109 protein-coding genes and 1 other RNA gene (1 of these 110 cut by a window edge) are annotated in these 111,881 nt (G+C 58.0%); 49 read left to right on the top strand and 61 right to left on the bottom strand.

All coding sequences use genetic code 11. The annotated features are described in order from the left end of the window. The 3 genes from ACR6AS_RS00850 to ykgO all read left to right on the top strand — a co-directional run. Nucleotides 1-3,088 carry the 3' portion of an efflux RND transporter permease subunit gene (locus ACR6AS_RS00850; RefSeq protein WP_367396141.1) on the top strand. Its footprint begins 68 nt before the window's first position, so 3,088 of the gene's 3,156 nt are visible here — the last part of the coding sequence; its start codon lies beyond the left edge, outside the window; it ends in the stop codon at nucleotides 3,086-3,088. A gap of 201 nt (nucleotides 3,089-3,289) precedes the next feature. Next, complete coding sequence (locus ACR6AS_RS00845) at nucleotides 3,290-3,544, top strand: type B 50S ribosomal protein L31 (RefSeq protein ID WP_111140303.1); 255 nt, start codon at nucleotides 3,290-3,292, stop codon at nucleotides 3,542-3,544. Between the two features lie 10 nt (nucleotides 3,545-3,554). Further along, entirely contained in the window at nucleotides 3,555-3,695 is a 141-nt protein-coding gene (gene ykgO, locus ACR6AS_RS00840) for a type B 50S ribosomal protein L36 (RefSeq protein ID WP_111140302.1), read from the top strand. Nucleotides 3,696-3,740: 45 nt separating this feature from the next. On the opposite strand, the gene ACR6AS_RS00835 is transcribed toward ykgO, so the two are convergent. From ACR6AS_RS00835 to ACR6AS_RS00825, 3 genes are read right to left on the bottom strand one after another with little or no spacing between them, the layout of a single operon-like run. After that, a complete protein-coding gene (locus tag ACR6AS_RS00835; protein ID WP_434160798.1) occupies nucleotides 3,741-4,619 on the bottom strand; it encodes a metal ABC transporter solute-binding protein, Zn/Mn family in 879 nt (292 codons plus the stop codon). 15 nt (nucleotides 4,620-4,634) lie between these two features. After that, nucleotides 4,635-5,474 carry a metal ABC transporter permease gene (locus tag ACR6AS_RS00830; RefSeq protein WP_111140300.1) on the bottom strand — a complete coding sequence of 280 codons (840 nt, stop codon included), beginning with the start codon at nucleotides 5,472-5,474 and terminating at the stop codon, nucleotides 4,635-4,637. Beyond that, complete coding sequence (locus ACR6AS_RS00825) at nucleotides 5,471-6,139, bottom strand: metal ABC transporter ATP-binding protein (protein WP_111140299.1); 669 nt, start codon at nucleotides 6,137-6,139, stop codon at nucleotides 5,471-5,473. The genes ACR6AS_RS00830 and ACR6AS_RS00825 overlap by 4 nt, the downstream gene beginning before the upstream one ends. Before the next feature lie 337 nt (nucleotides 6,140-6,476). Between ACR6AS_RS00825 and ACR6AS_RS00820 the strand changes: the two genes are divergently transcribed. The 3 genes from ACR6AS_RS00820 (at nucleotide 6,477) to ACR6AS_RS00810 (ending at nucleotide 7,595) form a co-directional block, all read left to right on the top strand. Then, nucleotides 6,477-6,830, top strand: a complete 354-nt coding sequence (locus ACR6AS_RS00820; RefSeq protein ID WP_111140298.1) for a hypothetical protein — start codon at nucleotides 6,477-6,479, stop codon at nucleotides 6,828-6,830. A 147-nt stretch (nucleotides 6,831-6,977) separates the two neighbouring features. Further along, complete coding sequence (gene tomB / locus ACR6AS_RS00815) at nucleotides 6,978-7,355, top strand: Hha toxicity modulator TomB (RefSeq protein WP_111140297.1); 378 nt, start codon at nucleotides 6,978-6,980, stop codon at nucleotides 7,353-7,355. 24 nt (nucleotides 7,356-7,379) lie between these two features. Then, complete coding sequence (locus ACR6AS_RS00810; protein WP_111140296.1) at nucleotides 7,380-7,595, top strand: HHA domain-containing protein; 216 nt, start codon at nucleotides 7,380-7,382, stop codon at nucleotides 7,593-7,595. Between the two features lie 131 nt (nucleotides 7,596-7,726). Here ACR6AS_RS00810 and ffs read toward each other — a convergent pair. Next, an RNA gene (gene ffs / locus ACR6AS_RS00805) (signal recognition particle sRNA small type) lies at nucleotides 7,727-7,823 on the bottom strand. Nucleotides 7,824-7,998: 175 nt separating this feature from the next. Here ffs and ACR6AS_RS00800 point away from each other — a divergent pair. Further along, nucleotides 7,999-8,310 (top strand): MGMT family protein, encoded by a 312-nt coding sequence (locus ACR6AS_RS00800; RefSeq protein WP_293770839.1) that lies wholly within the window; start codon nucleotides 7,999-8,001, stop codon nucleotides 8,308-8,310. A gap of 37 nt (nucleotides 8,311-8,347) precedes the next feature. Here the strand turns inward: ACR6AS_RS00800 and ACR6AS_RS00795 are convergent, their stop codons facing one another. Then, the gene (locus ACR6AS_RS00795; RefSeq protein ID WP_111140294.1) at nucleotides 8,348-8,905 is read right to left on the bottom strand and encodes a YbaY family lipoprotein; all 558 of its coding nucleotides are present in this window, start codon (nucleotides 8,903-8,905) and stop codon (nucleotides 8,348-8,350) included. A gap of 190 nt (nucleotides 8,906-9,095) precedes the next feature. On the opposite strand from ACR6AS_RS00795, the gene tesB reads away from it, so the two are divergent. Next, on the top strand, nucleotides 9,096-9,959 hold the full coding sequence (gene tesB / locus ACR6AS_RS00790) for an acyl-CoA thioesterase II (protein ID WP_111140293.1): 864 nt from the start codon (nucleotides 9,096-9,098) through the stop codon (nucleotides 9,957-9,959). 47 nt (nucleotides 9,960-10,006) lie between these two features. Here the strand turns inward: tesB and amtB are convergent, their stop codons facing one another. From amtB to ACR6AS_RS00765, 5 genes are all read right to left on the bottom strand, one after another. Next, on the bottom strand, nucleotides 10,007-11,293 hold the full coding sequence (amtB, locus tag ACR6AS_RS00785; RefSeq protein WP_293770840.1) for an ammonium transporter AmtB: 1,287 nt from the start codon (nucleotides 11,291-11,293) through the stop codon (nucleotides 10,007-10,009). Between the two features lie 34 nt (nucleotides 11,294-11,327). Beyond that, nucleotides 11,328-11,666: a P-II family nitrogen regulator gene (gene glnK / locus ACR6AS_RS00780; RefSeq protein ID WP_003850469.1), complete on the bottom strand. Its 339-nt coding sequence runs from the start codon at nucleotides 11,664-11,666 to the stop codon at nucleotides 11,328-11,330. 257 nt (nucleotides 11,667-11,923) lie between these two features. Next, nucleotides 11,924-13,699, bottom strand: coding sequence for a SmdB family multidrug efflux ABC transporter permease/ATP-binding protein (locus ACR6AS_RS00775; RefSeq protein WP_111140953.1), 1,776 nt, complete (start codon nucleotides 13,697-13,699; stop codon nucleotides 11,924-11,926). After that, nucleotides 13,692-15,461 (bottom strand): SmdA family multidrug ABC transporter permease/ATP-binding protein, encoded by a 1,770-nt coding sequence (locus ACR6AS_RS00770; RefSeq protein ID WP_434160795.1) that lies wholly within the window; start codon nucleotides 15,459-15,461, stop codon nucleotides 13,692-13,694. Before ACR6AS_RS00770 ends, ACR6AS_RS00775 begins: the two co-directional genes overlap by 8 nt. Before the next feature lie 24 nt (nucleotides 15,462-15,485). Beyond that, the gene (locus tag ACR6AS_RS00765; RefSeq protein WP_111140970.1) at nucleotides 15,486-15,947 is read right to left on the bottom strand and encodes an Lrp/AsnC family transcriptional regulator; all 462 of its coding nucleotides are present in this window, start codon (nucleotides 15,945-15,947) and stop codon (nucleotides 15,486-15,488) included. Between the two features lie 116 nt (nucleotides 15,948-16,063). Here ACR6AS_RS00765 and ACR6AS_RS00760 point away from each other — a divergent pair, with 116 nt between their 5' ends. Then, on the top strand, nucleotides 16,064-17,098 hold the full coding sequence (locus ACR6AS_RS00760) for a PLP-dependent cysteine synthase family protein (RefSeq protein WP_418797140.1): 1,035 nt from the start codon (nucleotides 16,064-16,066) through the stop codon (nucleotides 17,096-17,098). Between the two features lie 34 nt (nucleotides 17,099-17,132). Here the strand turns inward: ACR6AS_RS00760 and cof are convergent, their stop codons facing one another. Next, nucleotides 17,133-17,954, bottom strand: a complete 822-nt coding sequence (gene cof, locus ACR6AS_RS00755; protein ID WP_434160792.1) for an HMP-PP phosphatase — start codon at nucleotides 17,952-17,954, stop codon at nucleotides 17,133-17,135. A 92-nt stretch (nucleotides 17,955-18,046) separates the two neighbouring features. Between cof and ACR6AS_RS00750 the strand changes: the two genes are divergently transcribed. Together ACR6AS_RS00750 and queC are read left to right on the top strand one after the other, a co-directional pair. Beyond that, a complete protein-coding gene (locus ACR6AS_RS00750) occupies nucleotides 18,047-19,765 on the top strand; it encodes an SgrR family transcriptional regulator (RefSeq protein WP_434160791.1) in 1,719 nt (572 codons plus the stop codon). 41 nt (nucleotides 19,766-19,806) lie between these two features. Further along, the gene (queC, locus tag ACR6AS_RS00745; protein WP_111140958.1) at nucleotides 19,807-20,502 is read left to right on the top strand and encodes a 7-cyano-7-deazaguanine synthase QueC; all 696 of its coding nucleotides are present in this window, start codon (nucleotides 19,807-19,809) and stop codon (nucleotides 20,500-20,502) included. A 49-nt stretch (nucleotides 20,503-20,551) separates the two neighbouring features. Here queC and ACR6AS_RS00740 read toward each other — a convergent pair whose 3' ends face one another. The 9 genes from ACR6AS_RS00740 to bolA all read right to left on the bottom strand — a co-directional run bounded on the left by ACR6AS_RS00740 (nucleotide 20,552) and on the right by bolA (nucleotide 30,968). Continuing rightward, nucleotides 20,552-20,950: a YbgC/FadM family acyl-CoA thioesterase gene (locus tag ACR6AS_RS00740; RefSeq protein ID WP_111140959.1), complete on the bottom strand. Its 399-nt coding sequence runs from the start codon at nucleotides 20,948-20,950 to the stop codon at nucleotides 20,552-20,554. Between the two features lie 100 nt (nucleotides 20,951-21,050). Further along, nucleotides 21,051-21,407 carry a ComEA family DNA-binding protein gene (locus ACR6AS_RS00735; RefSeq protein WP_293770844.1) on the bottom strand — a complete coding sequence of 119 codons (357 nt, stop codon included), beginning with the start codon at nucleotides 21,405-21,407 and terminating at the stop codon, nucleotides 21,051-21,053. 140 nt (nucleotides 21,408-21,547) lie between these two features. Next, the gene (gene ppiD / locus ACR6AS_RS00730) at nucleotides 21,548-23,416 is read right to left on the bottom strand and encodes a peptidylprolyl isomerase (protein WP_434160789.1); all 1,869 of its coding nucleotides are present in this window, start codon (nucleotides 23,414-23,416) and stop codon (nucleotides 21,548-21,550) included. A gap of 247 nt (nucleotides 23,417-23,663) precedes the next feature. Then, nucleotides 23,664-23,936 carry a nucleoid-associated protein HU-beta gene (hupB, locus tag ACR6AS_RS00725; protein ID WP_033731763.1) on the bottom strand — a complete coding sequence of 91 codons (273 nt, stop codon included), beginning with the start codon at nucleotides 23,934-23,936 and terminating at the stop codon, nucleotides 23,664-23,666. Nucleotides 23,937-24,149: 213 nt separating this feature from the next. Further along, the gene (lon, locus tag ACR6AS_RS00720) at nucleotides 24,150-26,504 is read right to left on the bottom strand and encodes an endopeptidase La (protein ID WP_111140961.1); all 2,355 of its coding nucleotides are present in this window, start codon (nucleotides 26,502-26,504) and stop codon (nucleotides 24,150-24,152) included. Nucleotides 26,505-26,690: 186 nt separating this feature from the next. Continuing rightward, the gene (clpX, locus tag ACR6AS_RS00715; protein WP_111140962.1) at nucleotides 26,691-27,962 is read right to left on the bottom strand and encodes an ATP-dependent protease ATP-binding subunit ClpX; all 1,272 of its coding nucleotides are present in this window, start codon (nucleotides 27,960-27,962) and stop codon (nucleotides 26,691-26,693) included. A gap of 134 nt (nucleotides 27,963-28,096) precedes the next feature. Continuing rightward, entirely contained in the window at nucleotides 28,097-28,720 is a 624-nt protein-coding gene (gene clpP / locus ACR6AS_RS00710; protein WP_111140963.1) for an ATP-dependent Clp endopeptidase proteolytic subunit ClpP, read from the bottom strand. A gap of 335 nt (nucleotides 28,721-29,055) precedes the next feature. Next, nucleotides 29,056-30,360 (bottom strand): trigger factor, encoded by a 1,305-nt coding sequence (tig, locus tag ACR6AS_RS00705; RefSeq protein ID WP_111140964.1) that lies wholly within the window; start codon nucleotides 30,358-30,360, stop codon nucleotides 29,056-29,058. A 293-nt stretch (nucleotides 30,361-30,653) separates the two neighbouring features. Next, entirely contained in the window at nucleotides 30,654-30,968 is a 315-nt protein-coding gene (gene bolA / locus ACR6AS_RS00700) for a transcriptional regulator BolA (RefSeq protein ID WP_008924895.1), read from the bottom strand. Nucleotides 30,969-31,252: 284 nt separating this feature from the next. On the opposite strand from bolA, the gene ACR6AS_RS00695 reads away from it, so the two are divergent. The 8 genes from ACR6AS_RS00695 to ACR6AS_RS00660 all read left to right on the top strand — a co-directional run bounded on the left by ACR6AS_RS00695 (nucleotide 31,253) and on the right by ACR6AS_RS00660 (nucleotide 40,082). Beyond that, nucleotides 31,253-31,831, top strand: coding sequence for a lipoprotein (locus ACR6AS_RS00695; protein WP_111140965.1), 579 nt, complete (start codon nucleotides 31,253-31,255; stop codon nucleotides 31,829-31,831). 57 nt (nucleotides 31,832-31,888) lie between these two features. Then, entirely contained in the window at nucleotides 31,889-33,379 is a 1,491-nt protein-coding gene (ampG, locus tag ACR6AS_RS00690) for a muropeptide MFS transporter AmpG (RefSeq protein WP_111140966.1), read from the top strand. 445 nt (nucleotides 33,380-33,824) lie between these two features. Continuing rightward, the gene (gene cyoA, locus ACR6AS_RS00685; protein ID WP_111140967.1) at nucleotides 33,825-34,751 is read left to right on the top strand and encodes a cytochrome o ubiquinol oxidase subunit II; all 927 of its coding nucleotides are present in this window, start codon (nucleotides 33,825-33,827) and stop codon (nucleotides 34,749-34,751) included. Between the two features lie 4 nt (nucleotides 34,752-34,755). Beyond that, nucleotides 34,756-36,738 carry a cytochrome o ubiquinol oxidase subunit I gene (cyoB, locus tag ACR6AS_RS00680; RefSeq protein WP_111140968.1) on the top strand — a complete coding sequence of 661 codons (1,983 nt, stop codon included), beginning with the start codon at nucleotides 34,756-34,758 and terminating at the stop codon, nucleotides 36,736-36,738. Then, a complete protein-coding gene (locus ACR6AS_RS00675) occupies nucleotides 36,738-37,355 on the top strand; it encodes a cytochrome o ubiquinol oxidase subunit III (RefSeq protein WP_111140969.1) in 618 nt (205 codons plus the stop codon). Before cyoB ends, ACR6AS_RS00675 begins: the two co-directional genes overlap by 1 nt. Continuing rightward, nucleotides 37,355-37,684: a cytochrome o ubiquinol oxidase subunit IV gene (locus tag ACR6AS_RS00670; RefSeq protein WP_008924889.1), complete on the top strand. Its 330-nt coding sequence runs from the start codon at nucleotides 37,355-37,357 to the stop codon at nucleotides 37,682-37,684. Before ACR6AS_RS00675 ends, ACR6AS_RS00670 begins: the two co-directional genes overlap by 1 nt. A 13-nt stretch (nucleotides 37,685-37,697) precedes the next feature. Beyond that, nucleotides 37,698-38,585: a heme o synthase gene (cyoE, locus tag ACR6AS_RS00665; protein WP_111142256.1), complete on the top strand. Its 888-nt coding sequence runs from the start codon at nucleotides 37,698-37,700 to the stop codon at nucleotides 38,583-38,585. A 132-nt stretch (nucleotides 38,586-38,717) separates the two neighbouring features. After that, complete coding sequence (locus ACR6AS_RS00660) at nucleotides 38,718-40,082, top strand: MFS transporter (protein WP_111142255.1); 1,365 nt, start codon at nucleotides 38,718-38,720, stop codon at nucleotides 40,080-40,082. A 157-nt stretch (nucleotides 40,083-40,239) separates the two neighbouring features. Here ACR6AS_RS00660 and ACR6AS_RS00655 read toward each other — a convergent pair whose 3' ends face one another. Next, nucleotides 40,240-40,731, bottom strand: a complete 492-nt coding sequence (locus ACR6AS_RS00655; protein WP_111142254.1) for a YajQ family cyclic di-GMP-binding protein — start codon at nucleotides 40,729-40,731, stop codon at nucleotides 40,240-40,242. 135 nt (nucleotides 40,732-40,866) lie between these two features. On the opposite strand from ACR6AS_RS00655, the gene panE reads away from it, so the two are divergent. Both panE and yajL read left to right on the top strand, forming a co-directional pair. Next, the gene (gene panE / locus ACR6AS_RS00650) at nucleotides 40,867-41,787 is read left to right on the top strand and encodes a 2-dehydropantoate 2-reductase (RefSeq protein WP_434160784.1); all 921 of its coding nucleotides are present in this window, start codon (nucleotides 40,867-40,869) and stop codon (nucleotides 41,785-41,787) included. Further along, on the top strand, nucleotides 41,741-42,337 hold the full coding sequence (yajL, locus tag ACR6AS_RS00645; protein WP_111139996.1) for a protein deglycase YajL: 597 nt from the start codon (nucleotides 41,741-41,743) through the stop codon (nucleotides 42,335-42,337). Before panE ends, yajL begins: the two co-directional genes overlap by 47 nt. A 62-nt stretch (nucleotides 42,338-42,399) precedes the next feature. On the opposite strand, the gene thiI is transcribed toward yajL, so the two are convergent. Continuing rightward, nucleotides 42,400-43,848: a tRNA uracil 4-sulfurtransferase ThiI gene (gene thiI, locus ACR6AS_RS00640; protein WP_434160783.1), complete on the bottom strand. Its 1,449-nt coding sequence runs from the start codon at nucleotides 43,846-43,848 to the stop codon at nucleotides 42,400-42,402. 232 nt (nucleotides 43,849-44,080) lie between these two features. On the opposite strand from thiI, the gene xseB reads away from it, so the two are divergent. The 4 genes from xseB to ACR6AS_RS00620 all read left to right on the top strand — a co-directional run bounded on the left by xseB (nucleotide 44,081) and on the right by ACR6AS_RS00620 (nucleotide 48,163). Then, complete coding sequence (xseB, locus tag ACR6AS_RS00635; protein ID WP_111139998.1) at nucleotides 44,081-44,323, top strand: exodeoxyribonuclease VII small subunit; 243 nt, start codon at nucleotides 44,081-44,083, stop codon at nucleotides 44,321-44,323. Then, nucleotides 44,323-45,222 carry a (2E,6E)-farnesyl diphosphate synthase gene (ispA, locus tag ACR6AS_RS00630; RefSeq protein WP_367396134.1) on the top strand — a complete coding sequence of 300 codons (900 nt, stop codon included), beginning with the start codon at nucleotides 44,323-44,325 and terminating at the stop codon, nucleotides 45,220-45,222. The genes xseB and ispA overlap by 1 nt, the downstream gene beginning before the upstream one ends. A 19-nt stretch (nucleotides 45,223-45,241) precedes the next feature. Then, on the top strand, nucleotides 45,242-47,107 hold the full coding sequence (gene dxs, locus ACR6AS_RS00625; protein WP_111140000.1) for a 1-deoxy-D-xylulose-5-phosphate synthase: 1,866 nt from the start codon (nucleotides 45,242-45,244) through the stop codon (nucleotides 47,105-47,107). A gap of 81 nt (nucleotides 47,108-47,188) precedes the next feature. After that, nucleotides 47,189-48,163, top strand: coding sequence for an aldo/keto reductase (locus ACR6AS_RS00620; RefSeq protein WP_434160780.1), 975 nt, complete (start codon nucleotides 47,189-47,191; stop codon nucleotides 48,161-48,163). 60 nt (nucleotides 48,164-48,223) lie between these two features. On the opposite strand, the gene pgpA is transcribed toward ACR6AS_RS00620, so the two are convergent. From pgpA to nrdR, 6 genes are all read right to left on the bottom strand, one after another. Further along, nucleotides 48,224-48,721: a phosphatidylglycerophosphatase A gene (gene pgpA, locus ACR6AS_RS00615; RefSeq protein ID WP_255562716.1), complete on the bottom strand. Its 498-nt coding sequence runs from the start codon at nucleotides 48,719-48,721 to the stop codon at nucleotides 48,224-48,226. Beyond that, complete coding sequence (gene thiL, locus ACR6AS_RS00610; protein WP_111140003.1) at nucleotides 48,708-49,685, bottom strand: thiamine-phosphate kinase; 978 nt, start codon at nucleotides 49,683-49,685, stop codon at nucleotides 48,708-48,710. The genes pgpA and thiL overlap by 14 nt, the downstream gene beginning before the upstream one ends. A 55-nt stretch (nucleotides 49,686-49,740) precedes the next feature. After that, the gene (nusB, locus tag ACR6AS_RS00605; RefSeq protein WP_111140004.1) at nucleotides 49,741-50,160 is read right to left on the bottom strand and encodes a transcription antitermination factor NusB; all 420 of its coding nucleotides are present in this window, start codon (nucleotides 50,158-50,160) and stop codon (nucleotides 49,741-49,743) included. 19 nt (nucleotides 50,161-50,179) lie between these two features. Then, nucleotides 50,180-50,650, bottom strand: coding sequence for a 6,7-dimethyl-8-ribityllumazine synthase (gene ribH / locus ACR6AS_RS00600; protein WP_111140005.1), 471 nt, complete (start codon nucleotides 50,648-50,650; stop codon nucleotides 50,180-50,182). A 90-nt stretch (nucleotides 50,651-50,740) separates the two neighbouring features. Continuing rightward, entirely contained in the window at nucleotides 50,741-51,841 is a 1,101-nt protein-coding gene (gene ribD / locus ACR6AS_RS00595; protein ID WP_111140006.1) for a bifunctional diaminohydroxyphosphoribosylaminopyrimidine deaminase/5-amino-6-(5-phosphoribosylamino)uracil reductase RibD, read from the bottom strand. Between the two features lie 3 nt (nucleotides 51,842-51,844). Then, nucleotides 51,845-52,294, bottom strand: coding sequence for a transcriptional regulator NrdR (gene nrdR, locus ACR6AS_RS00590; RefSeq protein ID WP_009091750.1), 450 nt, complete (start codon nucleotides 52,292-52,294; stop codon nucleotides 51,845-51,847). A gap of 186 nt (nucleotides 52,295-52,480) precedes the next feature. Here nrdR and lysM point away from each other — a divergent pair, with 186 nt between their 5' ends. Next, nucleotides 52,481-52,918, top strand: coding sequence for a peptidoglycan-binding protein LysM (gene lysM / locus ACR6AS_RS00585; protein WP_111140027.1), 438 nt, complete (start codon nucleotides 52,481-52,483; stop codon nucleotides 52,916-52,918). 16 nt (nucleotides 52,919-52,934) lie between these two features. Next, nucleotides 52,935-53,513 carry a SadB/YajI family lipoprotein gene (locus ACR6AS_RS00580; protein ID WP_293770874.1) on the top strand — a complete coding sequence of 193 codons (579 nt, stop codon included), beginning with the start codon at nucleotides 52,935-52,937 and terminating at the stop codon, nucleotides 53,511-53,513. A gap of 61 nt (nucleotides 53,514-53,574) precedes the next feature. Here the strand turns inward: ACR6AS_RS00580 and secF are convergent, their stop codons facing one another. From secF to queA, 5 genes are all read right to left on the bottom strand, one after another. Continuing rightward, complete coding sequence (secF, locus tag ACR6AS_RS00575; RefSeq protein WP_111140008.1) at nucleotides 53,575-54,543, bottom strand: protein translocase subunit SecF; 969 nt, start codon at nucleotides 54,541-54,543, stop codon at nucleotides 53,575-53,577. Nucleotides 54,544-54,553: 10 nt separating this feature from the next. Next, the gene (gene secD, locus ACR6AS_RS00570) at nucleotides 54,554-56,401 is read right to left on the bottom strand and encodes a protein translocase subunit SecD (RefSeq protein WP_111140009.1); all 1,848 of its coding nucleotides are present in this window, start codon (nucleotides 56,399-56,401) and stop codon (nucleotides 54,554-54,556) included. 25 nt (nucleotides 56,402-56,426) lie between these two features. Further along, nucleotides 56,427-56,759, bottom strand: coding sequence for a preprotein translocase subunit YajC (gene yajC / locus ACR6AS_RS00565; protein WP_009091760.1), 333 nt, complete (start codon nucleotides 56,757-56,759; stop codon nucleotides 56,427-56,429). Continuing rightward, on the bottom strand, nucleotides 56,759-57,907 hold the full coding sequence (gene tgt / locus ACR6AS_RS00560; protein ID WP_111140010.1) for a tRNA guanosine(34) transglycosylase Tgt: 1,149 nt from the start codon (nucleotides 57,905-57,907) through the stop codon (nucleotides 56,759-56,761). The genes yajC and tgt overlap by 1 nt, the downstream gene beginning before the upstream one ends. A gap of 78 nt (nucleotides 57,908-57,985) precedes the next feature. Then, nucleotides 57,986-59,056, bottom strand: a complete 1,071-nt coding sequence (gene queA, locus ACR6AS_RS00555) for a tRNA preQ1(34) S-adenosylmethionine ribosyltransferase-isomerase QueA (protein WP_111140011.1) — start codon at nucleotides 59,054-59,056, stop codon at nucleotides 57,986-57,988. A gap of 103 nt (nucleotides 59,057-59,159) precedes the next feature. Between queA and ACR6AS_RS00550 the strand changes: the two genes are divergently transcribed. From ACR6AS_RS00550 to ACR6AS_RS00540, 3 genes are all read left to right on the top strand, one after another. Continuing rightward, nucleotides 59,160-59,741 carry an ACP phosphodiesterase gene (locus ACR6AS_RS00550; RefSeq protein WP_418802047.1) on the top strand — a complete coding sequence of 194 codons (582 nt, stop codon included), beginning with the start codon at nucleotides 59,160-59,162 and terminating at the stop codon, nucleotides 59,739-59,741. Nucleotides 59,742-59,945: 204 nt separating this feature from the next. After that, nucleotides 59,946-60,758 (top strand): inositol monophosphatase family protein, encoded by an 813-nt coding sequence (locus ACR6AS_RS00545; RefSeq protein WP_434160776.1) that lies wholly within the window; start codon nucleotides 59,946-59,948, stop codon nucleotides 60,756-60,758. Next, complete coding sequence (locus ACR6AS_RS00540; RefSeq protein WP_111140014.1) at nucleotides 60,759-62,015, top strand: histidine-type phosphatase; 1,257 nt, start codon at nucleotides 60,759-60,761, stop codon at nucleotides 62,013-62,015. Nucleotides 62,016-62,528: 513 nt separating this feature from the next. Here the strand turns inward: ACR6AS_RS00540 and proY are convergent. The 6 genes from proY to phoB form a co-directional block, all read right to left on the bottom strand. Then, nucleotides 62,529-63,881, bottom strand: coding sequence for a proline-specific permease ProY (proY, locus tag ACR6AS_RS00535; RefSeq protein WP_111140015.1), 1,353 nt, complete (start codon nucleotides 63,879-63,881; stop codon nucleotides 62,529-62,531). A gap of 70 nt (nucleotides 63,882-63,951) precedes the next feature. Beyond that, nucleotides 63,952-65,271 carry a branched-chain amino acid transporter carrier protein BrnQ gene (gene brnQ, locus ACR6AS_RS00530; RefSeq protein WP_111140016.1) on the bottom strand — a complete coding sequence of 440 codons (1,320 nt, stop codon included), beginning with the start codon at nucleotides 65,269-65,271 and terminating at the stop codon, nucleotides 63,952-63,954. Between the two features lie 390 nt (nucleotides 65,272-65,661). After that, on the bottom strand, nucleotides 65,662-66,768 hold the full coding sequence (locus tag ACR6AS_RS00525; protein ID WP_434160773.1) for a cobalamin-independent methionine synthase II family protein: 1,107 nt from the start codon (nucleotides 66,766-66,768) through the stop codon (nucleotides 65,662-65,664). A 161-nt stretch (nucleotides 66,769-66,929) separates the two neighbouring features. Then, complete coding sequence (locus tag ACR6AS_RS00520; protein WP_434160771.1) at nucleotides 66,930-67,850, bottom strand: PstS family phosphate ABC transporter substrate-binding protein; 921 nt, start codon at nucleotides 67,848-67,850, stop codon at nucleotides 66,930-66,932. Between the two features lie 19 nt (nucleotides 67,851-67,869). Beyond that, a complete protein-coding gene (phoR, locus tag ACR6AS_RS00515) occupies nucleotides 67,870-69,183 on the bottom strand; it encodes a phosphate regulon sensor histidine kinase PhoR (RefSeq protein ID WP_111140018.1) in 1,314 nt (437 codons plus the stop codon). Between the two features lie 14 nt (nucleotides 69,184-69,197). Beyond that, nucleotides 69,198-69,887 carry a phosphate response regulator transcription factor PhoB gene (gene phoB, locus ACR6AS_RS00510; protein ID WP_111140019.1) on the bottom strand — a complete coding sequence of 230 codons (690 nt, stop codon included), beginning with the start codon at nucleotides 69,885-69,887 and terminating at the stop codon, nucleotides 69,198-69,200. A 197-nt stretch (nucleotides 69,888-70,084) separates the two neighbouring features. Here phoB and sbcD point away from each other — a divergent pair, with 197 nt between their 5' ends. The 4 genes from sbcD to ACR6AS_RS00490 all read left to right on the top strand — a co-directional run bounded on the left by sbcD (nucleotide 70,085) and on the right by ACR6AS_RS00490 (nucleotide 76,611). Beyond that, the gene (gene sbcD / locus ACR6AS_RS00505) at nucleotides 70,085-71,284 is read left to right on the top strand and encodes an exonuclease subunit SbcD (RefSeq protein WP_293770894.1); all 1,200 of its coding nucleotides are present in this window, start codon (nucleotides 70,085-70,087) and stop codon (nucleotides 71,282-71,284) included. Further along, entirely contained in the window at nucleotides 71,281-74,955 is a 3,675-nt protein-coding gene (locus ACR6AS_RS00500) for an AAA family ATPase (RefSeq protein ID WP_367396127.1), read from the top strand. The genes sbcD and ACR6AS_RS00500 overlap by 4 nt, the downstream gene beginning before the upstream one ends. Before the next feature lie 334 nt (nucleotides 74,956-75,289). Then, the gene (locus tag ACR6AS_RS00495) at nucleotides 75,290-75,508 is read left to right on the top strand and encodes a hypothetical protein (RefSeq protein ID WP_367396126.1); all 219 of its coding nucleotides are present in this window, start codon (nucleotides 75,290-75,292) and stop codon (nucleotides 75,506-75,508) included. Continuing rightward, nucleotides 75,505-76,611, top strand: a complete 1,107-nt coding sequence (locus ACR6AS_RS00490; RefSeq protein WP_434160768.1) for a T6SS immunity protein Tli4 family protein — start codon at nucleotides 75,505-75,507, stop codon at nucleotides 76,609-76,611. Before ACR6AS_RS00495 ends, ACR6AS_RS00490 begins: the two co-directional genes overlap by 4 nt. Nucleotides 76,612-76,644: 33 nt before the next feature. Here the strand turns inward: ACR6AS_RS00490 and ACR6AS_RS00485 are convergent, their stop codons facing one another. Continuing rightward, nucleotides 76,645-76,776 carry a hypothetical protein gene (locus tag ACR6AS_RS00485; RefSeq protein ID WP_367396124.1) on the bottom strand — a complete coding sequence of 44 codons (132 nt, stop codon included), beginning with the start codon at nucleotides 76,774-76,776 and terminating at the stop codon, nucleotides 76,645-76,647. Nucleotides 76,777-77,091: 315 nt separating this feature from the next. Here ACR6AS_RS00485 and ACR6AS_RS00480 point away from each other — a divergent pair, with 315 nt between their 5' ends. After that, on the top strand, nucleotides 77,092-77,313 hold the full coding sequence (locus tag ACR6AS_RS00480) for a cell envelope integrity TolA C-terminal domain-containing protein (protein WP_233498984.1): 222 nt from the start codon (nucleotides 77,092-77,094) through the stop codon (nucleotides 77,311-77,313). A 2-nt stretch (nucleotides 77,314-77,315) separates the two neighbouring features. Here the strand turns inward: ACR6AS_RS00480 and qhpR are convergent, their stop codons facing one another. Next, nucleotides 77,316-78,383 (bottom strand): AraC-like transcriptional regulator QhpR, encoded by a 1,068-nt coding sequence (gene qhpR, locus ACR6AS_RS00475; protein ID WP_418797355.1) that lies wholly within the window; start codon nucleotides 78,381-78,383, stop codon nucleotides 77,316-77,318. 160 nt (nucleotides 78,384-78,543) lie between these two features. Beyond that, nucleotides 78,544-79,548 (bottom strand): phosphotransferase enzyme family protein, encoded by a 1,005-nt coding sequence (locus tag ACR6AS_RS00470; RefSeq protein WP_367396122.1) that lies wholly within the window; start codon nucleotides 79,546-79,548, stop codon nucleotides 78,544-78,546. 247 nt (nucleotides 79,549-79,795) lie between these two features. Between ACR6AS_RS00470 and eat the strand changes: the two genes are divergently transcribed. Continuing rightward, nucleotides 79,796-81,160, top strand: a complete 1,365-nt coding sequence (eat, locus tag ACR6AS_RS00465; RefSeq protein ID WP_434160766.1) for an ethanolamine permease — start codon at nucleotides 79,796-79,798, stop codon at nucleotides 81,158-81,160. Nucleotides 81,161-81,239: 79 nt separating this feature from the next. On the opposite strand, the gene mak is transcribed toward eat, so the two are convergent. After that, nucleotides 81,240-82,151 carry a fructokinase gene (mak, locus tag ACR6AS_RS00460; protein WP_293770906.1) on the bottom strand — a complete coding sequence of 304 codons (912 nt, stop codon included), beginning with the start codon at nucleotides 82,149-82,151 and terminating at the stop codon, nucleotides 81,240-81,242. Between the two features lie 146 nt (nucleotides 82,152-82,297). Between mak and rdgC the strand changes: the two genes are divergently transcribed. Continuing rightward, entirely contained in the window at nucleotides 82,298-83,209 is a 912-nt protein-coding gene (gene rdgC, locus ACR6AS_RS00455) for a recombination-associated protein RdgC (RefSeq protein ID WP_434160764.1), read from the top strand. Between the two features lie 219 nt (nucleotides 83,210-83,428). Here rdgC and ppnP read toward each other — a convergent pair whose 3' ends face one another. From ppnP to aroL, 3 genes are all read right to left on the bottom strand, one after another. Beyond that, nucleotides 83,429-83,719, bottom strand: coding sequence for a pyrimidine/purine nucleoside phosphorylase (gene ppnP / locus ACR6AS_RS00450; protein ID WP_111140886.1), 291 nt, complete (start codon nucleotides 83,717-83,719; stop codon nucleotides 83,429-83,431). A 253-nt stretch (nucleotides 83,720-83,972) separates the two neighbouring features. Then, entirely contained in the window at nucleotides 83,973-84,164 is a 192-nt protein-coding gene (locus ACR6AS_RS00445; RefSeq protein ID WP_111140887.1) for a YaiA family protein, read from the bottom strand. 110 nt (nucleotides 84,165-84,274) lie between these two features. Next, a complete protein-coding gene (gene aroL / locus ACR6AS_RS00440) occupies nucleotides 84,275-84,799 on the bottom strand; it encodes a shikimate kinase AroL (RefSeq protein ID WP_111140888.1) in 525 nt (174 codons plus the stop codon). Between the two features lie 315 nt (nucleotides 84,800-85,114). Between aroL and ACR6AS_RS00435 the strand changes: the two genes are divergently transcribed. Beyond that, the gene (locus ACR6AS_RS00435; RefSeq protein ID WP_111140889.1) at nucleotides 85,115-85,837 is read left to right on the top strand and encodes a DUF2076 domain-containing protein; all 723 of its coding nucleotides are present in this window, start codon (nucleotides 85,115-85,117) and stop codon (nucleotides 85,835-85,837) included. Here ACR6AS_RS00435 and ACR6AS_RS00430 read toward each other — a convergent pair. Next, nucleotides 85,834-86,289 carry a YaiI/YqxD family protein gene (locus tag ACR6AS_RS00430; protein WP_111140890.1) on the bottom strand — a complete coding sequence of 152 codons (456 nt, stop codon included), beginning with the start codon at nucleotides 86,287-86,289 and terminating at the stop codon, nucleotides 85,834-85,836. The genes ACR6AS_RS00435 and ACR6AS_RS00430 overlap by 4 nt on opposite strands. Nucleotides 86,290-86,451: 162 nt before the next feature. Here ACR6AS_RS00430 and proC point away from each other — a divergent pair, with 162 nt between their 5' ends. Further along, nucleotides 86,452-87,264 carry a pyrroline-5-carboxylate reductase gene (proC, locus tag ACR6AS_RS00425; protein WP_111140891.1) on the top strand — a complete coding sequence of 271 codons (813 nt, stop codon included), beginning with the start codon at nucleotides 86,452-86,454 and terminating at the stop codon, nucleotides 87,262-87,264. Between the two features lie 54 nt (nucleotides 87,265-87,318). On the opposite strand, the gene ACR6AS_RS00420 is transcribed toward proC, so the two are convergent. From ACR6AS_RS00420 to ACR6AS_RS00405, 4 genes are all read right to left on the bottom strand, one after another. Beyond that, entirely contained in the window at nucleotides 87,319-88,845 is a 1,527-nt protein-coding gene (locus ACR6AS_RS00420; RefSeq protein ID WP_111140892.1) for an FAD-dependent oxidoreductase, read from the bottom strand. Nucleotides 88,846-89,049: 204 nt separating this feature from the next. Continuing rightward, a complete protein-coding gene (locus ACR6AS_RS00415; RefSeq protein ID WP_111140893.1) occupies nucleotides 89,050-89,352 on the bottom strand; it encodes a PsiF family protein in 303 nt (100 codons plus the stop codon). Nucleotides 89,353-89,466: 114 nt separating this feature from the next. Continuing rightward, nucleotides 89,467-89,715, bottom strand: coding sequence for an anti-adapter protein IraP (iraP, locus tag ACR6AS_RS00410; RefSeq protein WP_293770914.1), 249 nt, complete (start codon nucleotides 89,713-89,715; stop codon nucleotides 89,467-89,469). A gap of 197 nt (nucleotides 89,716-89,912) precedes the next feature. Beyond that, a complete protein-coding gene (locus tag ACR6AS_RS00405; RefSeq protein ID WP_199560026.1) occupies nucleotides 89,913-90,053 on the bottom strand; it encodes a hypothetical protein in 141 nt (46 codons plus the stop codon). Between the two features lie 254 nt (nucleotides 90,054-90,307). On the opposite strand from ACR6AS_RS00405, the gene ACR6AS_RS00400 reads away from it, so the two are divergent. After that, the gene (locus ACR6AS_RS00400) at nucleotides 90,308-93,439 is read left to right on the top strand and encodes a beta-galactosidase (protein WP_434160758.1); all 3,132 of its coding nucleotides are present in this window, start codon (nucleotides 90,308-90,310) and stop codon (nucleotides 93,437-93,439) included. A 204-nt stretch (nucleotides 93,440-93,643) separates the two neighbouring features. Here the strand turns inward: ACR6AS_RS00400 and ACR6AS_RS00395 are convergent, their stop codons facing one another. After that, the gene (locus ACR6AS_RS00395) at nucleotides 93,644-93,940 is read right to left on the bottom strand and encodes a hypothetical protein (RefSeq protein ID WP_146240865.1); all 297 of its coding nucleotides are present in this window, start codon (nucleotides 93,938-93,940) and stop codon (nucleotides 93,644-93,646) included. Between the two features lie 57 nt (nucleotides 93,941-93,997). On the opposite strand from ACR6AS_RS00395, the gene ACR6AS_RS00390 reads away from it, so the two are divergent. Beyond that, nucleotides 93,998-94,249 carry a biofilm development regulator YmgB/AriR family protein gene (locus tag ACR6AS_RS00390; protein ID WP_111140897.1) on the top strand — a complete coding sequence of 84 codons (252 nt, stop codon included), beginning with the start codon at nucleotides 93,998-94,000 and terminating at the stop codon, nucleotides 94,247-94,249. Between the two features lie 8 nt (nucleotides 94,250-94,257). Here the strand turns inward: ACR6AS_RS00390 and ACR6AS_RS00385 are convergent, their stop codons facing one another. The 3 genes from ACR6AS_RS00385 to ACR6AS_RS00375 all read right to left on the bottom strand — a co-directional run bounded on the left by ACR6AS_RS00385 (nucleotide 94,258) and on the right by ACR6AS_RS00375 (nucleotide 97,907). Continuing rightward, nucleotides 94,258-94,575 carry a hypothetical protein gene (locus tag ACR6AS_RS00385; protein WP_434160756.1) on the bottom strand — a complete coding sequence of 106 codons (318 nt, stop codon included), beginning with the start codon at nucleotides 94,573-94,575 and terminating at the stop codon, nucleotides 94,258-94,260. A 155-nt stretch (nucleotides 94,576-94,730) separates the two neighbouring features. Then, nucleotides 94,731-95,027 (bottom strand): I78 family peptidase inhibitor, encoded by a 297-nt coding sequence (locus ACR6AS_RS00380; protein ID WP_111140910.1) that lies wholly within the window; start codon nucleotides 95,025-95,027, stop codon nucleotides 94,731-94,733. A gap of 276 nt (nucleotides 95,028-95,303) precedes the next feature. Next, nucleotides 95,304-97,907 carry a bifunctional diguanylate cyclase/phosphodiesterase gene (locus tag ACR6AS_RS00375; protein ID WP_434160754.1) on the bottom strand — a complete coding sequence of 868 codons (2,604 nt, stop codon included), beginning with the start codon at nucleotides 97,905-97,907 and terminating at the stop codon, nucleotides 95,304-95,306. Between the two features lie 210 nt (nucleotides 97,908-98,117). Here ACR6AS_RS00375 and ACR6AS_RS00370 point away from each other — a divergent pair, with 210 nt between their 5' ends. From ACR6AS_RS00370 to ACR6AS_RS00360, 3 genes are all read left to right on the top strand, one after another. Then, nucleotides 98,118-98,768 carry a CPBP family intramembrane glutamic endopeptidase gene (locus ACR6AS_RS00370; protein WP_111140900.1) on the top strand — a complete coding sequence of 217 codons (651 nt, stop codon included), beginning with the start codon at nucleotides 98,118-98,120 and terminating at the stop codon, nucleotides 98,766-98,768. Between the two features lie 171 nt (nucleotides 98,769-98,939). After that, a complete protein-coding gene (locus ACR6AS_RS00365; RefSeq protein ID WP_003850083.1) occupies nucleotides 98,940-99,110 on the top strand; it encodes a hypothetical protein in 171 nt (56 codons plus the stop codon). 98 nt (nucleotides 99,111-99,208) lie between these two features. Beyond that, a complete protein-coding gene (locus tag ACR6AS_RS00360; protein ID WP_111140901.1) occupies nucleotides 99,209-99,439 on the top strand; it encodes a hypothetical protein in 231 nt (76 codons plus the stop codon). A gap of 344 nt (nucleotides 99,440-99,783) precedes the next feature. Here the strand turns inward: ACR6AS_RS00360 and ACR6AS_RS00355 are convergent, their stop codons facing one another. The 5 genes from ACR6AS_RS00355 to ACR6AS_RS00335 all read right to left on the bottom strand — a co-directional run bounded on the left by ACR6AS_RS00355 (nucleotide 99,784) and on the right by ACR6AS_RS00335 (nucleotide 105,262). After that, nucleotides 99,784-100,212, bottom strand: coding sequence for an OsmC family protein (locus ACR6AS_RS00355; RefSeq protein ID WP_111140902.1), 429 nt, complete (start codon nucleotides 100,210-100,212; stop codon nucleotides 99,784-99,786). A gap of 58 nt (nucleotides 100,213-100,270) precedes the next feature. Then, entirely contained in the window at nucleotides 100,271-101,458 is a 1,188-nt protein-coding gene (lldD, locus tag ACR6AS_RS00350; RefSeq protein ID WP_111140903.1) for an FMN-dependent L-lactate dehydrogenase LldD, read from the bottom strand. After that, nucleotides 101,458-102,228 (bottom strand): transcriptional regulator LldR, encoded by a 771-nt coding sequence (gene lldR, locus ACR6AS_RS00345; RefSeq protein WP_434160750.1) that lies wholly within the window; start codon nucleotides 102,226-102,228, stop codon nucleotides 101,458-101,460. The genes lldD and lldR overlap by 1 nt, the downstream gene beginning before the upstream one ends. Further along, on the bottom strand, nucleotides 102,225-103,880 hold the full coding sequence (gene lldP, locus ACR6AS_RS00340; protein ID WP_111140905.1) for an L-lactate permease: 1,656 nt from the start codon (nucleotides 103,878-103,880) through the stop codon (nucleotides 102,225-102,227). The genes lldR and lldP overlap by 4 nt, the downstream gene beginning before the upstream one ends. A 212-nt stretch (nucleotides 103,881-104,092) precedes the next feature. Continuing rightward, a complete protein-coding gene (locus ACR6AS_RS00335) occupies nucleotides 104,093-105,262 on the bottom strand; it encodes a cyanate transporter (RefSeq protein WP_434160748.1) in 1,170 nt (389 codons plus the stop codon). Between the two features lie 87 nt (nucleotides 105,263-105,349). On the opposite strand from ACR6AS_RS00335, the gene ACR6AS_RS00330 reads away from it, so the two are divergent. The 3 genes from ACR6AS_RS00330 to dbpA all read left to right on the top strand — a co-directional run bounded on the left by ACR6AS_RS00330 (nucleotide 105,350) and on the right by dbpA (nucleotide 109,874). Next, nucleotides 105,350-106,210 carry a LysR family transcriptional regulator gene (locus tag ACR6AS_RS00330; protein ID WP_293770930.1) on the top strand — a complete coding sequence of 287 codons (861 nt, stop codon included), beginning with the start codon at nucleotides 105,350-105,352 and terminating at the stop codon, nucleotides 106,208-106,210. A gap of 90 nt (nucleotides 106,211-106,300) precedes the next feature. After that, the gene (locus tag ACR6AS_RS00325) at nucleotides 106,301-107,692 is read left to right on the top strand and encodes an amidohydrolase family protein (protein WP_434160746.1); all 1,392 of its coding nucleotides are present in this window, start codon (nucleotides 106,301-106,303) and stop codon (nucleotides 107,690-107,692) included. Nucleotides 107,693-108,491: 799 nt separating this feature from the next. Next, complete coding sequence (gene dbpA / locus ACR6AS_RS00320) at nucleotides 108,492-109,874, top strand: ATP-dependent RNA helicase DbpA (RefSeq protein ID WP_293770934.1); 1,383 nt, start codon at nucleotides 108,492-108,494, stop codon at nucleotides 109,872-109,874. A gap of 35 nt (nucleotides 109,875-109,909) precedes the next feature. On the opposite strand, the gene ACR6AS_RS00315 is transcribed toward dbpA, so the two are convergent. Further along, the gene (locus tag ACR6AS_RS00315; RefSeq protein WP_111141841.1) at nucleotides 109,910-110,302 is read right to left on the bottom strand and encodes a YgiW/YdeI family stress tolerance OB fold protein; all 393 of its coding nucleotides are present in this window, start codon (nucleotides 110,300-110,302) and stop codon (nucleotides 109,910-109,912) included. A gap of 167 nt (nucleotides 110,303-110,469) precedes the next feature. Between ACR6AS_RS00315 and ACR6AS_RS00310 the strand changes: the two genes are divergently transcribed. Together ACR6AS_RS00310 and ACR6AS_RS00305 are read left to right on the top strand one after the other, a co-directional pair. After that, on the top strand, nucleotides 110,470-111,432 hold the full coding sequence (locus tag ACR6AS_RS00310) for a chemotaxis protein (protein WP_111141863.1): 963 nt from the start codon (nucleotides 110,470-110,472) through the stop codon (nucleotides 111,430-111,432). Nucleotides 111,433-111,511: 79 nt separating this feature from the next. Continuing rightward, nucleotides 111,512-111,646 carry a hypothetical protein gene (locus tag ACR6AS_RS00305; RefSeq protein ID WP_255562796.1) on the top strand — a complete coding sequence of 45 codons (135 nt, stop codon included), beginning with the start codon at nucleotides 111,512-111,514 and terminating at the stop codon, nucleotides 111,644-111,646. The last annotated feature ends 235 nt before the right edge of the window (nucleotides 111,647-111,881 follow it).

The raw sequence follows: 111,881 nt of genomic DNA, 5'->3' as shown, positions 1-111,881 counted from the left end.
TGCGCTATCGATTCTCAAACTCCCGATCGAGCAATATCCCAATGTTGCGCCGCCGGCGATTGAGATTCAGGCCTCTTATCCGGGTGCGGATGCGAAAACGCTACAGGACTCGGTGACCCAGGTCATTGAGCAGAACATGAACGGTATCGACGGACTGATGTATATGTCCTCGAGCAGCGACTCCTCGGGTACGCTGACCCTGACGCTCTCGTTTGAGTCAGGCACCGATGCGGACATCGCGCAGGTTCAGGTGCAGAACAAACTGCAGCTGGCGACGCCGCTGCTGCCGCAGGAAGTTCAGCAACAGGGGATTCAGGTTAAAAAATCCTCCAGCAGCTTCCTGATGGTGGCCGGTTTCATCAGCGACGACGACAATATGACGCAGAATGACATTTCTGATTATATTTCGTCGACCATTAAGGATCCGCTGAGCCGTACCAAGGGCGTGGGTGATACTCAGGTCTTCGGTGCGCAATACGCCATGCGCATCTGGATGGATCCGCACAAGCTGAACAACTACAACCTGACGCCGGTTGACGTGATCAGCGCGCTGAACACCCAGAACACCCAGGTTGCTGCCGGTCAGTTAGGCGGTACGCCTCCGGTTCCGGGTCAGCAGCTTAACGCCTCGATCATCGCGCAAACCCGTCTGACCTCGACCGAAGAGTTCGGCAAAATCCTGCTCAAGGTCAATGAGGATGGTTCTCAGGTCCGTCTGCGTGATGTGGCAAGGATCGAACTGGGTGCGGAAAACTACGAGATCATCGCTCGCTACAACGGCAAGCCTGCGTCCGGTATCGGTATCAAGCTGGCCACCGGTGCGAATGCGCTGGATACCGCCAATGCGGTGAAGGCTGAACTGGCCAAAATGCAGTCAACCTTCCCGGCCGGGATGAAAGTGGTCTATCCGTATGACACCACGCCTTTCGTAAAAATCTCGATTTTTGAAGTAGTAAAAACGCTGATTGAAGCGATCGTGCTGGTGTTCCTGGTGATGTACCTCTTCCTGCAAAACTTCCGCGCGACGCTGATCCCGACGATCGCCGTGCCGGTGGTCCTGCTGGGGACGTTCGCCGTGATCAGTGCTTTTGGTTACTCGATAAACACCCTGACGATGTTCGGGATGGTGCTGGCGATCGGCCTGCTGGTGGATGACGCCATCGTTGTGGTCGAAAACGTCGAACGCGTCATGGCCGAAGAGGGTTTGCCGCCAAAAGAGGCAACCAAACGTTCCATGGAGCAGATCCAGGGGGCGCTGGTCGGTATCGCGCTGGTACTGGCCGCCGTCTTCATTCCGATGGCGTTCTTTGGTGGATCAACCGGCGTCATTTATCGTCAGTTCTCCATCACCATCGTTTCCGCCATGGCCCTGTCAGTGCTGGTCGCCTTTATTCTGACCCCGGCACTCTGCGCGACCATGCTGAAGCCAATTGAAAAAGGCGAGCATGGCAAAACCACCGGCTTCTTCGGCTGGTTCAACCGCATGTTCGACAAGAGCACCAACCACTATGTGGACAGTGTGGGCCACATGATCCGCAGCACCGGTCGCTATATGCTGATCTATCTGCTGATCGTGGTCGGTATGGCATTTCTGTTTATGCGCCTGCCCTCCTCCTTCTTACCGGAAGAGGACCAGGGTCTGCTGCTGGCTCAGGCACAGCTGCCAGCCGGTGCAACCCAGGAGCGTACCCAGAAAGTCCTGGATCAGGTGACCGACTACTTCCTGACTCAGGAGAAGGATTCGGTTAAGTCCGTGTTTACCGTTAACGGCTTCGGCTTTGCCGGTCGCGGACAGAACACCGGTATCGCCTTCGTCAGCCTCAAACCCTGGGATGAGCGTACCAGCAGCGACATGAAAGTACCGGCGATTGCGGGCCGTGCCATGCAGGCGCTGGGCGCGATCAAAGATGCGATGGTGATTCCGTTTAACCTGCCCGCGATTATCGAACTGGGTAACGCCACCGGCTTCGACTTCGAGCTGATCGATCAGAACAACCTCGGTCATGAGAAGCTGACGGAAGCGCGTAATCAGCTGTTCGGCATGATTGCTCAGCATCCTGATACCCTGGTGGGTGTGCGTCCGAACGGACTGGAAGATACCCCGCAGTACAAGCTGACAATCGATCAGGAGAAAGCGCAGGCGCTGGGCGTATCGCTGAGCGATATCAATACCACGCTGGCAGCCTCCTGGGGCGGCTCATACGTCAACGACTTCATCGATCGTGGTCGCGTGAAGAAAGTGTACGTTATGGGTAAAGCGGATTCGCGTATGTTGCCGGACGACATCGGTAAGTGGTACGTGCGTAACAGCAGCGGAACCATGGTGCCGTTCTCGGCCTTCTCAACCGCGAAATGGCAGTATGGCTCGCCGCGCCTTGAGCGCTACAACGGCCTGCCGGCGATGGAGATCCTGGGACAGGCTGCGCCTGGCAAGAGTTCGGGGGCCGCGATGGATCTGATGGAAGAGCTGGCGGCGAAGCTGCCTGCGGGGATTGGCTATGACTGGACCGGTATGTCCTATCAGGAACGCCTGTCAGGCAACCAGGCCCCTGCCCTCTACGCTATCTCGCTGATCGTGGTCTTCCTCTGCCTTGCCGCGCTGTATGAGAGCTGGTCGATTCCGTTCTCGGTCATGCTGGTGGTGCCGCTTGGGGTCATCGGTGCGCTGATCTTTACCACGCTGCGTGGCTTAAGCAATGACGTCTACTTCGTGGTGGGATTACTGACGACCATCGGCCTCTCGACCAAGAACGCCATCCTTATCGTCGAATTTGCGAAAGATTTGATGGATAAAGAGGGCAAAGGGCTGATTGAAGCGGCGCTGGAGGCGTGTCGTATGCGTTTGCGTCCTATCCTGATGACGTCACTGGCGTTTATTCTCGGGGTACTGCCGCTGGCAATCAGTACCGGCGCCGGTTCCGGTTCGCAGAACGCAGTGGGCACCGGCGTTATCGGGGGTATGGTCACCGCAACGCTGTTAGCGATCTTCTTCGTGCCGGTGTTCTTCGTGGTGGTCCGCCGCCGCTTCGGCAGGAAAAAAGATAACGCAGCAAAAGGTCATCCGGTCACCTCTGATCAGACACACTAAGCTGTCATCCGTTAAAGGGCCGCGCAAGCGGCCTTTTTTTTTGCCTGCAATTCTCTTTTCAGCTGCGGCCCTCTGCGGGTCGCGGCTTTGTCCTTCGCCCCGTGCTTCCCACTTTACGCCTTCCGGACACGACGATCGTTGCAATCCTGAACGGTCTGCCGCATACTATTGTTATAGTATAACATTACAATTGAGAGCATTATGAAAGCGAATATTCATCCTCACTATCGTCCGGTGGTCTTCCACGACACGTCGGCTGACGTCTGGTTCAAAATCGGATCGACCATCAAAACCGACCGTACCGTGGAGTTTGAAGGCGAAACCCTGCCCTACGTCACCCTGGATGTGTCGTCGGCTTCGCACGTTTTCTACACCGGTAAACAGAAAGATTTCGCCAAAGAGGGCAGCACCGCACGCTTTAACCAGCGTTTCGGGCGCTTTCTTGGCCGCAAATAGGAGGTGAGTCATGCAGGTCGTCAGCTCGCTGCGCTCCGCCAAAAATCGCCATCGCGATTGCAAAGTGGTGCGCAGGAAAGGACGTGTTTACGTTATCTGTAAAACTAATCCACGTTTCAAAGCGGTGCAGGGAAGAAAAAAAAGACGCTAGTGTGTGTCGTGATGAGTGGCCGGGCTTGCCCGGCCTTTTTTATGCTTACTGCATGCTCTTCAGCATCGCATTCACGTTATGTTTAAAGGCGGCCTGATAGGTTGCCGCCGGGCCTGAGGCCGTGGAGAGGGCTTCCGGATAAAGCTCGCCTCCCGGCTCCGCACCGGTGGCACTGGCAATCTGCCTGACCAGCCGCGGATCGGTCTGGTTCTCGATAAAGTAGCGGGTAATGTGCTGCTGCTTCAGCTGAGTGATTAACCCCCCCACGTTGCTGGCGCTCGCCTCGGCTTCGGTGGAGAAGCCCACCGGTGCCAGGAATGTCACGCCATAGCGCTGGCCGAAGTAACCAAACGCATCGTGGCTGGTGAGCACTTTCCGTTTATCGACCGGCACTCGCGCAAAAGCGGTTTTCGCCCAGCGATCCAGCGCCTGAAGCTGCTCTATGTAGTCCTCTCCACGCCGACGGATGTCCGGCGCGTCTTCAGGATCGGCTTTAACCAGCGCATTCATCACGTTGGTCGCGTAGATCACGCCGTTCTGCATACTGTTCCAGGCGTGCGGATCGGTAATGGTTTTGCCCTCGTCCTCCATGCTGCGGGTGGTGACGCCCGCTGAAGCGACCACGGGCTGACCGCGATAACCGGAGGCGGTAACCAGCCGATCCATCCACCCTTCCAGGCCCAGTCCGCTGACAAACACCAGGTCGGCCTTCGCCAGCGCCTCGCTGTCCTGCGGTGTGGGTTCAAAGGTGTGGGGATCGCCGTTTGGCCCCACCAGACTTTTGACTTTCACATGGCCGCCACCGACCTGCTTAACGATATCGCCCAGCACGGTAAAGCTGGCGACCACATCCACCGTTTTTGCCATTGCTACAGGCGCAGCAAACAGCGCAGCGAGCGCCAGCGTCAGGGGTAATTTTTTCATAGCGTCCTCATAGATTTAATGGCGGCGTAAAATTCCGCCGCACGGTCCTGTCAGAATGGAGAGAAAAAAGAGCATGGCGGCGCTCAGCACCACCGCAGGTCCGGCTGGCAGAGAAAAGTGCCAGGAGAGCATCAGACCTGCCAGCGCCGACATCATGGCCATCCCCATCGCGATGAGCAGCATGGCGGCCAGATGGCGGCTCCAGAAACGTGCGCTGGCGGCGGGCAGCATCATCAGTCCCACCGACATCAGGGTGCCGAGCACCTGAAAACCGGCTACCAGATTCAGCACCACCAGCATTAAAAACAGACCATGAACCAGCGGGGCACTCCACTTTCCCTGCGCCCGCAGGAAGTCACTGTCGAAAGCGTCAATCACCAGCGGCCGGTAGATGATGGCCAGCATAATCAGCGTAAACGCCGCGATGCCGCCCACCAGCAGCAGCGCCGCGTTGTCTACTGCCAGCAGCGAGCCGAACAGCACATGCAGCAGATCCACGCCAGAGCCACGCAGAGAAACCAGCGTCACGCCCAGCGCCAGTGAGCCAAGGTAAAACCCGGCAAAGCTGGCATCCTCTTTCAGCGGCGTGTAGCGACTGACGGCTCCCGAGAGCAGCGCCACGGCTAAACCGGCGATCAGCCCTCCCACCCCCATGGCGACGAGTGACAGGCCGGAGATCAGATAACCGACGGCAGCGCCGGGCAGCACCGCGTGGGACAAGGCGTCGCCGATCAGGCTCATGCGGCGCAGCGAGAGAAACACGCCGAGTGGCGTGGCGCTGACAGCCAGCGCCACGCAGGCGACCAGCGCGCGTCGCATAAAACCGAACTCAATAAAAGGCTGTATCAGGGTCACGGTGCCAGGCTCCGCTGCAGGGAGAGAGGCGAGCAGAATTCGCCGGTCTCATCTTCATCCAGTGAAAGTACGCGGCTGAAATAGCGGGCGACCAGCGGACGATCGTGCAGAACCACCAGCAGCGTGGTGCCCGCCCGCTGCTGCTGCTCCAGGATCGCCATCAGCAACGTCACCGTCTGGCTGTCGATGCCGTTAAACGGCTCATCCAGCAGCCAGAGCGCGCTGCGCTGCAGCATCAGCCGGGCAAACAGCACGCGCTGAAGCTGGCCGCCGGACAGGGTTGCGGGCTGCGCCCCGGCGAAATCACGCATCTGTACCGCCTCCAGCACCTGCCAGATTTCCCGACGCAGCATCCGGTTGATACCGCCGAACCAGCCGCAGCGAGGCCAGCAGCCCATCGAGACCAGTTCAAAGACGGTCAGGGGAAAGCGGGTTTCCAGCTCGGTACGCTGCGGCAGCCAGCCAATATCCCGCCGCGCAATCTGCAGTTCGCAGCGCCCGGCTATCGGGGGCAGTAAACCCGCAATGGTTTTCAGCAGCGTCGATTTGCCGCTGCCGTTGGCGCCCACCAGGGCAGTCATCGAGCCTGCGGCAAGCTGGCCGCTCAGGGCCGGGGTCACGGCCTCACCCTGGTAGCCCGCCCGAAGCGAATCAAACCGGATCATGCGCTGATCCCCCATTTGATCGCCACGGCCAGCAGGGCGATGACGAGCAGTGCAACAGTCAGTCGCCCGCCCAGTGACATAAGTAATCCGCTCTGATGCATCACTTCACCAAAATGTTATAACATAACAATTAAGATAACGGATGTTGAGCACAGTTAAACGGGGGAATGTGTATCAAAAGATAAACAGGCTGGCGGTGACTGGCAGACCTGAACAGGGGAAACCGGCTCGGTGTTGCTGGCCAGCCGGGTAAACAGACGCTTTTGTGCTCAGCGGGCTTGCAAACCCGTTGCAGAAAACCAATGATAGGTTATTAATGGTTTAAGGCGAACCGGATATGCTGTCACGCATTGAGTGCGATATTGCCGCAGGCGAAACGGACTGCGCAAAAATAGCTGAGATTGTTCAGCGGAATATTCTCAAAATAACCGATCTTCTGGTGGGAGATTTACGCTGGTATTCACAAAATGCCCGGTTTGTTCCAGGCAGTTTAAAAATTATTTCCATTGAATATCAGGATCTGAATAGTTTTAAATTACTTTACGATTTTGACTGGAATTTATTTAGCCCCTGCCAGGATCTGAATGAAACGGTCACACAGTCGGAACAGGTAAACTTTCACATTAAGCCCGGCGCACTTGAGTTTGATGTGATAGACAATCAGCAACCCTCCCCCGGCGATGAATTGTAATATTTAGTAATGGAGGTGAGCAGAACTAATGGTTTTACACTATCTTTAAGATGTCCCGTTTAATAACTGCCCCGATAATCGCTTCATGGCCGTGTTCTCTTATCTCGCCGGCCTGCGGCAACTGTGCTAGCTATGGAGGGGAAAAAGATGGACGAATACTCACCGAAACGGCATGATATTGCCCAGCTTAAATACCTGTGTGAGAGCCTGTTTGACGACAGCATGGCATCATTAACGGACAGCCATCATGGCTGGGTAAATGATCCGACTTCCGAAAGCAATCTGCAGCTGAATGATTTGATTGAGCATATCGCCTCTTTCACCATGAATTACAAAATCAAGCACGTTGAAGATGAAGCGCTGATTTCGCAAATCGATGAATATCTTGATGATACCTTTATGTTATTCAGCAACTATGGTGTCACAACCCCGGATCTTCAGCGGTGGCAACGTTCAGCGAAGCGTTTATTTAATCTGTTCACTGAAGAGTGCGCTTTTCTCCAGCAGCCGAGCCATTCATTATAGTACTGACATGAGAACGATTTATTTATGAACAAAACCCTGACAAAAACCGATTATTTGATGCGACTGCGGCGCTGCCGCTCGCTGGATACCCTCGAAAGGGTGATTGAAAAAAATAAGTATGAATTACCGGAAGACGAATTAGCCATATTCTATTCGGCGGCTGACCATCGTCTGGCGGAACTGACCATGAACAAGCTCTACGATAAAGTCCCGGGTTCAGTGTGGAAATTTGTCCGTTAATCTAATCGATTATTGCTAAGTTTTACCCCTGTTTAGTACCAGACATTCCTGCCTGCCGGCACAGGATCGGCCCGGGCGGGTTTTGGCTGTCTGCAATTCGTGGGGGTTTTCAGGGGGGAAAATGGTGGGGGCCCTGCCAGCTACATCCCGGCACACGCGTCACCTGCTGCGGCTGCTTCCTTCCGGATCTGACCGAGTTCACAAGCTAGCATTGCGGGAGAACCAACAGGGCCCCCATTGACAAGCCCTCTTTACGAGAGCGGGGGCATTATCTGGGAAGGAGGGGTCAATTGCAAGCGTAGTCGGGACAACCGTTGTTTTCTTGAACAACCCTGACCCGAAAGCGTTCAGACGCCCTTCTCCATGCTAAAATTAAGGCCCTTTTTCCGGATGAAACAAGCAGATGGATCAGCCTGACACTTTCCAGCACCGCATCTGGCAGATTGTTGCCGCGATTCCGTATGGCCGCGTCGCCACCTATGGCGATGTTGCCCTGCTCGCCGGTTCTCCGCGCGCAGCACGTCAGGTCGGCGGCGTACTGAGCCGTCTGCCTGAAGAGACTACCCTGCCCTGGCATCGCGTCGTTAACCGGCACGGCACCCTTTCCCTGCAGGGGGATCGTCTGTTACGGCAGCGGGATGCCCTGGCGGCGGAAGGTATAGCGATCAGTGATGACGGGCAGCTCGATCTGGCAACCTGGCGCTGGCGATTTTAGACAGGAAAAGGGGCGACAGCGTCGCCCCGAAACACGCTTAAATGTGGGTCGGTGCCGGAACCGCAGCGGATGGCGTTACCATCGTCGGTGAGGTAGAAGGCACGGTAGTTGCAGCGCCTGGCTGGGTTGGCATCGCCATAGACGGGACCGGGACCAGCAGCAGTTCCGCTTTGGTGCCACCCTGATTGATCACCGGCTTCACGCCTTCGGTGACAAAGGCCAGCTTGCCGTCGATGGCAATCGCCGCACTTAACAGAATGCGGGCGTTGGGCTGGATGTCGGCCGGGTTAAACGGCAGAACGAACTGGAACGGAGCCTGTTTACCCTCGGTGCGCACGACACGCTGTGACAGCACTTTTGATGGGGCATCGGCCATCGACGCATCAGACAGCGTCACGGTTAATACGGCATCCGGCGGCAGCGCAATGCGCTGACGGATGAAGATTGAGCCACTGACGTTCGGCTGCGCAATCGCCGTCGTCTGTCCTGCCACGGCTGACCCCAGCGTCGGCGTGGGCACAGGTTTACTTTTATCGGCGCATCCCGCAACAGCAACCACCATAACTACTCCACTGAACACATGCCTGAGTTTCATTGATGTCGTCTCCATTTGATCAAAATGATTATCGGCAGCGAATCCTGCTTACAGCGCTTCACTCGCCGTATGTCCTTAATGTTGGCACAAAAATGAGATTTTGCCTGGCACAGGCAAAGCGGAAAGTCTGATTGACGTTAACTGGTCCGATCTTTCACACTGAGCAGGTCACTACATTGAGGAATGCGCCATGAGTCAGGCACTGCAAAATCTGCTGAATTTATTGAATCTGGAAAAACTGGAAGAGGGTTTATATCGCGGCCAGAGCGAAGATCTGGGGCTGCGCCAGGTGTTTGGCGGTCAGGTAGTGGGTCAGGCGCTGTATGCCGCAAAGCAGACCGTCGCGGAAGATCGCACCGTTCACTCTTTTCACAGCTACTTTTTGCGGCCTGGCGACAGTCAGAAAGCGATTATTTACGATGTGGAAACGCTGCGCGATGGCAAAAGCTTCAGCGCCCGGCGGGTCAGTGCCATTCAGAACGGCCAGCCGATTTTCTATATGACCGCCTCCTTCCAGTCACCGGAACAGGGATTTGAACATCAGAATCCGATGCCGCAGGTGGCAGGCCCTGAGAATCTGTTAACCGAGCAGGCGATGGCGCAGAAGATGGCCCATCTGCTGCCCGAAAAACTGCGTGAAAAGTTCATTGCCGAACGCCCGCTGGAGATCCGTCCGGTGCAGATCCACAATCCGCTGCGGGGACATGTGGATAAGCCTGAACGTCAGGTCTGGATCCGGGCCACCGGGCCACTGCCCGACGATCTGCGTATCCATCAGTACCTGCTCGGCTACGCCTCGGATCTTAACTTCCTGCCGGTTGCCCTGCAGCCGCACGGCAAAGGCTTTCTGGAGCCGGATATGCAGGTCGCGACGATCGACCACTCGATGTGGTTCCATCGTCCGTTCGACTTCACCGAATGGCTGCTCTACAGCGTGGTCAGTACCTCGGCGTCCGGCGCGCGCGGTTTCGTCCGCGGGGAGTTTTATAATCAGCAGGGTGTGCTGGTAGCGTCAACCGTTCAGGAAGGCGTGATGCGTCAGCGCAGCGAATAAAAAAAGGGGGCGATTGCTCGCCCCCCGATTCTTTTGCTGCCCGACGATTACTGGTTGTAAGCGTTCTCGCCGTGGCTGTTCACATCCAGACCTTCACGCTCATGCTCTTCCGGCACGCGCAGGCCAACAATCAGATCGGCCAGCTTAAAGCCGACGAAGGCGACGACACCTGACCAGACAACGGTTACGCCCACGCTGAAGATCTGCACCCACACCTGATGGCCCATGGTTACGCCTTGTGCATAGCCTACGCCGCCCAGTGAAGAGGACGCGAACACGCCCGTCAGGATACAGCCCACGATGCCGCACACGCCATGCACGCCGAACACATCGCAGGGATCGTCCACGCGCAGCCATTTTTTCAGGGTGGTCACACCCCACAGGCCCGCCAGACCACCCACCAGACCGATAATTAACGCGCCACCCACGCCGACGTAACCACAGGCTGGGGTAATCGCAACCAGTCCGGCAATAAAGCCTGAACAGGCACCCAGCAGAGAAGGTTTACCACGCACCGCCCACTCGCCGAAGGTCCATGACAGCACGGCACCCGCGGTTGCAACAACGGTGTTCAGGAAGGCCAGCGCCGCAATTTCATTTGCCGCAGACGCGGAACCGGCGTTGAAACCGAACCAGCCGACATAAAGAATGGCCGTTCCGGTAAAGACCATTGGCAGGTTGTGCGGTTTAAAGGCTTCTTTGCCAAAACCGGCACGTTTGCCCACCAGGTAAGCGCCCACCAGGCCCGCGACTGCGGCGTTAATGTGTACGACCGTACCGCCAGCGAAGTCCAGCGCGCCATCCTGGGCCAGAAAACCGCCCGCCCAGACCATGTGTGCGATAGGCAGGTAAGAGAGCGTCAGCCAGACGCCGACAAAGATCAGCACGGCAGAGAAGCGGATACGTTCGGCAATGGCACCCACAATCAGCCCCACGGTGATGCAGGCAAAGGAGGCCTGGAACGCTACGTGGATATACTGATAGAAACTGCCCATTACGGCGGTGAGCTGAATGTTTTTCAGCATCGCCCAGCCGAAGCCGCCGAAAAAGGCGTTGCCTTCGCTGAAGGCCAGCGAGTAGCCGTAGACTACCCACAGCACGCAGACCAGTGAGAAGGTGACCGCAACCTGAGTCAGCATCGACAGTACGTTTTTGCCGCGGATCAGGCCGCCGTAAAAGAGTGCAATACCTGGAATTGACATAAACAGCACCAGCGCGGTGCAAATCATCATAAATGCGTTATCAGCCTTGTCCGCAACGGCAGGCGCGGCCATCGCGAGTGAGGGTAACAGTGCCAGGCTGGTGAGGCCCAACTTCGCTAACATTTTATTCATTTTTATCCCATCCCATCACAGTACTGAGTCGTAATTACAGAGCGGCTTCGTCGGTTTCGCCGGTACGAATACGGATAACGCGCTGCAGTTCAGCCACGAAAATTTTACCGTCGCCAATTTTGCCGGTGTAAGCTGCTTTGCTGATGACATCCACCACTTCGTCTAACTGATCGTCGGCAATCGCGATATCAATCTTGACCTTGGGCAGAAAGTTCACGCTGTACTCAGCCCCGCGATAAAGCTCTGCATGGCCCTTCTGACGACCAAATCCTTTCACTTCGGAGACGGTGAGCCCCTGAATGCCGATAGAGGATAAAGCTTCACGCACATCCTCCAGCTTGAATGGCTTAATTACGACGGTAACCAGCTTCATTGGATCCCCTCCAGCGAGTAAATAAGTAACGTTTACGGACACGCAGGGATATAAGCAAAGCCTGTGCCAGAGTGTAAAACCGGCACAAATCAGTGGTTCAGACGAGACGCGGCAAGGGATGGTATAGAGTGGCTGCTGCGCAGGCGCGCGGTATGACAGAGATCACAGTCGCGGAGTGCACTCCTTTGGTGCTTCAGGCGTCAAAGGAGTGCATTTATACAGATTAGTCTGATAAAGGTGCGCAAAAAAGGTGCAGCTCAGCTTTCAGCGGTCGCCGCCGCGCCCGACGCCAGTTCATCTCCCGCCTGCTGAAGCTGGTACATCTGCCAGTAACGGCCCTGCATCGCCAGCAGTTGCTGATGGGTGCCTTGTTCCACGACGTGACCACGATGCAGCACCAGAATCTTGTCTGCGTCGATAATCGTCGAGAGCCGGTGCGCAATCACTACCAGCGTACTGTGCTGGCGCAGCGTCGTCAGGGTCTGCTGAATAGCCTGCTCCGTACCGGAGTCGATATTGGCCGTCGCCTCATCCAGGATCAGGATCTGCGGCAGGTCAACCAGCACCCGCGCCAGTGCCAGTAGCTGCTTCTGCCCCACCGACAGGTTGTTGCCCTGCTCGCCGAGACGGGTATGAATCCCCTCTGGCAGCGCACGCGCCAGCGGAGCCAGCTGCACCTGCTCCAGCACCCGCCAGACGGCCTCTTCGCTGATGTCACGTCCCAGCCGCACGTTTGCCAGAAGTGTATCGGCGAGCACCACCGGATCCTGCTGCACCATCGCGATACCGTGACGCAGCACGGCGTGGCTGAGGTCGCCGATGGGGCGACCGTCAATCCGGATTGCGCCAGGCGTCACCGGGTAATAGCCCATCAGCAGATTCGCCAGGGTGCTTTTTCCGCTGCCGGTATGCCCCACCAGCGCCACAAATTCGCGCGGCGCGACTTCCAGATTGATGTCGCTCAGCACGTTGCGGTTTTCGCGGTAGGCAAAGCTCAGCTGGTTCAGCGTAATACGACCGGACGCCAGAGGTTGCTGATCGACACCATACTGCTGCTGTGCTGCATCCATCAGTTCAAAAATGCGCTCACCGGAGACGACCGCCTGCTGCAGCATCGACTGCTGGGTGGTCAGCTCAATCAGCGGCTCATTCAGCCGGCCCAGATAGGTAATAAAAGCGTAGAGCACCCCGACCTCAAACACGCCAGGCACGGAGAAACTGAACAGGATCAGCAGCCCGCACAGCACCATCGCGGAGAACAGGCTCAGCAACGGGCGCAGCAGAAAACCATCAAGACGCAGCGTTTCCATGCGTGCCAGATAGTGGGAACGGCTCGCTTCGCCCATCCGCTCACCGAACCGCGCCTGCTGGCGGAACTGCTGGATGACACTCATGCCGCTGATCACTTCGTTAAAGCCGTTGTTGATGTCAGCCAGATAGCTGCGAACCCGGCGGGCAATCGGCGTGCTGTAGCGCTGATAGATAAACATCACCATCAGTACCAGCGGGAAGATCATCATCGCCACCAGCGCCATGCGCCAGTCAAGAGTGAACATCGCCACCATCATGGCACCGACCAGCGCGGCACTGCGCAGTACGGTGGAAACCACGGTGACATAGAGATCGCGGATCACTTCCGTGTCGTTAGTGACACGCGAAATGATCTGCCCGACCGGCTGGGTATCAAAGGCGCTCAGCGGCTGACAGAGCGCCGCGTTCATCACATCACTGCGTAACCGCTGTACCACCCCGATGGCGGCGCGATTAAACAGCAGCGCCTGCCAGTAGTGCAGCGCGGCGGCCAGCAGCTGAAGCAGGATAAAACCGGCCACCAGTCCGGCCACCAGCCCCCAGGGCATCTGATGTTTCGCCACCAAGTTATCGATAAAGTAGCTGACCAGCACCGGTCCGGTCACTTCTGCTGCGGCAGCGATCCATAGCATCCCCACCGCCAGCGACAGGGATTTACGCCAGGGTTTGCCGTAGCTGAGTAAACGTTTCAGGGTCGGCCACACGCGTCCGGACTTAGCCATGCGGCACTCCTTTTTCGTTTTCATCATCATCCAGCGCGGCTTCCAGCTGCTGGTAACGGTACATATCGCGATACCAGCCCGTCTGGCTGGTCAGCGCGTCGTGGTCGCCCCGCAGCGCCACGCGGCCCTGCTGCAGCACCAGAATCTCGCTGGCTTCGGTAAGGGCCGACAGGCGATGGGCGCTGATAATCAGCGTGCGCCCCTGCCCCCAGATCCGCAGGTTATGCAGGATTTCGTGTTCGGTCCGGCCATCCACCGCCGAAAGCGCGTCATCCAGAATCAGGATTTCGGCATTCAGCAGCAGCGCCCGGGCGATCGACAGGCGCTGTTTCTGCCCCCCCGACAGCATCACACCGCGCTCCCCGACCTCGGTTTCATAGCCCTGCGGCAGACGCAGGATATCATCATGCACGCAGGCCAGCGTGGCGGCCCGTTCGATCTCCTCGCGGGTGGCATCCGGTTTCCCCAGCGCAATATTGTTTGCCACGCTGTCGGAGAAGAGGAACGGCGTCTGGCTGACGACCGCCAGACGGCTGCGCCAGCTGTCCAGCCGCAGCTGCGGCAGCGGGATCTGGTGATAGCGGATGTCGCCCTGCTGAATATCGAAGTGGCGCTGAATCAGGCTCAGCAGGGTGCTTTTGCCACTGCCGGTGGGGCCGCACAGCCCCAGCATCTCGCCCGGTTTCAGCTGGAAGCTGACGTCGCTCAGCACCGGACCGGCACTGGCCGGGTAATTGAACGCGCGAATGGCGACCTGCAGCGTGCCAGGTTCGGCTGGCAGAGTGGTGTCGCCATCCTCCACCGCCGGTGCCTCGGCCAGCAGCGCGCCGATGCGGCTCCAGGCCGCGCTGCCGCGCTCAACAATATTAAACATCCACGCCAGCGCCAGCATCGGCCAGATCATCAGGCCCAGGTACATCACAAAGCTGGTGAGCTGGCCCAGCGTCATCTGATCGTGCCACACCAGCCAGCTGCCGCCGCCAATCGCCAGAAGGTTAGAGAAGCCGATTGCGATATAGATGGTCGGATCAAAACGGGCATCGACCCGCGCCACGCGCAGGTTCTTTTCCCCGGTATCGCGGGCAATATCGGCAAACTGCTGCGACTGATGCTGCTCAAGTCCGAAGGCCTTTATCATCCGGATACTGGTCAGGCTCTCCTGCGTCTGATCGTTGAGGCTGGAGAAGGCGGCCTGCGCCAGCTTAAAGCGTTGATGCAGCTGATTGCCGTAGCGATGGATGACGATGGCCATGATCGGCATCGGCACCAGCGCGAGCAGCGTCAGCTGCCAGCTAATCTGCGTGCTCATGACCAGCAGCACCACGCAGCCCATCACCAGCGAGTCGACCAGCGTCAGAACCCCCTCTCCGGCGGCAAATACCACCCGATCCACATCATTGGTGGCGCGGGCGATCAGATCGCCGGTGCGGTGACGCAGATAGAAGGCCGGTTGCTGACGGCTCAGCTGGCGATAGAAATCTTCGCGCAGCTCAACCGCCAGCTGGTAGGAGGCCCCGAACAGCAGCACGCGCCAGACATAACGCAGCAGATAGACCACCACCGCCGTTGCCAGCATGACCCCGATCCACATCATGATACGGCCGGTGCTCATGTTGTCGCGCGTCACGCCATCCACCACCACGCCAACCACATGTGGCGGCAGGAGCTGCAGGATCGCAATCACGATCAGCAGGATGACTGCGCCCAGATAGCGCCGCCACTCCCGCAGAAAATACCAACTTAATTGACTGAATAATCGCACAACGCTGTTCTCAATCTCAGGCCCTCAGGGGGCGACGGGTAAGGCCGTGGTGTATTTAATCTCTTCCATGGCAAAGCTGGAGGTGACATCAATCAGGCCAGGCACACCATTCACTAATCGTTTGTAGAAAGCATCATAGCTCTTCATATCGGCCACCTGGATCCGCAGCAGGTAGTCATACTCCCCCGCCATCCGGTAAAAGGCCATCACCTCCGGCATGCCGCTCACGACCGAGACAAAAGTCTGATACCACTCGCGGCTGTGCTGCTGGGTTTTCACAAACATAAAGGCCGTCAGTGACAGTCCGATTTTATCCCCGTCCAGCAACGCCACGCGTGCGCGAATAATGCCATCATCTTCCAGCTTTTTCAGGCGCTTCCAGCAGGGGGTGGTGGTGAGGTTGACGGCCTCCGCCAGCGATTGCAGTGACAGAGTACAGTCCTGCTGCAGCAGCGCCAGTAATTTCAGGTCAGTTTTATCTAACATTTGCGGCTCCGAGAGAATGGTTTTCTCCACCAGTGCGATTTTAGCGGCAATTATGCAATCTCTTTTTCCTGCACGTGCCATAAAATAGCCACATCATTGTTTACCGGACGCCCGAGATGCACACCTGCTGGATTCGCCACGCTATTAACGAAATTAATGCTGACTTTCAACGATCGGCGGAGACCCATCTGATCCGTTTTGATCTGGCGGATTTTCCCGGCATCTGGTTCTACCTGAAAGATGAGAGCACCCATCCCAGCGGCAGCCTTAAACATCGGCTGGCTCGTTCGCTGTTTCTCTACGGCCTCTCCAACGGCTGGATTAAGCAGAATACGCCGATTATTGAAGCCTCGTCAGGCAGCACTGCCGTTTCTGAGGCGTACTTCGCAAGGCTGCTGGGGCTGCCCTTTATTGCGGTGATGCCTGCCAGTACCGCGAAGCGCAAAATCGAGCAGATCACCTTTTATGGCGGCCAGTGCCACTTTGTGGAGGATCCCTGCCAGCTCTATGCAGAGTCTGAACGGCTGGCGCGTGAGCTGAATGGCCACTTTATGGACCAGTTTACCTATGCGGAACGCGCCACCGACTGGCGCGGCAATAACAATATTGCAGAAAGCATTTTCCGCCAGATGCAGCATGAGCCCTATCCGATTCCGCATACGGTCATTATGAGTGCGGGCACCGGCGGCACCTCGGCCACGCTGGGCCGCTATATCCGCTATCAGGGACTGGAAACAAAACTGCTGGTAGTCGATCCGCAACACTCGGTCTTTTTCGATTACTGGCAGCAGCGCGATGCCACGCTGACCAGCACGCGTGGCAGCCTGATCGAGGGGATTGGCCGTCCACGGGTAGAGCCATCATTTATGCCGGACGTGATCGATGAAATGGTGAAAGTACCGGATGGCGCGACGCTGGCCGCGATGCTGAAGCTGGAGAGCATCCTGGGACGCAAACCTGGCGCCTCAACCGGCACCAACTTCTGGGGCATGATGCAGGTGGCAAAACGTTTACGGGCCGCAAATCAGCGGGGATCGCTGGTCACCCTGCTGTGTGACAGCGGCGAGCGTTATCCCGACAGCTACTATCAGCCCGAGTGGGTGGCAAAACATATCGGCGATATCACCCCCTGGCAGCGCGAGCTGGCGTAAAAAACCGGACATCCTGTCCGGTACACGGCAAACCTCAGCATTCGGGGGAATACGCGAGGTGGGGCGTTGCCAGCCAGTGATTTAAGTAATGAGACACGGCCTGTCTCTCGCAATGGCCGATTACCGGCAGATGCGGCAGCGCGGCTTTCAGTTGCGCCATCGCATTGCCCATGATGAAGCCCTGTCCGGCCTGCGCCAGCATTTCGCGATCGTTCATTGCGTCACCAAACGCCATACACTCCGCCATTGTCAGCGACAGATGCTCACATAACTGACTCAGGGCGCTGCCTTTGTTGCAGCCTGCGGGCAGCACCTCCAGACAATTCACAGCGGAAAAACAGATATCGGCCTGATCGCCCAGCGCCACATCCAGCGCTGTTTTCAGCGCCAGCAGGCGCGGGTGCTCGTCAATAAAACAGATTTTAGTCACCTGATGCGCGGGCAGTGCTTTCAGATCGCAGAGCTGATAGCGGAATCCGCTCATCTGATGAGCGTTGAGCAGTTCAGGCCGCGGACGGTCGGTAAACCATCCCTGATCATTGAAAACATGCAGGGAAGCGGAGGTTGTCCAGTGACCGTGGATCACCGTTTCTGCCACGGCAGCGGGCAGATCCTGCGCAGCAATCAGCTGACCGGACGGGTCATGAACGCGGGTGCCATTGCCGGTGATCAGCCACGCGGGCAGCGCCATTTTCTCACGTAACATCTGCATCTCCAGCAGATGACGTCCCGTCGCCAGCACCAGATGAATGCCGCGCTGATGCAGCGCCTGCAGAGTGTCGAGCGTCTGCTGTCCCGGTTGATGATTTGGCAGTAACAGTGTGCCATCCATATCGAACGCCGCTAAACGCACCATGAGTGATCTCCTGCTGAAAGAGGAAGTCCACTATTGCCTGTTAATTGCGGAACTAATAGTGAATACTTTGAAAAAATTGTTCCGGGTTTAGAATGCGCCAGCTTAACCGTCTCAATCAGTTTCAGCGTCTGTGGCAGCAAAGTCAGGGCGCGCCACAGCAGACCTGCGTAGCGGAGATGGCCCGCCACTGCATCTGCAGCGAGCGTCATCTGCGTACCCTGCTGTCACAATGGCAGCAGGCAGGCTGGCTCAGCTGGCAGGGCGAACCCGGTCGCGGCAAACTGGGGCAGCTGCGGTTTCTGCGCACGCCGGAACAGTTACGCCAGCAGCTCCTGCAACGGCAGCTTGAAGCTGGCGAGGCGGCGGAGGCCCTGCAACTGCTGGACCTGCCGCCGGAGAGGCTCATCAATATGATGCGGCCCCTGATGGGCGGCCAGTGGCAGAATGATACGCCGGTCCTGCGCATCCCCTACTACCGGCCCATGGAAAGTACCGATCCGCGTCAGATTGCCGGTCGCGCTGAACAGCATCTGGTTCGTCAGATCTATTCCGGCCTGACCCGCTTTGAGCAGGATGAGCCGGTCGGCGATCTGGCACATCACTGGCAGCACGATGAAACGGCCTGCCACTGGCTGTTCTGGCTGCGGCCACAGCTGATGTGGCACAACGATGAGCCCGTTCGGGCCGGACAACTGGTCACGCAGTTCCGCCAGCTGCTGCAGGATAAGCGCGTCAGCCTGCTGCTGGCGGAGGTGACCGGCATTGATGCGCCCCATCCGCTGGCTGTGCGGTTTACCCTGCGCCAGCCAGATTTCTGGCTGCCCCATCGCCTCGCCCACCTGCTGTGCCTGCTGCCCCACCCCACAGAACCCGCCATCGGCAGCGGCCCCTGGAAACTGCGACACTTCAGCCCCGAGCTGGTCAGGATCGAAAGCCATGCGCGCTGGCATCTGCAGCAGCCGCTGCTGCAGGCGGTGGAGTACTGGATTACGCCGCAGCTGTTTGATCCCAGCCTGGGCAGCAGCTGTCGTCATCCGGTGCAGATTGCGATAGGCGAACCCGCCGCACTCAGGACGCTGCAGCCGGTCAGCAGCAGCATCAGTCTCGGCTTCTGCTACCTGGTCTGCCGCCCGCGGGCCGGTTTTTCCGCCAGCCAGGCGCGCAGACTTTTTCAGCTGATCCAGCAGAGCGGCATCGTCAGCCGGTTACCACTGGATGAGGGATTGATCACTCCCAGCCGGGAGCTGCTACCCGGCTGGGGCGTACCGCTATTTGATGACGACCCGGTTCCTTTACCGGCATCCCTGACGCTGCATTATCAGTTACCGGTGGAGCTGCATGAGATGTCGCAGGCGCTGGTGGCGCTGCTGGAAGCGCACGGCTGCATCCTGAAGGTGGTGTTTCATCCGGTAAAAAACTGGCACACCCTCGCCCCGCCTGATGAGGCGGATATCGTAATGGGCGATCGGCTGATTGGCGATGCGCCGATCTTTACGCTGGCGAGCTGGTTGCAGATTGATCCGCTCTGGCGACCGCTGTGGTCTGGCGCGCAGGGCAAACAGGTGGCGGCGCAGCTGCAGACTATCCGGCAGATCGTGGATGGCGAAGCCCGTAGCCACGCGCTGCACCAGCTTTACGATCGGCTGATGCGCGACGGTATCCTGCTGCCCCTGTTTAATTATCGCTATCAGATCCATGCGCCGCCCGGCGTAGAAGGCATTGAGCTGAACACGCTGGGCTGGTTCGATTTCAGCCGCGCCTGGATCCCGCCCCCCATCGATCCATCCTGCCGCTGTTCAGCAACGGAATGAGGCATTACCATAGGCGCAAAATTCATTACCAGGAAAATGCCATGAAACGCGCGGTTGTTGTTTTCAGCGGTGGACAGGATTCCACCACCTGCCTGATCCAGGCTCTGCAGCTTTATGATGAAGTCCACTGCGTCACCTTCGATTATGGACAGCGCCACCGGGAAGAGATCGAGGTGGCCCAGGATCTGGCGTTGAAGCTGGGTGCGCGCGCGCATAAAGTCCTGGATGTCACCATGCTGAACGAACTTGCCGTCAGCAGCCTGACCCGGGATAACATTCCGGTACCGGCTTACGATCCTGCGGCCAGCGGTTTGCCCAGTACGTTCGTTCCCGGACGCAATATTCTCTTCCTGACGCTGGCCTCGGTTTACGCCTATCAGGTCGAGGCGGAAGCGGTGATCACCGGCGTCTGTGAGACCGATTTTTCCGGCTATCCCGACTGCCGCGATGAGTTTGTCAAAGCCCTGAACCAGGCGGTTACGCTGGGTATGGCGCGCACGATCCGTTTCGAAACGCCGCTGATGTGGCTCAACAAAGCGGAAACCTGGGCGCTGGCGGACTACTGGCAACAGCTCTCCCTGGTACGCGAGCAGACGCTGACCTGCTACAACGGCGTAAAAGGCGACGGCTGTGGTGAGTGCGCGGCCTGTCATTTGCGGGCCAGGGGTTTACAGGCCTATCTGGACGATCGGCCGGGCGTGATGGCGGCTATGAAAGCGAAAAGCGGCCTGAACTGAAGCCATCCGGTAAGGCGGCAGAGCTTTTCGCTCTGCCCTCCTTTCCATCTCAGGCCATCAGGCGCATCAGGCGCTCGCGGAGCTCCCCTTCAAGCGCAACGGCCTTCTGAGTCTGCAAATCGATGCAGACAAAGGTCAGTGCGGCATCCGCCACCACGGTCTCCTGGCCTGCCAGCATCACCCGCTGAGCAATAATGCCGCTTCTGCCATTTAGCTGGGTGATCTCACTCTCTATCGCCAGCACGTCGCCCAGCACGGCCGGACGACGGTAGTTGATGTTGATATTGACCACGACGAAAGCCAGCTTCTGTTCCAGCAACCAGTGAAATGCCTCAACCTCTTCCAGCCATTGCCAGCGCGCCTCCTCAAGAAACTCAAGATAGCGTGCATTGTTAACGTGCTGATAGACATCCAGATGATAGCCGCGCACTTTTATTATGGTCTGCATGGTGATGCTCTCCTGCTCGCTCAGGTTAACTGGTTGGACCTGTTCACTTTAGCAGAGTAGCCTGGCTCAGGGAGATTAAGCATCACCGATGTGTACTGCCTCACAGTTTCAGCCTGGCTGCATTACGTTCAATCAGCGCATTACCAATGCCCGGCACCTCGCTGAGTTGCTGAATGGCACTAAAGGGCCCGTACTGTTCGCGGTAGTTCACAATCGCCTGAGCCTTTTTCAGCCCCACGCCATTCATGGCAGCAGAGAGCTGTTCGGCTGTCGCCTGGTTGATGCTGACCTGTTCCTGTTGCGGCGGCGGGCTGTTCTCCGGCAACAATCCCGGTGAGGCATGTTGCGTAACGACGCTGCCAGCCGGTTCCGGTTCCGCAGCCAGTGAGACGCTGTGACAGAGTGCGCCGCCCAGCGCGAGTGAAAAATAGAGGGCAATAAGTTGTGATTTAGCCATGCTGTGTTTCTCCTTGTGTGTAAACAGCAGCGACAGCGTGTCACTGCCCTGCACAGGGCTCAAACACCGGATGACAGAAATGGAAAAGGCCGCGAACGCGGCCTTTGATTGTTACAGTCGTTACACAGTTTCTGCGAGGCTTACTGCATTTGTGCGGCTGCGCCGTACTTGATTTTGGCCTCTTTACGCAGGTTCTGCAGCAGTGCTTCAAACGTCAGCTGCGCATTGTTCTGCGTGACGCCTTTGACCATCTCGTCAATCTGCGCCTGCGGCATGCTGCCGGTTTTAACCTTATCGACCGCCACCAGCACGACGTTGCCCTGCATATCTTCGCTGACACCCCAGGAGGGTTTGTTTTCCGCTGGCTGAGGCAGATTGAAAGCAGTCTGAGCCACCGGATCCTGTGCATTACGATCTACGGTCTTGCTGGCGCTCAGCGTCAGACCTGCCGCCGTCAGCGCATCCTGCTTACCGGCTTTCAGGTCGGCCAGCAGCTTATCTGCCTGAGCTTTGGCCTGCTGCGTTGCTTTGTCATGCTTCAGCGTGTCGGTGATCTGCGCTTTAACCTGATCCAGCGGTTTTACCGCTTCCGGTTTATGCTCACTGATACGCAGCACAAAAGCACGATCGCCATCGACGGTGATGATGTCAGAGTTGTTGCCCGGCGCGCCGTTCTGGCCCACCAGACCGCCATTGAAGATCGCCTGTTTCACCGCATCGAAATTCAGCTCCGCTGGCAGCGTATCCTGACTGAACCAGCCGGTCTCTTTCGCTTTCAGACCAGACGCCTGCTCGGCACCCGCCAGTGACTCGTTGTCATTGCTGGCTGCTTCGCTGACCTTCTGCTGCAGTTTGTAGAAGGCATCCACGCCCTTCTCCTGCTTCACTTTGGCCGCTACGGCGCTGCGAACCTCATCCAGCGATTTCACCTGCTCTGGCTGGATATCATCCAGGCGAACCACCAGGAAGCCGACAGAGGATTTGATCACGCCTGACATCTGGCCTTTCTCCGTCAGCCCGGCATTTTTCAGCTCATCCGGCGTCGTTGAGGGTTCCAGCCAGCCCATATCGCCGCCTTTACGGGCAGAGATCGGGTCAATCGATTTGGCTTTTGCCACGTCAGCAAAGCTGGCTCCCGCTTTCAGCTGCGCCAGCACCGCATTGGCATCGGCTTCTGTTTTTGTCTGAATCACGCTGTAGCGGTTGCGCTGTGGCTGGGTGTAATCCGCTTTATGCTGATCGTACCAGGCCTGAATATCGGCATCGCTGGCTGCCTGCTGCATGCTGGCTGCATCCATCAGCAGGTAGCTGACCCGGAACTGTTCCGGCGCCATGAAGCTGCTTTTATGCTGCTGATAATACTGGCTGATTTCATCGTCGGTTACGGTCTGTTTCGCTGCCAGCGCGTTGACGTCCAGTGTGGCCTGACGGATTTCACGCTGCTGCGACACCAGATCAACCAGCTTGCTGGCTTCGCCTTTCAGCGTGAAGTCGGTGTTCGCCACCGCATTGATCAGCTGCTGATTGGAGAGCTGCTTGCGCAGCGCTTCCGCATATTGATCCGCGCTAAAGCCCATGTTGCCGATCAGGCCCAGATATTTCGCGTTGTCGAATTTGCCGTTGGTCTGGAACGCCTTCTGATTGAAGATCGCCAGTTTGACCTGATCGTCGCTGATGCTGAGATGAAGATCTTTGATGTAGCTGTCGAGCAGCGCCTGATCGATCAGCTGCGACAGCGCCTGCTGGCGGATCTGCTGCATATAGCCGTCGTTACTGGCCAGCTGCGAGAACTGGTCGCCCAGCATCTGCTGCTGACGGTTGCGTTCGCTGTTAAACGCCTGCTCCAGCTGTCCCCGGCTGATCTCCTGACCGTTTACTTTGGCTGCATAGTCGTTATTGCCGCCAATCAGATAGTTGCCAACGCCCGTCAGCACAAAGGAGAGGATAATCAGCCCCAAAATAATCTTGAGCACGACATGGTTCGACGCCGCGCGTAAATTGTCCATCATGGTATGGCAACACTCCGCTGTAGTGTGAATGTAAAGCTCGGTCGCAATTCGCCACTGGCTGGCGTCTCGCGTAACTGCTGGCTCCGCTGGCAGTCTCAATCCGGTCCTGGTCCATTTTACGGCCCGATTCTCACCGGTTAAAACAAAAAAGGCACATCTGATTGATGTGCCCGTATGTTACATGAGAACGCGCAAAGCGTCCTCTAATCCACTGAAGAAAATGCGTCAATGAATCTATTCGTTGTTATTAATTGACTGCGTCTTTCAATGCTTTACCAGCACGGAAACCGGGTACTTTACCGGCCGGGATGGTGATCTCTTTACCGGTTTGCGGGTTACGACCGGTACGTGCCGCGCGGTCACGCACGGAGAAAGTGCCGAAACCGACCAGGGCCACTTCGTCACCCTCTTTCAGCGCATCTGAAACGGAACCCATAAATGCATCTAAAACACGTCCCGCTGCCGCTTTAGAAATATCAGCATCAGCAGCAATTTTGTCGATCAATTGTGACTTATTCACTCTCTTCATCCCCTCTTTATTATTTCACATCGCACCGGGCTTCCGGCCGGGTACGAACGCGCAGCAAGTTATATCAAGCCTGTGGAGCCGAAACAACGGGTTTTCTCTGAGATCGTCGCGTCGGCAGCCACCTAAATTAGCGGCACAAAAAAAAGCTGGCAAGCGCCAATTGCCTTGCCAGCTCCGCTTTTTAACGGTTTATGCCGTTAATCACTATTTTGCTGTCGCGACCTGCATACCGTATGGCGCATTTTCCAGGGCCAGATTCAGCACCTCTTCAATGCGCTTCACCGGATGGATCTCCAGGTCGGCAATCACGTTCTGTGGAATGTCTTCCAGGTCACGTTTGTTGTCGTCCGGGATCAGCACGGTTTTGATGCCACCACGGTGTGCGGCCAGCAGTTTCTCTTTCAGTCCGCCAATCGGCAGCACCTGACCGCGCAGGGTGATCTCACCGGTCATTGCCACATCCGCCCGCACCGGGTTTCCGGTCAGACAGGAGACCAGCGCCGTACACATGGCGATACCAGCACTCGGGCCATCTTTCGGTGTGGCACCTTCAGGAACGTGAACGTGAATATCGCGTTTTTCGTAGAAGTCACCATTGATGCCCAGCTTCTCTGCACGGGCACGCACGACCGTCAGTGCAGCCTGAATTGACTCCTGCATCACCTCGCCCAGAGAGCCGGTGTAGGTCAGCTTACCTTTACCCGGTACGCAGGCGGTTTCGATGGTCAGCAGATCGCCGCCCACTTCGGTCCACGCCAGACCGGTGACCTGACCCACGCGGTTTTCACTGTCGGCACGGCCGTAGTCAAAGCGCTGAACGCCCAGGAAATCCTTGAGGTTTTCGCCATTGATGGTGATGTGCTTTTTACTCTTGTCCATTAGCAGTGATTTCACCGCTTTACGGCACAGTTTCGACAGCTCACGCTCAAGGCTACGCACCCCGGCTTCACGGGTGTAATAACGGATGATGCCGATAATCGCGCTGTCCTCGACCGTAATTTCGCTGGCTTTCAGCGCGTTACGTTCGATCTGCTTGGTCAGCAGGTGCTGCTTGGCGATGTTCAGCTTCTCATCCTCGGTATAGCCCGACAGACGGATGACTTCCATACGATCCAGCAGCGGCGCCGGAATGTTCATGGAGTTCGAAGTCGCCACGAACATCACATCGGAAAGGTCATAGTCGACTTCCAGATAGTGGTCGTTGAACGCAATGTTCTGCTCAGGATCGAGCACTTCCAGCAGCGCAGAAGCAGGATCGCCACGCATGTCGGAGGACATTTTGTCGATCTCATCCAGCAGGAACAGCGGGTTTTTTACCCCGACCTTGGCCATTTTCTGGATCAGCTTACCCGGCATGGAGCCGATGTAAGTCCGGCGGTGACCACGGATTTCCGCTTCGTCACGTACGCCGCCCAGCGCCATACGCACATATTTGCGGCCGGTCGCTTTGGCGATCGACTGACCCAGCGAGGTTTTACCCACCCCTGGCGGTCCGACCAGGCACAGAATCGGGCCTTTGATTTTGCTGACGCGACTCTGCACCGCAAGATACTCAAGAATACGATCCTTCACGCGCTCCAGGCCGTAATGGTCGGTATCCAGGGTCTCCTGCGCCTTACGCAGATCTTTTTTCACTTTGCTGCGGGCGTTCCACGGAACCTGCACCATCCAGTCGATATAGCCGCGAACCACGGTCGCTTCTGCGGACATCGGAGACATCATTTTCAGTTTCTGCAGCTCAGCGTCCGCTTTCTCGCGCGCCTCTTCCGGCATTTTCGCCGCATCGATTTTGCGTTTTAACGCTTCATACTCGTCCGGCGCGTCATCCATCTCGCCCAGCTCTTTCTGAATCGCTTTCATCTGCTCATTCAGATAGTACTCGCGCTGGCTCTTCTCCATCTGCTTCTTCACGCGGTTGCGAATGCGCTTCTCAACCTGCAGCAGATCGATTTCAGATTCCATCATGGCCATCAGATATTCCAGACGCTCGTTAACGTCGGACATCTCCAGCACAGACTGCTTGTCGGCCAGCTTCAGCGGCATATGTGCCGCAACGGTGTCGGCCAGGCGCGCCGCATCGTCAATGTTGTTCAGCGAGGTTAACACCTCGGGTGGGATCTTTTTATTGAGTTTGATGTAGCCTTCAAACTGGTTGATCGCCGTGCGCACCAGCACTTCCTGCTCGCGCTCTTCGATCTCTGGCGACACCAGATATTCAGCTTGTGCTACAAAATGGTCACCGTTATCGGCCAGCGTCGTAATATGGGCGCGCTGTAAACCTTCGACCAGAACTTTGACGGTGCCATCCGGCAGTTTCAGCATTTGCAATACAGATGCAACGGTCCCTACTGAGAAGAGATCGTTAATGCCAGGTTCATCCGTTGAAGCCTCTTTCTGTGCGACCAGCATGATTTTTTTATCATGATCCATTGCGGCTTCAAGGCACCGAATTGATTTTTCCCGGCCAACAAACAACGGAATTACCATGTGCGGATAAACCACCACGTCGCGCAGCGGCAACACGGGGATTTCAATGCGTTCAGAACGCTCAGGATTCATAGAGCTCTCTCTTTGTTTAATGTCCGCCAGGTGATGGGAACCGCATCAGGCAGGTATGCAGTTAAACCCACAGGTATCTGAGTATATGGGGATGATTGTCCGACATTCAACGTCACAGAGGCGAGAAAAGCAAAAGGGGAAAAATTTTCCCCTTTTTTACGAGTACGACATGGACGATCTGTTTATTTATTCGCCAGATGCCTGGGCTTCATGCTTTCCGTAGATCAACATAGGATCAGACTGACCATCAATAACTGATTCATCAATCACGACTTTCTCTACATCGTCCATCGAAGGCAGGTCATACATCGTTTCCAGCAACGCACCTTCTACGATTGAACGCAGACCACGCGCACCGGTTTTACGTGACATCGCCTTTTTCGCGATTGCCGTTAATGCCTCGTCACGGAACTCCAGCTCAACGCCTTCCAGGTTAAACAGCGCCTGGTACTGTTTTGTCAGGGCGTTTTTCGGTTCACGCAGGATCTGGATCAGCGCTTCTTCGCTGAGTTCACTCAGGGTTGCCACCACAGGCAGACGACCGATGAACTCCGGAATCAGACCAAATTTGATCAGATCTTCAGGCTCACACTGTGAAAGCAGTTCGCCTTCGCTGGCTTTCTGCGATTTCCCTTTGACGGTTGCGCCGAAACCGATACCGGAGCCGGTTTCAACACGCTGGGAGATCACCTTGTCCAGACCGGCGAATGCGCCGCCGCAGATAAACAGGATCTTAGAGGTATCGACCTGTAAGAATTCCTGCTGCGGATGCTTACGTCCGCCCTGTGGCGGAACGGCTGCCACGGTGCCTTCGATCAGTTTCAGCAGAGCCTGCTGGACGCCTTCGCCTGACACGTCACGGGTAATCGACGGGTTGTCAGACTTACGTGAAATTTTGTCAATTTCATCGATATAGACGATGCCGCGCTGCGCTTTCTGCACATCGTAATCGCACTTCTGCAGCAGTTTCTGGATGATGTTTTCAACGTCTTCACCCACGTAACCCGCTTCGGTCAGCGTGGTGGCATCAGCCATGGTGAAAGGCACATCAAGCAGGCGAGCCAGGGTTTCGGCCAGCAGCGTTTTACCGCTCCCGGTCGGGCCGATCAGCAGAATGTTACTTTTGCCCAGTTCAATACCGTTGCTGGTATCGCCGTTACGCAGACGCTTGTAGTGGTTGTAGACCGCCACCGCCAGCACTTTCTTCGCTCTTTCCTGACCAATGACATAGTCATCGAGGTGATGGCGGATTTCATGTGGGGTAGGCAGAGCACTACGTTCGCGGTGCGGAGCGACTTCTTTAATCTCTTCGCGAATGATGTCGTTGCACAGGTCAACACACTCATCGCAGATATACACTGACGGCCCGGCAATCAGCTTTCGCACTTCATGCTGGCTTTTGCCGCAAAAAGAGCAGTACAGCAACTTTCCTGAACCGTCTTTGCGCTTATCTGTCATCAGTTAACCTCTTCCTGTTCTCAGGCCATACCCGCGTATGGCGCTGGCCGTGCTGAGACGGCCGAAATTCATTCAACCCATTACAGTACCGTTGTCCCGATAACTATAGACCAGGAACAACGGCAGGTCGGGTCTTATTGACGATGCGTCAGAATCGAATCGACTAATCCATACTCTACCGCTTCATTTGCAGAGAGGAAACGATCGCGCTCGGTATCACGCTCAATTTCTTCCAGCGTTTTACCGGTATGCTCGGCCATCAGCTCATTCATACGCTGCTTCACTTTCAGGATTTCGCGCGCATGGATTTCGATGTCGGTTGCCTGGCCCTGATAGCCGCCCAGCGGCTGATGGATCATGACGCGTGAGTTAGGCAGGCAGAAACGCTTGCCTTTAGTGCCCGCCGTCAGCAGGAAAGCGCCCATGGAGCAGGCCTGACCCATACAGATGGTGCTGACATCCGGTTTGATAAATTTCATGGTGTCGTAGATCGACATACCGGCCGTGATCACACCGCCAGGTGAGTTGATATAGAGATAGATATCTTTTTCCGGATTCTCAGCTTCCAGAAACAGCATCTGCGCCACAATCAGATTAGCCATGTGATCTTCAACCTGGCCGGTCAGGAAAATGACGCGCTCTTTCAGCAGACGGGAGTAGATGTCGTAAGAACGCTCACCACGCGAAGTTTGTTCAACCACCATTGGCACCAGCGCATTGTGCGGTGCAGTATATTCACGATCGCCACTGTATGACATTACCGTCTCCTGGATAAATTTCATTGGCAACATTCTGTACCGATTCTACGTAAGACGCGCGGGAAACTCCACGCCGCATCTTTTCCGACACCTTCAGGACGGTTAATCAGTCAGCCTTACTCTCATTTCTGCATACTCCCAATATCTGGGGATGCTGCACACATGTTTCAAGCATAACAATCTTTTCCCTGTTCGCTAACCCGGAAAAAGCGATGCGTGAATAATTTGCCGATAAATTAAACAAATAGCCGTGACGCAGCGCGTCCCGGATGCAGAATACAAAAAAGCCCGCGACTTTTCAGTCACGGGCTTAGCACAGAAGGTTAACTGAGTGATCAGGCCTGAGCGGTCTGGTTCATCAGTTCCTGGAAGTTGGTCTCTTTCTCGGTCACTTTCGCTTTCGCCAGGACCGCTTCAACCGCCTGCTCTTCCAGCGCGACGTTGCGCATGTTGTTCATCAGCTCGTTGTTCTTGCTGTAGAACTCGATCACTTCCTGCGGATCTTCATACGCAGAAGCCATCTCTTCAATCATGGTGTTCACGCGCGCGTCATCTGCTTTCAGCTCGTGGGTACGAATCACTTCGCCCAGCAGCAGACCGACAACCACGCGGCGTTTAGCCTGCTCTTCAAACAGTTCGCGTGGCAGTTCCAGCGCCTGTTTTTCGTTGCCACCAAAGCGCTGTGCAGCCTGACGACGCAGAACGTCGATTTCGCTGTCAATCAGGGCTGCAGGAACGTCGATTTCGTTTGCCGCAACCAGGCCGTCGATGGCCTGAGACTTGATGCGGTTGCGGATAGCGCCTTTCAGCTCGCGATCCATGTTTTTACGCACTTCGGTACGCAGGCCGGCCACTGAACCATCTTCAACGCCAAAACGTTTGATGAACTCTTCGGTCAGTTCTGGCAGTTCGCGCGTTTCAACTTTCTTCAGTACGATCTCAAACTTCGCATCTTTCCCTTTCAGGGTTTCTGCGTGGTAGTCGTCCGGGAATTTCACGTCGATAGTGAAGGTTTCGCCCGCTTTGTGACCCACAATGCCCTCTTCGAAGCCTGGGATCATGCGGCCCTGGCCCATGGCCAGAACGAAATCAGAAGCTTTACCGCCTTCGAACTCTTCGCCGTCAACAGAACCGTTGAAATCGATAGTCGCACGATCTTCCGGGCCTGCAGCCGCGTCGCTTTCGATCCAGTTGGCCTGCTGCTTGCGCAGGGTATCCAGCATGGTGTCAACGTCAGCATCGGTCACTTCAACCAGTGGTTTCTCGACTTCGATGTTTTCCAGGCCTTTCAGCTCAACTTCCGGATAAACTTCGAACTCAACCGCGTAGGTGAAATCCTGACCTTCTTTGTATTCGCCTGGCACGTAGTTCGGTGCGCCAGCCGGATTAATTTTTTCTTTGATGATGGCATCAACGAAGTTGCGCGTCATCAGCTCGCCCAGCACGTCCTGACGAACAGAAGCGCCGTAACGCTGCTCTACGATGTTCATCGGCACTTTGCCTTTACGGAAACCGTCGATGCGAACTTTCCTGGCAACGTCAACCAGTTCTTTTTTTACTGCGCTTGCGATGCTGTCAGCAGCGACAGTAATCGTAATGCGACGGCCCAGGCCCTGAGTGGTCTCTACAGAAACTTGCATCTTGTTACCTCAAAAAATCACGTGCTCGGTCAACTTCAGACACCACACATCGTGAAATGCGCCGTATCTAACAACCGGGACGGCTTCCGTGAAGAGAACCTGATCCCTGTTACCAGAAGCGTCCCGAAGACATTCCGGAAAAATAGACGCAGCATTATAGCGGCATCACCGGAATGAGTCGAGGACGCTTACTCACCACTTTTCAGCAACTTTGCTGCTTTTTTGAGCCAGGGATCGCGTTTATCGCTAATCAAATGAAAAAACGGCCCGCAGGCCGTTTCAGAGAAGGGAGATCAGGCGAGCGTACCGGCACCCCGGCAGTTGGGAGACGCGAGTACTGTATCCTGCAATCCTTCCCACTCTTTCAGCGTGTAGGTATGCAGGGCCAGGGCGTGAACGCTGCCCGCTAATTCCGCCGCCAGTTCGCCGTAGATAAGGCGGTGACGCGCCAGAAAACGCTGGCCCGCAAAGCAGTCGCTGACAATCACCACTTTAAAGTGGCTTTCAGACCCGGCGGGCACGTTGTGACGGTAACTTTCGTCATGCACTTCCAGATGAGCTGGCTGAAACGCCACACGCAGCTTTTCTTCTATTTGTTCGCGGATCATGGCTATTACTCCTCAATGGCGAGCGCAGTGCCCCATCTCATTCAATCTTAGTCGCTTTTTGTGCGCTTACCCGTCAGCAGAGGGTAAATTTTGCATTTGTGATCTGCACGTTAACCGCGCGCATCATAACCCAGCTGAAACGAACCGCAAACCCGGCCGCGGCGGAGCCTTTTAAAACGATTTCAGACACAATTTCACCCGCGACAGGGCTTTTTTCACTGCCGGGCAATGCTATGATGGCCGCAGTTTTTGCAAACCAACCCCTGACACCAACGAGAAAAAGTATGTTGAAAAAACTGTTATTCCCCCTGTTGGCTGCGTTTGTTTTAGCCGGCTGTGCAACCAGCAATAATACCCTGACTATTCAGCCTAAAATTGAGCTGCCGCAGCAGGATCCGGGCCTGATGGGTGTGACCGTCAGCATCAACGGTGCCGACCAGCGTAAAGATCAGGCGCTGGCAAAAGTGAACCGTGACGGTCAGTTAGTCACCTTAACCCCATCACGCGATCTGCGTTTCCTGCTGCAGGAAGTGCTGGAGAAGCAGATGACCGCACGCGGATATATGATCGGTCCTGATGGCGCGGTCGACCTGCAGATTGTGGTTAACAACCTTTATGCTGATGTGACACAGGGTAATGTGCGCTACAGCATCACCACCAAAGCGGACATCTCTATCATCGCTACCGCGAAAAACGGCAACAAGCAGGTTAAAAACTACCGTCAGACTTACAGCGTAGAAGGCGCATTCAACGCCAGTAACCAGAAGATTACTAATGCCGTGAATGCCACCATGAGCGATGTGATCGCCGATATGGCGCAGGACACAAGCGTCAACGACTTCATCAAACAGAACGCCCGTTAATCTCCTCTCCTTCCTGCCCTGCCTCGTGCAGGGCACTTTGTTATCTGCAGGATGCGCATGAATCACTATCTCCGCCTCTTCCGCCAGAAAAACGCCGCCGTCCTGTTACTCCTCGGTTTTGCTTCCGGACTGCCGCTGGCACTGACCTCAGGCACGTTGCAGGCATGGATGACGGTGGATAATGTCGATCTGAAAACCATCGGGTTCTTTTCACTGGTCGGCCAGGCTTATGTCTTTAAATTTCTCTGGTCACCGATGATGGACCGTTACACGCCGCCGTTTCTGGGCCGGCGTCGCGGCTGGTTACTGGTAAGCCAGCTGGCGCTGGTGAGCGGCATCCTCGCCATGGGCTTTCTTCAGCCCGGACGCGATCTGACCCTGATGGCCGCACTGGCGGTGCTGATCGCCTTCTGTTCCGCCTCGCAGGATATCGTGTTCGACGCCTGGAAAACGGACATCCTGCCGCCAGAGGAGCGCGGCAGCGGTGCGGCGATCACCGTGCTGGGTTACCGGCTGGCGATGCTGATTTCTGGCGGGCTGGCGCTGTGGCTGGCTGACCGTTATCTGGGCTGGCAGGCCACCTACTGGCTGATGGCGCTGATGATGGTGCCGGGGATTCTCGCGACGCTGATGGCCAGTGAGCCGGACACGCGCATTGCCACGCCCCACTCGCTGCGTCAGGCGGTCGTCGATCCGCTGAAGGATTTCTTCCAGCGCAACAATGCGTGGCTGCTGATCACCCTGATCATTCTCTACAAGCTGGGCGATGCCTTTGCCGCCTCGCTGACCACAACCTTTCTGATCCGCGGCGTCGGCTTCAACGCCGGTGACGTCGGCCTGGTCAACAAGACCCTGGGCCTGCTGGCGACGATTATCGGCGCCCTGTACGGCGGGGTGCTGATGCAGCGCCTGAGCCTGTTCCGTGCGCTGCTGATTTTTGGCGTGCTGCAGGCGGTGTCGAACTTTGGCTACTGGCTGCTGGCGGTGACCGACAAACAGCTATGGAGTATGGCCAGCGCGGTCTTTGTTGAAAACCTCTGTGGCGGAATGGGCACCGCGGCCTTTGTCGCCCTGCTGATGACGCTGTGTAACAAATCATTTTCGGCGACCCAGTTTGCGCTGCTCTCGGCGCTCTCGGCGGTCGGCAGGGTCTATGTCGGCCCGGCGGCAGGCTGGCTGGTCGAGCTGTGGGGCTGGCCGGCCTTTTATGCCTTCACGGTGGTGGCCGGTCTGCCGGGTCTGCTGCTGCTGCTGTTTTGTCGTCAGACACTGAATCAGGTGGAGCGGAGTGGCAAATTCCTGACGCGCAGCTACTATCCTCATGGCTATCGCTGGACGAATCGTCTGTTTGCAGCCGGGTGCGGCATCCTGGCGCTCTGGCTGGTGGCGCTGGCAATGGATGCGCTGGGCTGGACGGCGCTGTCGTCGTGGCTTGCTCGTCTGTTTGAGCTGGGCATGACGATCGCCCTGCTGGCGGTGCTGGCTGGCGTGTTGCTGGACTACCGGGCGCTGAAAAAAACGCCTGCGCCTCCTGCATCTGACGCTTAAGCGAAATCGATAGGTTGACGGACCGTGGCTTATTTTTTTAGCAGCCGAATAAGCCCCGGTCATTTATCATCGCGTGTTATTTTCAAAAAATAACAATATGGCCTGAGGAGACGCAGACTGAATACTAAAAACCGGTGAGCAATTACTTTAGTTAAATTTCATCACATAAATGATGCAGACTTGTTAAATATTTGGGAGTTAAAAGTAAGGGTTATTCCTTTCCCTGATTTTTTCGCGGTGGCTTCCATTGGTTTTTGTTATATTGGTGCCAACTGCTTGTCTGCGTTAATTATTTGTCACCTGGCGCAACATCTGTGACACCCTTAGCAAAAGGTGTCAACACGTATCTGACACATCCTTAAGCTGGTTTACACTGCATAAACCTTCCCGTAAAATGCGCGCACACTTAAACGACAATAGAGCCCTTTGTCATTGAGGTCGTTAAATGAGACTCAGTAAATACAATAAAAGTTTGGGGATTTTGTCATTAATTGCAGGCACTTTATTAATGAGTGGCTGCGATAGTGCATTGTTAAATCCCAAAGGACAGATTGCACTGGAGCAACGTTCGCTGATACTGACTGCCTTTGGCCTGATGTTGATCGTCGTGATTCCCGCAGTCCTGATGGCCGTGGTGTTTGCCTGGAAGTATCGGGCGTCCAACACGAATGCGAAGTACAGCCCTAACTGGTCACACTCTAACAAAGTGGAAGCCGTGGTCTGGACCATTCCGATCCTGATCATTCTCTTCCTCAGCGTGCTGACCTGGAAATCGACCCATGCACTGGAGCCCAGCAAACCGCTGCAATCTGATGTGAAGCCGGTTGAGATCGATGTGGTTGCACTGGACTGGAAATGGTTGTTCATTTACCCGGAACAGGGTATTGCGACCGTGAACCAGATTGCCTTCCCGGCAAATACTCCGGTGAACTTCAAAATCACCTCTAACTCCGTCATGAACTCTTTCTTCATCCCAACGCTCGGCAGCCAGATCTATGCAATGGCCGGTATGCAGACCAAGCTGCATCTGATTGCGAATGAGCCGGGAACTTTCGACGGTATCTCTGCGAACTTCAGTGGTCGTGGTTTCTCTGGCATGAAGTTCAAAGCCATTGCAACCAAAGACGATGCGGAATTCCAGCAGTGGGTGGCTAAAGTTAAAGCAGCCCCTAACACGCTGACCACGATGGATGATTTTGAGAAAGTGGCTGTGCCAAGCGAAAATCACCCGGTGGAATATTTCTCTTCAGCTGATCCGAAACTGTTCATGCAAGTCATCGACAAGTTCAAGATGAGCCACGGGAAAATGGACATGCCACAGCATGAAGGTATGGACATGAGTCACACCGCTTCCGCGGGAGCCGAGGAATAATACGATGTTCGGAAAATTAACACTGGATGCAGTGCCGTACCATGAGCCGATTATCATGGTTACGGTCGCCGCTATCATCTTAGGTGGTCTGGCGCTGGTCGCTGCGCTCACCTATTTTGGTAAGTGGAAATATCTGTGGTCTGAATGGCTGACGTCAGTCGACCACAAACGCCTGGGTATCATGTATGTCATCATGGCGTTCGTCATGCTGCTGCGTGGTTTCGCTGATGCCATCATGATGCGTACCCAACAGGTTATGGCTTCGGCCGGTGAAGCGGGCATTCTGCCACCGCACCACTACGACCAGATCTTTACCGCGCACGGCGTGATTATGATCTTCTTCGTAGCGATGCCTTTTGTGGTTGGCCTGATGAACATCGCCGTTCCGTTGCAGATTGGTGCACGCGACGTTGCGTTCCCGTTCCTGAACAACCTGAGCTTCTGGTTTACTGCGGTCGGTGTGATCCTGGTTAACATTTCTCTGGGTGTGGGCGAGTTCGCACAGACCGGCTGGCTGGCGTATCCGCCGCTTTCCGGCGCGGAGTACAGTCCCGGGGTCGGGGTCGACTACTGGATCTGGAGCCTTCAGCTTTCAGGTATTGGTACGACCTTAACCGGTATTAACTTCTTCGTGACCATCCTGAAGATGCGTGCGCCAGGCATGAGCCTGTTCAAAATGCCGGTCTTCACCTGGACCGCGCTGTGCACCAACGTCCTGATCATCGCTGCGTTCCCGGTTCTGACCGTGACCCTGGCGCTGCTGACGCTCGATCGTTATCTCGGCTTCCATTTCTTCACCAATGAAATGGGCGGGAACATGATGATGTACGTCAACCTGATCTGGGTCTGGGGCCATCCGGAAGTGTATATCCTGGTACTGCCGGTGTTTGGTGTGTTCGCAGAAATTACTGCGACCTTCTCCAAAAAACGTCTGTTTGGTTATACCTCTCTGGTCTGGGCGACCATCGCCATCACCGTTCTGTCGTTCATCGTCTGGCTGCACCACTTCTTCACCATGGGTGCGGGTGCCAACGTTAACGCCTTCTTCGGTATCATGACGATGATCATCGCGATTCCGACCGGGGTTAAAATCTTTAACTGGCTGTTCACCATGTACCAGGGCCGCATCCAGATGCACTCTGCCATGCTGTGGACCGTTGGCTTCCTGGTAACCTTCTCTGTCGGGGGTATGACCGGTGTTCTGCTGGCCGTTCCGGGTGCTGACTTTATTCTGCACAACAGCCTGTTCCTGATTGCGCACTTCCATAACGTGATTATCGGTGGTGTGGTGTTCGGTTGTATGGCGGGTGTGACCTACTGGTTCCCGAAAGCGTTTGGCTTTACCCTGAATGAAACCTGGGGCAAGCGCGCATTCTGGTTCTGGATCATCGGCTTCTTCGTGGCCTTTATGCCGCTGTACGCACTGGGCTTCATGGGTATGACCCGTCGTCTGAGCCAGAACATCGATCCACAGTTCCATCCTCTGCTGGTGGTTGCTGCGGTCGGTGCAGGTCTGATTGCACTGGGTATCCTGTGTCAGCTGACCATGTTCTATGTCTCGGTACGTGATCGTCATCAGAACCGTGACCTGACCGGTGACCCGTGGGGCGGTCGTACGCTGGAGTGGGCAACCTCTTCACCACCACCGTTCTATAACTTTGCTGTTATCCCACATGTGCACGAGCGTGACGCTTTCTGGGAAATGAAAGAGAAAGGCGAAGCGTACAAACAGCCGGCATCGTATGAAGAGATTCATATGCCGAAAAACAGCGGTGCTGCCATCATCATCTGCGCATTCGCAACGGTAATGGGTTTCGCGCTGATCTGGCATATCTGGTGGATGGCGGGTCTTTCATTCCTCGGCATGATCGTTACCTGGATCGTGAAAAGCTTCGACGAAGACGTGGATTACTACGTTCCGGTTGCTGAAGTTCAGAAGATTGAAAACCAGCACTTTGACGAAATCAGCAAAGCAGGTCTGAAATAATGTCAACTGAAACTCTGATTAAACATCACCACGACGCCCATGCGGAGCATGGGCATCACGATGCAGGAGCCAATAAAGTCTTTGGCTTCTGGATCTACCTGATGAGTGACTGCATTATCTTCGCAACCCTGTTTGCGACCTATGCTGTCATGGTCAACAACACTGCCGGTGGCCCGGCAGGTAAAGATATCTTTGAGCTGCCATTTGTTCTGGTAGAAACCGCCCTGCTGCTGCTGAGTTCCATCACTTACGGCATGGCTGTTATCTCCATGAACAAGGAGCAAAAAGGGGCCGTTATCGGCTGGCTGGCGCTGACCTTCCTGTTCGGTCTGGGCTTTATCGGGATGGAAATCTATGAATTCCATCACCTGATTGCCGAAGGCTTTGGCCCGGATCGCAGCGGCTTCCTGTCTGGCTTCTTTACGCTGGTCGGTACCCACGGTCTGCACGTGACCTCCGGTCTGATCTGGATGCTGGTACTGATGTTCCAGATTTCCAGACGTGGCCTGAACGCGACTAACCGCACCCGTATCATGTGCCTGAGCCTGTTCTGGCACTTCCTGGACGTGGTCTGGATTTGCGTCTTCACCGTTGTTTACCTGATGGGAGCCATGTAATGAGTCATTCTGTTAACGAACATGGCGCTTCACACGGTAGCGTGAAGTCCTACATGATCGGCTTCATCCTCTCTATCATCCTGACGGCGATCCCGTTCTGGATGGTAATGGATGGCAGTGCATCTCACGGTACGATCCTTGGTGTTGTCCTGGTGTGTGCAGTGATTCAGGTGCTGGTGCACCTGGTCTACTTCCTGCACTTAGACAGCAAATCTGAGGGTGGCTGGAACATGGTAGCCATTGTCTTCTCGGCCATCATCATCCTGATTGTCGTAGTAGGCTCACTGTGGATCATGTGGAACCTCAACTACAACATGATGCCTCACTAAAGAGTCACACGTAATGTTTAAGCAATACCTGCAAGTTACAAAACCAGGAATTATTTTCGGGAATTTAATTTCTGTGATCGGCGGATTCCTGTTGGCCTCCAAAGGCAACACGGATTACGCCCTGTTTCTCATCACCCTGGTGGGCGTGTCACTGGTGGTTGCATCCGGTTGTGTTTTCAACAACGTGATCGACCGCGACATCGACATCAAGATGGAGAGAACCAGGAATCGGGTGCTGGTAAAAGGCCTTATCTCCGCGAAAGTAAGCCTGGTTTACGCCACTGTGTTGGGTATTGCTGGCTTTGCGTTGCTCTACTTCGGTGCTAATCCGCTGGCCATGTGGCTGGCGGTGATGGGCTTCGTGGTTTACGTGGGCATTTACAGCCTCTACATGAAGCGTCACTCCGTTTACGGCACGCTGATTGGCAGTCTGTCGGGTGCTGCGCCGCCGGTTATCGGCTACTGCGCCGTCTCCAACCAGTTTGATGCGGGCGCGTTAATCCTGCTGGCGATCTTCAGCCTGTGGCAGATGCCGCATTCGTACGCGATTGCCATCTTCCGCTTTAAAGATTACCAGGCAGCGAACATCCCGGTTCTGCCGGTGGTGAAAGGCATCTCGGTGGCTAAAAATCATATTACGCTCTACATTCTGGCGTTTATGATTGCCACGCTGATGCTGACGCTGGGGGGTTACGCGGGCTACAAATATCTGGTGGTGGCCGCTGCGGTCAGCGTCTGGTGGCTGGGCATGGCCCTGTCGGGTTACAAAACGGCGGATGACCGTGTCTGGGCGCGTAAACTGTTTGTCTTCTCTATCGTCACCATCACCGCGCTGAGCGTGATGATGTCGGTCGATTCGATGGCACCGGTGTCGAAGGACCTGCTGACTTACGTCTGGTAATCAGCACCGAAATGGCATGAAAAGGGCGCGATTTTCGCGCCCTTTCTTTTTGTTACCACTGCTTAAAAACTATTGTTTTACCCGCCCTGCCCCGCCCCCTAGAATAAATGCAGCACATTAACAGAGGTTGGAATGAACGATAATAAAATGACTCCGGTGGAGCTGCGTGCCACATGGGGCCTCGGTACGGTCTTTTCCCTGCGGATGCTGGGAATGTTTATGGTCCTGCCGGTACTGACCACTTATGGCATGGCATTACAGGGTGCAAGTGAAACCTTGATCGGCCTGGCAATTGGCATCTATGGCCTCGCCCAGGCAATATTTCAGATCCCTTTTGGTCTGCTCTCCGATCGCATCGGGCGTAAGCCGCTGATCGTCGGCGGGCTGTTGCTGTTTGTACTGGGCAGCGTGATCGCTGCCTGCACCGACTCTATCTGGGGCATCATTCTGGGTCGTGCGCTCCAGGGCTCAGGCGCGATTGCTGCGGCCGTGATGGCCCTTCTCTCCGATTTAACCCGTGAGCAGAATCGCACCAAGGCGATGGCGTTTATCGGTATCAGTTTTGGCATCACGTTTGCGATTGCGATGGTCGTCGGACCGGTGGTGACGCACGCGCTGGGACTGCATGCGCTGTTCTGGATGATTGCGATTCTGGCCTCGCTGGGTATCGTGATCACGCTGCTGGTGGTGCCCTCCGCTTCTCATCATGTTCTGAACCGCGAGTCCGGCATGGTGAAAGGCAGCTTCCGCAAAGTGCTGGCCAATCCACGTCTGGTGAAGCTGAACGTCGGGATTTTCTGCCTGCACGTTCTGCTGATGTCGAGCTTTGTGGCCCTGCCGGGTCAGTTTGAGCAGGCGGGCTTCCCGGCGCCCGAGCACTGGAAGGTCTATCTCACCACGATGCTGATCGCCTTTGCGGGCGTGGTGCCGTTCATCATCTATGCCGAAGTGAAGCGTCGCATGAAGCGCGTCTTTGTCGGCTGCGTCGGGATGATTGTTATCGCCGAGATCGTGCTGTGGGGCGCGGAAGGCCATTTCTGGACTTTAGTGCTGGGCGTTCAGCTCTTCTTCTTCGCCTTTAACCTGATGGAGGCGATCCTGCCTTCGCTGATCAGTAAAGAGTCACCTGCAGGTTATAAAGGCACAGCAATGGGGATCTACTCCACCAGCCAGTTCCTGGGCGTGGCGGTAGGCGGCAGCATGGGCGGCTGGGTGTTTGGACATTTCGATGCGCAGACCGTCTTCCTGGCTGGCGCGATCGTGGCGGTGGCCTGGCTGTTTGTCAGCATGACGATGCAGGAGCCGCCTTATGTCAGCAGCCTGCGCATCGTGCTGAGCGATGCGGCACTGGCCGTGCCGAATCTGGAACAGCGTCTGAAGGCGCAGCCTGGAGTGAACGCCGTGTTTATCGTGCCGGAAGAGAAAAGCGCCTACATCAAAATCGACAGTAAAGTCACCAGCCGCCCTGAACTGGAGGCGCTGCTGGGCAGTTGCTGACCGGTGTTGTGGCGATGGCGGCCCTTTGCGAAAGGCAGAGGCTCCCTGATGCAAACGCCCTCCTCCTGACGATGTCCGCCCGTCAATCAAAAACCCGGCCTGAGCCGGGTTTCATCACTGAACTGCCTTCGCGCTGAATAAACTCAGCCTCTCCCGCTTAGTCGCGGAAGTTTTTAAACTGGAACGGCTGCCCCAGATTGCTGCCGCGCACGATCGCCATCGCACTCTGCAGATCATCACGCGCTTTACCGGTCACACGCAGCGCTTCGCCCTGAATCTGCGTCTGCACTTTCAGCTTGCTGTCTTTGATCAGCTTCACCAGTTTCTTCGCGACGTCGCTTTCAATGCCTTTTTTCAGTTTCGCCTCGACCGTCCAGCTCTTACCGCTGTGCTCAATCTCTTCCGGCACCTCTAAGGCACCGCCTTCAATTCCGCGCTTCAGCAGTTTCTCACGCAGAATATCGACCAGCTGCTTAACCTGAAAGTCGGACTCGCTGGTGATTTTAATGGTTTCATTCTTTTCGTTGAGCTCAAACTCGGCGCTCACGTTGCGGAAATCGAAGCGGGTTGACACTTCACGGTTGGCATTCTCCACCGCATTGCGAATTTCCTGCAGATCGACTTCTGAAACGATATCGAAAGATGGCATCTCTTCTTCTCCTGACGCTAAAGTGACATGCATAATACGCGTCTTAGGGTGCTAAATAAAATCAGGCTGCACACAACGCTATAATAAAGGTGTGACAGCAAATAACAGATGGATAGCCCGCCAGCGGGAGGCAGTATGAAAATTACCGTGTTAGGTTGCGGCGCTCTGGGTCAGGTCTGGCTGACCGCGCTTGCCCGCCAGGGACACGATGTGCAGGGATGGTTGCGGGTGCCGCAGCCCTATTGCTCGGCGAACGTGATCGATCCTCAGAGCACGATCTCGAATCGCACGTTTATCGCCAACGATCCGCTGTTTCTGGCGGAGAGCCAGCTCCTGCTGGTCACGCTTAAAGCGCCGCAGGTTTCGCCCGCCGTCAAAAATCTGGAAAGCGTCCTGCCGGAAAACTGCCCGGTGCTGCTGCTGCACAACGGCATGGGCACGCTGGAGGAGCTGAAAGGGCTGACGCAGCCGCTGCTGCGCGGCGTGACGACCCATGCCGCCATGCGCGATGGTACCGTCATCAAACATATTGCCAGTGGCATCACCCACATCGGCCCCGGCAACCGCAAGAGTGCCGCTTACAGCGATCTGGCCGATATCCTGCACCCTGCCCTGCCCGATGTGGCCTGGCATGATAACATCCGGGCGGCCTGCTGGCGTAAGCTGGCCGTCAACTGCATCATTAACCCGCTGAGCGTGGAGTATGAGTGCCAGAACGGTGCCCTGCGCGCTTATCCGGCGCAGATCGCGCAACTCTGCGAAGAGATCAGCTGGGTGATGGAGCGTGAAGGTCAGAGTATCGCCAGCGAAAGTCTGCAGGACATTATCTTCGACGTGATTGAAAGCACCGCGGCCAACACCTCTTCGATGCTGCAGGACGTGCGCGCCCAGCGGCTCACCGAAATCGATTATATCAGTGGTTTTCTGCTGCGCCGCGCCCGGACGCACGGCCTGGTGCTGACGGAGAATAGCCGTCTGTATGACATGATTAAACGCAAGGAGTCTCATTATGAGCGCGAACGCATCGGTGCTGGTCTGCCTGGCACATGGCAGTGAAGAAACCGAAGCCGTCACCACCATCGACCTGCTGGTCCGGGCCGGACTCAGGGTCGTCACTGCCAGCGTCGAAAGCGATGGCAGCCGGGAGATCGTCTGCTCGCGCGGTGTGCGTCTGCTGGCTGACGTCACGCTGGTCGAAGTCGCCGACAACGATTTCGCCGCGATTGTCCTGCCGGGCGGTCTCAAAGGGGCAGAAACCTTTCGCGACAGCCCGCTGCTGGTCGAAACGGTGCGTCAGTTTCACCTGAATGAGAAAATCGTTGCCGCGATCTGCGCCGCGGCGGGCACGGTATTAATCCCGCACGAACTGTTCCCGATCGGCAACATGACCGGTTTTCCCGGCTTAAAAGAGACGATCCCGGCGGAGAAATGGATGGAGCGTCGTGTCGTCTGGGATCCGCGCGTCAATCTGCTGACCAGCCAGGGACCGGGCACGGCGATGGATTTTGCGCTGAAGCTGATCGATCTGCTGGTGGGAAAAGAGCGGGCGCGCGAGGTTGCGGCACAGCTGGTGCTGGCCCCCGGCATTTACGACTATCAGGCTTAAAACAGGGTATTTCAGTGAAGCCGGTCAGCCCTGAGCAGGCGTGACCGGCAATACGCACAGCCCTAAGGCCGGTAGACTTTCACGTTCTTAAAGCCCTGCTCATGCAGGTAGAGCGCCTGAAGACGGCTCATCACCCCGCGATCGCAATAGAGCAGCCAGGTGCGGTTCTGATCGAGATTGCCAAACTGCGTGCTGAGTTTGTAGAACGGCAGCGACTTCACCTCCGTGGCGTTCAGCTCCAGCGGATTCTCTTCCTGCTCGTCGATGGCGCGGATATCCAGCACCACATCGTTTTCACTCAGCAGGGCGACAGTTTCCACTTCCACCACTTCCTCTTCGGTCTGCTCGGCGATGGTACGGATATCGACGTTCGTCGCCTCCTCCACGACCCGATCCAGAATGGAGAAGTCGAAGTTCTGCTCTTCAGCTTCAATCTTCGCCTTCACCGCTTTCACCGTCGGGCTTTTTGAGATCACGCCACAATATTCCGGCATGGTGCTGGCAAAATCTTCGGTGCCGATCTCGCGGGCAACTTTGATGATGTGTTCTTTATCATGCGAAATCAGGGGACGCAGAATCAGCGTATCGGACGCATTATCAATCAGACGCAGATTGGTCAGCGTCTGGCTCGACACCTGGCCGACCGCTTCACCGGTAACCAGCGCCTGCACGCCGTAACGCTCCGCAATCGTCGAGGCGGCACGCACCATCATGCGCTTCAGCACCACGCCCATCTGCCCGTCATCCACTTTTTCCAGAATTTCGCCCACCACCGGCTCGAAATTGATGGCCACAAAGCGTACGCGGTGTGAACGGCCAAAACGGTTCCACAGATAATGTGCCACCTGACGGACGCCGATCTCATGCGCCGCGCCGCCAAGATTAAAGAAGCAGTAGTGCACGCGGCTGCCACGACGCAGCAGCATATAGCTGGAGACGCCGGAGTCAAACCCCCCGGAAATCAGCGACAGCACATCTTCCTGCGTCCCGATCGGGAAACCGCCCAGGCCTTCGTAGCGCGCGGTCACCAGCGTCAGTCGGTTCTCTTCCACCTCAAGATGAACCGTGACTTCCGGTTTTTTCAACTGCACGCGGGCGCTTTCAATGTGCTGATTCAGACCGCCGCCGACATAACGCTCCACATCCTGCGAACTGAAGCTATGCTTACCACGGCGTTTTACACGTACGCAGAAGCTCTTTCCTTCGAGACTGTCGCGATACTGCGCCAGCGTCTGTTCGAAGATGTGATGGACGTCGGTGTACTCACAATCTTCGACCGCTAAAACGTGATGGATCCCTGGAATGCGCGTCAGCTCATCGGGAATAGTGTCCCGCAGCGCCGGATTTTTTGACCGCACTTCAATGTGATCCCAGAAACGCACAACGGCGATGTCGTCGCTCACGGTTTTCAGGACGTTACGGATATTGCTGGCAAGAATCTTGATAAAGCGCAAACGCACCGACTGACTCTTGATGGTGATTTCAGGAAATAACTTGATGATAAACTTCATGGCGACACAGCTTCGTTGGGCAAATAAGTGCTAAAACAGGCAGCACTTAGCTGGTAAAATCACAAAATTGCGGGCTGCAAGGCGCAACCGCATCCGAGGCGCGGGAGTATATCACCTTTGTCAGGTGACTGCTTCTTCATCAGCCGCCGCATTGATTATTTTGCTAATCATAGGGTCTCAGCTACCATGACCGATTGCGAGATAATGTCCCAACCGTGAGTCGACACGAAATATGCCGAAAAAAGCCGAACAGCCAGCCAGCTTTGAAACGTCATTGCAGCAGCTGGAGCAGATTGTCAGCCGTCTGGAAAGTGGTGAACTGCCGCTGGAAGAAGCCCTGAATGAGTTTGAGCGCGGCGTTCAGCTGGCGCGCACCGGCCAGCAGACGCTGCAGCAGGCTGAACAGCGCGTCCGTATTCTGCTGAACGACGACAAAGACGCCGATCTCACTGCTTTCACGCCGGAAAACAACTAATGGATTTTGCCCGCTTACTCGACGATCGTCAGCAGCAGGTTAACGCCGCGCTGACGCGTTTTATAGAGCCACTTCCTTTTCAGAGTTCTCCTCTGGTGAATGCCATGCATTATGGGGCATTATTAGGCGGTAAACGCCTGCGTCCTTTTCTGGTCTACGCTACCGGCGAAATGCTCCACGCCGACCCGGCGAGTCTGGATGCGCCCGCCGCCGCGGTTGAATGCATTCATGCGTACTCCCTGATTCATGACGATCTCCCTGCGATGGATGATGATGCACTGCGTCGCGGGCAGCCAACCTGTCACATTAAATATGGCGAAGACACCGCGATTCTGGCGGGCGACGCCCTGCAGACGCTGGCCTTTTCTATTCTGGCCGATGCAGCGATGCCCGGTGTCAGCGCGGAATATCGTCTTAAGATGCTCTCCGAACTGGCGCAAGCCAGCGGCGTTGCCGGGATGTGTGGCGGCCAGGCACTGGATTTAGCCGCAGAAGGCAAACAGGTCGGTCTCGACCAGCTTGAACAGATTCATCGCCACAAAACCGGTGCCCTGATCCGTTCCGCCGTGCGTCTGGGTGCGCTGGCGGCAGGTGACGCGGGCCGTGATGCGCTGCCGCTGCTGGACCGCTATGCCGCGGCGATCGGTCTCGCTTTTCAGGTGCAGGACGATATTCTGGATGTGGTGGGTGACACAGCGATCATCGGAAAACGCCAGGGTGCCGATGAGCATCTGGGAAAAAGCACCTATCCTTCATTGTTAGGTCTTGAAAATGCCCGTGCCAAAGCGCGGGATTTGTATCAGGAAGCTCTTGATGCTTTAGAAATGCTCGCTGCGCACTCTTATAACACTACAGCACTGCAGGCGCTGGCGAGCTTCATAATTGAACGCGACAAATAACTTCCATAATGAGTCTCTGATGAGTTTTGATATTGCTAAATACCCGACACTGGCGCTGGCAAACACGGTTCAGGAGCTGCGCGCCCTGCCCAAAGAGAAGTTGCCTGCGCTGTGTGATGAACTGCGTCAGTATCTGTTAGACAGTGTGAGCCGCTCCAGCGGCCATTTTGCGTCGGGTCTGGGCGTAGTCGAACTGACGGTCGCGCTGCATTATGTCTACAACACCCCCTTTGACCATCTGGTCTGGGATGTGGGTCATCAGGCTTATCCCCATAAAATCCTGACGGGTCGCCGCGATCGCATCGGCACCATCCGTCAGAAAAATGGCGTACACCCGTTTCCGTGGCGCGGCGAAAGTGAATATGACGTGCTGAGCGTCGGTCACTCCTCCACCTCTATCAGTGCCGGTCTGGGCATGGCGGCTGCGGCCGAACGTGAAGGTCAGGGCCGCCGCACCGCCTGCATCATTGGCGATGGCGCCATCACCGCCGGTATGGCGTTTGAGGCGATGAACCACGCCGGTGATATCAAGCCGGATATGCTGGTGATCCTCAACGACAACGAAATGTCGATCTCCGAGAACGTCGGCGCGCTGAACAACCGCCTGGCGCAGATTCTGTCCGGCAAAACCTATTCCCGCCTGCGCGAAGGCAGCAAGCGGGTGCTGACCAGCCTGCCCCCGATCAAAGAGCTGGTCAGACGCACCGAAGAGCATCTCAAGGGCATGGTCGTGCCGGGGACGCTGTTTGAAGAGCTGGGCTTCAACTACATCGGCCCGGTTGACGGTCACGATGTTCTGACGCTGGTCAATACGCTGAGCAACATGCGCAACCTGAAAGGGCCGCAGTTCCTGCATATCATGACCAAAAAAGGCAAAGGCTACGCGCCAGCCGAGGAAGATCCGATTGCCTGGCACGCGGTACCTAAATTCGACCCGGCGATTGGCGAACTGCCGAAAAGCGCAGAGGGCCTGCCGAGCTATTCGAAAATCTTCGGTAACTGGCTGTGCGAGATGGCCGCAGACGATCCGAAGCTGATGGCGATCACCCCGGCAATGCGTGAAGGCTCCGGCATGGTGGCCTTCTCACGCGAATTCCCGAACCAGTATTTTGATGTGGCGATTGCCGAACAACATGCGGTCACCTTCGCAGCCGGTATGGCGATTGGCGGCTATAAGCCGGTCGTGGCCATCTACTCCACCTTCCTGCAGCGCGCCTACGATCAGCTGATCCATGACGTCGCTATTCAGAAACTGCCGGTCCTGTTTGCTATCGATCGCGGTGGTATTGTTGGCGCGGATGGCCAGACCCACCAGGGCGCCTTTGATCTCGCCTATCTGCGCTGCGTGCCGGATATGGTGATCATGACCCCGAGCGATGAAAACGAATGCCGTCAGATGCTCTACACCGGCTATCACTATCAGGATGGCCCCAGCGCCGTGCGCTATCCGCGTGGCACCGGTGTCGGCACGCCACTGGCGCCGCTGCAGAGCCTGCCGCTGGGCAAAGCCGTGGTGAAGCGTCAGGGTGAAAAGCTGGCGATCCTGAACTTCGGCACGCTGCTGCCGGAAGCCGCTGCCACTGCAGAGGCGCTGAACGCGACCCTGGTCGATATGCGCTTTGTGAAGCCGCTGGATGAAGCATTGATCGCCGGGCTGGCCGCTACGCACGACTCGCTGATCACGCTGGAAGAAGGCGCCATCAAAGGCGGCGCCGGCAGTGGCGTCAATGAATTTATCATGGCGAAACGCCTGGCTGTACCGGTGCTCAACATCGGTCTGCCTGATGAGTTCATCCCGCAGGGGACGCAGGATGAAATACGCCACGACTATCAGCTGGACGCGGAGGGCATTCAGCAGCAGATCGCCCGCTGGCTGGCGCAGTAGTCACTCCTCTCTGCGCTCCCCCTCGGGGAGCGCAACATCCTGCTATGCTAAAACCTTTGCACTTTCGCAGGAGCCTCCACCATGAAAATGATTCAACTGGGTACCACCGATCTCCAGGTTTCGCGCCTCTGCCTGGGCTGTATGACCTACGGTGAGCCCACGCGCGGCAATCACGCCTGGACGCTGCCGGAGTCAGGCAGCCGTCCGCTGATCCAGCAGGCGCTGGACGCGGGCATCAACTTCTTCGACACCGCCAACAGCTACTCTGATGGCAGCAGCGAAGAGATTCTGGGCCGCGCGCTCAGGGATTTTGCCCGCCGTGAAGAGATCGTGGTTGCCACAAAAGTCTATTTTCCGCTGAGCAATCTCTCTCAGGGTCTGTCACGCAAAAATATCCTGCAATCCATCGATGACAGCCTGCAGCGCCTCGGCATGGAGCACGTAGACCTGCTGCAGATCCACCGCTGGGATTACGACACGCCGCTGGAGGAGACGCTGGAAGCCCTGCATGACGTTGTACAGTCGGGCAAAGCCCGCTATATCGGCGCGTCGTCAATGCACGCCAGCCAGTTTGCCCGCGCCCTGCAGATGCAGTCGGAACAGGGCTGGCACCGCTTTGTCACCATGCAGGATCAGTACAATCTAATTCAGCGTGAAGAGGAGCGCGAAATGCATCCGCTCTGCCTGAAAGAGCAGGTTGCCGTGCTGCCGTGGAGCCCGCTGGCACGCGGTAAGCTGACCCGCCCGTGGGGTGAAAACACCGCACGTTCCGTCTCCGATCAGGTAATGGCGAAGCTCTATGAGAGCACTGAAGAGAACGATGCCGCGATCGCCGGGCGACTGGCACAGGTGGCGGAGAGTAAAGGCGTCACCCGTGCGCAGGTGGCGCTCGCCTGGCTGCTGAGCAAGCCTGCCGTCACGGCACCGATTATCGGCGCGTCGCGTGCAGAGCAGTTTGCGGATCTGGTGAAGGCGGTCGATGTCACGCTGAGTGACGAGGAGATTACCCTGCTGGAAGAGGTTTACCATCCGCATCAGGCGGTGGGGTTCGAGTAGTGCCAGACGTGACGCCCTGGCCGGGCGTCACACCCTTTGGGAAGCGATTCGGCTTAGCGGTCAGCCCGCCAGCCAGACCCCAAAGCCGTAGAGCATCACCGCCGCGATCACGCCGGCAATGATGTCATCCACCATGATGCCCATGCCACCGTGAACGTTGCGGTCAAACCAGCGAATCGGCCACGGCTTCCACATATCAAGAATACGGAACAGCACAAAGCCCCCCGCCACCCACTGCCAGCTGTTGACCGGAATCGCCATCAGGGTAATCCACATGCCGATAAACTCATCCCAGACAATACTGCCGTGATCGTGTACGCCCATGTCTTTAGCAGTGCGATGGCACAGATAGACACCAACGCAGATGCCCACCAGCACCACCAGCGAATAGAGATCCTGCGGCAGAAACGTCATCAGCCACCAGAAGGGAATCGCCGCCAGCGACCCCATGGTACCGGGCACCACCGGGCTTAACCCGCTGCCAAAACCGGTTGCCAGCAGATGCCAGGGATTACGCATCCGCAGGCGGCTTTTCGCCACGTCGTTATTTAGTCTCAAAGTGATCGAACCCTTTATGGCGGAATGTCGCGGGCTTGCCGTTGTCCAGCAGCGTCAGGCCATCCGACTCCGGCGCTATCTGCCCGATACAGGTGTAAGGCACGCCCAGGTGACCCAGCGCCACATCGAGCGCGCCATGATTGACTTCCGGCACGGTGAAGCAGAGTTCGTAATCTTCGCCGCCACTCAGCGCCCAGCGCAGCACCTGCTCCGGCTCGAAGTGATCGCGCAGCGCCGCCGAGAGCGGCAGCGCCTCCAGATTCAGGCGGGCGCCACAGCCGCTGGCTTTCAGCACATGGCCGAGATCGGAGATCAGACCGTCGGAGATATCCACCGCTGAAGAGGCGAGTGAACGCAGAGCCTGTCCCTGCAGAATGCGTGGCATCGGGCGCAGATGGCGTTTAATCAGCGCTTCATGCACTACCGGATCGCTGATGCGACAGTGGTGCTGCAGCAGCGCCAGCCCGGCCGCACTGTCGCCCAGCGTGCCGGTCACATAGATCCAGTCGCCGGGTTTTGCACCGGAACGCTTCAGGGCACGACCCTGCGGCACCATGCCGTGGATCGCCAGCGTCAGACTCAGCGGCCCGCGCGTGGTGTCGCCGCCGACCAGCTGCATATCGTAATATTCCAGCAGTTCGAACAGGCTTTCGCTGAAGGCGGACAGCCAGCTCTCATCGACCTGCGGCAGCGTCAGGGCCAGCGTCAGCCACGCGGGATCGGCACCCATCGCCGCGAGATCGCTGAGGTTGACCGCCAGGGCTTTGTAACCGAGATCGGCAGGATGGATATCCCGTAAGAAGTGGACACCCGCGACCAGCGTATCCGTGCTGATCGCCAGCGTCTGTTTTTCCGGCACGCTAAGTAACGCACAATCGTCACCGATGCCGAGCTCGACATCACGGCGGCTGCGCGTTCTGCGGTTGAAGTAGCGTGCGATGAGTTCAAATTCACCACAAGACATAATTACGTTCCGCTTAACCCTTCATGAAAAAAGGCCGGCAAGCCGGCCTTTTTGATTATTTGCGATGGGGTCGAATTTGTGGACCGGCTTTATCCAGCACGCCGTTGACAAATTTATGACTGTCTTCGGCACCGAAGACTTTCGCCAGCTCAATGCCTTCATTGATGGCCACTTTATAGGGCACATCATCACGTTTGCTGAGCTCATAGAGCGAGATGCGCAGAATCGCTTTCTCTACCTGACCCAGCTCTTCGAGCTGACGCGACAGCCAGGGCTTCATCAGTCCATCCAGATACGCACTGTTGGTCGCCACACCGGACAGCAGTTCGCGGAAGTAGGTAATGTCGACATCTTTGACGTCCTGTTCCGCCAGAAACTGGTATTCCACATCGGCAATGTCGTTGTTCGACAACTGCCAGGAGTAAAGCGCCTGAACAGCGCACTCACGGGCGCGACGACGAGCAGCAGGTTTCACAAAATTCCCCTTACAAAAATCAGGCTTTAATGGCTTTCAATACGTTGATCATTTCGAGCGCGGTCAGCGCCGCTTCGGCACCTTTGTTACCCGCTTTGGTACCGGCACGTTCGATGGCCTGCTCGATGCTTTCAGTGGTCAGCACGCCAAACGCGACAGGAATATCGCTGTTCATGGCGACGCTGGCGATACCGGAGCTGGCTTCACCCGCCACATATTCGAAGTGAGCGGTGCCGCCACGAATCACGGTACCGAGTGCGATAATCGCATCGTGTTTGCCAGCGTTAGCCAGCGTGCGGGCGGCCAGAGGCAGTTCATAGGCACCTGGCACCCAGACGACGGTGATATTGTCATCTTTGACCTGGCCAATGCGTTTCAGGGCATCAACTGCGCCATCCAGCAGGCTGTCATTAATGAAGTTGTTAAAACGCGCAATAACGATGGCAACACGGGCCTCAGGCGTTGCAACAGCAGCTTCGATAACTTTCATACTTATCCTTTAAGGGGTTTGGTTAGCCCCGCGCAGGGGGGCGGATTCTATCATACTCTTGGGCGGCGTGCTCTCGCTTTTCCGACCATGCTATTGCGGTGTCAGCGTCAGGCGTAAATCGTCACCAACCTGGCGGACATCGCTGAAACGGAACGCCGGGGCGTCAGCCAGCTGGCTGAGCCCTGGCAGCTGGCACAGGCCGCGCCCTTCGTGACCTAACAGTTTAGGCGCGACATAAAGGATCAGCTCATCGACAACGCCCGCCTGCAACAGGGCACCGGCCAGCGCGGCGCCAGCTTCAACCCAGACGCTGTTAATCTGACGCTGTCCCAGCAGCATCATCGTCGCCACCAGGTCCAGCTGCTGCTCGCGCAGCGGCACCGCGATTTGCGTCACCCCGTCCGGCCAGTGCTGCTGATCCGGCTGATGGCGCATCAGCCAGGTTTCACCCGGCTGCGAAATAATCCGATGCTGCGGCGTCACGCGATTCTGGCTGTCGATGATGACCCGCACCGGCTGGCGCACTGCCTGTTCATCCAGCAGGGCCTGGCTCTCCTCATTGAGTTCAGACCAGCGCACCGTCAGGGCAGGATCGTCTGCCAGTACCGTGGCGCTGCTGCTGAGGATCGCGGCGCTCTGCGCGCGCAGCTGCTGCACATCGCGACGGGCCGCCGCCGAGGTTATCCACTGGCTTTCGCCGCTGGCCATCGCCGTCCGGCCATCCAGTGACGCGCCCAGCTTGAGCTGCACCCACGGAAAGCCGGTGCGCATCCGCTTGAGGAAGCCGCGATTCAGTGCCTCTGCTTCGGCCATCATCAGCCCGTGGCTGACGTCGATGCCCGCCTGATGCAGGCGGTGGAGTCCACGGCCGGCAACCTGGGGATTGGGATCCTGCATCGCGGCCACAACACGCTGCACACCGGCGGCGATCAGTGCGTCACAGCAGGGCGGCGTGCGGCCATGATGACTGCAGGGTTCGAGCGTGACATAGGCGGTTGCGCCCCGCGCTTTTTCGCCAGCCATACGCAGCGCATGGACTTCCGCATGGGGTTCACCCGCACGCTGATGCCAGCCCTCTCCCACTACTTCGCCATCGCGCACGATAACGCAGCCGACGTTGGGGTTCGGCATGGTGGTAAAGCGGCCGCGTCGCGCCAGTTCCAGCGCGCGCGCCATGTAGCGTTCGTCCATGGTTTAATCCTGTAGCCGGGCGATCTCTTCGCCAAAATCACGAATGTCTTCAAAGCTGCGGTAAACCGAAGCGAAGCGAATATAGGCGACTTTATCGAGCTTTTTCAGCTCATCCATCACCAGATTGCCAATCAGTTTGCTCGGGATCTCACGTTCGCCGGTGGCGCGCAGCTGGGTTTTAATATGGTTCACGGCGCTCTCGACCGCGTCGGCGCTGACCGGACGCTTCTCCAGCGCCTTCATCATCCCGCTGGCCATTTTGTCTTCATTGAAGGGTTCGCGCACGTCATTGCTTTTCACCACGCGGGGCATCACCAGTTCCGCCACTTCAAAGGTCGTGAAGCGTTCATGACACATCAGACACTGGCGACGGCGTCGCACCGACGATCCTTCACTAACCAGACGAGAATCAATCACTTTGGTGTCCACAGCGGAGCAGAATGGGCAATGCATGACGTTTCCTGACGCGAGAGTGATAGGCCAGACAGTGTAACGCGAACTGCGGATCAACAAAATCTCTTCCGTGCCTTTCCTGGGATTCTCATCGCAGGATAAATGACGCTGAATTTTGTCTGCCGCAAAACGGACTACGCTTTACAGACGACAGTAAAAATTTTCCACTCACACACCGGAGGTAATATGGGGCTGTTTAACTTTGTAAAAGAAGCTGGCGAAAAATTATGGGATGCCGTGCATGGCGGCGATGACCAGAATAAAAAGCTGCAGGATCACATCAACAAGCTGGGCTTACCCGACAGCGACAAAGTGGATGTGAAGGTCAACGGCGACACCGTTACCGTCACCGGCGATGGCCTTTCGCAGGAGCTGAAAGAGAAGATCCTGATCGCAGCGGGCAACGTCGCAGGCATTACCAAAGTGGAAGACAAGGTCACCGTTACCGACAGCGCGGCCGAGTCAGCGCTCTACACCGTGAAAAAAGGCGATACGCTTAGCGCAATCTCTAAAGAGGTTTATGGCAACGCCAATGAATACAACAGGATTTTTGAGGCGAATAAGCCGATGCTCTCTCATCCTGATAAAATCTATCCTGGTCAGGTTTTACGTATTCCCAAATAACGGACAAGGATAACTTATGAACAGGTTGGTTTGGGCGCCGGTGGCACTTTCGCTGATTACGCTGAGCGGCTGTAGCACAACGGCCGGTAATCCGCAGGTCAGAGAGCTGCATCAGGAAGTCACTCAGCTGAATCAGCAGATGCAGCATCTGACTACGCAGGCCAGTGCGCTGGAGATCCAGGGGCAGCTTAACGCCCACTCTGAACAGGGTGCGTGGCTGGTGCCGCAGGCGAACACGCCGGTGGCGCTGAAGACCCGGCTCGGCACGCTGCGGCTGACGCTGTCGCCGGTCACCGCCGAAGCCAGCGGCTCGCGGGCGACTCTGACCGTTCGCTCAATGGACGATCGGCCTCTGCCCGCCCTGCATGCAACCGTCATCTGGGGTGAACTCGACCCGGCAACCGGTAAACCGCTGAACAGTGACAGCCTGAGCCAGACCGTTGCGCTGCCAGCCTCGCTGCTGCCACAGCATACGGCGTCCATTCCGTTGCGGCTCAGCGGTCTGACACCCGAACAGTTAGGTTATGTCCGGGTGCACAACGTGACCGGTGATGCCCCCGCCCCGACCCGTCCTGCGGCATCCGCTACCCCTTAGGGGCGCGATGCAAAAAAAACGGACAGCCACAGGGCTGCCCGTTTTCATTGCGCGACGGTCTTTACGGCAGGATTGAAGGCTGATCGGCGCCCTCTTTCTCCACCTTCTGAACCAGCATATGTTCACGCTTCATGCCCAGCTTCAGCGCCAGCGCCGAAGAGACATAAATGGATGAAATCGTACCAATCGCCACACCAATCAGCATGGTCAGCGAGAAGCCTTTCAGCAACGCACCGCCAAAGATGAAGAGGATGAGGATCATCGCCAGCGTCGTCAGCGAGGTGATCAGCGTACGGCTTAAGGTCTGGGTCAGCGACACGTTCGTAATGTCGTAAGAGCTGCCGCGACGGATCCTGCGGAAGTTTTCACGAATACGGTCTGACACCACGATTTTATCGTTAAGCGAGTAGCCGATCACTGACATCAGCGAGGCAACGATAGTCAGGTCGATTTCAATGCGGAACAGCGCCAGCAGGCCGCAGGTGATGATCACGTCATGCGCCAGCGCCAGTACCGTACCCAGCGCCAGACGCCACTCAAAGCGAAAACCGATATAGATCAGAATCGCAATCAGTGCAGACAGCAGCGCCATCGCCCCCGCCTGCGCCAGGTCGCTGCCCACGCTCGGGCCAACGAACTCAATGCGCTTCACGGTCGCGTTCTGCTGGGTGGTCTGGTTGATCACCGACACCACTTTATTGCCTAACTCGGTACCGGCTCCACCGGTCACCGGCGCCATACGCACCATCACATCGCGGCTGCTGCCAAAGTTCTGCACCAGCGGCTCGTCAAAGCCCGCCTTCACCAGCTCACTGCGCAGCGTGTCGAGGTCGGCGGGTTTCTCCAGCGCGATCTCAATCACCGTACCGCCGGTGAAATCGAGACCCCAGTTGAAGCCACGCACGCTTACGATCGCAATCGCCGCGAGGATCAGCAGTCCCGAAATGATGAAGGCCAGCTTATCCCAGCGCATAAAGTCGACGACTTTACGCCCGTGATTTAACTGCTCAATGTTATATTCCTGTGCCACAACGCACTCCTCAGATAGACAGCTTGTTGATGCGTTTGCCACCGTAAACCAGGTTAACAATGGCACGGGTACCGATAATCGCGGTGAACATTGAGGTCGCGATACCAATTGCGGTGGTAATCGCAAAACCTTTGATCGAACCGGTGCCGACCGCGTAAAGAATGATAACTTTGATCAGGGTTGTGACGTTCGCATCGACAATACTGGAGAAGGCGCCTTTGTAGCCCTCATGAATTGCCTGCTGAACCGAGCGCCCGTTACGCAGCTCTTCTTTAATACGTTCGTTAATCAGTACGTTAGCATCCACCGCTACCGCCAGCGTTAACACGATACCGGCAATACCTGGCATGGTCAGGGTCGCGCCTGGCAGCAGAGACATAATGCCGACAATCAGCACCAGGTTGACCAGCAGTGCGCTGGTCGCAATCAGACCAAACTTCTTATAGAACACCACCATAAACAGGATCGATGCGAGCAGACCCCACAGGCAGGCTTCCAGACCCTGGGTAATGTTCTGCTGACCCATGGTCGGTCCGATAGTGCGCTCTTCCACAATCTGGATAGGCGCAATCAGCGCACCGGCGCGCAGCAGCAGCGAGAGCTGGCGTGCTTCGTTCGGATTGCTGATACCGGTGATGCGGAAGCTGTTACCCAGGCGAGACTGGATATTGGCGACGTTAATCACCTCCTCCTGTTTCACCAGCACGGAACGGCCGTTGGCATCTTTTTTACCGCTGTCTTTATACTCCACAAACAGGGTCGCCATCGGCTTGCCGATGTTGTCCTTGGTGAAGTTCGACATGATGTTACCGCCCGCGCCATCCAGTGAGATGTTCACCTGTGGCTGGTTGTACTCATCCATGCTGGAGGTTGAATCGGTGATGTGATCACCGGTCAGGATCACCCGCTTGTAGAGCACGACCGGCTGACCATCACGCATCTGCTTCACTTCCGAGTCACCCGGTACACGGCCACTGGCCGCCGCACCCGGATCCACGCTGGTGTTAACCAGACGGAATTCCAGCGTTGCGGTTGCGCCCAGAATCTCTTTGGCGCGCGCCGTATCCTGAATCCCCGGCAGCTCAACGACGATGCGGTCAGAGCCCTGACGCTGCACCAGCGGTTCCGCCACACCCAGCTGGTTCACACGGTTACGCAGAATGGTAATGTTCTGCTGAACCGCATATTCACGCGCTTCGCTCAGGCGGGCATCGCTCATGGTGGCACGCAGGGCATCGCTGCCGCTGCTGTTGATCACCAGATCCTGGTGACGTGAGCTCAGCCAGGCGATCGCCGCATCGCGGCTCGCAGCGTCACGGAAACGAATTTCCACGCCGTAGTTCGCGATTTTATTGACGTTGGTGTAAGGGATGTTTTTGGCGCGCAGGTCGCTACGCAGCGTGTCAGCATTCTGCTCCTGCAGCTTACTGAGCGCCGTATCCATGTCCACTTCCATCAGGAAGTGCACACCGCCCCGCAGATCGAGACCGAGTTTCATCGGTTCTGCTGACAGCAGAGTCAGCCAGCGCGGCGTCGCGGGTGCGAGGTTCAGCGCGACAACGTAGTTTTCACCCAGCGCTTTCATGATCGCTTCACGGGCGCGCAACTGCACATCCGTATTGGCGAAGCGTGCGGTGATCGCCCCGTTTTCCAGCGCAACGGATTTGCTCTGGATATTATCTTGTTTTAATGCGGACTGAATTTGATCCAACGTCTGCTCACTGGCGGCGCTTCCGCGCGCACCAGTGATTTGAACGGCCGGATCCTCACCATACAGGTTGGGAAGCGCATAGAGCAGGCCGACGAGAATCACGACGACCAGCATCACGTACTTCCACAAAGGATAACGATTTAACACGGCAGTTCCCTTAGGGAAGAAAGAATTACAGCGCCTTGATAGTGCCTTTAGGCAGCACGGCGGCGACGAAATCACGTTTAATGACTACTTCGTTGGTGTCATTCAGCGCAATCGCTACGTAGCCCGTGTCAGAGACTTTTGTTACGCGACCTACCAGGCCACCGCTGGTCAGCACTTCATCACCCTTGGAAATAGAGTCCATCAGCTTCTTGTGCTCTTTCGCACGTTTCTGCTGTGGACGCAGGATCATGAAATAGAAAATCAGACCAAATACCACCAGCATGATCACCAGAGAATACGGACTTCCCTGAGACGGTGCGCCTGCTGCGGCCACGGCGTCAGAAATGAATAAGCTCATTAAATTTCCCTCATTGATGAATTGTCAGACGTTAATGGCGGAACTTCTTTGCCCGTCCGTTGGTAAAACTCAGTTACAAAGCGCTCTAATTTACCCTCTTCAATGGCCTGGCGTAAACCTGCCATCAGACGCTGGTAGTAGCGCAAATTGTGGATAGTATTCAGGCGCGCGCCCAGTATTTCGTTACAACGGTCGAGATGATACAAGTAGGCACGACTGTAATTGCGACAGGTGTAACAATCACACTCGGCATCCAGCGGCGCAGTGTCATCTTTGTAGCGGGCGTTGCGGATTTTCACCACGCCTTCCGTCACAAACAGATGGCCGTTTCGGGCATTGCGGGTGGGCATCACGCAGTCAAACATATCGACACCGCGACGGACGCCTTCAACCAGATCCTCCGGCTTACCGACACCCATCAGATAACGCGGTTTATCCTGCGGCAGCTGCGGACAGACGTGCTCAAGAATACGGTGCATGTCCTGCTTAGGCTCACCCACCGCCAGGCCGCCCACAGCGTACCCATCAAAGCCAATCTCTACCAGACCTTTCACCGAGACATCTCGTAAATCTTCGTAAACCGAGCCCTGGATAATGCCAAACAGGGCATTTTTGTTGCCCAGGCTGTCGAAACGGTCGCGGCTGCGTTTCGCCCAGCGCAGCGACATCTCCATCGAGCGTTTGGCGTAGTCCCAGTCCGCCGGATAAGGCGTACATTCGTCGAAGATCATCACGATGTCGGAACCGAGGTCATACTGGATCTCCATCGATTTTTCCGGATCGAGGAAGATCGGATCGCCGTTGATCGGATTACGGAAGTGAACGCCCGCTTCGGTGATCTTACGGATATCGCCCAGGCTGAAGACCTGGAAACCGCCGGAATCGGTCAGGATCGGCCCTTTCCACTGCATAAAGTCATGCAGGTCGCCGTGCAGTTTCATGATCTCCTGGCCCGGACGCAGCCAGAGGTGGAAGGTGTTGCCCAGAATGATCTGTGCGCCCGTCTCCTGCACCTCTTCCGGCGTCATGCCTTTCACGGTGCCGTAGGTGCCCACGGGCATAAACGCCGGGGTTTCCACCACGCCACGATCGAAAATCAGACGGCCACGGCGCGCGCGCCCGTCAGTGGTATCAAGTTCAAATTTCACAAAGCCTCCATCGGAGAAACAGTCCGATGCAGATAGCCTTCGTCGCGTAACGGGCGAGTCCGGCCATCGGTTAATAAATCAGTCGCCCACTTTTTCCAGCGGCGCCTGCGGATTTTTGCTGATAAACATCGCGTCTCCATAACTGAAGAAGCGATACTGCTCAGCCACGGCTGCGCGGTACGCGGCCATGGTGTGCTGATAACCGGCAAAGGCCGACACCAGCATAATCAGGGTCGATTCGGGCAGGTGGAAATTGGTGATGAGTGCATCGATCACCTGATACTCATAGCCCGGATAGATAAAAATCTGGGTATCGTCGAAGAACGGCGCGATCAGGGCATCCTGACTCGCTCTGGCGGCGCTCTCCAGGGAACGCACGGAGGTGGTGCCGACAGCCACCACCCGGTTGCCCCGCGCTTTGCAGGCCAGCACCGCATCAACCACGTCCTGCGGCACTTCGGCATATTCGGCATGCATGTGATGCTCTTCGATAGTCTCGACGCGCACCGGCTGGAAGGTGCCCGCGCCAACGTGCAGCGTCACAAAGGCCATTTCGACGCCCTTCTCTTTCAGCGCCTGCAGCAGCGGTTCGTCAAAGTGCAGCCCGGCAGTGGGCGCCGCCACAGCCCCCGGACGGGCGCTGTAGACGGTCTGATAAAGCTCGCGGTCAGCTTCTTCATCCGGACGATCGATATAGGGCGGCAGCGGCATATGGCCGACGCTGTTGAGGATGTCGAGCACGGCGCGCTCGTCATCAAACGCGATCTCAAACAGCGCATCGTGGCGTGCCACCATGGTCGCTTTCACGCTCTCATCTTCGCCCAGCAGCAGCTCAGCACCCGGCTTTGGCGCTTTCGAGGCGCGCACATGGGCCAGCACGCGCTTGTCGTCCAGCATGCGCTCAACCAGCATCTCGATTTTGCCGCCGCTGGCTTTACGGCCAAAGACGCGTGCCGGGATCACCCGGGTATTGTTGAACACCAGCAGGTCGCCTGGATTGAGCTTATCCAGCACATCGGTGAACACACCATGCGACAGGTTACCGCTGGGACCCTCAAGCGTCAGCAGTCGACAGCCGCTGCGCTGCGCCTGGGGATAGTGAGCAATCAGGGATTCGGGCAATTCAAAAGCAAAATCGGCGACACGCATTGAAATGTTCTTTCTCAGGCAAAAACAGGCGGCACAGTTTAGCGGAAAATCGACCAATTCTGAACAACTGGCTGCGCAAAGGCAGTTCAGCCTATAATGCGTCATGAACTTTCTCGCTCATCTCCATCTGGCTCAGCTGGCCAACAGCTCCCTGCTCGGTAACTTAATGGCCGATTTTGTGCGGGGTAATCCGCACCAGCACTGGTCTTCGCCTGTCGCAGACGGCATTCTCATGCACCGTCGTCTCGACGTCATGACCGATGCGCTGCCAGAGGTGCGCACCGCCCGCCAGCTTTTCCGGGCGGAAACGTATCGCGTGGCCCCCATCACTTTGGATGTCATCTGGGACCATTTTCTGGCCCGCCACTGGCAGCAGTTCACGCCTGACCAGACGCTGGCGCAATTTTCTGCCGCCGCCGAGCGGGAGATCGTGCCGCAGCTGCGCGACACCCCCCCTGAATTTCAGCACCTTAACGCGGTAATGTGGCGCGAGCACTGGTTTGAACACTATGCCCAGCCCGCACGGCTGGAGCGGGTGCTGCACGGTATGGCCAGCCGTCGTCCCCGCCTGGCGGCGCTGCGCGACTCATACCACGATTTCACCCGGCATTACGATCAGCTGGAAGCGCTGTTTTTTGATTTTTATCCGCGTTTAATGACGCTGGCGACCAACAGAACCCTGTAAAACCCGATCCTCTGCTACCGGGCTGGCGGCAATCCATTTCTGCCCGCTGAAAAACCGTCGCCCGGTTTCGCCCCATCTTGCCATTACACGCCATCTGCGGCTTAATGAAGCCTTTCTTAACAGTAGTTAAGTTAACATCACAGCCAGACCGCCTGTTCAGGCGCGCCTTCCGTTCGATAGGGCAAAAAAGCATAAGAGGAAAAGATGTCATCCGCTTCGCATTCTGAAATTGACGCGCGTTACCGTTACGCCTGCGACATCGCCCGTGCGGCGGCCAGCCGGGCCTTATCCTGGTATCAGCAGCGTCAGACACTGGTGGTGGAACACAAAAGGGATTTGCAGGACGTGGTCAGCGAGGCCGATCGCAATGTGGAGGCCTTGATCAAGACCTTAATCGCCGAACGGTTTCCGGAGGATGCCGTCTATGGTGAGGAGAGCGGCGGCGAGGTTCAGGGTGCCCCTTTTATCTGGGTTGTCGATCCGATTGATGGCACCGCCTGCTTCGTCAACGGACTGCCAAACTGGTGCGTCTCGCTGGCGGTGGTGTGTGAGGGTGAACCCGTTATCGGCGTGATCTGCGATCCTAATCATCAGGAGCTGTTTCACGCCCGCGCCGGTCAGGGTGCCTGGCTCAATGAACGTCCGATACAGGCTCATGGCGCAACAGCGCTTAATGAGGGTCTGCTCGGCATCAGCAACTCCAGCCGGACGCCGGGCGAAAGCGTTTCGCATCTGATTAACGGGCTGATCGCCCAGGGCGGCATGTTTATCCGTGTTGGTTCCGGCGCGCTGACCAGTGCCTGGGCGGCAGCGGGACGCCTGATTGGTTATTACGAAGCGCATATGCATCCCTGGGACAGTCTGCCGGGCATTGTTCTGATGCGCGAAGCGGGCGGTGTCACCAACGATTATCTGCGCAACGAGGGGCTGAAAAACGGCAATCCGGTGCTGCTGGCTAATGCAACGCTCTATCCACAGATCAAAGCGCTGACCGGTAACCGCGCGCTGGATGAATAGATGAGGCTGCCCATCCTGTGCCGCTGCGCGCTGATCCTCACGTCTCTCTGGCTGGCAAGCCCGGCGACACAGGCCGCGGAGTATCAGCTGGAGAAAGTGGTTGAACTGAGCCGTCATGGTGTCCGCCCGCCAACGCCGGGCAACCGTAAAGAGATCGAGGCCGCCAGTCAGCAGCCCTGGACACAGTGGAGCACGGCCGATGGCGAGCTGACCGGTCATGGCTACAGCGCGGTGGTCAATAAAGGGCGCTGGGAGGGCGATCACTATCGCCAGCTCGGTTTGCTGAAGGCTGGCTGCCCTGATGCGACCCAGGTCTACGTGCGCGCCAGCCCGCTGCAGCGCACCCGCGCCACCGGCGCGGCGCTGACTGACGGGGCCTTTCCCGGCTGCGGCGTGCCGGTGCATTCCGTGGCGGGTGACGCTGACCCGCTGTTTCAGAGCGAAAAACTGGCGATCACCCGGGGCGACCCGGCTCAGGAGCTGGCCGCTAAACAGCAGAAAGCGGGCGATCTGGCGCAGCTGCAACAGCAGCTGCAACCGGCGATTCAGCAGCTGAAAGCCGCCGTCTGTCCGCCCGCCGTTGCCTGCACCTTCTTCGACCAGCCCTGGTCGATCCGGCAGACCCGCAGCGGCGGCAGTTACGTCTACGGGCTGAGCGCGATGGCGAGCATGGTGGAGACGCTGCGGCTGGGTTACAGCGAAAATCTGCCGTTCGATCAGCTCGCCTGGGGGCATATCACTTCCGCCGCGCAGATCACCACGCTGCTGCCCCTGCTGACCGCCAACTACGATCTCAGTAACGATCTTCTCTACCTGGCTCAGCGGCGCGGCTCAATCCTGCTCAACGCCCTGCTGGAGACGATCGACGATGCGCGTTCGCCTGCCCGCTGGTTTATTCTGGTCGCGCACGACACCAATATTGCGATGGTGCGCACCCTGATGGGTTTCAGCTGGCAGCTACCCGGTTATGCACGCGGCAACATCCCGCCCGGCAGCAGTCTGGTGCTGGAGCGCTGGCGCGACATCCACAGCGGCGAACGGTTTTTGCGCCTCTATTTTCAGGCACAGAGTCTGGATGGGATACGCCAGCTGCAGCCGGTTGATGAAAAACATCCGCTGTTACGTCAGGAGTGGCATCAGCCCGACTGCAGAGTCACAAAGGTGGGTCTGCTCTGCCCTTATCAATCCACACTGAATCGGCTGCGTAAAAACCTGGATAACAGCGCTACGCTGCCGGTTTCGGTTATAGTGCCCTGAGTCTGTGGCTAATGAAATTCAGACCGCCGCTTTCCGGCGGCCTGAATAATGTTAACCGCTGTTAATTAGCGCCATTCCGACCTTTTCTTATTTAAAACTGGCTGGCTATCAGCCCCCTCTTTTTTGTTTTACGATAGTTACGTCAATCATCCCTTTATAATTATTTTTTCCTGTAATTCTTTGATTCTTTCGGCGACTGGTTTCGCCGTTTTTTATTTTCTTCATCCCCACGCCTGCTGTTCAACTCCCGCCCGCCGCGCCCTGCCGCGCGATGACGCCTGTCCGGCTATCCGGCTTAAGCATCTGTGATGCTAATCAGGTCATTAATTAAACCGTTCCACACGTCGTCGGAAAAATAAACTGCTTAACACCACGCCATACTATTTCTGCGCAATGTCGCAGCGGCTGAAAAACGGAAGGCTGTGCAGCGGATCACACAAATAACGGAGGATAAAACAGAAGCGGGAAATAACCGGATCTGCTCCCCCGGCATCGGGAGAGCAGAACAGAAGATCAACGAGGCTTACGCACCAGTTTGTAGCCTGCCAGCAGCAGCACGATCCACACCATACCGACATAGAGCGAAACGCGGGTATCGGGGAAGTAGCCAATCAGCGCGATAATAAAGCAGAGGAAAGCGACGCCAGCGCCAGCCGTCCAGCTGCCGCCAGGCAGGGCAAAGTGCAGTTTGCTGGCCGCCTCTTTGCCGATTTTGCGACGAAACGCTATCTGCGACAGCAGAATCATGATCCAGACCCACACCGTGGCAAAGGTCGCCAGGGAGGCGATCACCAGGAACACTTTCTCCGGCATCAGGTAGTTAAGGTAGACCGCGATCAGCATGGCGAACATCATTACCACCACCGTCACCCACGGAATGCCGCGCGAAGAGACTTTCATAAAGATCTTCGGCGCATGGCCCTGCTGTGCCATCCCGTGCAGCATACGGCCCACGCCAAACACATCGCTGTTAATGGCCGAGAGCGAGGCCGTCAGCACCACGAAGTTGAGGATGGAAGCCGCCGCCGCGATCCCCAGATGCTGGAAGGTCAGGACAAACGGGCTGCCCGCAGTGCCAACCTGATTCCACGGATAGATCGACATAATCACAAACAGCGTGCCGACGTAGAACACCAGGATGCGCCAGGGTACGGAGTTGATCGCACGCGGAATGGACTTCTCCGGATCCTTCGCTTCACCGGCGGTGATGCCGATAATCTCAATGCCGCCATAGGCAAACATCACCATCTGCAGCGACAGCAGCATCCCCACCACGCCGTGCGCGAAGAAGCCGCCGTTACTCCAGAGATTGTGGATGCCGGTCGGCTGACCGCCATTGCCGATCCCCCAGATAATCATGCCAAAACCGGCCAGAATCATCACGATAATGGTGGCGACCTTGAAGAAGGAGAACCAGAACTCCACCTCGCCGAACACCCTGACGCTCATCAGGTTGACCGCGCCGATGATCAGCACCACGCTCAGCACCCAAATCCAGTGCGGCACCTCAGGGAACCAGACGCCCATATAGATGCCGAAAGCGGTGACATCCGCGATCGCCACAATCAGGATTTCGAAACAGTATGTCCAGCCGGTGATGTAGCCCGCCATCGGCCCCAGATAGTCCTGTGCGTAGCGGGAGAAAGAGCTGGCCTGAGGATTGTTCACCGACATCTCACCCAGTGCGCGCATGATGATGTAAGCCACGGCTCCGCCGATGATATAGGCGAGCAGCACGCTCGGTCCGGCCATTTTTATCGCATCAGCGGAACCGTAAAACAGCCCGGTGCCAATCGCCGATCCCAGTGCCATAAAGCGGATATGGCGCGTGCTCAGTCCGCGTTTGAGCTTGTTGGTTTCTTGCATAACAACCTGTACCTGTGAAATGAAAAAACCACGGGCAAGCCCGTGGTTAAAGAAGAATCAGCGCTCTCTGTTACGAGTGAACAGCAACCTGTTCAGGTCCCTTCACCCGGTCGACAACAGCGGCAATCAGCAGCATCACCAGCGACGGCGGCAGCCAGGCGAGACCCTGGTCGGCCAGCGGCAGATGCTGACTGAAAGCGGGCAGCATATCTTTAAACCCGGTGGTTTTAATCGCATCAACAATGCCGAACAGCAGGCTGACCAGCATCGCCGGTGCGATAATCCGGCTGCTTTTGTTCCACCAGTTCAGGGTGAAACTCAGCACGACCAGCACGATACAGGGCGGATAGATCGCCGTCAGTACCGGGATGGAGATCTGAATCAGGTGGCTCAGGCCGAGGTTCGACACCACCATTGAGAACAGACCCAGAATAAATACCAGCGTTTTATACGACAATGGCAGGTATTGCGCAAAAAATTCCGCACAGGCACAGGTCAGGCCCACGGCGGTCACCATACAGGCGACGAAGATCAGCGCGGCCAGGAAGAAGCTGCCCATATCGCCAAAGGTGTGCTGAACATAGGCATGCAGGATCGCGGCGCCGTTGGCGTTTTGATCCACCAGCGCGCCACTGCCTGCGCCCAGTTTGAACAGGCAGAGGTAGACCAGCGTCAGGCCCAGACCGGCGATCAGGCCCGCCAGCACGGTATAGCGGGTCAGCAGCGCCGCATTTTCCACGCCACGGGAGCGGGCCGCGTTCACAATCACGATGCCGAAGACCAGGGCGCCCAGGGTATCCATGGTCAGATAACCATTAACGAAACCGCTGGAGAAGGCCGCACGCTGATAGTCGGCGGTCGCCGTAATGGTTCCGCCTGCCGGCCAGAGCAGCGCGGCCACACCGAGCACGGTCAGGGCGATAATTTTCAGTGGCGCCAGGAAGTGGCCCACGGTATCCAGCAGTTTGCCGGGATAGAGCGACACGCCAATGACCAGCACGAAGTAGATCAGGCTGTAGATAAACAGCGGCAGCCAGCCTTCACCGGTCAGCGGGGCGATCCCCATCTCAAACGAGACCGTTGCGGTGCGCGGGGTGGCAAACAGCGGGCCAACAGCCAGATAGCAGACGGTCGCCAGCACGATGCCCGCCACTTTGCCAATCGGGGTGCTGAGCGCATCCACGCCGCCGCCCACACGAGCCAGCGCGATCACGGTCATGACGGGCAGGCCGACAGCCGTGATCAGAAAGCCTATTGCGGCAGTCCAGACGTGTTCACCAGACTGAATACCAACCATGGGCGGGAAAATGATGTTACCCGCGCCAACGAACAGGGCAAATGTCATAAAGCCCAGCGCGAGAATGTCCTTCGAAGTTAAACGATGTGTCATACGGCCTGTCACTGATGTTGCGGTGGAAGTTGAGTTCGTGTTGTCCCCCTCGCTGCGTCTGAACCGCGACGACGTACACTGTCAGAGCACGGTGTCCGCTTCGGGCTGGCGCGCAGGTGGTTTAATCTGCTGTTATTCTGTTTACAGAGGGGTGGATCGACAACGGCGCTAAGTAAAACGTTTATAGCGGCGAAAGGCAATACGGGATCGGAAAACCAGAAGGTTATCCCGCCTTTTTTCCAAAAGGCAGAGGATAGCGTTGATTTTTTCAGCAGGCACACAAGATGATGTGCCTGAAAAGTCGTCAGGCCGTGAGAAATCCCCGCATAAACGACCGTTCAGATACACAAAAGGCGCGTTTTACGCGCCTGTCTGCACAACGTTACAGCACTACCAGACCTCTCTGGCGATATCGACCACTAAACGGATCTTCTGCCACTGCTCGGCTTCGCTCAGGCTGTTACCCTCTTCCGTCGAGGCAAAACCACACTGCGGGCTGAGGCAGATCTGATCCAGACTGACATACTGCGCCGCCTCCTCCAGCCGGATTTTCACCTGCGCCGGATCTTCCAGATCACCCAGTTTGGTGGTGATCAGCCCCAGCACCACCTGCTGATGGCCGGGCTTAACAAACCGCAGTGGCTCGAAGCCACCAGAGCGGGCGTTGTCATACTCCAGGAAAAACGCATCCACATTTACGCTGCCGAACAGGATTTCCGCTACCGGCCCGTAACCGCCCTCTGAAATCCAGGTGGAGCGGAAATTGCCGCGACAGACATGCAGGCCCACGGTCAGATCGGCAGGTTTATCGTCCAGTGCGCTATTCAGTACCTGAGCATAAATCTGCGCCAGCTGCTCCGGATCGTCGCCGCGCGCCCGGATGTCGCGCTTCTGATCCTCAGAACAGAGATAGGCCCAGACGGTGTCATCCAGTTGCAGATAGCGGCAGCCCGCGTCATAAAACGCCCGGATAGCCGCCTTGTAGGTCTGCGCCAGATCGCTGAAGTAATCGGCCAGATCCGGGTAAACCTCCGCGTCAATGACTTTGCGGCCGCCACGGAAGTGCAGCACGCTGGGGCTGGGAATGGTCATCTTCGGCACCGCATCGCCGGCAATGCTCTGCAGGAAGCGGAAATGGTCGAGCATCGGGTGATCGGCCGGGAAGCCCAGTTTGCCGACCACTTTCACGCCCTGCGCTTTGGTCTGCACGCCATTAAACTGAATGCCCTGCTCCGCCTCATAACGCTCAACGCCCTGCAGGCCATAGAAAAAATCGAAGTGCCACCAGCCGCGACGAAACTCCCCATCCGTGACCACCTTCAGGCCATTTTCACGCTGTTTCGCGACCACATCACGAATCGCCTCATCTTCGACCTTACGCAACGCAGCGGCATCGATCTCACCGGCGGCAAACTGTTCGCGCGCCTGTTTGATGGCGGCAGGTCGCAGGAAACTGCCGACGGTGTCGGCACGGAACGGGGCGGTTTCTCTTTGCATGATCACTCCTTTCTCGCCTGCCGGTAATGACGGCAGGAAATAGTTGCATTCTGATATAAATAGCCATCTGGATGGCTAAATATCTGAACACAGAGTGTCACGCACGCGGCGCGGCTGCAACTGAAGAAAATTCAGCGATGATGAAATTAATTCATGTTGGGCTATTGCAGGGAGGCCCGCGCCTGGGCGATCTGGCTTTCCGACAGCGGAAGATAGCCAGCCTCGCTGACGCGCCGCTGTCCCTGCGCCGAGAGTACCTGCTGCAGGAAGGCGGCCACCAGTGGCGGCAGCGGTTTACCGGGCGCTTTATTGACGTAAAGGTAGAGCGGACGCGCCCAGGGGTAGCGGCCACTGCGGATGGCGTCCGCATCCGGGACGATGGACTGCCCCTGATCGTTGGTCACTGCCAGCATTTTTACCCCGCTGAGGTGAAAGCCGAAACTGGCGTAGCCGATGCTGCGTGAATTTCCGGCGACGGCCTGCACCACCGCCGCCGAGCCGGGAAACTCCGCGACGTCGCTGCGAAAATCGCCCCGGCACAGCGCCTGCTGCTTGAAGAATCCCCAGGTGCCGGAGGCGGAGTTACGGCCATAGCGCTGAATCGGACGGCTGCGCCACTGCGCCCCGGTTAAGCCGAGATCGCCCCAGCGCAGCGGCACATCGCGGGCGCCACACAGGCGGGTCACCGAAAAGATGGCGTCGAGCTGGCGGGGTGCGATCTGCTGCAGCGGGTTGCGCTGATTGACCACCACCACCAGCGCATCCATCGCCACCGGTACGGCCAGCGGAGGATAGCCGTAACGCGTTTCAAAGGCCTGACGTTCATCGGCCTGCATCGGGCGGCTCATCGGACCGAGCTGCGCCGCTCCCGCAGCCAGCGCGGTCGGGGCAGTAGAAGAACCCGAGGCCTGCACCTGTACGTTAACGCCCGGCACCTGACGGCTGAAATCTTCGCTCCACAGCGTCATCAGATAGCCGAGCGTATCAGAGCCCACGCTGCTGAGGTTGCCGGAAAGCGCACCGGGCTGGGCAAACGCCAGGCCCGGCAGCAGAGTCACAATCAGTAAAAGAAGGAGGCGCATCAGGGAGATCCGGCAGCGATTAATGAACGGCATTCTCCTGCATCATGCCGCTGACAATCAACCTTGCCGGCAGCGTAAAGGTAAAACAGGTCTCGCTGTATGGCACGCTGGTAATGTCGAGCCGCGCGTTGTGGTGGCTCAGCGCATGTTTTACAATCGCCAGCCCCAGCCCGCTGCCGCCGGTGGCCCGGGAGCGCGCTTTATCGACGCGATAGAAACGCTCGGTCAGCCGCGGAATATGCTCTGCCGCAATACCCGGCCCGTTATCGCACACCCGCAGGGTCGCGCCCTGTTTGCTGCGCAGCCAGCTGATATCGATCCGCGTGCCCGCAGGCGTGTGATTGACGGCGTTGTAAACCAGATTGGAGATGGCGCTGCGCAACTGCTCGTCGTTGCCGAACACCTTAAGATGGGGATCGGTGTGGAAATGGATCTCGTGGCGGCCACCGCTCAGCGTCGCCGCCTCATGCTGCAGCAGTTTCAGCATCACCGGTACGTCCACCTTCTCTTTCAGATCGATGGCCGGCGCGGCCTCAATGCGCGACAGCGTCAGCAGTTGCTTAACCAGACTGTCCATCCGCCGCGTCTGCTCTGACATGGTGTGCAGCGCTTTACTGCGCGAAGGTTCACTCATCACCGCGTCGTTCATCATCTCCAGATAACCCTGCAGCACCGTGAGTGGTGTGCGCAGCTCATGGCTGACGTTGGCAAAGAAGTTGCGGCGCGCGCCCTCCAGCTGGTGCATCTGCGTGACATCACGCGCCACCAGCAGCCACTGCCCTTCGCTGTAGGGCATCACGCGAAACTCCATGTGCAGTTTGTTGTTGAGCACCAGCGTCAGCGGCTTGTCAAAATCGCGCTGACGGAGATAGCGGGAAAACTCAGGATAACGCAGGAGATTGAGGATATTCTGGCCATTATCTTCCGGCCAGCGCAGGCCAAGATGCTGCTGCGCCAGCCCGTTGCACCAGAAAATCGTTCCCTCTTCCGTCGTCAGGATCACCGCATCCGGCAGCGACTCCGCCCCGCTGCGGAAACGCTTGATCAGATTACCCAGTTCGCGCCGCCGCCGCCGGTTTCGCAGCTGCATCTGATAGAGGCCATAAAACAGCGGTTCCCAGCTGGCACGCCCGGCGGGCGGCGTCATGGTGCGGTCAAGCCACAGCCAGTGCGACAGCCGCATCAGATTGTGAAAGTGCCACAACAGCACCGCCAGTACGCTCAGCAGCAGCCACCAGGCCAGGCCGCCGGTCAGCAGGCCCAGCAGCAGCCCCGGCAGGCAGGCCAGCAGCAGTTCTGCAAGTAATCTCTTCCAGGAGAGGCGTTCCAGCACGGTAAAAGCTCCGTTTAGTAGCGGGCAGAGAAACGATACCCTGTTCCACGAACGGTTTGTACCATGCGATCGTGGCCGGAGAGTTCCAGCGCTTTACGCAAACGGCGAATGTGGACATCAACCGTACGATCTTCCACATAGACATTGGTGCCCCAGACGTGGTTGAGCAGCTGTTCGCGGCTGTAAACCCGTTCCGGGTGGGTCATAAAGAAGTGCAGCAGTTTATATTCGGTAGGGCCCATTTCCAGCGGCGTGGTTTCGGACATCACGCGATGTGAGGAGGGATCCAGACTCAGCCCCTGCATCTCAATCACCTCTTCCACGGCCATCGGCGAAATACGCCGCATCACCGCCTTGATCCGCGCCATCAGCTCTTTCGGCGAAAAGGGCTTGGTGATGTAATCATCGGCGCCGACTTCCAGCCCGCGCACCCGATCTTCCTCTTCACCGCGCGCGGTGAGCATCATCACCGGAATATCGCGCGTCATCGCTTCGCGTTTCAGGTGTTTGATAAACTGAATGCCGCTGCCGCCGGGTAACATCCAGTCCAGTAAAATCAGGTCGGGCCAGGGTTCAATCAGCTTGCCCACGGCGCTGTCATAATCTTCCGCCTCAATCGGCTGATAGTCGTTCTGCTCCAGAACAAAACACAACATTTCGCGGATGGGGGCTTCATCCTCCACAACCAGAATGCGCTTAGCCATTATTACTCCTGCAGATTATGACGGCTGTCACTGAGATTCGCGGCGCCATTATGCGTCAGATTTGTGACACTTTTATGAAAAACATAACCTGCCTGTAACCTCGTGGGTAATCATTTATGACAGGGCCACGACATTTTTTTGCTTTGGCCGCAGAGCCCGTATAATCGCCGGGCGAATCACAACGGCAGGGACTCATCATGCGCATTATTCATACTGCGGACTGGCATCTGGGGCAGTTCTTCTACAACAAAAGCCGGGCGGCGGAACATCAGGCGTTTCTCGACTGGCTGCTGATCCAGATAGAACAGCATCAGGTGGATGCGCTGATTATCGCGGGCGATCTCTTCGACACCGGGACGCCGCCCAGCTATGCCCGCGAGATGTTTAACCGCTTTGTAGTCGCACTGCAGCCGACGGGCTGCCAGCTGGTCGTGCTGGCGGGCAACCACGACTCCGTTGCCACGCTGAATGAGTCGCGTGAACTGCTCGCCTGTCTCAATACCCGGGTGATCGCCACGCCGCAGGAGAATGACGACGTGCTGCTGCTCAGGACCCGCCAGGGCGAGCCGGGCGCACTGCTCTGCGCCATTCCCTATCTGCGTCCGCGCGATATCCTGCGCAGCCGGGCGGGCCAGTCGGGACGTGACAAGCAGACCTCGCTGCTGGAGGCGATCGCCGATCACTATCAGCAGCGTTTCGCCGCCGCGCAGGCGCTGGGCCATGCGCTGCCGATCATCGCGACCGGCCATCTCACCACCGTCGGCGTCAGCCAGAGCGATTCGGTGCGCGACATCTATATCGGCACGCTGGACGCCTTCCCCGCCAGCGCCTTCCCGGCGGCTGACTATATCGCGCTGGGCCATATCCATCGCGCTCAGCGCGTTGCGGGCAGCGAGCATATCCGCTACAGCGGCTCGCCGATTCCACTGAGTTTTGACGAGCTGGGCAGCGAAAAAAGCGTTTTTCTGCTCGAGCTGGCGGCCAGTGGTCTGCAATCCGTCACGCCACTGGTGGTGCCGCAGACGCAGCCGATGCGGATGCTGAAAGGATCGCTGGCGCAGATCGCCGAGCAGCTCAACGCCTTCAGCGCAGTTCAGCAGGCGAAGCCCACCTGGCTCGACATCGAAGTCACCACCCAGGAGTACCTCAGTGACCTGCAGCGGCAGGTCGAGAGCCTGACCGCCGCGCTGCCGGTAGAGGTCCTGCTGCTTCGCCGCAGCCGTGAACAGCGGCAGCAGAGCCTGGCGCGGCTCGACAATGAAACCCTGAATGAGCTGAAGGTGGAGGAGGTTTTCGCCCGCCGCCTGGCGCTGGATGAGGCGCTGGATGAGACGCAGATTGACGAGATGACCACCCTGTTCCGCCAGACGCTGGCCGCCATGGAAGAGACGCAATGAAGATCCTCACGCTCCGGTTTAAAAACCTCAATGCCCTGCGCGGTGAATGGTTCATCGACTTCCGTGCCGAACCTTTTGCCAGCAACGGCCTGTTCGCCATTACCGGTGCCACCGGGGCCGGTAAAACCACCCTGCTCGACGCCATCTGCCTGGCGCTCTATCACCAGACGCCGCGCCTGGGAGCGATATCCCAGAGCCAGAATGCGCTGATGACCCGCGACTGCGCGGAATGTCTCGCCGAAGTAGAGTTTGAGATCAAAGGGGAAGCCTGGCGCGCCTTCTGGAGCCAGAACCGCGCACGCGGTACCGCCGACGGCAAGCTGCAGGCGCCGCGCGTGGAGCTGGCGCGCTGCGCCGACAACGTCATTGTCGCCGATAAGGTCGGCGACAAGCTAAAGCTGATCGAAACCCTCTCCGGGCTCGATTTCGAGCGTTTTACCCGCTCAATGATGCTCTCTCAGGGGCAGTTCGCCGCCTTTCTCAACGCGAAGGCCAGCGAACGCGCCGAACTGCTGGAGGAGCTGACCGGCACAGAGATCTACGGCCTGATCTCCACCGCGATCTATGAGCGCCACAAAGAGGCGAAGACCCAGCTGGATCTGCTGCGCAGTCAGGCGGGCGCGATGGCCCTGCTGGATGACGCGGCGCGTGCGGCGCTGCAGCAGCAGCTCGCCGATCTCACCGAGGCGGAACAGCGGCTCAGCACACACTATCAGCAGGCTCAGCAGCAGCAGCAGTGGCAGCAGCAGACGCAGCAGCTTCAGCTGGAACATGAACAGGCGGAGGCCGCAGTTCAGCAGGCACAGGCAGCCTCACTGGCGGCAGAGGATGACCGTCAGCGGCTGGCCCGCAGCGAACCGGCAGAAAAACTGCGCAGCATCCTGCAGCAGCGCGACACGCTGCGCACCGATCAGCAGCAGATGGCGAGCCGCTGTCAGCAACGCACGGCGGACGCAGAGCAGGCACAGCAGCAGCAACAGCTGCATCAGCAGCACTACGCCGTCACCCAGACCGCCCGCCAGCAGGTGCTGCAGGAACAGCAGCAGCAGGAGAGTTTGCTGACTGACCAGGTGCTGCCGCTGGATCAGCAAATCGCAACGCTGCAGCAGTCGCTACAGGAACAGCAGCAGGAGAACAGCCGGCAGCAGCAGCATCTGGACCAGACGCAGCTCACCCTGACAGCGCAGACGCGTCAGGTCGCCGCCTGGCAGCAGGCGATGGCAGAACAGCATCAGTTACGTCAGCAGCTGGCCGATGTGGCACAGTGGGGTGCCGCTCTGCCCGTCTGGCAGGAGAACTTTGCGCTGCTGGCTCAGCGTGAGGCAACGCTGGCTGGCCTGGCACAGCAGGCTGAACAGCAGCAACAGCAGATCGCCGCGCAGCAGGCGCAGCTACAGCAGCAGGCACAACAGGCGCTGCCGCGTCAGCAGGCGGAACAACAGGCACGCGCGGCGCTGTCGCAGGCGGAGCAAGTGCTGACTTCGCTCCAGGAGCAGCATCCGCCAGCGGCGCTGCGTGAGGCGCAGAGCCAGTTGCAGCAGAGCCGTCCGGCCCGGCAGCAACTGCTGCTGCTCGCCACGCAGTGGCAGCCGCTGCACCTGCAGCTCGGTCAGCGCCAGCAGCGACTGAGCGCGCTGGAAAAAGCGCATCAGCAGAGCGAGGCGGAACTGCAGACCCTGCGCGAGACGTGGAAACGCGAAAAGCAGCAGCTGGACGATGTCGAAAAAATCTGTGCGCTGGAGCAGCAGATCGTCGATCTCAGCGATTACCGCGCGCGTCTCACCGCCGATCAGCCCTGCCCGCTCTGCGGCTCCTGTACGCATCCCGCTGTGGAGGCCTACAGTTCGCTGGAAGTAAGTGCTAACCAGCAGCGTAGGGCTGCGCTGCAGCAGCAGACAGAGGCTCTGCGTGAAGCGGGCACAGCCAGAGGAGAGCAGCTGAAACAATCCGCGCTGCAGCAACAGAGCCTGCGTGAGGAGATCGCGCAGACGCAGCAGCAGCTCGATCAGCTTGAAAAGCAATGGCAGGCGCTGAGCAGTAAGCTGGCACTCACCTTCCCGATTGCCGATAGCGAGGCGTTAGCCGCATGGCAGCAGCAGCAAAGCGAACGTGAAAGTCAGCTTGAGCAGCAGCGCCAGGCGCAGGAAGCCGCAGAACAGGCGCGTCAGGCTGCGAAAGATCACTACCTTCAGCAGTCGCAGGCCTGGCAGCAGCATCAGCAGGCTGAACAGCTCGCTCAGCAGTCGCTCACCAGCCTGCAGCAGTCGCTGGAGGCGCTGCAACTGCGTCAGCAGCAGGAGCAGCAGGCGTGGCAGACGCTACAGAGCCGTCTGGCACAGCAGTTCAGCGCTCACGATCTGACTCTCCCTGCCGCTGCCGATCGTGAAACCTGGCTGGCGACACAGCAGACGCGCTGGCAGCAGTGGCAGAAAAGTGAGCAACTGCTCACTAACCTTCAGCCTCAGCTGCTTAAAGGGGAAACTCAGCTCACTGCCCTGCAGCAGCAGGCGGAGCAGGAACAGCAGCAGCTCGCCGCCCGTCTGCAACAGCAGCAGCAGAGCCAGACGCAGCTCAGCGAAATGCGGCAGCAGCGCCAGGCGCTGTTTGGCGATCGCGATGTTGCACACGCCCGTCAGCAGATGCAGGCGCGTGTTCAGCAGTGCGATGAACAACTGACGCAGCAGCTGACCGCCCTGCAGCAGGTGCAGGCGGAGGTCAGTCGCCTGCAGGGTGAGTGCTCGGCGCTGGAAGCTCAGCGTCAGAGTCTCTGCCACAAACGGGCGGAGGCGGAAACGGCCCTGCGCCAGGCCCTGGAGCACGCCGGCTTTGCGGATGAAGAGCACCTGCGCGCGGCGCTGCTGGATGAGCAGACGGCCGTGCAACTGCGCCAGCAGCTACAGCAGCTTGATCAGCAATGTCAGCAGCAGCAGGCTCGTCTGGCGGATCTGGCGCAGCGACTGGCGGCCCATCAGCAGGCCAGGCCCGCCGCGATGCCGGAATCGGCCACTGCGCTGGCAGAGCAGCTGGAACAGTTACGGCTGGCACTGCGTGACAACGCCAGTCAGCAGGGGCAGATTCAGCAGCAGCTCAACAGCGATGCCAGCCTGCGCGCCCGGCAGCAGAGCCTGATGACGCAGATCGAACAGGATAGCGTGGCGCTGGCGCAGTGGAGCCTGCTCAACGATCTGATCGGCTCCGCCAGCGGCGATAAGTTCCGGCGTTTCGCTCAGGGATTAACGCTGGATCACCTGGTGGCGCTGGCGAACCGCCAGCTTGACCGGCTGCATGGCCGCTATCTGCTGCAGCGCCGTGCCCAGGATCAGCTTGAGCTGGATGTGGTTGATACCTGGCAGGCCGACGCTGCGCGTGATACCCGCACGCTGTCGGGTGGTGAGAGCTTCCTGGTCAGCCTGGCGCTGGCGCTGGCGCTGTCCGATCTGGTCAGCCATAAAACACGCATCGAATCGCTGTTCCTGGATGAGGGGTTTGGCACGCTGGATGCCCGGACGCTCGACACCGCGCTGGATGCGCTGGATGCGCTCAACGCCAGCGGTAAAACGATTGGGGTGATCAGCCACGTAGAGGCAATGAAAGAGCGCATTCCGGTGCAGATTAAAGTGCGAAAAATGAATGGATTAGGTTACAGCCAGCTGGAACTGCCGCAGGGATAACGGGCACGTATCACTAAAATGCCTGCCCTGCTCATCGATCGCATGGCATAAACATCACAGGGAATTTCGGGTCCTCTCAGGCGATAAAATAGCTAACCCGGGCAGGACTCGAAATCCGCACTGTGTCAGACGACAGACGACAGACGACAGAGATGATTCGATGTTAAGGCAGGCCTGCGGACTAATCCTGCTAAACAGACAGAACCTGCCCCACGCCTCATCACTCTGTGCCTTCAGCGCGTTTTAATTAACGCATTTTCCTTCCCGATCAATTCAGGGCCGGATGTTTATGCAGATAATCCGGTTTCCGACGCAGGGAGCAGGAAGCCGACGCATGGAAGACAGGAAAAAAGAAAACCGCTCTTATCATCGCCCGGCCTGGAATGACCACGGGCGGTTTCACTTCGAACTCATCTGTCACCCCAAAGAAGAAGATGCCCGTGCAACGGCTCCCGTGGATCGCTCCCGGTCAGTTTACAGCGACCTGTCGGACGCCCTGGTATTCACGGTCCGCTCCATAATAAAAATCGCGCAGCAGGTGCCCGCACCATGAGAAAGCTCCCTCTTCAGCTGCTTTTCCCGCTGGCGATAGTCCTGCTGGCGGCAGGGTTCTCTATTCACAACTACGTGACGTTTGTGCATACGCCACCGGCGTTAACGGACAAGGAGAAACGTAGGGTCGATACCCTGTTTGCCACCACCAGAGCCCAGTGTGTGGGGCGCTATGTATTTGAGGTTCCGGCCTCGTTTGAAAATACCCTCACGGACCGCGCTCAGATCAATGAAGTCAGCATCAGCAGCAGGCGGCTCTACCCGCCGGCGTTTGCACAGCGTATCCGGCTGCGGGAGCAGGAGCTGCAGAACGGGCACACAGTGAGAAAAGTGGATCAGCCTTTTCTTAAACAGGTGTACCGGATGAGTGAAAACGCGGTGATATTTGATCGCAATACAAATGAGAGTGAGGCTGGCTTTGGCCGCATTCTGGAGGGGCACCTGTACGCTGACGGGGTAGCATTTATTCTCACTCAAGAAATCAACGATTTGTCAGATCCTAAATATCAGGAAAGTAAAGAAAGCTTAATCAGGGCTGGTGTAAATACATATTCTCTTAACACTAAATCCCGGAAGCTGGCTGAGCTGCAGGATTTAATGTCGCGCCTGAGCGGGCGTAAAGATGATGAAATACCGGCTCAGCCCGGCACCTGCATTTCACAGGGATTTATCCGCGACGGTAAGGGGACGCCACAGGAAGATATCACTTTTATTTACCCCCATAATCCGATCTTTTCTTTCGTCGTCTGGAGCAATAATGCCTTAAAAGAGAGTACCGACATGATGGAGCGAAGCGGTGAAATCCAGTCTTATCTTTCAGGAATTAACGCCAGAACGCTGCGTAAGGAAAAGAAACAGATTGCTGACTTTGCGGCCAGCGAATGGCTTGCCACTGCGCCTTCAGAACAATCTCCGGATAATCCGACAGCACAGTTACTGTTTACTGCCATAGCCAATGAGAAAACAGCAGACTTCAGGCATCCCAATCTTGACCTGACGCTCAGCAATCACGCCCTGCCTCCCCCGGCTTACAGTGAAGCAGAACTGGTAGAGATATGGGACCGCATCACCCGCTCCTTCCGCATCAGAAATAATGCGTTCTGAGTAACGGGCGCCAGAGCGCCCGTCAGAGTCTGATCAGCGGACGCTGGCGAGTCTGTAACGTGGTCCGGTCAGCAAACCACCCTGCTCGTTGTGCGCCAGCAGACGATCGCTGGTCAGCGACGCGGTTACCAGAAAGCGTGCCGCAAAGGCATATTTTCTCTTCATTTCTAATCCATGAGTTAAAGAAGAGGTCATCCGCTCAGGTGCGGTAAATTCTGGTTCTGCCGACAGTCAGAGGAATGCCATAGCATTCATCAGGCCGCGCTGTAAACTGTCGGCAGCAGACCGCCAGATCTTTCAGGGAAATTAGCCATTTAAATGAATTTAATTAATGTAATGAAGGGAGTATTGCCTGGGGTAATTATTGCAATTTCACTCAGCGCCTGTCAGCAAACGCCTGTAAAGAAAAAGAATAGCGTGGCAAATCTCTGTGATATCGCACGGGACCCTGACAGCAAAGCCTGTCACTGGACTAATCAAATGCAGCCAGTCCTGAACCAGCAGTTCAGCGATGCGTCGCGTTACGCGGGTCAGCAATGTCTGGTGCGGATGGAGTGGCAGCCGAGTGGACGGTATGCGGTAACGCAGACCGAAGGCAATGAGGCGCTCTGCCTGCGCGCCTGGCAACTGGTGGCACAGAGCCGCGATCTGCCGCCTCCGCCGGAACCGGATCAGCCAGCGTGGTTTGGCTTTGCACCTTAGCGTTAGCTGGCCAGCCCCTCCTGCCGCCACTGACGCGGACTGATGCCAAACCAGCGGCGAAAGGCGCGTGAGAATGCACTGACTTCGGAGTAGCCCAGCAACAGGGCCATCTCCGAGATAGGCAGCTGTTTCTGCTGCAGATAGTGTGTGGCCATTTCGCAGCGCACCTGATCCACCAGCGCGCTGAAGCTGCAGCCCTCTTCACGCAGCCGCCGCTGCAGTGACCAGCTCGACAGGCCGAGTTTATCGGCCACCTCCTCCAGCACCGGTTCGCCCTGCATCAGCGATAAGTTAACCTGCGAACGGGCCAGCTCGATCATGCTCTGCTGCGACGTGCCCCGGTTGAGCCGCCGGATCGCATCCTGCATCACCATCAACAGGATCGGATCGCTTTCCGGCATCGCACGCAGCAGATCGCGCTTCGGGATCACCAGCGAGTTAAATGGCTGATCGAACCAGACCGGCGCATCGAACACTTTGCAGTGATCGTGCCACTGGCCGGGACGCGGATGCTCAAAGTGCACCTCACGCGGAGCCCAGTGGCGGCCCGCGACGTGGCGGATCAGGTTCATAAACATGCCCAGCGTCAGCTCGGCATCCTGGCGGCGAGAGAGGATGGCACCGTGCCGCACCTGATAGTCAAGCCGCCAGCACTCGCCCTTATCCACCAGACGGGTCAGCGTATCGTGCTGATGCCAGGGAAACGCGGCTACCACGTTTTGCAGCGCCTGCTCCAGGGTGTCGGAGCAGAGGCCAATGTAGCCGATCAGGCCTAATGACTGCGGTTTAAACTGCCTGCCGTAGTGCAAACCGAAGTTATCAGATCCGGAGTGGCGCGCCGCCTCTTCCAGCACCCGACAGTAGTTCACCAGCCCCAGGCTCAGCGTCGGGCTGGCCAGCCGTTCCGGATCGATGCCGCTGATGCCGAAGATGCGATCGGCATCGCCGCCCTGCGTATAGATAAACTCGCTTAATCCGGTCGCTGCCGCAGCCAGCACGCCGTGATTGCCTGCCCCTGTCGCGGCAGAGCAGGCAGCAAACGCATCGGGTTTTATCAGTGTCGGATTCATGGTCGCCTCTGTCAGATTCAGGTGGATCACCCTCACCGAACTCTGAGCAAGTTCCATACCAGGTCCCCGCAACCCTGAATGCGGCCTGCGGGCGGCCCGGTAGGCGCAGAAACCTGTTAACCGGCACTGCGGCGGCGCAGGGACGCCCGCCGCTGGTGCATCAGGCGCCGACCGGCAGCGCACTGCCCGCCAGATAACGGCGGCAGAGGCGCACCGAGTGGCTGGCCCATTCCGGCCCGAGGCTGCGCGCCATTTCCGTTTCCGCATGCGATCCCACCCAGGCGGTGAGCTGGATACGGCGCTGGATCAGCAGCGCGGGCAGCACGGCTATCTCTGCATCACTGATATGCGCCACCTGCTCATAACCGCGGATCCAGTGTTCGATCCACTCTGGCGCGCGCGGATGGTGCTCCACAAAACTGATCGCCGCCGCCAGATCGTGCAGATACCAGCCCAGCCCGCAGTCGTCGAAGTCGATCACCCGCGTCTCCCCTTTGTGCAGCAGAAGGTTGGTCAGCCGCAGATCGGCATGGATCAGGCCATAGCGATCCGATCCCTTGCCAAACTGCGCCAGTGCCGATCCCACCTGCGCGATCGCCTGCTCTACCACGCCGTGATCGGCGGCAGGGAGATTGGGCGCATCCTGCCAGCGTCCCCAGTGACTGCGGGCGCTGGTCATGGTGTCGTGATCCCAGATAATACGGCGGAAACCCGCAGGCGGCTGCCACTGTTTGCTGTGCTGATGCAGCCGCGCGGTAATCTGGCCGAGCTGCTGAAAAGCGCGGGGATCGACCTCGGTCGTGGGCATCTCCCCCTCGATCCAGTGAAACAGCACGGCGTAACGCTCTCCGCCATCCGGCAGCCGCAGCGTCAGGACCTTTTCGCCCGTCTTATCCGGCACCGCTTCCGGCACCATGATGCCGGTTTCGCGCAGCGCATCGAGCCACAGCAGTTCGCTGGCGATGTCTGCCTTCTGATGATAATCGCCACGGTGCAGCCTCAGCGCATAACGGCGGCCAGCGGCCTGCAGCAGAAAGGTGGCGTTCTCCGATCGGCACAGCAGGCTGAGCGTGCCCTGCAGCGCGGCGGGATAACAGGCCAGCGCCTGCCGGGCCATCAGGGTCAGTTGGGAATCATTCAGATTGTCATATTGTTTAGCGCTCATCACTCCGGCTCCTGGTCACTTGCGTGAACTCAGCATGCGTCGCCGGCTGCGGCGCTGCTTGACCTCAGAAGAGACAAAGTTGACCGCAGCGTGCAGCCAGCCCGGTTGCTGCCGCTGAGTTGACCGCGGAGGACAGAAATCACTGCGCCTGCGTCAAGTCGCGCCGCGCCGGGCTTCGGCATTATCACTGCTTTAGCGTCATGGCGGTGTAACGCCGCGTGAGACCAACAACGACGGGGATAACGGTATGACAGACAGACTCAAGCCCACGCTGGGCACGCTGCATCTGTGGGGAATTGCGGTTGGCCTGGTGATCTCAGGCGAATACTTTGGCTGGAGCTATGGCTGGGCCGTGGCGGGCACGCTGGGATTTATGGTGACCACCGCGCTGATCGCCACGCTCTATACCTGCTTTATTTTCAGCTTCACCGAACTGACCACCGCGATCCCCCATGCGGGCGGCCCCTTTGCCTACAGCCGCCGCGCCTTTGGCGAAACCGGCGGGCTGATCGCCGGTCTGGCGACGCTGATTGAGTTTGTTTTTGCGCCCCCGGCGATTGCCATGGCGATCGGAGCCTATCTCAACGTGCAGTATCCCGCTCTTAACCCGAAAACTGCGGCGGTGGGCGCCTATCTGCTGTTTATGACGCTGAATATTCTCGGCGTGAAGCTGGCGGCGATGTTTGAGCTGGTGGTGACCGTACTGGCGGTGCTGGAGCTGCTGGTATTTATGGGCGTCGTCTCACCCGGCTTCAGCCTGGCTAACTTTACCGCACACGGCTGGGCGGGCAGCGACAGTTTCGGTCTGCCCGCCTTCTCCGGCATTTTCGCCGCGATTCCTTTTGCCATCTGGTTTTTCCTCGCCATCGAGGGCGCGGCGATGGCGGCTGAAGAGGCGAAAGATCCGAAGCGAACCATTCCCCGCGCCTACATCAGCGGGATTCTGACGCTGGTGGTGCTGGCGATTGGTGTGATGCTGCTCGCGGGCGGCGCAGGCGACTGGCGGAAACTCTCCGATATCAATGACCCGCTGCCGCAGGCGATGAAAATGATTGTCGGCGAACATTCGACCTGGATGCATATGCTGGTCTGGATCGGGCTGTTTGGCCTGATTGCCAGCTTCCACGGCATTATCCTCGGCTATTCCCGCCAGTTTTTCGCCCTGGCTCGCGCGGGCTATCTGCCACCCTCTCTGGCAAAACTGTCGCGTTTCCATACGCCGCATCGGGCCATTATTCTCGGCGGCGTCGTGGGTATTGCAGCGATCTACAGCGACGGCGTGATTAATCTGCAGGGAATGACGCTGACGGCGGCGATGATTACGCTGGCAGTGTTTGGCGCAATTGTGATGTATATCATGAGCATGCTGAGCCTGTTTAAACTGCGGCGCAGCGCGCCGGAGATGGCGCGCAGTTTCCGGGCGCCTGGCTATCCGGTGGTGCCTGGCATCGCCCTGCTGCTGTCGGTGGTCTGCCTGCTGGCGATGCTCTGGTTCAACCCGGTGATTGGCGCGCTGTTTGTTGCCATTATGCTGGCAGGCTGGCTCTACTTTCTGGCGACCAAAACGCAGCGCGCGCAGGCTCCGCAGGACAGTATGCTGGTGGGCGAATAGCGGCGGCTCAGTCGCGCAACAGTGATGAACGATTCAGCGCCTGACATCGGGCGCTGAATCGCCAGCGAAGATCCCGGCATCAGCCGTGCAGCGGCCAGAGCCACGCGGCACCGCGCACGCCGCTGGAGTCGCCATGCTGCGCCTTGCAAACCGGCGTTTCGCACTCGCCGCCAAACACCCACGTCTTCATCAGCAGCGGCACGGTCTGGTAGAGACGATCCACATTGCTCATGCCGCCGCCCAGCACGATGATATCGGGATCGATCAGGTTCACCACATGCGCCAGCGATTTCGCCAGCCGGATCTCATAGCGGCTCATCGCCAGCCCGGCGATCGGATCCTTCTGCGCCAGCAGCGAGACGATCTCCGCCCCTTTGCGATGAACCCCGCTCAGCCGCTGGTAGTCGATGCCAAAGCCGGTGCCGGACACAAAGGTCTCTATGCAGCCCTTCTGACCGCAGTAACAGGGGACCTCCTCACGATAACGCAGTTCATCCTCATCCATCCACGGCAGCGGATTGTGGCCCCACTCACCGGCGTTGCCGTTGCCCCCGATGCGTGATTCTCCGTTGATCGCCACGCCCGCGCCCGATCCGGTGCCGATGATCACGGCGAAGACGACCGATCGACCGGCCCCGGCCCCGTCGATCGCTTCCGACACCGCCAGGCAGTTGGCGTCGTTGGCGATACGCACCTCCCGGTTCAGCATCCTGGCCAGATCCTTGTCCAGCGGCTGACCGTTCAGCCAGGTCGAGTTGGCATTTTTTACCCGCTTTGTGTAGGGCGAAAGTGAGCCAGGGATCCCGATGCCGACCGTGCCGGTTTCGCCGGTTTTCTGCTCGGCCAGGAAAACCAGATCGACAATCGTCTGCACGGTTGCCTGATAATCATCACGCGGGGTATTCACCCGCTGTCGGAACAGCGCCTCTCCCTTATCTGACAACGCGATGACTTCTGTCTTGGTGCCGCCGAGATCGATGCCTATACGCAAGGTGAATTCCTCGTTGATGAGTCAGGTGAGAAATACAGTAAAAGGGCTCTGCCGGAAAGGCAATGAAACCACGCCCATGTTTCGTTATCATGCGCGCTGACTCTCGCAGACTTGTGCGCCCGATCGCGCTACGGTAAGGAATCCCGATGTTGTGGTTTAAAAATATGATGGTTTATCGTCTGAATCGTGACATTCCGTTGTCCGCAGATGAGATGGAAAAACAGCTCGACGCTTTCACGTTTTCGCCCTGTGGCAGTCAGGATATGAGCAAGACGGGCTGGGTCCCGCCGATGGGCAACCGCAGCGACGCCCTGACCCATGAAAATAAGGGTCAGATCGTAATCTGCGCCCGCAAAGAAGAGAAAATTCTGCCTTCGCCGGTGGTGAAACAGGCGCTGGAAGCGAAAATCGACAAGCTGGAAGCAGAGCAGAGCCGTAAGCTGAAGAAGACCGAAAAAGATTCGCTGAAAGATGAAGTGCTGCACAGCCTGCTGCCGCGCGCCTTCAGCCGTTTCAGCCAGACCTTTATGTGGATCGACACGGTCAACAACCTGATTATGGTGGACTGTGCCAGCGCGAAAAAAGCGGAAGATACGCTGGCGCTGCTGCGCAAAAGTCTGGGTTCCCTGCCGGTGGTGCCCCTGACGCTGGAAAACCCGATTGAGCTGACCCTGACCGAATGGGTGCGTTCGGGCGATCTGCCCGCCGGTTTTGCGCTGATGGACGAAGCGGAGCTGAAAGCCCTGCTGGAAGATGGCGGCGTGATCCGCTGCAAAAAACAGGATCTGGTATGCGATGAGATCGCCAACCATATCGAAGCGGGCAAAGTCGTAACCAAACTGGCCCTCGACTGGCAGGAGCGTATTCAGTTCGTGCTGGCCGACGATGGTTCAGTGAAGCGCCTGAAGTTCAGCGATACGCTGCGCGACCAGAATGACGACATCGACCGCGAAGATTTTGCCCAGCGCTTCGATGCGGACTTTATCCTGATGACCTGCGAACTGGCCGCCCTGACCAGCAATCTGGTGGAAGCACTCGGCGGCGAAGCTCAGCGTTAAGTCACCCGGCGGCATCACTCAGGCACGGTCTGCCCGCATTGGCGGTAAGATCCGGTCAGGGCTGAAACACGCTCAGATCGGCGGGACGTAAAATGTCATCCGGGGCGGGACGTTCCTGGTCTGGACCTGTTACCGGGGCGTAACGCATGTTTATTGCTGCCTGAATCACCCGGTGCGCGGTTCGCCGCAAACTAAAAGGGCCGCTGAGCGGCCCTTTTTTTAACCTTTCAGGTAACGGCAGAGATAGGAGCTGGGTTCGCCGACCTGCAGATGAAATTCGCTGTGGCCGGGCACGTTAAACACTGAACCCGCTTCAAACCATTTCCATTCGGTTTCGCCTGGCAGCAGCACCTTAAGCGAACCGCTGACCACGGTCATCTCTTCCGGCTGGCCGGTTCCGAAGGTATATTCCCCTTCTGCCATCACCCCCACGCTGGCACGGCCCGTGCTCGCACTATCAAAACCGATAGACTTAACTTTTCCGTCAAAATACTCACTGATGTTGAGCATAACCGTTCTCCAGAGCACATGTGTGTGTCTGGCAGTGTAGAAGGGAACCTGCTGATCTGTCACGCGAAATCATGGCCGTTTGTGATCTCTTCAGCCGGGCCGGGCAAGGAGCCGGAAATCGCCCTGATACGAGGGGGAAAGGAGGGAATAAGCGGAGAAAGGACACAGACGCAATGTCAGGTGGCTGTGAGATCCGCCTCTGCGGGCAAAACGCCGCAGGCAAACAGGCCGGCTTCCCTGCCAGCATCAGCATTTACTCTTTTTCGACGTCTTCGTAGCGCGCTTTGGCATCACGCGCTTCTTCTTCCGTCTCATGCTCACTGATTAACGAATTGGGTTTGGGATGATCGGCACGCAGTTCATAATACGTGACTTTCTTTCCTTCAGGGCCCTTCTCAACAGGCACGATTTTCGCTTCACGCGGATAGGGTGGTCTGGTCGGCATACGGTGTCCCTCTTGTCTGAATAACATTCCACAGGACAGGCTGCTGCCTGCCATGGGATCAGTATAGACAATGGAGTCTGAAGCGGGCCGGAAGCGGGAAAAATCTGAGGTCAGCTGGCGCGCGCCAGGGAGAGCGAAAGCAGGATCGCCTCCACCACCCGCTCAGGTGACTGCATGGCATCCACCTGATGGTGCGCTGCGGCCTGATAGAGATGCGCGCGCTCGCGCAGCACATCACTCATCTCGTCTGCGATGGGCCGCCCGGTCAGGGTCGGACGCTGAGCCGCTTCGGGTTCACTTTCCAGCCGCTCTGCCAGAACCTCCGGCGATGCACTGAGCCAGATGACCTGTCCCTGCTCCTGCATGTAACGGCAGTTCTCTTCAGCCAGAACCATTCCGCCGCCGGTGGCGATGACGGTGCAGGGTGCGGTGACGGCCCGCAGCGACTGCGCTTCACGGGCGCGGAACCCCTCCCAGCCCTCCTCTGCCACAATCTCGGCCACGCTGCGCTGCGTAGTGAGCTGCAGATGGTGATCGGTATCCGTAAAGGCATAGCCCAGCGCCTGCGACAACGCCTCGCCGACCGTGGTTTTGCCGCAACCGCGAGCGCCAATCAAAAAGATGGGTAGTGACATCAGGGCCGTTCCTCCGCCTGACCGCGCGATGCGGCTGCATGGTGTGCTGATTAATGCGACGCATGATAACTGGAAATTATTATGGCCTCCACCCGTCAGGCACGATTTACGCATTTTCGTCTCCTTAACGGCGATAATCTCTATCTTTTCAAGGCCAAACCCATGCACACTTTGTGCATCAGCGGCCAGACAGGGCGGTAAATATTGCGCAAAACCGGGGATAATCGCGGCTGGCAATATTTGCTTACCGCCCCGATTTTACTTTTCCCGCTGGCGCCCACATATACTGTTAACCATCGCCACAGGAGAGTCATCATGCAACGCGAAGAACAACAACTGATCGAAGGGCTGTTCAGCCGTCTGAAACAGGCTGAAAGCCAGACCGTGGCTCGGGATGCCGCAGCCGAACAACTGATAAACCAGCATCTTCAGACCCAGCCTGGCGCCCCCTACTATATGGCGCAGGCGATCCTGATTCAGGAAGCGGCGCTGAAAAAACTGAATGAGAAGATATCGGCGCTGGAAAGCCAGGTTACTCAGTTGCAACAGCAGCAACAGCAGCAGCCCGCGCAGAGCAGCGGCGGCTTTCTGTCAGGGCTGTTTGGCAGCGGTTCGCGCCAGCAGCAGCCTGTTCAGCAGCAGCAGTCGCCGTGGAACAGTGCGCCACAGCAACCGGCTCAGCAGCAGTATGCACCCGCGCAGGCCGCGGCACCGCGCGGCACCGGCTTCCTGGGCGGCGCACTGCAGACGGCCGTGGGCGTCGCAGGCGGCGTGGTGATGGCGGATATGCTGACCAGCATGTTCCATCACTCGCAGCCGGAGGAGATCGTTAACATTATCAACGAACCGCCGCTGCCTGAGATCAACGATAACCTCAACACCTTTAACGGTGGCGACGATCAGGCTGATAGCTTTAACGGCGGCAACGACAGCAGCTTCCTGGATCAGAATAGCGGCTGGGACACGGATTATGCCAACAATGGCGATCTTAACGATTTTGGCGGCAGCGATTTCGACGATGACGACAGCTTCGTTTAATTGCCACGCTTCTGCTGAGTGAGCCAGCTATCCAGCTCATTGGCAAACTGCTGGCGGTCACGCGGACTCATGGTCGCGGGGCCGCCGGTCTGCACGCCACTTGAGCGCAGGGTGTCCATAAAATCGCGCATGGTCAGGCGCTCACGAATCGTCGCCGGTGAGTAACGTTCGCCGCGCGGGTTAAGCGCCGCCGCTCCCTTCTCAATCACCTCCGCCGCCAGCGGAATATCCGCAGTGATCACCAGATCGCCAGGCTGCACACGTCTGACGATCTCGTTGTCCGCGACATCAAACCCGGCAGGTACCTGCAACGTGCGCAGATAAGGCGATGGCGGTACGCGCAGAAACTGATTCGCCACAAAAGTGACCGTGGTCGCGGTGCGGTCCGCCGCACGATAAAGCACCTCTTTAATCACATTCGGACAGGCATCCGCATCGACCCAGATAGACATCTTAATTCCTTACAGTCAGAGAAGGCTCGATCTTGCCGGGTTCCGTTTAAATGGCAAATTTTATTTGCGCTGCGCTGTCCGGCAGTGACGATGACTTGTTATTCAGGCTGGCTGAAGTAAGCTGCCTGATAACAAAATGACGACTGTCCTGAGGAGAGAGCGGTGCTGACAAAAAAAATCGGGTTTATTGGCGGCGGAAACATGGCGAAAGCCATCGTCGGCGGACTGGTAAAGAGTGGAAAAGTCACTCCATCAGATATTTTCGTCTACGACCGCAAAGCCGAAACGAATCGGGCGATGGCGGAGGAGTATGGCATTCGTGCAGCAGAGAGCGCAGAGGCGCTGGCGCGCGAGGTGGACATTCTCTTCGGCGCGGTGAAGCCGAATGTCATCCTGAAAGTCCTGAAAGAGCTGTCGGGCAGCCTGAAAAAAGAGGCGATGGTGGTGTCGATTGCAGCGGGTGTCACGCTCGACTCGCTCTCATCGGTGCTGGGTTACGATCGCAAAATTGTCCGGGCGATGCCGAATACCCCTTCGCTGGTGAGCCAGGGTATGACCTCGGTGACGCCAAATGTGCTGGTTGAGCAGGCTGAAATCGACGAGGTCGTGGCGATCTTTGAGAGCTTTGGCAAAGCGGCGGTGGTGGATGAATATCTGATTCACTCTGTCGTCGGCGTCAGCGGCTCTGCACCGGCCTATGTGTTTATGTTTATCGAAGCGATGGCGGATGCGGCCGTTTCTGGCGGCATGCCACGCGCCCAGGCTTACCAGTTTGCGGCGCAGGCGGTGAAAGGCGCAGCGGAGATGGTGCTGACTACCGGCAAACATCCTGCCGAACTCAAAGATATGGTCTGTTCACCTGGCGGCACCACCATCGAAGCGGTCAGGGTGCTGGAGCAGAAAGGGATGCGGTCGGCGGTGATTGAGGCGATGCAGCACTGCATGGCGAAGTCAGAGGCGCTGAGCCGCAGCTGACGGTGGCATGAAAACGCAGGACGAACCGGCTCACGCCGTCGCCCTGCGCCCGCATTAACCGAGGTGTGGCTGGCAGAGCGCCACCGCCTCCTCCAGCGTCATCGGCTGCTGCATCCGTTCAATCAGTTCAGCGGTCAGCGTGTAGAGGCCGCATGAGCAGATCGCGGCCACGTTCCCCTGCTGTCCATAAAACGCCATAAACTTCTTCTCCTCCAGCGAACCGAGCAGCTGAAAATTGTCCCACTCTTCGGCATGACCCAGATACTCGTAACGGGTGCCGTACTGGGCTGTCCAGAAGAACGGCACACGATCATAGGCGACGGCCCGATCCAGCATATTCCAGGCGGCGGTCTGTCCCTGCTGATGGGCGACACGATAGTGCTCAATGCGCAGCGGCCCCTGGGCTGACGGATAGGTAGCGATATCACCGGCCGCCCAGATTGCGTCCGCGACCCGCAACTGTTCATCCGTCTGCAGGCTGCCATCTTCAGCCAGCGGCAGATCGTGGATAAAGTCGGTGACCGGTTTGACGCCGGTGGCAAACAGCACTACGCTGGCCGCGACCTGCTGCCCGCCTTTGAGCCGGACGCCGCTGACCTGCTGCTCCCCCTCCAGGGCTTCGATCTCGCCCTGCACCCACTTCACGCCGTTTTGCGCATGCAGCTGATAAAAATAGCGGCCAATCTGCTCGCCGAACCGTTTCGCAAAAGGCAGCGCCTGACGGGCAACCACGGTGACATCGATATCACGGTTACGCAGCGCAGAGGCCAGTTCAGTGCCGATAAAACTGTTGCCGATAATCACAATCTTATGAGTGGCATCCACCGCCTTCAGCAGCGCATCCGTCTGCGCTTTACTGCGCAGCAGGTGGACGCCCTCCAGGTCACGGCCCGGAAGTTCAGGCAGCACCGGCGCGGCGCCGCTGGCGATCAGCAGCCTGTCAAAATTCAGCGTTTCGCCATCATCGAAGATCAGCCGTTTTTGCTGCGCATCGAGACGGCTTACCCGGGCCTGAATACGCTCAACATGGTCCATGACATCGGCTTTCAGCAGCTGCGGCACCTCGTCGATCGCCATTTTGCCGGAGGGGACAAATTTGGTCAGTGCGGTGCGATCGTAGGGTGCGTCCGCTTCGCGTTCCACCAGGATGAGCCGGCCTTTAAAGCCGTCGTGACGCAGACGCCACAGCGCGGCGCTCCCTGCCGCCCCTCCGCCGAGTACCACATAAACCGGTGCGGCCGCCCCGCTGCCAATCGGTGCGGCAGGCGACATCGCTTTCGGGTTCACCAGCACCCGCCCCTCTTCGATGCGCAGCGGGTACTGTTTAAGATCGGCCAGCGCCAGCGGTTCACACATTTTGCCATCGGCCAGATCAAAGGCGGCTTTGTGCCACGGACAGACCAGCCGGTCGCCGCAGATCGCGCCCTGCTCCAGCGGCGCACCCGCGTGAGGGCATTTCGCCTGGTAAGCGCGGACATGTTCCCCGTCACGGATCAATAACAGGTCTGTTTCGCCAAGCGTTTTTTTAACCGGCTGTCGCTGGGGCAGATCGTTCAGGTCGACGATAAATTGATAATTCACGGCATGGCTCCTTTAGCGCTTCTGATGGGGGCGACGTAGCAGAACAGCGTTCTGCGTAAATCCTCACAAACAGTAAGTGTGGCAAAGGAAGCGGGAAGCCTGAGGAGGAATATTTATCAGAAAGTTAACCTGTTGTTTAAGCAGGTAATTTAATCGGGACAGTGAGGCGGTAAGAAACGGCCACCGCAGTGGCCGGAGAAGCGGTCAGCTCTTTTTCAGGCACTGGCTCATAAAGGTTTTACGCGCATCGCCCGTTAACTTTTTCTCGCCAGCCTCGCCGTTACAGTTTTTCATCTTCATCTGTTGCGGCGACATCTGTGAGAGCTTGCTCTCTTTCTTCAGGCATTCGCTCATAAAGGTTTTGCGCGCATCCCCTTTGAGATCCTGCGATTTAGCATGCTGGTTACAGACGGTCATCTTCTCCTGCTGCGGGGTTTTTTCTGCCGCACCGGCCACGCCACTCACCAGCAGACCGGCCATCATCATTGCCATTAAACCGACTTTCATCCTGTTATCTCCAGTGTGGATTGTTCCCTGTTATTCTGGCAGCGAATAAGTAAAGCGGAAAATGTTTCAGGTCAAAGTGATGTGAAGATCCCATTCCCGGCGGGGGCGGAAGGCTCAGTGGCGGGGATGCCGCAGCAGCCTGTCGATGTGGTCGCGCAGCAGTTGCGCATCATCATCGTCATCGGCTACATGGGCCATGGCGCTATCAATGGTGGTCATGATCTCGCGATGGTGCTGCGGATCCAGTTTGCGAATCAGTGCGGTGACGACAATTTCCAGCGCCTCGATCTGCGCCACCTGCTCTTTCACTGTCGCCTCTTTTTCAGCCAGCTTAACCAGTAACTCAGCAATCAGGTTTTTCATACTGTTGCCTCAGCGAGGATGGAACGCTGAAATTATCACCACGCTGGCTAAAAAAACAGAGGGCAACAGCCTTTTTTTCAGTGAGTTAGCCCGCATCCCGGCGCTTTTCTTCGCCGGTACCGGCTGACTCTGGCGGGCGAAACGTTTTGCGGGCTGACCGCGCGGCGGTTAACGGTTTCGCCCGCCGCGTACTCCGCTTAACGGGGATCGATAAATCCGCGGCCCGGCCCGCCACCGTGGCCGCCCCATCCGCCACCGCCGCCCGGCGGCGGGAAGAGGCATCCGCTTAACGTTGTGACCAATGCCAGGATGGCCGCCAGCTTAAGGATTCGAATCATAATAACCTCAGAGTGAAAAAAATCGGGCTGAGTGTATGAAGCTCCCCGCATGGCGACAAGTGAGATTCCTCCGCAACCGGCCGCTATTCATTTTTGCTGACCAGACTTAACGGTTTACCCGCAGTAAGGCGGCACAATCACAACATTCCGCCAGGTTTTGCGGCAACATTATTTGTCTGAATCGGGACGGCGGACTCTTTACAGCCTGCGCAATTTTGCGCATTGTGAGCGCATTACATTTACAGGATACCCACATGACACTCTCTCAGGCAGCTCTTAGCGATATTCTCTCCCGGCGCGACTGGGAAAACCCGGTGGTGACCTCATTGCATCGGCTGGATGCACATCCGCCGTTCGCCAGCTGGCGCGATGAAATGGCCGCCCGCGATGACCGCCCTTCCGCCTCACTGCGCAGCCTCAACGGAGAGTGGGGATTCAGTTACTTTGCACAACCTGAGGCGGTGCCCGCCAGCTGGCTGCTGCAGGATCTGCCGGACGCTACGACCCTGCCTGTCCCGGCCAACTGGCAGATGCACGGCTTTGATGCGCCCATCTACACCAACGTGCAGTATCCGATTCCGGTCAATCCGCCGTTTGTCCCGGCAGACAACCCCACTGGATGTTACTCGCTCACATTTACGCCGGACGCGGAGTGGCTCGCTTCCGGACAGACCCGCATCATCTTTGACGGGGTCAACTCCGCCTTTCACCTCTGGTGCAATGGCCACTGGATCGGTTACTCGCAGGATAGTCGTCTGCCGGCGGAATTTGACCTGAGCGACGCGCTGCAGGCCGGCCAGAACCGGCTGGCGGTGATGGTGCTGCGCTGGAGCGACGGCAGCTATCTGGAAGATCAGGATATGTGGCGGATGAGCGGTATTTTCCGCGACGTCACGCTGCTGCACAAACCTCAGGTGCATCTGGCGGATGTTCAGCTGGAAACCCGGCTCAGCCCGGAATTTTCCCATGCTGACCTGCGCGCCCGGGTTCGCGTTGCCCTGCCCGCAGCGGCCACCTCAGCCTGCCAGCTGCGCCTTACGCTGTGGCGCGGTGAGCAGCAGATTGCACAGTGTCAGCAGCCGCTGGGCAGCGCCATTATCGATGAGCGGGGTCACTACCCCGAACGCGCACTGCTCAGCCTGCCCGTGCCGCAGCCCGCGCTCTGGAGCGCCGAAACACCCCATCTCTATCGCGCCACGCTGGCGCTGCTGGATGCGGATCAGCAGGTAGTGGAGGTGGAAGCGTATGACGTGGGCTTCCGTCAGGTCACCATCGATAACGGCCTGCTCTGTCTGAATGGCAAACCGCTGCTGATCCGCGGCACTAACCGTCATGAACATCACCCGGAGCGGGGTCAGGTGGTGACTGAAGCGGACATGCGCCGCGACATCGCCCTGATGAAACAGCACAATTTCAATGCGGTGCGCTGTTCGCACTACCCTAACCATCCGCTCTGGTACCGGCTCTGCGACCAGTATGGGCTCTATGTGGTGGATGAAGCGAATATCGAAACGCACGGGATGCAGCCGATGAACCGGCTCTCCGACGATCCACGCTGGTTCGCCGCCTATAGCGAACGGGTGACGCGCATGGTGCAGCGCGATCGTAACCACTGCAGCATTATTATCTGGTCGCTGGGCAATGAGTCGGGGCATGGCGCGACTCACGATGCGCTGTATCGCTGGGTGAAAAGCAGCGATCCCACCCGCCCGGTTCAGTATGAAGGCGGCGGTGCCGATACCGCCGCCACCGATATTATCTGTCCGATGTACGCCAGGGTGGATGAGGATCAGCCGTTCCCGGCCGTGCCAAAATGGTCGCTGAAGAAGTGGATCGGCCTGCCGGGGGAAACCCGTCCGCTGATCCTTTGTGAATATGCGCATGCCATGGGCAACAGCTTTGGCGGGTTCGCGAAGTACTGGCAGGCGTTCCGGTCGTTTCCGCGCCTGCAGGGCGGCTTTGTCTGGGACTGGGTCGATCAGAGCCTGACCCGCTATGACGATCGGGGCAATCCGTGGCAGGCCTACGGCGGTGACTTTGGCGACAAGCCGAACGATCGTCAGTTCTGTATGAACGGGCTGGTGTTTGCCGATCGCTCGCCGCATCCGGCACTCTATGAAGCGCAGCGTGCGCAGCAGTTCTATCTGTTTACCGCCGATCACGATAATCCGCTGAGCTTTACGGTCAGCAGCGACTTCCTGTTCCGCCACAGCGACAACGAGATCCTGCGCTGGTGCATCGAACAGGCGGGCAACATGGTGGCGCAGGGGGAGGTGCCGCTGGATATTGCCGCGCAGGGCCAGCAGCGCATCACGCTGCCAGAACCGCCCGCGCTGCAGGGCGACTGCTGGCTTAATGTCGCGGTTTATCAGGTCCAGCCGACAGCGTGGAGCCCCGCCGACTGGCGTGTCGCCTGGGATCAGTGGGCGCTGCCCTCGACGATGGCGCTACTGCCGCTGCCGGAAGCGGGTGAGGCGCCGGTTCTGCATGAGGCGGCCGATGAGATCGTGGTCAGCCACCCGCAGCAGCGCTGGCACTTTTCACGCCAGAGCGGTGAACTGACGCAGTGGATGGTGGATGAGCAGCCGACGCTGCTCTCTCCCCTTCAGGACTGCTTTATTCGGGCGCCGCTGGACAACGATATTGGCACCAGTGAAGCGGAGCGGGTCGATCCGCATGCCTGGGTCGAACGCTGGAAAGCCGCCGGTTATGACCGGATGCACAGCCGCCTGATCGCCCTGACCGCCCATGCGCTGCCGCAGTCGGTGCTGATCGAAACGCAGCATGGCTGGTACGCCTGCGATCGGCTCGCCTTTATCAGCCGTAAACGTTACCTGATCAACGACCAGGGCGAGTTACAGCTGCAGCTTGCGGTTGAACAGTCGCGCGGCCTGCCGCCGCCCGCGCGCATCGGCGTGCGCTGTCAGCTGGCGCAGATCCCGGAGCAGGTAAGCTGGCTTGGTCTGGGGCCGTATGAAAACTACCCCGATCGTCAGCTGGCCGCGCAGTTTTCCCGCTGGCAGCAACCGCTGGAGCAGCTTTTCACGCCCTACGTGTTCCCGGGCGAGAACGGGCTGCGTGGCGGCACCCGTGAACTGGACAGCGGCAGCTGGCAGGTCAGCGGCGATTTTGCGTTCTCACTGAGTCGCTTCAGCCTGGAGCAGCTGCGTGAAACCTCGCATCGCCACCTGTTGCGCCCGGAAGCGGGCTGCTGGCTGCATCTGGATGCCTGCCACATGGGCGTCGGCGGCGATGACTCCTGGAGTCCCAGCGTCAGTCCTGAATTTTTGCTGACCCAGCAGCGCTGGCAGGCTGAGCTGAGGATTCGCCTGCCGGTCGCGCGGTCACCGGACGCCGGTAAAAACGCGTCAGACGCATCACATTAACCCGCACCACCAGGGCGGTGAACAGGAGACCCGGCGAAAACCTGCCGCCGCCAACACCGCCGCCCCCGGCAGTAGCCAGGAAACATAAAAGAGGGGGTGATAACCGAAGATCCGGCCAGTGTTTGTGTCGACGCACCGCAGGCATCATCGCGCCATCGGCGAAGCCCGGCAGAAAACGCAGCTCGCCCGGCTGCGTCGTACGGGTCACAAAAGAGAGGGCGACAAACAGCAGCGGCAAAAAGCCGGGTCGCCGTTGATGCCGCGCAATTCGCCACCCCATTTTTCCGCCAGATGACTGACACTGCCTGCCTGACGCCCGGTTTCTCTGCCCGCCCCCATCAATATGGAAAAATAGGTCATTCTGTTACTGACAACATTCTGCGGTGCTTCTATGTTTAAAAAACCGCCAGTCACGGCGGTGTGGCGATCTCTCTGATCGGCGCGACGCCCTCCGCAAAAAAAACGGTACCGTCCGACGACGCTGAGGCGAATCAGCTTCATAGACTGACATGCGCATGCCCGCCATAAGAACGGGCACTGTTTTAGCGGAGGTGGGGAATGCGTACAGCACCAGACAGCGCCAGCCGTGCAATCAGAGACTATTTCAGCAGCCCGAACTGGCGCACGCCGCCTGAATCTGACCTGCTGGCAGTGATTCTGCGTGAATTAATGGAAGCGGGAGAGCCCGCCACCAATAAAGCTATTATTGCGCGGGTGATTGATAAGCTGAAAGTCGAGGGCGACGAGATGCAGCTGCAACGCTACGGCGCCCTGCTGACTCAGCTTATCGGGACGCAGCCTGAGGAATAACGCGCCCGCTATTTCACCCAGCGCAGTTTATCCGCTTCGCTGACGCTGGCCCGCCCGCTGCTGCGCTGAAACAGGCACAACTCCCGCCCCCGCTGGTTCTGCATGTGGCGCTGCGGATAGCGTCCCTCCAGCAGCAGGACGCTGTAGCCGGTAGTATCGTCATACTCAATGGCGTTACCCAGCACCCGGACTTTGCTCAGGTGGCTGGCGTTAATGCACGCCTGCACCATCGTTTCATGACTCTTTTTCCAGGCTTCCGCGCTGGATGCCTGCGCCAGCATGCTGCTGAGTAACAGTGCGGGCATGAGTGCCACGATGCGTTTCATTTTCTCTGCTCCTGTTCCGGCCCGAAGGCGCTAAAAAAATTCCCGCCGGGGCGGGAATAAACAAGACGAGCACTATTTATTGTGTGACGAGGACGTCTCTCTGACGCGCTGCTATCCTCGCCTGTCATTATGACAACCCTATGACATCGCTGCCGTTAGCCACAATAAACCGAGCTGATCGTGCCATTTTTGTCGGCCAGAAAATTAAGCCGGCTGAGGTTGAAGTCCATCGTGACCGCCGCGTTATACGGAATAGGACGTACCTGCTGATCGAAGTGCTGCCCCTGTAACGCCGTTAAGGGTTTGCCAACGTAGTTCTGAAACTGAGACGCGCCGCAGCGGTCCGTTTCGGGATCCTGAGCCACGCGCGCGGTGTCGGGCTGAGAGGCAGACTGACAGGCGGTGAGTGCAAACAGGCCAGTTACCAGCAGCCCTTTTCCATAAAATTTCACGTTCATTCTCCTGTTGGACGGGTAAAACTTTCCCCTAAGCGTAGCAAAACGTGCCCGCCGGTCTGAAGCCCGGAAAGGTAAAGTTATGACAGCCCACGTGAAACCGGCTGGCCCACAGCGCGATTTTTTAAGATTAATCGCACGCCGTGCCTAAAAAAAGCGGTGAGATAGCGCCAGGCTATATAGGAATGTTCTTAGCCTTAAGGAGGTCATGATGAAACTGGTAATCTTTATTGTCTGCGCAATGCTGATGACCGCCGTCGCGGTCAAAGTCCGTTAATGGATTTCAGCCGGATTATGCGCGGTCCTTTCCAGAAGCGTACTGAATGCTGCCAGCGGCATCGGCCGACCGAGGAAGTAGCCTTGCCCCTCTTCGCACGAGAGCTGTTTTAGCTGATTCAGCTGCGCTTCTGTCTCAATGCCCTCGGCGGTAATTGTCAGGGCAAAAGCGCGCGCCAGCGCAATAATCCCGGCCACCACCGACTGCGCCTGCTGCGATTCCGGGAAATCTTTCATCCAGGAGCGATCGATCTTCAGACCGTTAAACGGAAACGTCTTCAGATAGCCCAGCGCCGCATAGCCCGTTCCAAAATCATCCACCGTCAGCCTCACCCCCAGTGAGCGTAATCCCTGCATCACCTCCAGCGCATGTTGCGGATGCTCCAGGGTGACGTTCTCGGTGATCTCCAGCTCCAGACAGGTCGCCGGCAGACCACTTTTTGCCAGCGCATTCGCGACCCGCTGCACCAGATCGCTGGTGCGGAACTCCATCGGTGAAATATTGACGGAAACGTAGCGATCACCACCCCAGCCCAGTGCGTCTTCACAGGCGCGCATCAGCACCCAGTCGCTGATGCTGGCGATCAGGCCGTTCTCTTCCGCCAGCGGAATAAAGTGGTCGGGCGTAATCCACTGATCCGGGGCAATCTGCCAGCGAATCAGCGCCTCCGCCCCTGCCAGCTGTCCGGTAAGCAGCTGGTAACGGGGCTGATAGTGCAGGCGAAACTCATTGTTCTTCAGCGCCTTTTCAATCCGGCGCGCCATCTCACGCTTATCTTCCCGCTGGCTGGCCATCTCATTGGCATACCAGACCCACTGATTGCGCCCCGCTTCGCGCGCCTCGTTCAGTGCGATATCCGCCATGCGCAGCAGCACTTCGGCATGGGTAGCATCCTGCGGAACGCAGGCGATCCCCATGCTGATGGTGAGATAGTGAACATGCTGGCCCGTGCTGATCGGCTGCTGGATCTCGTGCACCAGATGCGCGCACCGCTGGTCAACCCGCTCACGGTTCGTGTCACGCAGCACCAGCACAAACTCATCACCACTTAACCGCGCAACCAGCTCCTGCGGGCCGATACAACGCTTCAGGCGCTGCGCGACCTGACTCAGTACCTCATCGCCCGTCGCGTGGCCCCAGGTTTCGTTGATCGGCCTGAACTGATCGAGATCCAGGGTAATCAGCGTCAGCGGCACCCTGTTTTCGGGCTGCTCAAGGTGCAGCGCCAGAAACTCCTGCAGCTGGATGCGGTTCGACAGGCCGGTTAAGACATCGTGACGCGACAGAAACTGAATGCGCGCCTCCGCTTCCATGCCCTGGGTGATGTCCGATACCGTGCCGCGAAAGCCGATGCGTTGCGCGTCACGCCAGATCGTTTTCGCGACCAGCTGGCCGATGCGCCGATGCCCCTGCGCAGACATAAACTGGCAGCGCAGCGGCATCGTCTGCCCGTCCTGCTCCTGACGCCGCAGCCAGGCGACCAGCGAATGGCTGGGATGTGTCAGCAGCTGATCGATATGACGTCCCAGCCAGTGTGTGATGTCGTGGCCGGTCACGGTGTGAAAGCGCGCCGAGAGATAGACCAGCCGGCCCTCTTCATCAGTTTCCCAGATCCAGTCTGATGCCGCTTCAGCGAGGTCGCGAAAGCGCGCTTCACTGTTGGCCAGCTCCTGCTGACTGATCGCCAGCAGCGCAAAGCGCCGGTCAGAGAGAATGGCGTTGGAGAGCGCGTGGCGGCTGACGCGCCGGGTAATAATGCCGATGATGATCGCCATCAGTATCAGCAGCGGCAGCAGAAAACAGAGCAGGCCCAGGCCCGGCATTTTTGACGTCCAGCGCAGCACAATCGACTCGCCGCCTGGCGGCGTCAGCACCATACGGGGTTCATGCATCGCATCCTCTTCACCCGCCGGCAGACGCAGGTCGCGCACATCCAGCGTCGCCCCCAGCGCCTGAAGTTTTTCCGGCGTGAACAGATTCACAAAGACCATCACGGATGGCGGTCCTGCCACTGGCGGCACATTGGCTATTTTGCCACTGCTGATCGGGGCAGCTACCACGATGGCGGGCGTGTGGTTGACCAGCACATCCCGTGTTATCGCCTTGTTGTTGAGCCGACGGCTGTCCGCAATCAGCGACTGCGCCTCTTTACCCAGCCAGGCCTCCAGTGGCGTCTCGGTGAGCCTGCCATCGATCACGGTGTACGTGGTACGGCCCTGGCCATCGACCACAAACACGCCCTCATAGTGGTACTCTTCGTAGAGTCCGGGGCCAAAGTTCTCTTCATCATACGCCCAGACTTTGTTGACCCTGACATGCAGATTGCGCCAGGCTTCGCCCCAGAACGCATAATCCCGGATGTCGGTGACCATCGCCTCCTGCCGGGTTTTCCACGCCTGCTGCATCAGCAGCCGGTCATGCTCCACCGAGACACTGTTCTGCCGCTGCGCAATTGTCAGCACCATCAGCATTGAGAGCACCAGCACGCCAAACAGCAGCAGCGAAAGCGTGCGCAGGCTGCGCCGCGTAAAGCGGACAGTGCGATCTTCTGTAGCATGGCTGAATGGCGCTGACGGCGGCGCCGGAGGATTAAAAGTCATCAAAAGTGCTCACTACACATTCAGGGTTTGAAACGGGTGGCCTGCAGGACAACATGGCTGCTGAACCAATAAGTTTTCTCAGTTATCGGCTGGCCTGGTCGGGTGTTTAGTCTGCGGTTAAAATTTAGCGCTTTAAGATTGTTACCGGCTGACTCGACAGCGATCGGGGGCGTTGCTACTATGCGCTAACCTTCGCTGGCTGAGTCGCCTATGAACACCAATTCCGACAGAGTGACCCTGACGCTGTTCTACGTCGGCAGCTTTGTGGTCTATTACCTGGTTACCATGCTGATCACGCTGTTCCCCAACTACAGCGTGCTGCGTAATGACGGCCTGCTGGTGCCGGTACTCTGCCTGTTTGAATTTGCGGTCATCTATCCGCTCTATCGCTTCTACTGCCAGCGCCGCTCCGATTTGCCGCTGGGTGAGCTCTGCACGCTGCAAACGTTGCTGTTTACGGGTGCGCTGTTTGTTCTGATGGCGGCACAGATGCAGTTCATGCAGCCGGAAGGGTGGCTGGTGATGCAGGCCCAGCAGGGTCGTAATTCGCTACTGATCCTGCTGCTGACTGCCGTGCTGCTGGCCCCGGTGTTTGAAGAGGTCCTGTTTCGCGGTTTTCTGTTGCAGGGTTTCCTGCTGTGGGCCCCCCGCAGCCGCTTCGCCTGTATGCTGCTGACCTCCCTGCTGTTTGCGGTGATGCATACCCAGTATGTGCACTGGCAGACGCTGCTTGCCCTGACGCTCTTTTCGCTGCTGCTCTGCTATGCCCGGCTGCGGAGTAACAGTCTGGCGCTGCCTATTTTCCTGCACACGCTGAATAACCTGATCGCGCTGCTGCCCGCCTGGTATTTTGCCGGTTAACCTCTGGCGTCCCCTTTTCTGCGGCGCCTGAACATCCCCGCTGTCTCCGGGCCAGGCGGGCTTCCGCCCACACTGTTCATGCCGCCCCGTCACGTTTGTCTATACTGGATGTTAAAAAAGGATAAAAAGCGCCACAGTCCGGACCACCAGACCGTGTTAAGGAGAGTAACCATGTTAATAGGATTTGTGTTGTTAGTGAGCGCGTGCGGTTACGATGCCTGTGAGGCGCTGCCGGTCTCGGAGCGCATCTATCCGACCAAAGTTGACTGCGAAACGATGGCCAATCGTATCCATAAAGTCAGACCCAATGTGGTCCTGCTCTGTGGTGAAGTTCATCGCTGATTCAGGACCAGCGTCAATAAAGCTGGCGGCAACGTTGCAAGCTGGCGCTTTAGCGTACAAAATATAAGCTGTTGTGAACCACTACCGTTGTGAATCCCATGAAAACATCACGCCCCCGTCGTCCTGGTGGACGCTGGGTTTATTATCTTTTATATGATGGCATTCTGTGGCCCTGCCCCGTCCGATGGGAGTGGGAGAGCAGCTATGGCGGCTGGTTACCCTTTTATTACACGCCAACCTTTGAGTTTGTGGTGGGCGATCCACGCAAAGCTTATAAGATTGCGCGCAGCGACGTACGCACCCGACGGCGAGAAGATGCCTGGGCGTAACCGGCTATCCCCACGGCAGCCACGAGGCCGTAAGCAGAAAGTGGACGGCCTCCAGCACGATAATCAGCATCAGTAGCAGCCCCAGCGTATGACGGTCCATGCCTTTCATGGTTCAGGCCCGGAGAGTGGCTGCCCGGCATAGCCGCAGCAACGCCCAAAAGAGGCCCGGCCAAACGCTTTTATTGTGCTCATCTGCCCCCCGCTTCCCCGTCACCCTGGTTTCCTCGCTGTCGGACTGTCAGAAAATGAAAAATGCGCCAGAGGGCGCATCGGTTCCGGTCCCGACAGGACCGAAGGTGCAGAGTATCACGCCCGGGCCGCCCTGCGGCGACCCGCGGCACTCATCAATTGTTCAGAGTGTAATCCAGCGTAATTTCCGCGTTCAGCAACTGAGAAACCGGGCAGCCCGCTTTGGCTTTATTGATGATCTCATCAAAGGCGGACTCATCAATACCGGGCAGAGAGACAGTACTGGTCAGCGCCACTTTAGTGATGGCAAAGCCGTCGCCTTTCTTATCCAGTGACACGTCAGCCGTGGTGTCGATGCTCTGCGGCGTGTGGCCTTCATTACCCAGCATCAGCGACAGGGCCATTGAGAAGCAGGCCGCATGCGCTGCACCGATCAGCTCTTCCGGGTTGGTGCCTTTGCCACCTTCGAAACGGGTGTTGAAACCATAGGGTTGCTGGCTCAGCACACCGCTCTCGGTGCTGACCGTGCCTTTACCTTTGATGTCGCCTTCCCAATGCGCCGAGCCTTTCTTATGAATGGTCATGTCATTCCTCCTGTTGGTTAAGGTGGTAAGTATAGACAATACATTCGCTTTCGCAGGCTCAACTCACGGCGCGGGGACGGGAGGGCGCGAGCTGCGGGCTTAGCAAAGCCTCCGCCTGCACCAGCGAGTCGCGGGTGATTTCGCCGATCGATTTGGCACCGGTAAGCGTCATGGCGACACGCATCTCCTTCTCAATCAGGTTCAGCAGGTTCTCCACGCCGCGCTGACCGTGGGTCGCCAGCGCATAGATAAAGGCCCGCCCCAGCAGCACGCTGTCCGCACCCAGCGCGATCATCCGCACCACATCAAGTCCGTTGCGGATGCCGCTGTCCGCCAGAATCGTGATATCACCTTTGACCGCGTCGGCAATCGCCGGCAGCGCACGCGCCGAAGAGAGCACACCGTCCAGCTGGCGTCCGCCATGATTCGAAACCACAATGCCATCGGCACCGAATCGCACCGCATCCCGCGCATCTTCCGGGTCGAGAATGCCTTTAATAACCATCGGGCCCTCCCAGAACTCGCGTATCCACTCCAGATCGCGCCAGGAGATAGAGGGATCGAAGTTGTTTGCCAGCCAGCCGATATAATCTTCCAGCCCGGTGGGCTTGCCGAGATAAGTGGAGATGTTCCCCAGATCGTGAGGACGCCCCTGCAGCCCGACATCCAGCGCCCACTGTGGATGCGTCACCGCCTGCCAGTAACGCCGCAGCGCCGCGTGCTGACCGCTCATCCCGGAGTGGGCATCGCGGTAACGCGCGCCCGGCGTCGGCATATCGACGGTAAACACCAGCGTCGAGCAACCGGCGGCTTTGGCGCGCTCCAGCGCATTGCGCATAAAACCCCGGTCACGCAGCACATAGAGCTGAAACCACATCGGCCGCGAGATCTGAGGCGCGACCTCTTCAATCGGGCAGACCGAAACCGTCGACAGGGTGAAAGGAATGCCTTTGCGATCGGCCGCACGCGCCGCCTGTACTTCACCGCGGCGGGCATACATGCCGCACAGGCCGACCGGCGCCAGCGCAACCGGCATCGACAGCGTTTCGTTGAAGAGCCTGGTTTCCAGGCTCAGCTCCGACATGTTTTTCAGAATACGCTGGCGCAGCGCCACATCCGAAAGATCCTCCACGTTGCGGCGCAGGGTATGCTCGGCATAGGCACCGCCATCCAGATAGTGAAACAGGAACGGCGGCAGGATACGTTGCGCGGCAGCGCGATAGTCACTGGCAGCGGAGATAATCATCAGTCAGATTCCTCTGGATTACGTGTATCGTTATCGGGCAGGCGGGTGATGCGCGCCTGGCGTGCTTCATCCTCATGCAGACTTTTCAGGGTGGTGTGCACAAACCCCAGATGCTGCATCGCCGCCTGGCGGGCCGCATCGGCATCGCCCGCGAGGATGGCATCGAGCAGCGCCTGATGCTGCTCCGTGAGGCGGGCGAAAATCGCAGGCTGGGTATACATGCGCTGACGGCTCTGCATCACCGACGACTGCAGCAGTTCAAAAAAGCCCCGCATCGTCTGCAGCAGCACCACATTGTGCGACGCCTCGGCAATCGCCAGATGGAAGCGGACATCCGCCTGGGCGGCGAGATCGGGATCGTCACTCTCTTTAAGCTTCAGGGTGGCGTCAAACGCGTACTGCAGCTTCTCTTTATCCGCTTCAGTGGCGCGCAGTGCCGCGTGCCAGGCGGTGCTGGCCTCGATGGCGTGGCGCGCCTCCAGAATGTCATAGCGGTAGTCGGGATCGTCCTGCAGCAGTTGACGAATCGGCTCAACGATGCGCTGTTCCGACCAGGGCGTCAGCTGCTGACGGATCCAGGTGCCGCCACCGCGTCGGCTGACCAGCATCCCGCTGCTGATCAGCTGCTGTATCGCTTCCCGCAGCGAGGATCGCGCCACCCCCAGCTCGGCAGAGAGCTGCCGCTCGGCGGGCAGGCGCATGCCCGGCTCAAGCTGATGTTCGGTAATGTAAGCGCGCAGGCGCTTTACGAGCCTGTCGGCGCCGGTCATGGGATCATCCACGGGAAAACGTAGGCCTGCAGCGTGGTAATCACCCCGACCATGCAGGTGAAAATCAGGCTGTGTTTCACGGTGAAGCGGAACAGGTCCGACTCCTTACCCACCAGCCCGACCGCCGCACAGGCGATGGCGATGGACTGCGGCGAGATCATCTTCCCGGTCACGCCACCGGTGGTGTTGGCCGCCACCAGCAGCACATCGTGCACCCCGATCTGCTGCGCCGTGGTGGCCTGCAGCGCGGCGAACAGCGCATTCGATGAGGTGTCCGATCCGGTCAGGAAAACGCCCAGCCAGCCCAGGAACGGCGAGAAGAAGGTAAAGGCGTGGCCGGTATGCGCCAGCGCCAGTGCCAGCGTGGCCGACAGGCCGGAGTAGTTAGAGATAAACGCAAAGGCCAGCACCATGCCAATAGAGTAAACAGGCAGCGCCAGCTCTTTCAGCGTCTCGCCGAAAGTCTGCAGGGCCGCCCTGGGCTTCATGCGCAGGAAGATCATCGCCATAACCGCCGCAATCAGGATGGCGGTGCCGGTGGCGGAAACCAGATCCAGTTTATAGATGGCCGGATAGGGGGTGGCGCTGCCGACGACCGGCGGCATCCGCGCTACCAGCTCATTCAGCATCGGCACCGGCACCGCCAGCACCCAGTCATAGAGCGCGCCGCCTTTGGCGAACAGCGCCTTAAAGGGCGGAATGCTCCAGAGCGTCACGGTGGCGGTCAGAAACAGGAACGGCATCCAGGCGCGGATCACCTCTCCCGGCCGGTACTTCTTCACCGGCTGCAGAGCCGCATCCGGCTTCGCCTCTGCGTCTGCGAAGCGGAAAATGCGCACCGGCTTCCAGACCCTCAGGAACAGCGTCAGCGAAATCAGCGAGGCGAGCGACGAGATAATGTCGGGCAGTTCCGGGCCGAGGAAGTTAGAGCTGAGGAACTGGGCGATGGCGAAGGAGCCGCCGGCGACCATCACCGCAGGCCACGTCTCTTTCACACCGCGCCAGCCATCCATAATCGCCATAATCCAGAACAGCACAATCAGGGTCAGCAGCGGCAGCTGCCGTCCGGCCATCTGGCCGATAGCAAAACTGTCCAGCCCGGTGACCTGCCCCGCCACAATAATCGGGATGCCCATCGCGCCAAAGGCGACCGGCGCGGTGTTCACAATCAGACAGAGACCGGCGGCGTAGAGCGGGTTAAAACCGAGCCCGACCAGCAGCGCGGCGGTAATCGCCACCGGCGCACCAAAGCCTGCCGCCCCTTCCAGAAAGGCCCCAAACGAGAAGCCAACAATCAGCATCTGCAGACGCTGATCGGGCGTAATCGACAGGATAGAGGCGCGGATAATATCGAACTGGCCGGTTTTCACCGAGATTTTGTAGACGAAGACTGCGGCGATAATAATCCAGGCAATCGGCCACAGCCCATAGAGAAAACCATAGACCACGGCGGCCAGCGCCTGTGCCGCAGGCATCTGATAGAGAAACAGGGCCACCAGCAGCGCCAGCACCACGGTCGTGGTGGCGGCCAGGTAGCCTTTCATTTTGAGCTTAATCAGCGCAAAGAAGAAAAAGAGAATCGGGATTAGCGCGATCAGGCTTGAGAGCCAGATATTACCCAGCGGATCGTAGTTTTGTTGCCAGATCTGCATGCCATTATCTCCAGAGGAAGAGAGGTGACGTGGAACGCAGCCGCAGGCGCTGCATGCCCCTGCCCCGGCAGATTGGTCAGACCAAAACTGCATTTGCGGGGCTTATGGCAACAGATAGTTAATGTATTGTTAATCTGTGGCAACAGAAGTTGCGCCTATTTTCCGGTTGTGTGAACCAGAGAAAAATATCGTCATGATTGGTCCGACCAAAATCAGCGATTCACCTCCGGAAAGGCGGGCTGATAGCTGCGCGGATGGAAACGCAGGTTCAGCGCAATCAGCAGCAGCGTCACCGCCGCCTGCAGCAGCCAGACGCTGGAGAAGGCGCCGGTGAGCGCATGAAGCTGCCCGGCAATAAAGGGCATGCTGCCCGCGATAATAAACCCGACACCCTGCATGAACGCCACCAGCCGTGCGCCCGCCTGCGGCTGTTCCAGATGGTCCAGCGCCAGCACCAGCGCCAGCGGAAACGCGCCGCCTAATCCGAAACCTGCCACACCCGCCCAGAGCCAGGGCGCAAGCTGCGGCGCAAACAGGAAGCCGAGCATCCCGCCGAACTGCATCGCCAGCGTCAGCAGCAACAGCGGACGGCGATCGCGCCCTCGCGCCAGCAGGGGCAGCAGCAACGCGCCGCTCACCTGACAGCCGATCATCATACCGAGCAGGGACCCGCCCGCCTGGGCGCTCCAGCCGAGCTGATGATAAAAATCGGGCAGCCAGGCCACGCAGATGGCATAACCGCCGTTGACCAGCCCAAAGCTCAGCGCCAGCGTCCAGGCCCGGGTTTTGCGCCACAGCGCCGGCAGCGTAACCTCTTCAGTCCGGGCGACCGGTGCAGAGGGGATAAACAGCCAGAGCAGGATCGCCAGCATCACCGGCACGGCCCAGCTGCTCAGCGCGCCCTGCCAGCCAAGCAGGCTATTCAGCCACGGCGAAAGGGCCGCCCCTATGCCACCGCCGCCCATCAGCGCGGCGGCCCAGAGTCCGGTGACACCGGCGCTGCGACGGCCAAAACGCTGGCGAATCCATCCCGGCATCGCCATCTGCACGATGCCGATTCCCGCCCCACCCGGAACAGTACTCAACACCAGCCCATATTCGTCGCTGAGTAATCCGCGACTCACCAGCGCCAGCAGCAGCAGCCCTAACCCGCCCGTCAGCAGTTTACGCACGCTGAATCGCTGCATCAGCGGCGCACTGACCAGCGCAATCACGCCCATCATCATCATCGGCAGCGCGGGCAGCAGCGAGGCCGCCAGGGGGGACAGGCCGATGCTCTGCCGCAGCAGATCCAGCAGCGGGCTGACTGAGGTCATCAGCGGCCGCATATTCAGCCCCGCCAGAACCAGCGCCGCCAGCAGCAGGTTGTTCTCTCTGTTCATCTGAGATCCACACAGTTTAAAGTTGCCAGCCTGACAGCAGTCGCTACTATCTGGAAATGAAATATTACTCTGCCAGGTAGTGGAAAAATGAATCGTCATCCGATGTTTACGCCTCAGCAGCTGCTCAGCTTTGTAGCGGTGTGTGAAACCGCCAGTTTTACCCGCGCCGCCGACCGGGTCCATCTGTCGCAGTCCACCGTCAGCCAGCAGGTGCGAAGGCTGGAGGAGATGGTCGGTAAAGCACTGCTGGTTCGCTCCTCGCATCAGGTGCAGATCACCGAAGAGGGCGAGAAGCTGCTGGGCTACGCCCGCCGGATTATCGCCCTGAACGGGGAGGCGCATGACGTGCTCAGTGACCAGTGGCGCGACGGCGTACTGCGGCTCGGGGTGCCGGAAGATTTCGCCGCGCCCACCGCCGACCTGCTGGCGCACTTCAGTCGCGCCCACCCGCAGCTGCGGCTGGATGTGATGAGCGGAATGCAGGTGGAACTGCGCCGCGCCTGGCAGCGGGAAGAGCTGGATATCATGCTGATCAAACAGCCCTACGGTGAGCGGCCGCTGGCGTCGCGTCCCGAGCCGCTGCTGTGGCTCGACAGCGCAGCCTGGCCCTGCTTCGAGCAGACACCCGTGCCGCTGGTGCTGTTTCCGCAGCAGGGGCTTTACCGCGATGAGGTCTGTCAGACGCTCGACGCCCTGGGGCGCAGCTGGCGCATTGGCTACAGCAGCGCCAGCCTGGTTGCGCTGGCCGCGGCCAGTGCGCAGGGGCTGGGCCTGACCCTACTGCCTGCCAGCTGTCGCCTGCCGCAGCATCGAGTGCTGGGCAGTGAACAGGGGCTGCCGGTGATCGATACCTTCGAGCTGGCCCTCTTCTGCCGTCATCCTCAGGATCCGCTGCAGCGTGAGCTGGCAGAGTCGCTGGCGGCGTTCGGGCAGTTACGCTGGCAGTGAGAGATCGAATAGCCGTCAGTGGAAAATAGCGCAGCAGAGTTAACCGCCGTTTGTCAGATTAAAACCTTGTTCACTTTGCAGGAGCCTCTGATGCCGATTACCTCTTCACCCAGCCGCCGTGATTTCCTTGGACAAAGCGTTCGCTGGACCGCCGCAGGCGGCCTGCTGGCAGCCGGTCTCGGCCAGGTCAGCGCCGCGACCGCCTCCTCGTCGCCCGCCACCGGACCCGATCGACCCGCTGCCGCCCTGCCCCATCAGGATCACTATCTGCTGCGCAACGTGCGGCTGGAGGAGGGCTTTATCCGCGAGGATGATGAGATTGTGGCAACCCGGACCGGGCTTTACGACATCAGCGTCCGCGACGGCAACATTGACCAGCTGACCGCCGCAGGCCAGGGCGACGCTTCGCTGCCCTCCTGGGATGCGCAGAATGCGCTGCTGCTGCCGGCAACCCAGGATATGCACATCCATCTGGATAAGACCTTCTATGGCGGTCCGTGGCAGGCGCCGCGTCCGCGTCAGGGCAAAACCATTATGGATATGATCGCACGCGAACAGGTGCTGATCCCGCAACTGCTGCCCCATTCTCAGGCGCGCGCCGAAGCCCTGATCGCCCTGCTGCACGCCAGAGGATCCACCCGCGCCCGCAGCCACTGCAACATCGACCCGGTCAGCGGCCTGAAGAGCCTGGAACATCTGCAGGCGGCCCTGGCCCGGCATCCCGACTTTCCCTGCGAGATTGTGGCGTTTCCGCAGCACGGCCTGCTGCACTCTCAGGTTGACGGGCTGATGCGCGAGGCGATGCAGCATGGCGTCGGGTATGTCGGCGGGCTGGACCCGACTAACGTCGATGGCGCGATGGAGAAGTCGCTGGATGCGATGTTTCAGATTGCGCTCGACTACCAGCGCGGCGTCGACATCCATCTGCATGAAACCTCTCCAGCGGGCGTGGCGGCGATTCATTACATGATCGACACCGTGGCGAAAAATCCGCAGCTGAAAGGCCGGGTCACGCTGAGCCACGGTTTTGCTCTGGCGACCCTGGACGGCGCGGCGCTGGATAAGATAATTGAGGGGCTGGCGGAACAGCAGTTCAGCGTCGCCTCGACGCTGCCCATCGGCAAACTCACGATGCCGATTCCGCAACTGCAGGCGGCCGGGGTGAAGGTGATGACCGGCACCGACAGCGTGATCGATCACTGGTCGCCATTCGGAACCGGCAGCATGCTGGAAAAGGCAAATCTCTATGCGCAGCTCTACCGTGGATCGGATGAGTTTTCGCTGTCGCGGGCGCTGGCCATCGCGACGGACGACCGGCTGCCGCTGTCGGCGCAGGGAGAACGCCAGTGGCCCGCGCCAGGTGATGAGGCAAGCATGATGCTGGTCTCTGCCAGCTGTTCGGCCGAAGCGGTGGCGCGCATTTCGCCGGTGGTTGCAACCTTCTCGCGCGGTAAACCGGTGTTTGCGCTGACCCCGGTCTGAAACGCCGCAAACAGCTCCTCTGCGTACAGGAAGGGGAGCCACCCCTTCCACAGCGGCAATCTCCTGTCAGACTCCGGCCCTGCCGCCAACGCAGCACAAATCACCTGCAGCCAGAAACAACAAAGCCTCCCGATGGGAGGCTCTGCATTTACCTGAGCGCAGTAAGGATTACGCGCTTTTGGCCCATTTATCCTTTGACATCAATTCCATTGCCAGCGCGTATAGGCGACGATCTTCCTGATCACAGGGCTCATCTTCCGCATAACAGCCGATCATGGAGGCGATCTTATCCGCAGATAAACTCTCTCCATGAACATGCAGTGTCAGTACGGCGCGGCCTACTATTTTAAGCACATTCTCATGTGGTCCCTGGATGCTATTACTCAATGAAAATACCCTCTACCGGTCGTTGTACCAGGAATATGGCGCGCTAAATATAAAGCAATTAGCTCAGGATTTTTATCGGCACGAGCACCGATATTTTTTAATGATTAATTCTATTACTGGAGGCTTAGTTAGGGAGTTATCTGATTAACAATGAAATAAATTTTCAAAAACGGCCACTTATAAAGCGATAACTGGCCTCAAATCGGATCTGACATCAACCCGCTCTCCTTTCGCCCGTGTGATTGATAAAAATAAACCACCTTTTTCTGTAAAGTTCAGTCAATTCTTAAGCTCTCTGATGACGATAGTTTCATCACGCTTACCATCGAGGTTCCCGTTGCTGTCAGGCGTGCTTTCTGCCAGACTTGCGGCGCAATAATGCCCGACACCTTCAGCCTCAGAGGCCGCGCCCGTGACCGCTTTTTCTACCCTCAATTCGCTTCCCGACAGCCAGCTCGATAACCTGCGCGAGATGGGCTATACCAGCATGACGCCCGTGCAGGCGGCTACGCTGCCTGCCATCCTGCAGGGACGCGACGTGCGCGCGCAGGCGAAAACCGGCAGCGGCAAAACGGCTGCCTTTGGCATTGGTCTGCTGCACCATATCGACAGCACCCGCTTCCAGACCCAGGCGTTGATCCTCTGCCCGACCCGTGAACTGGCAGATCAGGTAGGCAATGTGCTGCGCCAGCTGGCGCGCTACACCCGTAACATCAAGGTCCTGACACTTTGCGGTGGGCAGCCGATGAGCGCACAGCGCGACTCACTGGTGCATCCGCCACATATCGTCGTCGGCACGCCGGGCCGCATCCTCGATCATATTAACCGCGAAAACCTCAAGCTGGACCAGCTCAACACCCTGGTGCTGGATGAGGCGGATCGTATGCTGGAGATGGGTTTCCTGAACGACATGGAAACGATCATCAAAGCCACACCCGACTCGCGCCAGACACTGCTCTTCTCTGCCACCTGGCCCGATGCCATCTCGGCCATCAGCACCCGCTTCCAGCGCGATGCACTGAGCGTGGTCACGGAAGATGTCAGCGAACTGCCGCACATCGACCAGCAGTTCTTTGAAGCCAGCCACAATGAGAAGCTGGGGCTGCTTATCGCCCTGCTGGGCGACCAGCAACCCTCCTCCTGCGTGGTCTTCTGCAACACCAAACGTGAATGTGACGACGTCGCTGAGGCGCTTAACGCGCGCGATATCAGCGCCCTGCCACTGCATGGCGATCTGGAGCAGCGCGACCGCGAGCGTGTCCTGATCCGCTTCGCTAACGGCAGCGGCCGCGTCCTGGTGGCGACCGATGTCGCCGCGCGCGGGCTCGACATCAAATCCCTGGCGATGGTCGTCAACTATCAGCTCGCCTGGGACCCGGAAGTCCACCTGCACCGCATTGGCCGTACGGCTCGCGCAGGTGAACATGGCGTTGCGGTCAGCCTGGTCGCCGCCGATGAAATGGCGCGCGCGCATGCGCTGGAGGATTTCCTGCAGCAGAAGCTGCCGTGGGTGTCAGCCAGCACGCTGAAAAAGGGCAGCAGCAAGCCGCTGCCTGCCGCGATGATGACGCTCTGTATCGATGGCGGCCGCAAGGCCAAAATTCGTCCGGGGGATATTCTGGGCGCGCTGACAGGTGAAGCCGGTTTCCGCGCCGAGCAGATAGGGAAAATCGTTCTGACGCCGACCCACGCCTATGTGGCAATTGAGGCGAACCAGGCCAAAGCGGCGCTGGTGAAGCTCAGGCAGGGTAAAATCAAGGGCAAAACCTGCCGGGCGATTCTGCTGAAGGATTAAGGAAAAACGGGCGAGGATTACCCTCGCCCGCGCTATTATGGCTCGTCGATCTGTGTCACATGCAGAGTTGTTTTATCACCTTTGCCGTGCACCTTGCCGCTCACGCGCACTTTGTCATCGGCGGTGTAGGTTTTGCCCCCGAATGTCTTTTTCGAGGCGATAATCGGCAACGTGCCGGTGTTATCGCGGAACTGATACCGCTCACCCTGCTCTTTCTTCACGATATACCCTTCCAGCGTCACATAGCCGCCCTGACGGAAATCGCGGATCTGATTGATATGCGTCTGACCGGTATCTTCTGAACCTTTATAACCCGCATCCTGCTTGTGCTGCGGCGGTGGCGTATCACCGGCTTTGAATCCACCCTCTTCGGCCGATACCCCTGCACTCATCAACACCAGCAATGACGCTAAAATCACTTTTTTCATTTCACACTCCTTTATTGGAAAGGTGTCCATGCTGAACCTTCAGCATTAAGCCTGGCACAATAATGGGCGTCCGTTTTATTTCACCCTTCTCTTCTCACTTTTTTCCGTTTGCTGCCGATAACCTGTTCACACCCTATTTCACCAGCTGCGTTAATGCAGAGGCAACCATGGATAATTTTCAAAAAGAGATCGATGAAAGAGCGAACCTCGCGTTATCAAACAAGTTTGAACTGCTGCTGTTTCGCTTAGGTTCCGACCAGCTCAAAGGCAAGTCGGAGCTCTTTGGCATTAACGTCTTCAAGCTGCGTGAAATCGTGCCGATGCCCCCCATCACCAAAGCGGCCGGCATGCGTTCACCGCTGTTGGGTATGGCGAGCATCCGGGGTCAGTTTATCCCGGTCATCGACCTGCCTGCCGTGACGGGCTGTGTTCCGGAAACCGGTCTTAACCTGCTGCTGGTTACCGAATATGCGCGAAACACCCAGGCTTTTGCCGTGGAGTCGGTAGAGAACATCGTGCGTCTCGACTGGAGCCAGGTCCACACCGCGGAAGCCGGTATCGGCGGCCGCAATATCACCAGTATTGCCTGTCTGGACAGCGACAAGCAGAGCAACGAGCTGGCGATGGTGCTGGACGTTGAGCAGATCCTGTATGACATCATTCCTTCGGTGCGTGGCGTTGAACCAGAAGCGGCCCTGCCGCGTGCCTTCCCCTATCGCCCCGGTGCGGTCGCTATCGTGGCAGAAGACTCCAAAGTGGCACGACAGCTGCTGGAACAGGGCCTGAAAAGCATGGGCATTCCGGCACTGATGTTTAACACCGGTCTGGATGCCTGGGAAAAAATCAAGCTGATGAACCAGGAAGCGCAGGCCGCGGGCGAATCGATTCGCGACAAAATTGCGCTGGTGCTGACCGACCTGGAGATGCCGGAGATGGATGGCTTTACGCTGACCCGCAACATCAAGCGCGATCCGACGCTGAAAACGCTGCCGGTGGTCATTCACTCTTCTCTCTCAGGCAGCGCCAACGAAGATCACGTTCGCAAAGTCGGTGCCGACGGCTATGTAGCGAAGTTTGAGTTAAATGAGCTGTCAGACGTCATTTTCAACGTTCTCGACGCAGCCCGCTAGATCCGTGCGGGCCGCCTGACAGGCCCGTCACACTTTTACTCTTCGCCAGCGGAAAGGCTGGCCTGACCAGGAACGCACTATGCACATCGAAACGCTAACAGATACACCGTCCCGTCAGAACGTGCTGCGCGGCCGTTTACGCCAGCTGGCCTGGATCACCGCGGTAACCCTGAGTCTGGTTTTCTGGGTAGGCCTCTACTTCTTAATTTTCTGAATCCATTCTTGTTCGTCTGGATAGGGCTGTCAGCACCGCTGCTGACAGCCTTTTTTTTGCCCTGCTGATTTGCCTTTAGGTTATCTGCTTAGCCCTTCTGATGTTTCCTGCCGCCGATTTATTTACGCACCGTTATTACTTAAAAATTGTTAAAGGTACAACGGCGTGCTCCGATAACAGTATGCGCGGGATCACATTTTGCCTGTGGCAGTGACCACAGACCTCAACGCGGCAC

Origin of the sequence: Pantoea phosphatilytica, from assembly GCF_051025615.1 — a bacterium.
Classification (GTDB): Bacteria; Pseudomonadota; Gammaproteobacteria; order Enterobacterales; family Enterobacteriaceae; genus Pantoea.
This window is presented reverse-complemented; position numbering and strand designations above follow the sequence as displayed.

Bases quoted from the DNA above. Each gene is read 5' to 3' on its own strand.
- ACR6AS_RS00845 (WP_111140303.1), top strand. From the start codon at position 3,290: ATGAAAGCGAATATTCATCCTCACTATCGTCCGGTGGTCTTCCACGAC.
- ykgO (WP_111140302.1), top strand. From the start codon at position 3,555: ATGCAGGTCGTCAGCTCGCTGCGCTCCGCCAAAAATCGCCATCGCGAT.
- ACR6AS_RS00835 (WP_434160798.1), bottom strand. From the start codon at position 4,619: ATGAAAAAATTACCCCTGACGCTGGCGCTCGCTGCGCTGTTTGCTGCG.
- ACR6AS_RS00825 (WP_111140299.1), bottom strand. From the start codon at position 6,139: ATGATCCGGTTTGATTCGCTTCGGGCGGGCTACCAGGGTGAGGCCGTG.
- ACR6AS_RS00820 (WP_111140298.1), top strand. From the start codon at position 6,477: ATGCTGTCACGCATTGAGTGCGATATTGCCGCAGGCGAAACGGACTGC.
- tomB (WP_111140297.1), top strand. From the start codon at position 6,978: ATGGACGAATACTCACCGAAACGGCATGATATTGCCCAGCTTAAATAC.
- ACR6AS_RS00810 (WP_111140296.1), top strand. From the start codon at position 7,380: ATGAACAAAACCCTGACAAAAACCGATTATTTGATGCGACTGCGGCGC.
- ACR6AS_RS00800 (WP_293770839.1), top strand. From the start codon at position 7,999: ATGGATCAGCCTGACACTTTCCAGCACCGCATCTGGCAGATTGTTGCC.
- ACR6AS_RS00795 (WP_111140294.1), bottom strand. From the start codon at position 8,905: ATGAAACTCAGGCATGTGTTCAGTGGAGTAGTTATGGTGGTTGCTGTT.
- tesB (WP_111140293.1), top strand. From the start codon at position 9,096: ATGAGTCAGGCACTGCAAAATCTGCTGAATTTATTGAATCTGGAAAAA.
- amtB (WP_293770840.1), bottom strand. From the start codon at position 11,293: ATGAATAAAATGTTAGCGAAGTTGGGCCTCACCAGCCTGGCACTGTTA.
- glnK (WP_003850469.1), bottom strand. From the start codon at position 11,666: ATGAAGCTGGTTACCGTCGTAATTAAGCCATTCAAGCTGGAGGATGTG.
- ACR6AS_RS00775 (WP_111140953.1), bottom strand. From the start codon at position 13,699: ATGGCTAAGTCCGGACGCGTGTGGCCGACCCTGAAACGTTTACTCAGC.
- ACR6AS_RS00765 (WP_111140970.1), bottom strand. From the start codon at position 15,947: ATGTTAGATAAAACTGACCTGAAATTACTGGCGCTGCTGCAGCAGGAC.
- ACR6AS_RS00760 (WP_418797140.1), top strand. From the start codon at position 16,064: ATGCACACCTGCTGGATTCGCCACGCTATTAACGAAATTAATGCTGAC.
- cof (WP_434160792.1), bottom strand. From the start codon at position 17,954: ATGGTGCGTTTAGCGGCGTTCGATATGGATGGCACACTGTTACTGCCA.
- ACR6AS_RS00750 (WP_434160791.1), top strand. From the start codon at position 18,047: ATGCGCCAGCTTAACCGTCTCAATCAGTTTCAGCGTCTGTGGCAGCAA.
- queC (WP_111140958.1), top strand. From the start codon at position 19,807: ATGAAACGCGCGGTTGTTGTTTTCAGCGGTGGACAGGATTCCACCACC.
- ACR6AS_RS00740 (WP_111140959.1), bottom strand. From the start codon at position 20,950: ATGCAGACCATAATAAAAGTGCGCGGCTATCATCTGGATGTCTATCAG.
- ACR6AS_RS00735 (WP_293770844.1), bottom strand. From the start codon at position 21,407: ATGGCTAAATCACAACTTATTGCCCTCTATTTTTCACTCGCGCTGGGC.
- ppiD (WP_434160789.1), bottom strand. From the start codon at position 23,416: ATGATGGACAATTTACGCGCGGCGTCGAACCATGTCGTGCTCAAGATT.
- lon (WP_111140961.1), bottom strand. From the start codon at position 26,504: ATGAATCCTGAGCGTTCTGAACGCATTGAAATCCCCGTGTTGCCGCTG.
- clpX (WP_111140962.1), bottom strand. From the start codon at position 27,962: ATGACAGATAAGCGCAAAGACGGTTCAGGAAAGTTGCTGTACTGCTCT.
- clpP (WP_111140963.1), bottom strand. From the start codon at position 28,720: ATGTCATACAGTGGCGATCGTGAATATACTGCACCGCACAATGCGCTG.
- tig (WP_111140964.1), bottom strand. From the start codon at position 30,360: ATGCAAGTTTCTGTAGAGACCACTCAGGGCCTGGGCCGTCGCATTACG.
- bolA (WP_008924895.1), bottom strand. From the start codon at position 30,968: ATGATCCGCGAACAAATAGAAGAAAAGCTGCGTGTGGCGTTTCAGCCA.
- ACR6AS_RS00695 (WP_111140965.1), top strand. From the start codon at position 31,253: ATGTTGAAAAAACTGTTATTCCCCCTGTTGGCTGCGTTTGTTTTAGCC.
- ampG (WP_111140966.1), top strand. From the start codon at position 31,889: ATGAATCACTATCTCCGCCTCTTCCGCCAGAAAAACGCCGCCGTCCTG.
- cyoA (WP_111140967.1), top strand. From the start codon at position 33,825: ATGAGACTCAGTAAATACAATAAAAGTTTGGGGATTTTGTCATTAATT.
- cyoB (WP_111140968.1), top strand. From the start codon at position 34,756: ATGTTCGGAAAATTAACACTGGATGCAGTGCCGTACCATGAGCCGATT.
- ACR6AS_RS00675 (WP_111140969.1), top strand. From the start codon at position 36,738: ATGTCAACTGAAACTCTGATTAAACATCACCACGACGCCCATGCGGAG.
- ACR6AS_RS00670 (WP_008924889.1), top strand. From the start codon at position 37,355: ATGAGTCATTCTGTTAACGAACATGGCGCTTCACACGGTAGCGTGAAG.
- cyoE (WP_111142256.1), top strand. From the start codon at position 37,698: ATGTTTAAGCAATACCTGCAAGTTACAAAACCAGGAATTATTTTCGGG.
- ACR6AS_RS00660 (WP_111142255.1), top strand. From the start codon at position 38,718: ATGAACGATAATAAAATGACTCCGGTGGAGCTGCGTGCCACATGGGGC.
- ACR6AS_RS00655 (WP_111142254.1), bottom strand. From the start codon at position 40,731: ATGCCATCTTTCGATATCGTTTCAGAAGTCGATCTGCAGGAAATTCGC.
- panE (WP_434160784.1), top strand. From the start codon at position 40,867: ATGAAAATTACCGTGTTAGGTTGCGGCGCTCTGGGTCAGGTCTGGCTG.
- yajL (WP_111139996.1), top strand. From the start codon at position 41,741: ATGAGCGCGAACGCATCGGTGCTGGTCTGCCTGGCACATGGCAGTGAA.
- thiI (WP_434160783.1), bottom strand. From the start codon at position 43,848: ATGAAGTTTATCATCAAGTTATTTCCTGAAATCACCATCAAGAGTCAG.
- xseB (WP_111139998.1), top strand. From the start codon at position 44,081: ATGCCGAAAAAAGCCGAACAGCCAGCCAGCTTTGAAACGTCATTGCAG.
- ispA (WP_367396134.1), top strand. From the start codon at position 44,323: ATGGATTTTGCCCGCTTACTCGACGATCGTCAGCAGCAGGTTAACGCC.
- dxs (WP_111140000.1), top strand. From the start codon at position 45,242: ATGAGTTTTGATATTGCTAAATACCCGACACTGGCGCTGGCAAACACG.
- ACR6AS_RS00620 (WP_434160780.1), top strand. From the start codon at position 47,189: ATGAAAATGATTCAACTGGGTACCACCGATCTCCAGGTTTCGCGCCTC.
- thiL (WP_111140003.1), bottom strand. From the start codon at position 49,685: ATGTCTTGTGGTGAATTTGAACTCATCGCACGCTACTTCAACCGCAGA.
- ribH (WP_111140005.1), bottom strand. From the start codon at position 50,650: ATGAAAGTTATCGAAGCTGCTGTTGCAACGCCTGAGGCCCGTGTTGCC.
- ribD (WP_111140006.1), bottom strand. From the start codon at position 51,841: ATGGACGAACGCTACATGGCGCGCGCGCTGGAACTGGCGCGACGCGGC.
- nrdR (WP_009091750.1), bottom strand. From the start codon at position 52,294: ATGCATTGCCCATTCTGCTCCGCTGTGGACACCAAAGTGATTGATTCT.
- lysM (WP_111140027.1), top strand. From the start codon at position 52,481: ATGGGGCTGTTTAACTTTGTAAAAGAAGCTGGCGAAAAATTATGGGAT.
- ACR6AS_RS00580 (WP_293770874.1), top strand. From the start codon at position 52,935: ATGAACAGGTTGGTTTGGGCGCCGGTGGCACTTTCGCTGATTACGCTG.
- yajC (WP_009091760.1), bottom strand. From the start codon at position 56,759: ATGAGCTTATTCATTTCTGACGCCGTGGCCGCAGCAGGCGCACCGTCT.
- queA (WP_111140011.1), bottom strand. From the start codon at position 59,056: ATGCGTGTCGCCGATTTTGCTTTTGAATTGCCCGAATCCCTGATTGCT.
- ACR6AS_RS00550 (WP_418802047.1), top strand. From the start codon at position 59,160: ATGAACTTTCTCGCTCATCTCCATCTGGCTCAGCTGGCCAACAGCTCC.
- ACR6AS_RS00545 (WP_434160776.1), top strand. From the start codon at position 59,946: ATGTCATCCGCTTCGCATTCTGAAATTGACGCGCGTTACCGTTACGCC.
- ACR6AS_RS00540 (WP_111140014.1), top strand. From the start codon at position 60,759: ATGAGGCTGCCCATCCTGTGCCGCTGCGCGCTGATCCTCACGTCTCTC.
- proY (WP_111140015.1), bottom strand. From the start codon at position 63,881: ATGCAAGAAACCAACAAGCTCAAACGCGGACTGAGCACGCGCCATATC.
- brnQ (WP_111140016.1), bottom strand. From the start codon at position 65,271: ATGACACATCGTTTAACTTCGAAGGACATTCTCGCGCTGGGCTTTATG.
- ACR6AS_RS00525 (WP_434160773.1), bottom strand. From the start codon at position 66,768: ATGCAAAGAGAAACCGCCCCGTTCCGTGCCGACACCGTCGGCAGTTTC.
- ACR6AS_RS00520 (WP_434160771.1), bottom strand. From the start codon at position 67,850: ATGCGCCTCCTTCTTTTACTGATTGTGACTCTGCTGCCGGGCCTGGCG.
- phoB (WP_111140019.1), bottom strand. From the start codon at position 69,887: ATGGCTAAGCGCATTCTGGTTGTGGAGGATGAAGCCCCCATCCGCGAA.
- sbcD (WP_293770894.1), top strand. From the start codon at position 70,085: ATGCGCATTATTCATACTGCGGACTGGCATCTGGGGCAGTTCTTCTAC.
- ACR6AS_RS00500 (WP_367396127.1), top strand. From the start codon at position 71,281: ATGAAGATCCTCACGCTCCGGTTTAAAAACCTCAATGCCCTGCGCGGT.
- ACR6AS_RS00495 (WP_367396126.1), top strand. From the start codon at position 75,290: ATGGAAGACAGGAAAAAAGAAAACCGCTCTTATCATCGCCCGGCCTGG.
- ACR6AS_RS00490 (WP_434160768.1), top strand. From the start codon at position 75,505: ATGAGAAAGCTCCCTCTTCAGCTGCTTTTCCCGCTGGCGATAGTCCTG.
- ACR6AS_RS00485 (WP_367396124.1), bottom strand. From the start codon at position 76,776: ATGAAGAGAAAATATGCCTTTGCGGCACGCTTTCTGGTAACCGCGTCG.
- ACR6AS_RS00480 (WP_233498984.1), top strand. From the start codon at position 77,092: ATGCAGCCAGTCCTGAACCAGCAGTTCAGCGATGCGTCGCGTTACGCG.
- qhpR (WP_418797355.1), bottom strand. From the start codon at position 78,383: ATGAATCCGACACTGATAAAACCCGATGCGTTTGCTGCCTGCTCTGCC.
- ACR6AS_RS00470 (WP_367396122.1), bottom strand. From the start codon at position 79,548: ATGAGCGCTAAACAATATGACAATCTGAATGATTCCCAACTGACCCTG.
- eat (WP_434160766.1), top strand. From the start codon at position 79,796: ATGACAGACAGACTCAAGCCCACGCTGGGCACGCTGCATCTGTGGGGA.
- rdgC (WP_434160764.1), top strand. From the start codon at position 82,298: ATGTTGTGGTTTAAAAATATGATGGTTTATCGTCTGAATCGTGACATT.
- ppnP (WP_111140886.1), bottom strand. From the start codon at position 83,719: ATGCTCAACATCAGTGAGTATTTTGACGGAAAAGTTAAGTCTATCGGT.
- ACR6AS_RS00445 (WP_111140887.1), bottom strand. From the start codon at position 84,164: ATGCCGACCAGACCACCCTATCCGCGTGAAGCGAAAATCGTGCCTGTT.
- aroL (WP_111140888.1), bottom strand. From the start codon at position 84,799: ATGTCACTACCCATCTTTTTGATTGGCGCTCGCGGTTGCGGCAAAACC.
- ACR6AS_RS00435 (WP_111140889.1), top strand. From the start codon at position 85,115: ATGCAACGCGAAGAACAACAACTGATCGAAGGGCTGTTCAGCCGTCTG.
- ACR6AS_RS00430 (WP_111140890.1), bottom strand. From the start codon at position 86,289: ATGTCTATCTGGGTCGATGCGGATGCCTGTCCGAATGTGATTAAAGAG.
- ACR6AS_RS00415 (WP_111140893.1), bottom strand. From the start codon at position 89,352: ATGAAAGTCGGTTTAATGGCAATGATGATGGCCGGTCTGCTGGTGAGT.
- iraP (WP_293770914.1), bottom strand. From the start codon at position 89,715: ATGAAAAACCTGATTGCTGAGTTACTGGTTAAGCTGGCTGAAAAAGAG.
- ACR6AS_RS00405 (WP_199560026.1), bottom strand. From the start codon at position 90,053: ATGATTCGAATCCTTAAGCTGGCGGCCATCCTGGCATTGGTCACAACG.
- ACR6AS_RS00400 (WP_434160758.1), top strand. From the start codon at position 90,308: ATGACACTCTCTCAGGCAGCTCTTAGCGATATTCTCTCCCGGCGCGAC.
- ACR6AS_RS00395 (WP_146240865.1), bottom strand. From the start codon at position 93,940: ATGAAGCTGATTCGCCTCAGCGTCGTCGGACGGTACCGTTTTTTTTGC.
- ACR6AS_RS00390 (WP_111140897.1), top strand. From the start codon at position 93,998: ATGCGTACAGCACCAGACAGCGCCAGCCGTGCAATCAGAGACTATTTC.
- ACR6AS_RS00385 (WP_434160756.1), bottom strand. From the start codon at position 94,575: ATGAAACGCATCGTGGCACTCATGCCCGCACTGTTACTCAGCAGCATG.
- ACR6AS_RS00375 (WP_434160754.1), bottom strand. From the start codon at position 97,907: ATGACTTTTAATCCTCCGGCGCCGCCGTCAGCGCCATTCAGCCATGCT.
- ACR6AS_RS00370 (WP_111140900.1), top strand. From the start codon at position 98,118: ATGAACACCAATTCCGACAGAGTGACCCTGACGCTGTTCTACGTCGGC.
- ACR6AS_RS00365 (WP_003850083.1), top strand. From the start codon at position 98,940: ATGTTAATAGGATTTGTGTTGTTAGTGAGCGCGTGCGGTTACGATGCC.
- ACR6AS_RS00360 (WP_111140901.1), top strand. From the start codon at position 99,209: ATGAAAACATCACGCCCCCGTCGTCCTGGTGGACGCTGGGTTTATTAT.
- ACR6AS_RS00355 (WP_111140902.1), bottom strand. From the start codon at position 100,212: ATGACCATTCATAAGAAAGGCTCGGCGCATTGGGAAGGCGACATCAAA.
- lldD (WP_111140903.1), bottom strand. From the start codon at position 101,458: ATGATTATCTCCGCTGCCAGTGACTATCGCGCTGCCGCGCAACGTATC.
- lldR (WP_434160750.1), bottom strand. From the start codon at position 102,228: ATGACCGGCGCCGACAGGCTCGTAAAGCGCCTGCGCGCTTACATTACC.
- lldP (WP_111140905.1), bottom strand. From the start codon at position 103,880: ATGCAGATCTGGCAACAAAACTACGATCCGCTGGGTAATATCTGGCTC.
- ACR6AS_RS00335 (WP_434160748.1), bottom strand. From the start codon at position 105,262: ATGAACAGAGAGAACAACCTGCTGCTGGCGGCGCTGGTTCTGGCGGGG.
- ACR6AS_RS00330 (WP_293770930.1), top strand. From the start codon at position 105,350: ATGAATCGTCATCCGATGTTTACGCCTCAGCAGCTGCTCAGCTTTGTA.
- ACR6AS_RS00325 (WP_434160746.1), top strand. From the start codon at position 106,301: ATGCCGATTACCTCTTCACCCAGCCGCCGTGATTTCCTTGGACAAAGC.
- ACR6AS_RS00315 (WP_111141841.1), bottom strand. From the start codon at position 110,302: ATGAAAAAAGTGATTTTAGCGTCATTGCTGGTGTTGATGAGTGCAGGG.
- ACR6AS_RS00310 (WP_111141863.1), top strand. From the start codon at position 110,470: ATGGATAATTTTCAAAAAGAGATCGATGAAAGAGCGAACCTCGCGTTA.
- ACR6AS_RS00305 (WP_255562796.1), top strand. From the start codon at position 111,512: ATGCACATCGAAACGCTAACAGATACACCGTCCCGTCAGAACGTGCTG.